96 protein-coding genes, 5 tRNA genes and 1 pseudogene (1 of these 102 running past the window's edge) are annotated in these 115,343 nt (G+C 53.0%); 79 read left to right on the forward strand and 23 right to left on the reverse strand.

Annotated features, from left to right (window positions below):
- Positions 1–72 precede the first annotated feature (72 nt).
- From BUB55_RS04050 to BUB55_RS04075, 6 genes and pseudogenes are all read left to right on the forward strand, one after another.
- Positions 73–339: pseudogene (locus BUB55_RS04050) on the forward strand (PDDEXK nuclease domain-containing protein); the annotation flags it as partial.
- Between the two features lie 12 nt (positions 340–351).
- Complete coding sequence (locus BUB55_RS14530) at positions 352–549, forward strand: hypothetical protein (protein WP_073188452.1); 198 nt, start codon at positions 352–354, stop codon at positions 547–549.
- Between the two features lie 331 nt (positions 550–880).
- On the forward strand, positions 881–1,891 hold the full coding sequence (locus tag BUB55_RS04060; protein WP_073188454.1) for an ORF6N domain-containing protein: 1,011 nt from the start codon (positions 881–883) through the stop codon (positions 1,889–1,891).
- A 103-nt stretch (positions 1,892–1,994) separates the two neighbouring features.
- Complete coding sequence (locus BUB55_RS04065; RefSeq protein ID WP_073188456.1) at positions 1,995–2,327, forward strand: hypothetical protein; 333 nt, start codon at positions 1,995–1,997, stop codon at positions 2,325–2,327.
- Positions 2,328–2,423: 96 nt separating this feature from the next.
- On the forward strand, positions 2,424–2,759 hold the full coding sequence (locus BUB55_RS04070) for a CopG family antitoxin (protein ID WP_073188458.1): 336 nt from the start codon (positions 2,424–2,426) through the stop codon (positions 2,757–2,759).
- A 44-nt stretch (positions 2,760–2,803) separates the two neighbouring features.
- Positions 2,804–4,072: a tyrosine-protein phosphatase gene (locus BUB55_RS04075; protein WP_073188460.1), complete on the forward strand. Its 1,269-nt coding sequence runs from the start codon at positions 2,804–2,806 to the stop codon at positions 4,070–4,072.
- 31 nt (positions 4,073–4,103) lie between these two features.
- On the opposite strand, the gene BUB55_RS04080 is transcribed toward BUB55_RS04075, so the two are convergent.
- On the reverse strand, positions 4,104–5,144 hold the full coding sequence (locus BUB55_RS04080; RefSeq protein ID WP_073188461.1) for a sigma-54 interaction domain-containing protein: 1,041 nt from the start codon (positions 5,142–5,144) through the stop codon (positions 4,104–4,106).
- Positions 5,145–5,383: 239 nt separating this feature from the next.
- Here BUB55_RS04080 and BUB55_RS04085 point away from each other — a divergent pair, with 239 nt between their 5' ends.
- Together BUB55_RS04085 and BUB55_RS04090 are read left to right on the forward strand one after the other, a co-directional pair.
- Positions 5,384–7,504, forward strand: a complete 2,121-nt coding sequence (locus BUB55_RS04085; RefSeq protein ID WP_073188648.1) for a glutamine synthetase III family protein — start codon at positions 5,384–5,386, stop codon at positions 7,502–7,504.
- Positions 7,505–7,614: 110 nt separating this feature from the next.
- A complete protein-coding gene (locus tag BUB55_RS04090; protein WP_083596870.1) occupies positions 7,615–8,568 on the forward strand; it encodes an alginate O-acetyltransferase AlgX-related protein in 954 nt (317 codons plus the stop codon).
- A gap of 83 nt (positions 8,569–8,651) precedes the next feature.
- Here the strand turns inward: BUB55_RS04090 and BUB55_RS04095 are convergent, their stop codons facing one another.
- Positions 8,652–9,893 carry an aminotransferase class V-fold PLP-dependent enzyme gene (locus tag BUB55_RS04095; protein WP_234971790.1) on the reverse strand — a complete coding sequence of 414 codons (1,242 nt, stop codon included), beginning with the start codon at positions 9,891–9,893 and terminating at the stop codon, positions 8,652–8,654.
- A 260-nt stretch (positions 9,894–10,153) separates the two neighbouring features.
- Here BUB55_RS04095 and BUB55_RS04100 point away from each other — a divergent pair, with 260 nt between their 5' ends.
- Together BUB55_RS04100 and epmA are read left to right on the forward strand one after the other, a co-directional pair.
- Positions 10,154–11,551, forward strand: coding sequence for an FISUMP domain-containing protein (locus BUB55_RS04100; RefSeq protein ID WP_073188466.1), 1,398 nt, complete (start codon positions 10,154–10,156; stop codon positions 11,549–11,551).
- Positions 11,552–11,569: 18 nt separating this feature from the next.
- Positions 11,570–12,541, forward strand: a complete 972-nt coding sequence (epmA, locus tag BUB55_RS04105) for an EF-P lysine aminoacylase EpmA (protein WP_073188468.1) — start codon at positions 11,570–11,572, stop codon at positions 12,539–12,541.
- A 27-nt stretch (positions 12,542–12,568) separates the two neighbouring features.
- Here epmA and BUB55_RS04110 read toward each other — a convergent pair whose 3' ends face one another.
- A complete protein-coding gene (locus BUB55_RS04110) occupies positions 12,569–13,051 on the reverse strand; it encodes a TlpA family protein disulfide reductase (protein WP_234971791.1) in 483 nt (160 codons plus the stop codon).
- An 85-nt stretch (positions 13,052–13,136) separates the two neighbouring features.
- Between BUB55_RS04110 and BUB55_RS04115 the strand changes: the two genes are divergently transcribed.
- Together BUB55_RS04115 and BUB55_RS04120 are read left to right on the forward strand one after the other, a co-directional pair.
- Entirely contained in the window at positions 13,137–14,204 is a 1,068-nt protein-coding gene (locus tag BUB55_RS04115; RefSeq protein ID WP_073188472.1) for a type IV pilus twitching motility protein PilT, read from the forward strand.
- A gap of 3 nt (positions 14,205–14,207) precedes the next feature.
- The gene (locus tag BUB55_RS04120) at positions 14,208–15,410 is read left to right on the forward strand and encodes a type II secretion system F family protein (RefSeq protein ID WP_073188474.1); all 1,203 of its coding nucleotides are present in this window, start codon (positions 14,208–14,210) and stop codon (positions 15,408–15,410) included.
- A gap of 147 nt (positions 15,411–15,557) precedes the next feature.
- Here BUB55_RS04120 and pflA read toward each other — a convergent pair whose 3' ends face one another.
- Positions 15,558–16,328: a pyruvate formate-lyase-activating protein gene (gene pflA, locus BUB55_RS04125; protein WP_073188476.1), complete on the reverse strand. Its 771-nt coding sequence runs from the start codon at positions 16,326–16,328 to the stop codon at positions 15,558–15,560.
- A 175-nt stretch (positions 16,329–16,503) separates the two neighbouring features.
- On the opposite strand from pflA, the gene BUB55_RS04130 reads away from it, so the two are divergent.
- Positions 16,504–17,484 carry a glycoside hydrolase family 16 protein gene (locus tag BUB55_RS04130; RefSeq protein ID WP_073188478.1) on the forward strand — a complete coding sequence of 327 codons (981 nt, stop codon included), beginning with the start codon at positions 16,504–16,506 and terminating at the stop codon, positions 17,482–17,484.
- Between the two features lie 136 nt (positions 17,485–17,620).
- Here BUB55_RS04130 and pflB read toward each other — a convergent pair whose 3' ends face one another.
- The gene (gene pflB / locus BUB55_RS04135; protein WP_073188480.1) at positions 17,621–19,882 is read right to left on the reverse strand and encodes a formate C-acetyltransferase; all 2,262 of its coding nucleotides are present in this window, start codon (positions 19,880–19,882) and stop codon (positions 17,621–17,623) included.
- A 306-nt stretch (positions 19,883–20,188) separates the two neighbouring features.
- Between pflB and alaS the strand changes: the two genes are divergently transcribed.
- The gene (gene alaS / locus BUB55_RS04140; RefSeq protein ID WP_083596871.1) at positions 20,189–22,840 is read left to right on the forward strand and encodes an alanine--tRNA ligase; all 2,652 of its coding nucleotides are present in this window, start codon (positions 20,189–20,191) and stop codon (positions 22,838–22,840) included.
- Positions 22,841–22,939: 99 nt separating this feature from the next.
- Positions 22,940–23,542 carry a trimeric intracellular cation channel family protein gene (locus BUB55_RS04145; protein ID WP_073188484.1) on the forward strand — a complete coding sequence of 201 codons (603 nt, stop codon included), beginning with the start codon at positions 22,940–22,942 and terminating at the stop codon, positions 23,540–23,542.
- 20 nt (positions 23,543–23,562) lie between these two features.
- Here the strand turns inward: BUB55_RS04145 and BUB55_RS04150 are convergent, their stop codons facing one another.
- Positions 23,563–24,597 (reverse strand): GSCFA domain-containing protein, encoded by a 1,035-nt coding sequence (locus tag BUB55_RS04150; RefSeq protein ID WP_073188485.1) that lies wholly within the window; start codon positions 24,595–24,597, stop codon positions 23,563–23,565.
- A gap of 209 nt (positions 24,598–24,806) precedes the next feature.
- On the opposite strand from BUB55_RS04150, the gene BUB55_RS04155 reads away from it, so the two are divergent.
- The 9 genes from BUB55_RS04155 (at position 24,807) to BUB55_RS04200 (ending at position 35,156) form a co-directional block, all read left to right on the forward strand.
- Positions 24,807–25,637 (forward strand): TIGR02147 family protein, encoded by an 831-nt coding sequence (locus BUB55_RS04155; protein ID WP_073188487.1) that lies wholly within the window; start codon positions 24,807–24,809, stop codon positions 25,635–25,637.
- 15 nt (positions 25,638–25,652) lie between these two features.
- Positions 25,653–27,293: an FISUMP domain-containing protein gene (locus BUB55_RS04160; RefSeq protein ID WP_073188489.1), complete on the forward strand. Its 1,641-nt coding sequence runs from the start codon at positions 25,653–25,655 to the stop codon at positions 27,291–27,293.
- 137 nt (positions 27,294–27,430) lie between these two features.
- Positions 27,431–28,186 (forward strand): phosphoglycerol geranylgeranyltransferase, encoded by a 756-nt coding sequence (locus tag BUB55_RS04165; RefSeq protein ID WP_073188491.1) that lies wholly within the window; start codon positions 27,431–27,433, stop codon positions 28,184–28,186.
- A 62-nt stretch (positions 28,187–28,248) separates the two neighbouring features.
- Positions 28,249–28,497: a hypothetical protein gene (locus tag BUB55_RS04170; RefSeq protein ID WP_234971792.1), complete on the forward strand. Its 249-nt coding sequence runs from the start codon at positions 28,249–28,251 to the stop codon at positions 28,495–28,497.
- Complete coding sequence (locus BUB55_RS04175) at positions 28,494–29,405, forward strand: ABC transporter ATP-binding protein (protein WP_073188493.1); 912 nt, start codon at positions 28,494–28,496, stop codon at positions 29,403–29,405. Before BUB55_RS04170 ends, BUB55_RS04175 begins: the two co-directional genes overlap by 4 nt.
- A complete protein-coding gene (locus BUB55_RS04180) occupies positions 29,392–30,195 on the forward strand; it encodes an ABC transporter permease (RefSeq protein WP_073188650.1) in 804 nt (267 codons plus the stop codon). Before BUB55_RS04175 ends, BUB55_RS04180 begins: the two co-directional genes overlap by 14 nt.
- A complete protein-coding gene (locus tag BUB55_RS04185; protein WP_083596873.1) occupies positions 30,192–31,805 on the forward strand; it encodes a type IV pilus twitching motility protein PilT in 1,614 nt (537 codons plus the stop codon). Before BUB55_RS04180 ends, BUB55_RS04185 begins: the two co-directional genes overlap by 4 nt.
- A 2-nt stretch (positions 31,806–31,807) precedes the next feature.
- The gene (locus BUB55_RS04190; RefSeq protein WP_073188497.1) at positions 31,808–32,815 is read left to right on the forward strand and encodes an ATPase, T2SS/T4P/T4SS family; all 1,008 of its coding nucleotides are present in this window, start codon (positions 31,808–31,810) and stop codon (positions 32,813–32,815) included.
- A complete protein-coding gene (locus BUB55_RS04200; protein WP_143152894.1) occupies positions 32,787–35,156 on the forward strand; it encodes a patatin-like phospholipase family protein in 2,370 nt (789 codons plus the stop codon). The genes BUB55_RS04190 and BUB55_RS04200 overlap by 29 nt, the downstream gene beginning before the upstream one ends.
- A gap of 7 nt (positions 35,157–35,163) precedes the next feature.
- Here the strand turns inward: BUB55_RS04200 and mltG are convergent, their stop codons facing one another.
- Positions 35,164–36,174, reverse strand: a complete 1,011-nt coding sequence (mltG, locus tag BUB55_RS04205; protein ID WP_234971793.1) for an endolytic transglycosylase MltG — start codon at positions 36,172–36,174, stop codon at positions 35,164–35,166.
- Positions 36,175–36,270: 96 nt separating this feature from the next.
- Here mltG and BUB55_RS04210 point away from each other — a divergent pair, with 96 nt between their 5' ends.
- The 6 genes from BUB55_RS04210 to BUB55_RS04235 all read left to right on the forward strand — a co-directional run bounded on the left by BUB55_RS04210 (position 36,271) and on the right by BUB55_RS04235 (position 44,085).
- Positions 36,271–36,714, forward strand: coding sequence for a hypothetical protein (locus tag BUB55_RS04210; RefSeq protein ID WP_073188504.1), 444 nt, complete (start codon positions 36,271–36,273; stop codon positions 36,712–36,714).
- Between the two features lie 181 nt (positions 36,715–36,895).
- The gene (locus tag BUB55_RS04215) at positions 36,896–39,460 is read left to right on the forward strand and encodes a cellulase family glycosylhydrolase (protein ID WP_159431926.1); all 2,565 of its coding nucleotides are present in this window, start codon (positions 36,896–36,898) and stop codon (positions 39,458–39,460) included.
- Between the two features lie 65 nt (positions 39,461–39,525).
- Positions 39,526–40,242 (forward strand): AzlC family ABC transporter permease, encoded by a 717-nt coding sequence (locus BUB55_RS04220; RefSeq protein ID WP_073188508.1) that lies wholly within the window; start codon positions 39,526–39,528, stop codon positions 40,240–40,242.
- Positions 40,242–40,559, forward strand: a complete 318-nt coding sequence (locus tag BUB55_RS04225) for an AzlD domain-containing protein (protein WP_073188510.1) — start codon at positions 40,242–40,244, stop codon at positions 40,557–40,559. The genes BUB55_RS04220 and BUB55_RS04225 overlap by 1 nt, the downstream gene beginning before the upstream one ends.
- A 227-nt stretch (positions 40,560–40,786) precedes the next feature.
- The gene (locus tag BUB55_RS04230) at positions 40,787–43,321 is read left to right on the forward strand and encodes a hypothetical protein (protein WP_143152895.1); all 2,535 of its coding nucleotides are present in this window, start codon (positions 40,787–40,789) and stop codon (positions 43,319–43,321) included.
- Positions 43,318–44,085 (forward strand): hypothetical protein, encoded by a 768-nt coding sequence (locus BUB55_RS04235; protein WP_073188514.1) that lies wholly within the window; start codon positions 43,318–43,320, stop codon positions 44,083–44,085. The genes BUB55_RS04230 and BUB55_RS04235 overlap by 4 nt, the downstream gene beginning before the upstream one ends.
- 18 nt (positions 44,086–44,103) lie before the next feature.
- Here the strand turns inward: BUB55_RS04235 and BUB55_RS04240 are convergent.
- From BUB55_RS04240 to BUB55_RS04250, 3 genes are all read right to left on the reverse strand, one after another.
- Positions 44,104–44,175, reverse strand: a tRNA-Arg gene (locus tag BUB55_RS04240).
- A 26-nt stretch (positions 44,176–44,201) separates the two neighbouring features.
- Positions 44,202–45,512 carry a 30S ribosomal protein S12 methylthiotransferase RimO gene (rimO, locus tag BUB55_RS04245; protein WP_073188516.1) on the reverse strand — a complete coding sequence of 437 codons (1,311 nt, stop codon included), beginning with the start codon at positions 45,510–45,512 and terminating at the stop codon, positions 44,202–44,204.
- Between the two features lie 76 nt (positions 45,513–45,588).
- A complete protein-coding gene (locus BUB55_RS04250) occupies positions 45,589–46,359 on the reverse strand; it encodes an SPOR domain-containing protein (RefSeq protein ID WP_073188518.1) in 771 nt (256 codons plus the stop codon).
- Positions 46,360–46,624: 265 nt separating this feature from the next.
- On the opposite strand from BUB55_RS04250, the gene rpsU reads away from it, so the two are divergent.
- The 25 genes from rpsU to BUB55_RS04375 all read left to right on the forward strand — a co-directional run bounded on the left by rpsU (position 46,625) and on the right by BUB55_RS04375 (position 74,397).
- Positions 46,625–46,834 carry a 30S ribosomal protein S21 gene (rpsU, locus tag BUB55_RS04255; protein ID WP_014546541.1) on the forward strand — a complete coding sequence of 70 codons (210 nt, stop codon included), beginning with the start codon at positions 46,625–46,627 and terminating at the stop codon, positions 46,832–46,834.
- Between the two features lie 83 nt (positions 46,835–46,917).
- The gene (locus BUB55_RS04260; protein ID WP_073188520.1) at positions 46,918–47,388 is read left to right on the forward strand and encodes a GatB/YqeY domain-containing protein; all 471 of its coding nucleotides are present in this window, start codon (positions 46,918–46,920) and stop codon (positions 47,386–47,388) included.
- Between the two features lie 318 nt (positions 47,389–47,706).
- Positions 47,707–48,228 (forward strand): phospholipase D family protein, encoded by a 522-nt coding sequence (locus BUB55_RS04265; RefSeq protein ID WP_073188522.1) that lies wholly within the window; start codon positions 47,707–47,709, stop codon positions 48,226–48,228.
- Positions 48,229–48,237: 9 nt separating this feature from the next.
- Positions 48,238–49,767 carry a sigma-54 interaction domain-containing protein gene (locus tag BUB55_RS04270; protein ID WP_073188524.1) on the forward strand — a complete coding sequence of 510 codons (1,530 nt, stop codon included), beginning with the start codon at positions 48,238–48,240 and terminating at the stop codon, positions 49,765–49,767.
- Between the two features lie 21 nt (positions 49,768–49,788).
- Positions 49,789–51,009, forward strand: coding sequence for a hypothetical protein (locus BUB55_RS04275; RefSeq protein WP_073188526.1), 1,221 nt, complete (start codon positions 49,789–49,791; stop codon positions 51,007–51,009).
- Between the two features lie 114 nt (positions 51,010–51,123).
- Positions 51,124–52,341, forward strand: coding sequence for a tyrosine--tRNA ligase (gene tyrS, locus BUB55_RS04280; RefSeq protein ID WP_073188528.1), 1,218 nt, complete (start codon positions 51,124–51,126; stop codon positions 52,339–52,341).
- Between the two features lie 4 nt (positions 52,342–52,345).
- Positions 52,346–53,302 carry a 1-phosphofructokinase family hexose kinase gene (locus tag BUB55_RS04285; RefSeq protein WP_073188530.1) on the forward strand — a complete coding sequence of 319 codons (957 nt, stop codon included), beginning with the start codon at positions 52,346–52,348 and terminating at the stop codon, positions 53,300–53,302.
- A gap of 18 nt (positions 53,303–53,320) precedes the next feature.
- Positions 53,321–53,968 carry a futalosine hydrolase gene (gene mqnB, locus BUB55_RS04290; RefSeq protein ID WP_073188532.1) on the forward strand — a complete coding sequence of 216 codons (648 nt, stop codon included), beginning with the start codon at positions 53,321–53,323 and terminating at the stop codon, positions 53,966–53,968.
- Between the two features lie 113 nt (positions 53,969–54,081).
- A complete protein-coding gene (locus BUB55_RS04295) occupies positions 54,082–54,873 on the forward strand; it encodes a 1,4-dihydroxy-6-naphthoate synthase (protein WP_073188534.1) in 792 nt (263 codons plus the stop codon).
- A 126-nt stretch (positions 54,874–54,999) separates the two neighbouring features.
- Positions 55,000–55,200 carry a hypothetical protein gene (locus BUB55_RS04300; protein ID WP_073188652.1) on the forward strand — a complete coding sequence of 67 codons (201 nt, stop codon included), beginning with the start codon at positions 55,000–55,002 and terminating at the stop codon, positions 55,198–55,200.
- Between the two features lie 247 nt (positions 55,201–55,447).
- Positions 55,448–56,905 (forward strand): OmpA family protein, encoded by a 1,458-nt coding sequence (locus tag BUB55_RS04305; RefSeq protein ID WP_234971794.1) that lies wholly within the window; start codon positions 55,448–55,450, stop codon positions 56,903–56,905.
- 11 nt (positions 56,906–56,916) lie between these two features.
- A complete protein-coding gene (locus BUB55_RS04310) occupies positions 56,917–59,154 on the forward strand; it encodes a tetratricopeptide repeat protein (RefSeq protein ID WP_073188537.1) in 2,238 nt (745 codons plus the stop codon).
- Between the two features lie 45 nt (positions 59,155–59,199).
- A complete protein-coding gene (locus BUB55_RS04315) occupies positions 59,200–63,039 on the forward strand; it encodes a tetratricopeptide repeat protein (RefSeq protein WP_073188539.1) in 3,840 nt (1,279 codons plus the stop codon).
- A gap of 190 nt (positions 63,040–63,229) precedes the next feature.
- The gene (locus BUB55_RS04320; protein ID WP_073188541.1) at positions 63,230–63,850 is read left to right on the forward strand and encodes a MotA/TolQ/ExbB proton channel family protein; all 621 of its coding nucleotides are present in this window, start codon (positions 63,230–63,232) and stop codon (positions 63,848–63,850) included.
- Positions 63,851–63,888: 38 nt separating this feature from the next.
- Positions 63,889–64,785, forward strand: a complete 897-nt coding sequence (locus BUB55_RS04325) for an ExbD/TolR family protein (protein WP_073188543.1) — start codon at positions 63,889–63,891, stop codon at positions 64,783–64,785.
- 2 nt (positions 64,786–64,787) lie between these two features.
- Positions 64,788–65,282: an ExbD/TolR family protein gene (locus tag BUB55_RS04330; RefSeq protein ID WP_073188544.1), complete on the forward strand. Its 495-nt coding sequence runs from the start codon at positions 64,788–64,790 to the stop codon at positions 65,280–65,282.
- 2 nt (positions 65,283–65,284) lie between these two features.
- Positions 65,285–66,220, forward strand: a complete 936-nt coding sequence (locus BUB55_RS04335; RefSeq protein WP_073188546.1) for an AgmX/PglI C-terminal domain-containing protein — start codon at positions 65,285–65,287, stop codon at positions 66,218–66,220.
- A 134-nt stretch (positions 66,221–66,354) separates the two neighbouring features.
- Positions 66,355–67,641 carry a hypothetical protein gene (locus BUB55_RS04340; RefSeq protein WP_073188548.1) on the forward strand — a complete coding sequence of 429 codons (1,287 nt, stop codon included), beginning with the start codon at positions 66,355–66,357 and terminating at the stop codon, positions 67,639–67,641.
- Positions 67,642–67,723: 82 nt separating this feature from the next.
- Positions 67,724–68,083, forward strand: a complete 360-nt coding sequence (locus tag BUB55_RS04345) for a hypothetical protein (protein ID WP_073188550.1) — start codon at positions 67,724–67,726, stop codon at positions 68,081–68,083.
- 67 nt (positions 68,084–68,150) lie between these two features.
- Positions 68,151–69,173 (forward strand): rod shape-determining protein, encoded by a 1,023-nt coding sequence (locus tag BUB55_RS04350; RefSeq protein ID WP_073188552.1) that lies wholly within the window; start codon positions 68,151–68,153, stop codon positions 69,171–69,173.
- A 23-nt stretch (positions 69,174–69,196) separates the two neighbouring features.
- Entirely contained in the window at positions 69,197–70,024 is an 828-nt protein-coding gene (gene mreC, locus BUB55_RS04355) for a rod shape-determining protein MreC (protein ID WP_073188554.1), read from the forward strand.
- Complete coding sequence (mreD, locus tag BUB55_RS04360; RefSeq protein WP_073188556.1) at positions 70,017–70,505, forward strand: rod shape-determining protein MreD; 489 nt, start codon at positions 70,017–70,019, stop codon at positions 70,503–70,505. The genes mreC and mreD overlap by 8 nt, the downstream gene beginning before the upstream one ends.
- Positions 70,498–72,345 (forward strand): penicillin-binding protein 2, encoded by a 1,848-nt coding sequence (gene mrdA, locus BUB55_RS04365; RefSeq protein ID WP_073188557.1) that lies wholly within the window; start codon positions 70,498–70,500, stop codon positions 72,343–72,345. The genes mreD and mrdA overlap by 8 nt, the downstream gene beginning before the upstream one ends.
- A complete protein-coding gene (rodA, locus tag BUB55_RS04370; RefSeq protein ID WP_073188559.1) occupies positions 72,342–73,595 on the forward strand; it encodes a rod shape-determining protein RodA in 1,254 nt (417 codons plus the stop codon). The genes mrdA and rodA overlap by 4 nt, the downstream gene beginning before the upstream one ends.
- Before the next feature lie 127 nt (positions 73,596–73,722).
- Positions 73,723–74,397, forward strand: a complete 675-nt coding sequence (locus BUB55_RS04375) for a ComF family protein (protein ID WP_234971795.1) — start codon at positions 73,723–73,725, stop codon at positions 74,395–74,397.
- Positions 74,398–74,442: 45 nt separating this feature from the next.
- On the opposite strand, the gene BUB55_RS04380 is transcribed toward BUB55_RS04375, so the two are convergent.
- A tRNA-Ser gene (locus BUB55_RS04380) sits at positions 74,443–74,523 on the reverse strand.
- Positions 74,524–74,609: 86 nt separating this feature from the next.
- On the opposite strand from BUB55_RS04380, the gene BUB55_RS04385 reads away from it, so the two are divergent.
- Positions 74,610–75,842, forward strand: a complete 1,233-nt coding sequence (locus BUB55_RS04385) for an HD-GYP domain-containing protein (RefSeq protein WP_234971796.1) — start codon at positions 74,610–74,612, stop codon at positions 75,840–75,842.
- Positions 75,843–75,920: 78 nt separating this feature from the next.
- Here BUB55_RS04385 and BUB55_RS04390 read toward each other — a convergent pair.
- Positions 75,921–75,993, reverse strand: a tRNA-Phe gene (locus BUB55_RS04390).
- A gap of 203 nt (positions 75,994–76,196) precedes the next feature.
- Here BUB55_RS04390 and BUB55_RS04395 point away from each other — a divergent pair.
- From BUB55_RS04395 to BUB55_RS04415, 5 genes are all read left to right on the forward strand, one after another.
- Positions 76,197–78,614, forward strand: coding sequence for a CotH kinase family protein (locus BUB55_RS04395; protein WP_073188565.1), 2,418 nt, complete (start codon positions 76,197–76,199; stop codon positions 78,612–78,614).
- Between the two features lie 65 nt (positions 78,615–78,679).
- Complete coding sequence (locus BUB55_RS04400) at positions 78,680–79,366, forward strand: ubiquinone/menaquinone biosynthesis methyltransferase (protein WP_073188654.1); 687 nt, start codon at positions 78,680–78,682, stop codon at positions 79,364–79,366.
- Positions 79,363–79,935 (forward strand): UbiX family flavin prenyltransferase, encoded by a 573-nt coding sequence (locus tag BUB55_RS04405; protein WP_073188567.1) that lies wholly within the window; start codon positions 79,363–79,365, stop codon positions 79,933–79,935. Before BUB55_RS04400 ends, BUB55_RS04405 begins: the two co-directional genes overlap by 4 nt.
- Positions 79,935–80,828: a 4-hydroxybenzoate octaprenyltransferase gene (locus BUB55_RS04410; protein ID WP_073188568.1), complete on the forward strand. Its 894-nt coding sequence runs from the start codon at positions 79,935–79,937 to the stop codon at positions 80,826–80,828. The genes BUB55_RS04405 and BUB55_RS04410 overlap by 1 nt, the downstream gene beginning before the upstream one ends.
- Positions 80,815–81,033 carry a hypothetical protein gene (locus BUB55_RS04415; RefSeq protein WP_073188570.1) on the forward strand — a complete coding sequence of 73 codons (219 nt, stop codon included), beginning with the start codon at positions 80,815–80,817 and terminating at the stop codon, positions 81,031–81,033. The genes BUB55_RS04410 and BUB55_RS04415 overlap by 14 nt, the downstream gene beginning before the upstream one ends.
- A gap of 14 nt (positions 81,034–81,047) precedes the next feature.
- Here the strand turns inward: BUB55_RS04415 and BUB55_RS04420 are convergent, their stop codons facing one another.
- The 4 genes from BUB55_RS04420 to BUB55_RS04435 form a co-directional block, all read right to left on the reverse strand.
- Complete coding sequence (locus BUB55_RS04420; protein ID WP_073188572.1) at positions 81,048–81,896, reverse strand: biotin--[acetyl-CoA-carboxylase] ligase; 849 nt, start codon at positions 81,894–81,896, stop codon at positions 81,048–81,050.
- A 10-nt stretch (positions 81,897–81,906) separates the two neighbouring features.
- Positions 81,907–82,347 carry a hypothetical protein gene (locus BUB55_RS04425; RefSeq protein ID WP_234971797.1) on the reverse strand — a complete coding sequence of 147 codons (441 nt, stop codon included), beginning with the start codon at positions 82,345–82,347 and terminating at the stop codon, positions 81,907–81,909.
- 67 nt (positions 82,348–82,414) lie between these two features.
- On the reverse strand, positions 82,415–83,422 hold the full coding sequence (gene tsaD / locus BUB55_RS04430) for a tRNA (adenosine(37)-N6)-threonylcarbamoyltransferase complex transferase subunit TsaD (protein WP_073188576.1): 1,008 nt from the start codon (positions 83,420–83,422) through the stop codon (positions 82,415–82,417).
- Between the two features lie 2 nt (positions 83,423–83,424).
- Entirely contained in the window at positions 83,425–84,447 is a 1,023-nt protein-coding gene (locus BUB55_RS04435) for a CdaR family protein (protein ID WP_073188578.1), read from the reverse strand.
- A gap of 45 nt (positions 84,448–84,492) precedes the next feature.
- Here BUB55_RS04435 and BUB55_RS04440 point away from each other — a divergent pair, with 45 nt between their 5' ends.
- The 5 genes from BUB55_RS04440 (at position 84,493) to BUB55_RS04460 (ending at position 90,000) form a co-directional block, all read left to right on the forward strand.
- Positions 84,493–85,380 carry a cell division protein FtsX gene (locus BUB55_RS04440; protein ID WP_073188580.1) on the forward strand — a complete coding sequence of 296 codons (888 nt, stop codon included), beginning with the start codon at positions 84,493–84,495 and terminating at the stop codon, positions 85,378–85,380.
- Between the two features lie 62 nt (positions 85,381–85,442).
- On the forward strand, positions 85,443–86,624 hold the full coding sequence (locus BUB55_RS04445) for a murein hydrolase activator EnvC family protein (RefSeq protein WP_234971798.1): 1,182 nt from the start codon (positions 85,443–85,445) through the stop codon (positions 86,622–86,624).
- Complete coding sequence (locus tag BUB55_RS04450; RefSeq protein ID WP_073188584.1) at positions 86,621–87,745, forward strand: DNA polymerase III subunit; 1,125 nt, start codon at positions 86,621–86,623, stop codon at positions 87,743–87,745. Before BUB55_RS04445 ends, BUB55_RS04450 begins: the two co-directional genes overlap by 4 nt.
- Positions 87,745–89,433 carry a single-stranded-DNA-specific exonuclease RecJ gene (recJ, locus tag BUB55_RS04455; protein ID WP_073188586.1) on the forward strand — a complete coding sequence of 563 codons (1,689 nt, stop codon included), beginning with the start codon at positions 87,745–87,747 and terminating at the stop codon, positions 89,431–89,433. The genes BUB55_RS04450 and recJ overlap by 1 nt, the downstream gene beginning before the upstream one ends.
- Positions 89,434–89,442: 9 nt before the next feature.
- Positions 89,443–90,000, forward strand: coding sequence for a hypothetical protein (locus BUB55_RS04460; protein ID WP_073188588.1), 558 nt, complete (start codon positions 89,443–89,445; stop codon positions 89,998–90,000).
- Here BUB55_RS04460 and BUB55_RS04465 read toward each other — a convergent pair.
- Together BUB55_RS04465 and BUB55_RS04470 are read right to left on the reverse strand one after the other, a co-directional pair.
- Positions 89,997–90,422, reverse strand: a complete 426-nt coding sequence (locus BUB55_RS04465) for a hypothetical protein (RefSeq protein WP_073188590.1) — start codon at positions 90,420–90,422, stop codon at positions 89,997–89,999. The genes BUB55_RS04460 and BUB55_RS04465 overlap by 4 nt on opposite strands.
- Before the next feature lie 16 nt (positions 90,423–90,438).
- Positions 90,439–90,521: transfer RNA gene (locus BUB55_RS04470), tRNA-Leu, on the reverse strand.
- A 67-nt stretch (positions 90,522–90,588) separates the two neighbouring features.
- On the opposite strand from BUB55_RS04470, the gene BUB55_RS04475 reads away from it, so the two are divergent.
- The 9 genes from BUB55_RS04475 to BUB55_RS04515 all read left to right on the forward strand — a co-directional run bounded on the left by BUB55_RS04475 (position 90,589) and on the right by BUB55_RS04515 (position 108,316).
- The gene (locus BUB55_RS04475) at positions 90,589–91,131 is read left to right on the forward strand and encodes a hypothetical protein (RefSeq protein ID WP_073188592.1); all 543 of its coding nucleotides are present in this window, start codon (positions 90,589–90,591) and stop codon (positions 91,129–91,131) included.
- A 173-nt stretch (positions 91,132–91,304) separates the two neighbouring features.
- Entirely contained in the window at positions 91,305–91,841 is a 537-nt protein-coding gene (locus tag BUB55_RS04480; RefSeq protein ID WP_073188593.1) for a prepilin-type N-terminal cleavage/methylation domain-containing protein, read from the forward strand.
- A gap of 8 nt (positions 91,842–91,849) precedes the next feature.
- The gene (locus tag BUB55_RS04485) at positions 91,850–92,320 is read left to right on the forward strand and encodes a type IV pilus modification PilV family protein (protein WP_073188595.1); all 471 of its coding nucleotides are present in this window, start codon (positions 91,850–91,852) and stop codon (positions 92,318–92,320) included.
- A 169-nt stretch (positions 92,321–92,489) separates the two neighbouring features.
- Complete coding sequence (locus tag BUB55_RS04490; protein ID WP_159431927.1) at positions 92,490–93,839, forward strand: PulJ/GspJ family protein; 1,350 nt, start codon at positions 92,490–92,492, stop codon at positions 93,837–93,839.
- Positions 93,840–93,849: 10 nt separating this feature from the next.
- Entirely contained in the window at positions 93,850–100,743 is a 6,894-nt protein-coding gene (locus BUB55_RS04495) for a pilus assembly PilX N-terminal domain-containing protein (RefSeq protein ID WP_143152896.1), read from the forward strand.
- A gap of 146 nt (positions 100,744–100,889) precedes the next feature.
- On the forward strand, positions 100,890–103,118 hold the full coding sequence (locus BUB55_RS04500) for an NADP-dependent isocitrate dehydrogenase (RefSeq protein ID WP_073188598.1): 2,229 nt from the start codon (positions 100,890–100,892) through the stop codon (positions 103,116–103,118).
- 52 nt (positions 103,119–103,170) lie between these two features.
- The gene (locus BUB55_RS04505; protein ID WP_073188600.1) at positions 103,171–104,391 is read left to right on the forward strand and encodes a LamG domain-containing protein; all 1,221 of its coding nucleotides are present in this window, start codon (positions 103,171–103,173) and stop codon (positions 104,389–104,391) included.
- Entirely contained in the window at positions 104,391–105,179 is a 789-nt protein-coding gene (tsaA, locus tag BUB55_RS04510) for a tRNA (N6-threonylcarbamoyladenosine(37)-N6)-methyltransferase TrmO (protein WP_234971799.1), read from the forward strand. The genes BUB55_RS04505 and tsaA overlap by 1 nt, the downstream gene beginning before the upstream one ends.
- Positions 105,180–105,298: 119 nt before the next feature.
- Positions 105,299–108,316, forward strand: a complete 3,018-nt coding sequence (locus tag BUB55_RS04515; RefSeq protein WP_073188602.1) for a diguanylate cyclase domain-containing protein — start codon at positions 105,299–105,301, stop codon at positions 108,314–108,316.
- A gap of 1 nt (position 108,317) precedes the next feature.
- Here BUB55_RS04515 and BUB55_RS04520 read toward each other — a convergent pair whose 3' ends face one another.
- From BUB55_RS04520 to BUB55_RS04535, 4 genes are all read right to left on the reverse strand, one after another.
- Positions 108,318–108,860, reverse strand: a complete 543-nt coding sequence (locus BUB55_RS04520) for an NUDIX hydrolase (protein WP_073188603.1) — start codon at positions 108,858–108,860, stop codon at positions 108,318–108,320.
- Positions 108,861–108,882: 22 nt separating this feature from the next.
- Complete coding sequence (locus tag BUB55_RS04525) at positions 108,883–110,061, reverse strand: MFS transporter (protein WP_073188605.1); 1,179 nt, start codon at positions 110,059–110,061, stop codon at positions 108,883–108,885.
- Between the two features lie 2 nt (positions 110,062–110,063).
- Positions 110,064–111,224, reverse strand: a complete 1,161-nt coding sequence (locus tag BUB55_RS04530) for a class I SAM-dependent RNA methyltransferase (protein WP_073188607.1) — start codon at positions 111,222–111,224, stop codon at positions 110,064–110,066.
- A gap of 75 nt (positions 111,225–111,299) precedes the next feature.
- Positions 111,300–111,371, reverse strand: a tRNA-Gly gene (locus BUB55_RS04535).
- Between the two features lie 125 nt (positions 111,372–111,496).
- Here BUB55_RS04535 and infC point away from each other — a divergent pair.
- Genes infC through rplT form a run of 3 tightly spaced genes read left to right on the forward strand, consistent with a single transcriptional unit; the run spans position 111,497 to position 112,695 of the window.
- Complete coding sequence (gene infC / locus BUB55_RS04540; RefSeq protein ID WP_234971800.1) at positions 111,497–112,114, forward strand: translation initiation factor IF-3; 618 nt, start codon at positions 111,497–111,499, stop codon at positions 112,112–112,114.
- Between the two features lie 21 nt (positions 112,115–112,135).
- Positions 112,136–112,333, forward strand: a complete 198-nt coding sequence (gene rpmI, locus BUB55_RS04545; protein ID WP_072812865.1) for a 50S ribosomal protein L35 — start codon at positions 112,136–112,138, stop codon at positions 112,331–112,333.
- Between the two features lie 11 nt (positions 112,334–112,344).
- Positions 112,345–112,695 carry a 50S ribosomal protein L20 gene (rplT, locus tag BUB55_RS04550; RefSeq protein WP_073188609.1) on the forward strand — a complete coding sequence of 117 codons (351 nt, stop codon included), beginning with the start codon at positions 112,345–112,347 and terminating at the stop codon, positions 112,693–112,695.
- 73 nt (positions 112,696–112,768) lie between these two features.
- Here rplT and BUB55_RS14175 read toward each other — a convergent pair whose 3' ends face one another.
- Positions 112,769–112,915: a hypothetical protein gene (locus BUB55_RS14175; protein ID WP_159431928.1), complete on the reverse strand. Its 147-nt coding sequence runs from the start codon at positions 112,913–112,915 to the stop codon at positions 112,769–112,771.
- Between the two features lie 248 nt (positions 112,916–113,163).
- On the opposite strand from BUB55_RS14175, the gene BUB55_RS04555 reads away from it, so the two are divergent.
- Positions 113,164–115,343, forward strand: the 5' portion of a protein-coding gene (locus BUB55_RS04555; RefSeq protein ID WP_143152897.1) for a DUF7305 domain-containing protein. Its footprint extends 1,369 nt past the window's final position; 2,180 of the gene's 3,549 nt are visible here — the first part of the coding sequence; its start codon is at positions 113,164–113,166; its stop codon lies beyond the right edge, outside the window.

Here is a 115,343-nt window from a genome sequence, read left to right on the forward strand (position 1 = left end):
AAAAGAGCATGAAACTACTTGACAATGAAGCGCTAATAGCCTAGATTTACACCAGTTGGAGACCTGGATTTTCAACTAAAAAAGGGACAAATTCGCCAACTCCAGATGTACGTGAATTACCACGACCGAGTCGAGAAATTGCCTGAAGAGAACCCGACCATCGGCATTCTTTTGTGCGCGGGCAAAAACGATTCTGCCGTGAAAATGACTTTGCCCGAAGGCAACAAAACTATCCTCGCTAGTGAGTACAAATTGTATCTGCCCACCACCGAGCAACTGGTCGGTGAAATCAACGAGGCTAAGGAACTCGTGAAAAAAGCAGGTCACTCAATAAACTAAAGGAGAAATACTATGAAGAAAAATGCAAAAGGTGAGAACAAGAAAGGAAATGCCGGGTGGAATGCTTTCATGGACTTGCGCAGGCAGGCCCAGCGTGGTATGCTCCGGACCATGCGGCGGCTTTCCGCCGATGCCGAGAAGGCCGGCTCCGCAGGCATGACACTCGACGAAATAAACGCCGAGATCGCCGCAGCCCGGCGCGGGAAGTAACGCGCGGGCGTTGACTTTCCTCAAACCTCTTTGTATATTTATCCCCGTATTACGACAATCTCTGCGACAGTCGGCATAGGCCTTGCGGCCCGTACGTGCATCCGCGGTGGGGCTCATCAACCTTCTTGTTGATGTTGTTGGATAGCTGGCAGGAACACGACCTGCTCGAGTGTGTGGCGAAAGCCGCGCCAGGTAACGCCGAGGAAGACCCTCGCCAACAGCACCGCAAGAGCATCCCAAAACATAAACAAACCCTAATTGCGCCTTCAGAGTAGGCGCAATTAAAACCGTTTTTAACGTTCGCATATGCCGTGCGGGCTAGAGGATTATTATGGCAAGAAAAACTGACAATACCGATGTTGTTGCGGCCAGTCCACTTGTCGCAACAGGTGTAGAGAAAATGATTTTGGTCATCCGCGATAAGCAAGTGTTGCTGGACCGCGATTTGGCGACGCTCTATGGGATCGCGACGAAAGTGCTGAACCAGGCTGTCAAGCGAAACGCCGAAAGATTCCCTGAAAGGTACTGTTTCCAGTTAAGACCCCAGGAGTACATGTTTTTGAGGTCACAATCTGTGACCTCAAAAAAGGAAACTAGGGGAGGACGTCAGTATCTGCCCTATGTATTTACGGAACAAGGAATTGCTATGCTTTCTGCAGTCCTTCGAAGTGAAACTGCCGTTCGAGTGAGCATTGCAATTATGGATGCTTTTGTCGCAATGCGTCGCTATATGCTTGAAAATGGCGATGTTTCCAGCCGTCTTGTGCGTGTGGAAGGCAAGGAAATTGAGCAAGATCGTCGGCTTCTTGAACATGACCATAAAATAGACTCGCTTTTCGAGGCCATGGACCGCAGGGAATCCGACTTAAAAAAAGTCATGGAAAACATCATCGACCCGAGTACCTATAGGCACTTCCTGATTCTGAACGGGCAAAAGTTGGATGCCGATGTCGCCTACGCGCAGATTTACGGCATGGCGAAGAAGTCGGTGCTGGTTATTGACAACTATGTAGACGTTAAAACGCTGAATTTGCTCCGGAACGTGCGCAAGGGCGTTTCCGTCCTGATTTTCAGCGACTTGCTTGGTGGAAGCCGCATGACAGATGACATGCTTGCCGATTATCGGGCCGCCCGACCGGATGTGTCGATTGACAAGAAACCCGCCATGCACAAGTTCCACGACCGCTACATTCTCGTGGATTTCAAGACCAAGAGCGAAAAGCTGTACCATTGTGGGGCATCTTCCAAGGATGCTGGCAACAAGATTACGACCATCGTCCAACTCGACGATGTTGATGCATACCGCCCCATGTTTGAGGAATTGTTGGAGCAACCAAGATGACCTTGTATTGGATACGGGAACTACCCAATTGGGAACGCACTGCGTTCCCAATTGAACTGGTGAAAAAAAAACAATTCAGTCAACCAAATAAAGGAAAATTACTGTGAAGAAAAAAGCAGAGAACGAGAAAGAACTTGAGTTGCCGAAGGAACTCTTGGAATCAATAGCTGGGCTTAATGAACTTATGAGCCAACAGCAGGATCAAGCCGCCGCAATGATGTACAGATTGATGTTCCGCCATGAACGGAACATCCATGTTCTGGACCGCTACTCAGATGTCGTACTTGAAGGCGTTTCTGGCATGGGCAGCGTGTTCGCGAAAGAGGATTACAGAAATTTCTTACAATACCTGTCGTATGTTGTTCCGAACGAATATGCCCCACATAAAGAAATGTACGAAGAAGAGCTCAGAATCGCCGAAGATGATGATGAGTGAACAGCATGTATTACAATTTGTATTGTAATGTGTATTGACAAGTGTATATACATTTTCTACAATAGGGAGGGTGCGTAATAACTGTAAGGAGAGCTTATGAAGACGAAGTGCAAAAAGCGCGAGAAGGTTAGGCTGCCCAAGGGGTTCAAGCTGGTTGACGATTTCTTGTCTAAAGAGGAGATTGAAGCGCTTGAAAACGACACCTCGATGAGAGATCCGATGGTTATCACCGGTGGTCATGAGTCGGAGACGCTAGAGGAATCCATTGCGCGTATCAGTCGCGCCATTGCCGAGGCCAAGGAAGAAAAGAAGATGTATTCCATAAGGCTCAAGGTCAAGACGGTGGAATCGATCAAACGCAAGGCCGCCGCCGCGGGCATCCCTTACCAGACTTACGTGAACGTGTTGCTCGACAACGCCGCTTCCGCCTAATGTGAGTGTCAACAGATGGTGTTGACTTTTATATCTTATTTGTTATGGGTTCTTTAGGCAAAATTTTTGGGAAAGTTGCGCTCATGGCGATTGCGGCTCTGTGGGCGGCGTGTAGCGAAGACTCCGTTTCAGAGCCTTCAGACGCCGACGTGGTCCTTTCGAGTGCAGGCGCCAGTTTCGTCGCCGAGAGTTCAAGCTCGTCGCAAACACCTAACTCCTCTGAAACTTTTGCCGAACCAGGCGCCCTCGCAATCGCGACGACCGTCGCCCAAGACACACTCGAGCTTTTCAACTTCGGGGGCGTCCCGCTCGACTTTGCGGCGGATTCGTTCCTCACAAAGTTCGATTACGGCGACATCGTTACGCTGATGATCGACGGCTACGACACGCTTGACGTCCCCGTGACCGCGAACTTTAACGATGTCACCGTGGGCGAGTTCTTTTTGTACGCCTCTGGCGGTACAAACAACGTAATGCTTGAACTCAGTTACGGCCAGGCGGCAGAGGCGTTTGGCATTACGCGGGGCGCGAAATTCCCGATTAATGCGGCCGTGCAGCTAAAAGAAAAGAGCGGCTACCTCGCCTATTGGGCGATGTCCGAGAACATCTTGATGTCGGGTGACCCCGAAATGTACCCCGGCCTCTCCATCGAAGAGTTCGCGAATTTCAGGATGGTGAAAACCCGCGGGATGGGCGAGGGCGTGCTTTACCGTTCATCGAGCCCGGTCGACCCGGCGCTTGCCCGCAACACCTACGCAGATTCCCTGTCAAAGGTCGCCGGAGTCGCCACGTTCGTGAACCTTGCGAACAGCGAAGAAGGTGCCGCGTCGTTTACCGGTTTCGCTGAATCCTATTACGCCACGCAGAACGTGGTTTATCTGGAACTACAGCCGTCTTTTGCGAACACGTCGTTCAAGGAGGGCCTTGTCCAAGGGTTCCGCTATATTGCCGACCACGACGGCCCCTACCTGGTGCATTGCACATACGGCATGGACCGCACGGGCTTCACGATCGCGGTGCTCGAAGCCCTGATGGGCGCCACCGCCAGTGAAATCAAGGATGATTACGTGCAGACCCACAAAAACTTTTACCTTTATTCCAAAGACGGCTACTCCCCCTTGACGGTGGAGCATTTGGATTTGTACAAGAAAATCATAGCCAAGAACTTGCAGGCCGCCTATAACCTGGTCGATGTCGACATCTCCGATTTCGAGAACGCCGATCTCGCCGCCGCGACCGAGAAATACTTGCTCGCCATCGGCATGCAAAAGTCCGAAATCGCCGCACTAAAAAACCGCCTGAGTGCTCCATAATCGTCGCGGCTTTGGATTTTGCCGACCCGTACTAAACCTTAATCCCCAGGCGATTCACCTTGTAGTGCATCATGCGGGGGCTCACGCTCAGGTCGCGGCCGGCGGCGCTCAGGTTGCCGTTGTTCCTGCGCAGGGCTTCGGTCAAAATCTCGCGCTCGTAGCTGTCCATGAGGGTGGCTAGCGGGCTTCCGCCTTCGGGCAAAAGCGCGGTGCCGCTGGTCACGTCGGTCTGCAAGGTGGGCGGCAGGTCGTGCGAATGGATGCAGTCGTCGGTGGTGGCGAGCGCCGCGCGTTCGATGCAGTTCTCGAGTTCCTGTACGTTGCCCGGCCAGTGGTAGCTCATGAGCATGTCGATGGCGGGCGTAGAAAGGCGCGTCACGTGCTTGCCGTACTTGAGGTTCACCTGTGCGATAAAGTGTTCTGCCAACAGCAAGATGTCGCTCTTGCGTTGCGCCAAGTCGGGGAGCGTAATCTGCACGATGTTCAGGCGGTAGAAGAGGTCTTCGCGGAACAGCTTCTGCTGCATCATCTCTTCGAGATTCCTGCTCGAGGCGGCGATGAGGCGCACGTCGGAATGGAGCTGCATGTTTCCGCCCAGGCGGTTGAAGGTCTGCCCTTGCATAAATCGCAGCAGTTTCTCCTGGTCGGGGAGGCCGAGCGCCGAGACGTCGTCGAGGAATAGCGTGCCGCCGTTCGCGACTTCTGCCTTGCCGATATGGCGGGTGTTCGCGCCGAGGAATGCCCCGCGTTCGTAGCCGAAGAGTTCGCTCTCGAAGGCGCTCGCCGGGTTTCCGAAGCTTTCGCGGAGGTTCGCGCACCCGAGTACGGTGAACGGGCCCCCTTTGCGCGGGGAGAGTTCCGCGATGGTGCGGGCGGTGAGCTCCTTGCCGGTGCCGTCGTTGCCGTAAATAAGCGCGGGCGCGTCGTTGCCGGCGCAGGCTTTAATTTGCTTGTACACGCTGCGCATCTCGCCGCTGTTGCCGACCATCTTGCCGGGCTTCTCGTCGATGATATCGCGCAGAGCCTTGATTTCGGCTTTCAGCCGTTCTATTTCTTCTGCTTCCGTCGTCATTCCTTGTCCGTTAAGTCATGCTGAACAACGTCACCCTGAATTCATTTCAGGGTTGGTTCAGCATCTGCATTCTCGTGTCTGAACCTCTTGTGTCATTACAATAATGTAATAATATACATTAATTTTACAAAAATGTAATGAAATTTCGGAAAAACACTCCAAAAAACGGGTGCCAAGCTCTATTTTTATTCCTAATTTCTTTTTCATAAAATGAAAAACCGCCCAAAATGAGGTTCAAGATGAGCGTAAGCTACCGCAAAAAGACAATCAACGAAATCGCGAAGGAGCCGACCGCGCCTGTCAAGCCGGCTGCCCCGGTCAATGTCGATTTCTACGGCGAAGATGTGTTCAACATCGATGCCATGCGCGAATACCTGCCCAAGGACGTTTGCGAAAAGCTGATTGCGACCATCAACGAGGGCGCCGCCCTTGACCCCTCCATCGCTGCCGACGTGGCGCATGCCATGAAGAAGTGGGCGATGGACCGCGGTGCCACTCACTTTACGCATTGGTTCCAGCCTTTGACGGGTTCCACCGCCGAGAAGCACGACAGCTTCCTAGAACCGAGCGGCGGCAAGGCCATTATGGTGTTGAGCGGCAAGAACCTGATTGTGGGCGAGCCCGACGCCTCGAGTTTCCCGAGCGGCGGTCTGCGTTCCACGTTCGAGGCCCGCGGCTACACCGCCTGGGACCCGACTTCCCCTGCATTCATCAAGCGTCACGGTAACGGTGCAACGCTCTGCATCCCGACGGCGTTCTGCAGCTACACCGGCGAAGCGCTCGACAAAAAGACTCCGCTCCTGCGCAGCCTGCAGGCCCTTTCCAAGTCTACCCGCCGCCTCATGACCTGCTTCAAGGCGGGCCCCAAGAAGACGACCGTCACACTCGGTGCCGAACAGGAATATTTCCTCATCGACAAGCGCTTCTACCTGCAACGCCCCGACCTGTACCAGGCCGGCCGCACGCTGTTCGGTGCCGCTCCCGCGAAGCACCAACAGATGGATGATCATTACTTTGGTAGTATTCCTGCCCGCATCCTCAATTTCATGAACGAAGTCGAGACCGAACTCTGGAAGCTCGGCATCCCGGCGAAGACTCGCCACAACGAAGTCGCGCCCGCGCAGTTCGAACTCGCCCCGATGTTCGAGGAAGTGAACCTCGCCTGCGACCACAACATGATGATTATGGAAGTGCTCCGCAACGTGGCCGACAAGAACGGCCTCGTGTGCCTGCTGCACGAAAAGCCCTTCGCCGGCGTGAACGGTTCCGGCAAGCACAACAACTGGTCGCTCTCCTACGGCAAGGGCAACTTGCTCAACCCGGGCAAGGACCCGCACCAGAATGCCGTGTTCCTCACCACGCTCTGCGCCATCATCTACGCTGTCGACACTCACGCCGATTTGCTCCGCATGACTGTGGCTGGCGCCGGCAACGACCACCGCCTCGGTGCGAACGAAGCTCCTCCGGCGATCGTCTCCATGTTCCTCGGCGATCAGCTGATGGACGTCATCGAACAGATTGAACAGGGCGTGCCCAAGTCCTCTAAGCAGGCTGGCGCGCTCCGCATTGGTGCCGACATGTTGCCGGCCCTCCCGCGCGATGCTACCGACCGCAACAGGACTTCTCCGTTTGCGTTCACCGGCAACAAGTTCGAATTCCGCGCTCCGGGTTCCAGCCAGAGCTGCTCCGAACCGAACGTGGTTTTGAACACCATCGTGGCCGAAGCTTTCGACATGATTTCGGAACAGCTCGAAAAGCTTGACGAGAAGAACTTCCACACGGGCCTGCAAAAGATTTTGCAGAAGATCGTGAAGGAACACAAGCGCGTGATTTTCAACGGCAACGGCTATACCGACGAATGGATTGCCGAAGCTGAACGCCGCGGTCTCCCGAATATTCGTACCTCCGTGGAAGCCCTCAAGGCTCTCACCAAGGAAGAAAATATTCAGTTGTTCGAAAAGTACGGTGTGATGAACCGCCGCGAAATGGAATCCCGCTACGAAATCAACGTCGAAGATTTCCACAAGAGAATCCACATCGAAGGCGAAGTCTGCCGCGACATGGCCAAAAACATCATCTTGCCGAAGGTCGTCGAGGCTTACTCCAGCGCCCTCAAGACGAACGAGATGGCCTTGAACCAGGGCTTCCCGGGCGTCGATGCCTACGTGAAGTCTCTCGGCGAAGGCGTGAAGAACCTGAGTGCCGCCATCGCAACGATGGAAGAAAGCCTGAACGGCCTGCACGAAGAAATTCTCGATGCGATGGCCGCTTTGCGCAAGGTTGTCGATGGCCTCGAGAAGGTCGTCCCCGACGAGATGTGGCCTTTGCCGAAGTATCGTGAGATGTTGTTTATTTACTAGTAGTGTCATCCTGAGCGGAGAGGCAAAGCCTCGTAGTCGAAGGATCTCTAGTAATAGTCCTTAAATTTTCCCTGCCTTCGGGCGGGGAATTTTTTAGATTTGGTTCTGTCATGTTTTTCAGGAAACATCTGGGGCTTGTCTTTGGATTTGGAGTGGCGGCAGTTTCGCTTGCCATGGTCTGCCTTTCTACTCGTCCGCTTATCCCGTTGGTCGTTCAGGAACAGATTGAAGACGATCTTGAAAAATGCGGCGGTGAACTGAAAGAGGCCCGCTGTGCGGTAAGTGGCGAAGACGGCTGGATTTTCTTGCAGGAAAGCCTTGTCAATCTGGTGGTGGACTGGAAAGAAAACTTGAATTCTTTTGTCGCCTTCAATGATTCACTGGAAGCGCGTGGTATCAAGTTGGTGGTCGTGCCTGTTCCGGACAAATTGCAAATCGAGGCGGAACATTATTCGGAAGAATTGTCGGGAGGGATTGTCGCCCCGCAATATGAGGAATGGGTGGACGCTCTGCAAGACGAAGGTGTTGTCGTTATCGATGCGGTAGAGGAGTTTCTCGAAAAGAACGAGGAAACGCCCATGTTCGAGGCGTACGAAAGCCATTACACCAGCGCGGGCCGGCAGGTTCTTGCACAGATGATTGCCGATACCATCAACGAGATGGACTTGGATGTTCCGAGGGAAGAATGGTTCCTGCGCGATACGGTTGTTCCCGGTACCGGAAATCTTTATCACCTGAAGTACAATTCTTATCCTGATTACGATGTGCAGGTTTTAAAGACAGTGGATGCGGAAGGGAAACGCTACCGCGGATCCAAAGATGCTCCCATTGTGGTAATTGGCGACAGCAATGCCGATTTCGGCTGGAACAGTTCTTCTAACATTGGCGCCTACATTGCGCAGGCGACAGGGATAGAAACGTTTACGCGCAGCCGTATCGGTGGCGGAAACCTGGGCCCGACCTTGTTCAAGAACCGCTCGGAATTCCTGGAAGGCAAAAAGATGGTGGTCTGGGTGTTTGACGGCCGCGAACTTTACGGCGATTTCAGCATGCCGGAATTTTAGCTTTTTACGAAAATGGCGGTGGCGTGCGCCATGGTGCCGTTGATTTGCGCCTTGCTGCTGCACCATTCGTGGCCGACGCGCGGTTATGCGAACAGTCGGACGACTCTCTGGAGGCCTGCGACAAGGCGGTCGATATCGCGCTTCAGGGTGTAGGCGCCAAAGCTCAGGCGGAGCGTGGCATCTACGCCGAAGCGGTCCATCACAGGCTGGGCACAGTGGTGCCCGCTACGCACGGCCACGTTCTCTTCGTCTAGAATCATGGCGGCGTCGCCCACGGCAATCTCGCCGAGAGTGACACTCAAAAGGGCGCCGCGTTCCTTCGGGTTCCCGAGTACTTTCACCTGCGGGATTTTCGCAAGCTGTTCCAGCGCGTACTGCGTGATTTCTGCTTCGTGCCTGCGGATGTTTTCGATGCCCTTCTCGTTAATCCATTCGATGGCTTTGCCGAGGCCGATGACTTCGGCAATCATGGGCGTGCCGGCCTCGAAGCGGGCGGGAACGTCGGCGTACGTTGTCTTTTCGAAGGTGACGTTCTTGATCATCTCGCCGCCGCCGTGCCAGGGGGGCATGCTATCCAGAACGTCGTACTTGCCGTAGAGCACGCCCACGCCTGTGGGGCCGTACATCTTGTGCCCGCTGAAGGCGAGGAAATCGCAGTCGAGTGCCTGCTCGTCAATCTTGATGTGGCTGGAACTCTGGGCGCCGTCAATCAGGATCTTTGCCTGCGGGGCGGCGGCGCGAACGGTCTTGATGATTTCTGCAATCGGGTTCACGGTGCCGACGGCATTGCTCACGTGTGTCACCGCGACCATCTTGGTTCGTGGGTTGAGCAAACCCGGGAGCTGTTCCAGGTCGAGGTCTCCGTCATCTTTCACGGGGATGACCCTGATCTTTGCGCCCTTCATCTCGGCGACGAGCTGCCAGCTCACGATGTTCGCGTGGTGCTCGAGCCCGCTAATCAAAATTTCGTCGCCGGCCTCAAAGAACTTGCGCCCGTAACTCCACGCCACCAGATTGATGCTCTCGGTGGTGCCGCGTGTGAACACGATCTCGTCTTCGCTCTTGGCGTTCAAGAATTTGGCGACGCTTTTGCGGGTCGCCTCGAAGGCCTCGGTGGTGCGGGCGCTCAAGCGGTAAACGCCGCGCTTCACGGAGCTGTAGTGTTCGCGGTAAAAGTCGTCCATCACGCTAATGACGCACTCCGGTTTTTGCGTCGTGGCGGTGCTGTCCAAAAAGGCGAGGGGCTTAGGCTCCTTGTCGCCCGCGACAAGCATCGGGAATTCGCTGCGGATTTTTTCGGCGTCAAAAGTCATTGTTTGTGGCATGCGCCAAATTTAGATAAGTCGCGGGTCTGTTTGATGCCCCCGGTCACTGTCCTACCTGGATTTTCTTTAAAAATCGGTAATTTCGGGTGCTTTGTAAACCGCGGTTTACAAGGGGGCGCGAAAAAGCGCCCAATGGGGGGCGGTCCTGTAAATTTATGTTTTTTAGATAAATTACCCCCTTTTTCATTGCTATATTGAATTGTGACGAAAATCACATTCGGTTTGGGACTTGGGTGAAATTCGTTAAAAAAGGAAATTTGATGAAAAGTTTGTTTGCGGGTTTGTTTTTGTGCGCCGGGCTTGTTGCTGCCCCGGCTGCCTTTGCACAAGATTCTTTGCACGAGGCGATTGATTCCGGCGACCTGGCCACCGCCAAAAAGATGGTGAAGAACGGCGAGATAGAGGAAATCTATTGCGGAAAGTTGTCTGCAAACGATGCCGTGAGCGTTTACGAAAAGATCTTTAAGCAAATGCCCGACGAGAGCTTTGCGGCGTGCCCCAACCAGTTCGCCTACGGTTACGGAGCCAAGGTTTGCGCAAACGCGAAGGCGCTCAACGCCTGCACCGAGGTGGTCACGCACTTGCTCAACGAGTCCACCGCTGGCAACACCAATGCGCTCGATGCGCTCGACAAGGTCGCCAAAGCGGCGCTCAAGACCAAGGCCTTTGCAAAGCCCGTCAAGGAGAAGGTCGATACTACCATGTGGGTCGCCTGCCCCAAAAAGGGCAAGGCGAGGGAGGAATGCCTCGCCGAGTGCATTGCCCAGGCCGACTCCATGTACGACGTGGCGCACAAGCTCTCTTGCCCCACCAAGCCCGAGCATTACATTGAGACGAACATCACGGTGACCAAGCCCTCGCCGCTCTACGAAAAGCTTTTGACAGGCCTCAAGGAGGGCTACTGGAAGTCACCCATGTCGGTGGCCGAGCGTTTTGCCAAGCTCATGCAGGCAAACGCGAAGGCGCTCGCGATTCCCGATTCGGCGATTCCCTCGGTCAAGTACGTGGCGCATTGGGCAGAATCGCACAAGGCCGATTCCACGGCGCTCCCGGGCGGCCAGCTGTTCCGTTTTTGCACGGCGTGGCAACCGCAGGTCGACTCCGTTTTGGCGGCGCTGGAATTCGAGAACCGCTGCCCGGTGTTCGAGTCGTTTACCGACCCGCGCGACGGCCAAACGTACAAAGTAAAAGAGATCAACGGTACCAAGTGGTTTGTGCAGAACCTGAATTTTGCCGTAGAAGAGTCTTCTATGTGCTATGACCGCGAAGACGACAACTGCAAGGTGTTCGGTCGCCTGTACACGCAGACCGCGGCAAGGGAAGCCTGCCCGGAGGGGAGCCGCCTTGCGACCGATGCCGACTGGAAGATGTTGGAGGTGTATGCGGGCGGTGCCAGTGATGCCGCGGTAAAGCTGCGCAGTAACGGTAGCGACGATTACGCGTTCACGGCGATGTTCGGCGGCTACGCCAACAAGAATGGAATTTCGACGACGGTAGGCGAAGGCGCCTACTTTTGGACGGAGAAGGCCGACGGTGACAAGCGCGGCACGGCTCGTTCGATGTTCAGTACCGACAAAGAGGTCTCGTCCATTTCTGTGGACAATAAGTTCTTCCTTTCGGTGCGTTGCATTGTAGTGGAGCCTGGTGACAGGAACTAGGTGTTGTAAGGGGTAAAAATGGTTGAGTTTTCGAGTAAGTTTGCGCCGACATGTTCGCGTGACACTTGGGTGGAGCGTCAGGCGCTGCTCACCAAGGTCAGGGAGTTTTTTGGGAACAGGCACGTGCTCGAGGTGGAGTCGCCCACGCTTTCGCAGGCGGGCGGCACCGATCCGCAGCTGGACTACTTCGAGGTGGTCTCGGAGCCAACGCAGTTCATGATGACGAGCCCTGAGTTCCACATGAAGCGCCTGCTGGCCGCGGGCTTTGGCGACATATTCCAGATTACCAAGTCGTTCCGCCGAGACGAATTCGGTAGCCACCACAATAACGAGTTCAGCATGGTGGAGTGGTACCGCGTGGGCATGCCGCAAGAGCAGCTGATGGACGAGGTCGAGGCGCTGGTGAGCGAGATTACGGGCAAGCCTTTGAAGGCCCGCCGCACGCGCTGGATTGACGCCTTCAAGAATTACGCCGGCGTGGATCCGTTTTGCAAGGACTTGAACAACTTTGTGGAGACCTGCGAGTTCCACAACGTGCCCGTTCCCGAGAACACGGGCATGATGAGTCGCGAGGACTGGTGGGATTACCTGATGGTGTTCGTGGTGGAGCCCGCGTTGGCAAGCCACGGCCCCGAATTCATCTTGGACTACCCGCCTTCTCAGGCGGCACTCGCGCAAACCTATGTTGACAAGGAAGGCCTCATTTGGGCAAAGCGCTTTGAACTTTTTGTAGACAAAGTAGAACTGTGCAATGGCTATACCGAACTTACCGATGCCGCCGAGCAGCGCCGCCGTTTTGAAGCGGATTTGAAAATCCGTCGCAAAATGGGCAAGCCGCTGCCGCCCGTGGATGAGCGTTTTTTGGCGGCTCTGGAATCGGGGATGCCCTCCTGCTCGGGCGTAGCGCTCGGTCTCGATCGCCTGTTCATGTTGGCGTTGGGCAAAAAGGAAATCGCCGACGTGATCCTCTTCCCGAGTCCCGTCGCGTAGTCGCCATGTGGCGACGGCTGCAAAAAATTATTCCAGGATTTGTTCGAGAGCAGCGCGAATGCGCTGCTCTTCGAGTATGCCCGCCTCGATCAGGACGATATCGTCTGTACCGTTGACCAGGTACGATACGGGTATCACCCGCGGGTTGCCGAGGGCGGTCATGAGTTCGTAATTCCAGTGCACCACGGTCCACGGCATTTTGTTGGCTGCCTTGAAGCGGGCTGCAGCTTTGAGGTTGTCGTCTTCGCTCACCATCAAAATGTTGAGGCCCTTGGGCGAGAATTCCTCATGCAGCTTTTTGAGCACGGGCATCTCGGCCATGCAGGCGGGGCACCAGCTGGCGCTCAAAACAATCAGTGTGGCGTAGCCCTTTTCGCGGGCGTAGTCTGTTTTTTGCCCGCTCACGTCGAGGGCGGCGAAGTTTGCGACGGTCTTGGGCATTTCTTGGAACGGCCTGGTATATTCCCTGTATTGGTAGTACAGGAATACCAGGAATATTAAACTCCCCAAAATGGCCAGTATTTTATAGGATTTTGACCACATATCCTATAAGAATTTATTTTTTTTTTGGAATGTTTTAATTATATTCTGCAATATGGCATACAATATTCAAGATCTTCTGTCTGAAATGGTCAAACGCGGGGCTTCTGACTTGCATATTACGGCTGGTGCGCCCCCGCTGATACGTCTTTCTGGTAAGTTGACCCCCATTGGTGAAGACAAGCTCAAACCGGACGAAACCATGAGAATGACCTACAGCTTGATGAACGAGCTGCAGAAAAAGTCCTTTGAACAGAACAAGGAGTGCGATTTCTCGTTCGGTATTGCGAACCTGGCCCGTTTCCGTGCCAACGCCTACCTGCAGCGTGGTTGCGTTGCCCTCGCCTTGCGTATCATTCCTCTCGAAATCAAGACTTTCAAAGATTTGGGCCTTCCCAAGATCCTCGCCGAGTTCACGACCCGCCCCTCGGGCCTTGTGCTGGTGACTGGCGCTACCGGTTCCGGTAAGTCGACGACGCTTGCTGCCATGATCGACAAAATCAACAAGGAACGCCACGACCACATTTTGACAGTCGAGGACCCCATTGAATTTTTGCACAAGCACCAGGGTTGCATGATCAACCAGCGCGAAGTCGGCAGCGATACCAACAGTTTTGCCATGGCCCTTAAGATGGCCCTCCGTCAGGATCCCGACGTGGTGCTCATCGGCGAAATGCGTGACAACGAGACCATGCGTTGCGCCTTGACCATCGCCGAAACGGGTCACTTGGCCTTTGCAACCTTGCACACCAACTCTTGTGTGCAGACTATCAACCGTATTATTGACGCGTTCCCCAAGGGTGAACAGCAGACCGTGCGTACGCAGCTCAGCTTTGTGCTGCAGGGCGTTATATGCCAGACTCTTGTGCCCCGCATTGGCGGCGGCCGCGTGATGGCTTACGAGATTATGAACGTGACTCCGGGTATCCGTGCGCTTATCCGTGACGATAAGGTGCACCAGATCGAGTCCATGATCGAAATTGGTCAGAAGTTCGGCATGAACACCATGAACATGTGCCTGTGCGAGTTGGTGAAGAACCGCAAGGTGGACCGCTTTGAGGCCCTGGCACGCTCTCCGAGCCCGGACCAGCTGGAACAGTTGTTTGTGAAGGAAGGGGTCTAGTTTATGGCAGAGTTCTTGTACAAAGCCCAGAACGCCCAGGGCAACAACTTTGAAGGTACGTTGGAGGCGCAGGACAAGGCCGAGGCCGAAGCCCTCTTGATGCGCCGTCGCTTGACGATTGTGAGCCTCAAAAAGAAGCCCAAGGAACTCAAGATCAAGATTGGCAACGGCATTAAGCACGAGGACCTCACGCGCTTTACGCGTATGTTCTCTTCGATGTGCTCCGCCGGTTTGCCGATGCTCCAGTGCTTGACAATTCTCGAGGAACAGTGCGAGAACCCCGAACTTAAGGCGGTTATCCACAAGGTGACGCAGTCCATTAACGGTGGTTCTTCGCTCGCCGATTCGCTTGCTTTGCACCCCAAGGTTTTTGACTCGTTGTATGTGAACATGGTGGCCGCCGGTGAAGCGGGCGGTATCCTTGAAGGGATTCTTGCGCGTTTGGCCGAGACCATGGAAAACAGTATGCGCTTGCGCCGTAAGGTCAAGAAGGCGTTGACGTATCCGGTCATGGTTATTATTGTCGGTATCCTTGTGGTGATCGCCCTTATGACGTTCGTGGTGCCGACCTTTGCCGAGCAGTTTGCCGCTTTGGATGCCGAACTGCCTGCACCGACCCAGGTGGTGATGAACATCTCTGACTTTATACGCGACAATGGTGCCTTTTTGTTCATTGGCGTGGTGACTTTGATTGTGGGCTTTAAACTTGCTTTGAAGGTAAAGACCATAAAATTTGCCTTTGACAAACTGATGCTGAAGGTACCCAAAATAGGTGACCTGCAAATCAAGTCGTCCACAGCGAGTTTCTCCAGAACATTGGGGACTCTTTTGAACGCCGGTGTGAGCGTGATGGATGCCTTGAAGGTGGTCGCCTCTACCGCCGGCAACATGGTGGTGGAGCAGGCAATCGGAAAAATTGCCATAGGCATTGCCGGTGGTAAGTCCATTGCGGACCCCATGCAGGAAGTAGGAATTTTCCCCCCTATGGTGATTCAAATGACCGGCGTGGGTGAAAAAACAGGTAACTTGGGCGGCATGCTTTTGAAGCTAGCGGACTTTTATGACGAAGAAGTGGATGCCGCAGTGGATGCCGTCGTCAGTATGATTGAACCTTTGATCATCGTGTTCTTGGGCGGCGCCGTGGGCGGCCTCCTAATCGCTATGTATATGCCGATGTTCAGCATGAGCGACGCTGTCAAGGGCTAATAAACTGCGTAATACTTCGTTACTCCCCCTCTCGCCGTAGGTTTAACTACGGCTTCGGGGGTCGTGGCCTCGTCTTACTTGTTTCTTACCCCTTGCTGAAAACTGCGCCTTGTCTCGCTAGGTTTTTAAATTCCCAAATTCCACATTTCACATTGTGAAATGTGCGGTTTCGAGGATTCGCTTGGCGTTGGCGACGCGGTCGGCGGTAGGGGACTGTGTGTCCTTGAGGGCGTAGTCGATGCCGAGCTCGGTATACTTGCCTAGGGCAAAGGCGTGGTAGGGCAGCACGTCGACTCGCTTTACGTTGTTCAAAGTGCGAATGAAGTCGCGCGTCTTAATCAAATCTTCGTCGTGGTCGCTAATGCCGGGCACCAGCACGTGCCTTATCCAAATGGGTTTGTGAATCTCGTCGAGGTAACGGAAAAAGTCAATGATGTTCGCGTTGTCGTGACCGGTCAACTTGCGGTGGACCGCGGGGTCAATATGTTTGATGTCGACTAGCAAAAGGTCGGTCACGGCGAGCAACTTTTGGAACTTCTCGAAGTTCGCGGCGTCTTTGTCGGCGCGCGTGAAGTTTACTCCGCTGGTGTCAACGCAGGTGTGTACACCCTGCGCTTTGGCGAGCGTAAAGAACTCGGTCAAAAAATCCATTTGCATTAGGGGCTCGCCGCCGCTCACGGTAATGCCGCCGTCCTTGCCCCAAAAGGTTTTGTAGCGGATTGCCTTGGCGAGCAGGTCCTCGGCGGTCAGGTGCATAATGCCGTCGTTCGTCTCGCCCGGCTTTGAGAATTTCCAGGTCTCGGGGTTGTGGCAAAAGAGGCAGCGCATGGGGCAGCCCTGCAAAAACACGACAAAGCGGATGCCCGGTCCGTCGACCGAGCCGAACGATTCCAACTTGTTCACGTGTCCCAGAGTCATGTCGCAAAGATAGTAGTTTGCGCCCCGGGGGCGGATCCGTGGCCGAGCCATCCATATAAAAGCAAAGAAAAAATGCGTTAAAAACATTTGATACACTTAGTGTATTTTTATATGTTGCGGCTATTTTCTGCGCGGCACAATCATAGTATCTTTAAAGGAGAAACGAGGATTTACTATGAAAAAGCTATTCACACTTTCTGCGTTTGTCTTTGCGGGCTGGATGATTTCTGCTTGCTCCGACGATAGTTCTAATAACCCCGCCACTCCCGAGACTCCGGCTCCGGTGCCGGAGTCTTCGGATGCTCCGCTCCCTGCCGACCCGACTTCTTCGGATGCCGCCCTCCCGCCAGACCAGACGTTGAGTTCCGCGGCCCTGCCTGTGGAAGTCTCTTCTTCGAGCGCGGCGGTTAACCCGAACCAGACCTACACTTATTACGGCACCGAGTTGACTGGCAAGGATCAGTTCCTTTACGGTCGTTTCGAGGCTCGCATGAAGATGGTTTCTTTCCCGGGTTCCGTGAGCTCGATGTTCCTCTACTACGATCCTTCGTACCTGCTGGGCGCCCAGCCGTGGAACGAAATCGATATCGAAGTTCTGGGCAAGAGCGATACGGTTTGGCAGGCGAACCTCATTACCCGCGAGCCCAACACCACCGAGAAGAAGAATGCGAAGATCACTTCTGAGACCAAGCACAATTTTGGTTTCGATGCGACTGCCGACTTCCATCTCTATGCCATTGTGTGGACGCCCGAGTACATCGCCTGGGAAATCGACAGCGTCGAGATCCGTCGCGATTCGATTGGCAATGCAGACAACCGCAAGCACGACCAGGTGGCCTTCATGAACCAGGAACAGTCCCTCCGCTTTAACGTGTGGATCTCGGGCAGCGCCAGCTGGGTCGGCAAGTTCACCGGTGAAGAACTCGCCGCGGGTCCGCAGATCCAGTACATTGACTACGTGCGCGCCTTTACGTACGACACCACTTCCAAGGCTTTCACGCTTAAGTGGCAAGACGACTTCGATGGCGACGACCTCGATTGGGATCGCTGGTCCAGGGGCAACTGGGAAATGGAAAAGGTCACTTACCGCCCCGAGAACCTCGTGGTCAAGGACGGCATGGTGCAAATGATTTTGGATCGTGAAGCCGACCTGTAAAAATTCTCTCTAAAAGCAGCCAGTAAAGAAAGCCCGGGCAAAAGCCCGGGCGTTCTTGTATGAACGAAAACCACCGACGTAGCCGGTGGTTTCCTTTTAAAGCCATAGGAGCGCGTTAACTGCGACCCGATTTGCCTTACAGCACGCCGTGTGCCTGGCGGGCAATCACGTCGAGCTGCTGTTCGCGGGTGAGCTTGATGAAGCGCACGGCGTAGCCGCTTACGCGGATGGTGAAGTTCTGGTATTCTTCCTTCTCTGGGTGCTCCATGGCGTCCTTCAGCTTTTCGATACCGAACACGTTCACGTTCAGGTGGTGACTCGAGGTGCCAAAGTAGCCGTCCAGAACCTGCACCAGCTTGAGCGTGCGCTCGGCATCGTCGTGGCCGAGGGCCGCGGGGTTGATGGTCTGCGTGTTGCTGATGCCGTCGAGGGCGTAGTCGTACGGGAGCTTCGCCACCGACATGAGCGAGGCGATGAGGCCGTTCTTCTCGGCGCCGTAGCTCGGGTTCGCGCCCGGGGAGAGCGGCTCGCCTTTTTTGCGGCCGTCGGGGAGCGTGCCCGTCGCCTTGCCGTACACTACGTTGCTCGTAATCGTGAGGATGGAGGTCGTGGGTTCGGAGTGACGGTAGGTCGGGTTGTGCTTGATCTTGGCCATGAAGGTCTTGAGGAGCCACACGGCAATGTCGTCGGCGCGGTCGTCGTCGTTTCCATAGCGCGGGAAGTCTCCCTCGATCTGGAAGTCCTCGGCAAGTCCGGTCTCCTTGTCGCGGATGACCTTCACCTTGGCGTACTTCACGGCACAAAGGCTGTCGACCACGTGGCTGAATCCTGCAATGCCTGTCGCGAATGTGCGGCGCACGTTCGTGTCGATGAGGGCCATTTCGGCGGCCTCGTAGTAATACTTGTCGTGCATGTAGTGGATGAGGTTCAGGGTATTCACGTACAGGCGGGCAAGCCAGTCGAGGTACAGGTCGAACTTGTGCACCAGCTCGTCGTAGTCCAGGTACTCGCTGGTGATGGGCGGGTACTCGGGGCCAATCTGCTGACCGCGGCAAATGCATTCATCCTTGCCGCCGTTGATGGCGTAAAGGAGTGCCTTCGCAAGGTTCGCGCGAGCGCCAAAGAACTGCATCTCCTTGCCGGTCTGGGTGGCCGAGACGCAGCAGCAAATGCTGTAGTCGTCGCCCCAGATCGGGCGCATGGTTTCGTCGTTCTCGTACTGGATGGCGCTGGTCTTCACCGAGATCTCGGCGGCGAACTTCTTGAAGTTCTCGGGCAGACGCGGGCTGTAGAGCACCGTGAGGTTCGGTTCGGGCGAGGGACCCATGTTCACGAGCGTGTGCAAAAAGCGGTAGTCGGTCTTGGTCACCATGTGGCGGCCGTCTTGGCCGAGGCCGGCGACTTCGAGCGTCGCCCACACCGGGTCACCGCTAAACAGTTCGTTGTAGCTAGTGATGCGGGCGAACTTCACCATGCGGAGCTTCATTACCAGGTGGTCGATGAGTTCCTGGGCTTCGCTCTCGGTGAGGATGCCGGCCTTGAGGTCGCGTTCAAAGTAAATGTCGAGGAATGTTGAAACACGGCCAACACTCATGGCGGCGCCGTTTTGCGTCTTGATGGCAGCGAGGTAGCCAAAGTACAACCACTGCACGGCTTCACGTGCATTTTTCGCGGGCTTGGAAATGTCGTAGCCGTAAATCTTCGCCATGGCCTTCATGCCTTCGAGCGCCTTGATCTGCTCGGCGAGTTCCTCGCGCAGGCGTACGACCTCTTCGGTCATGTCGGATTCGTCGGAGAGGGCTTTGTCAGCTTTCTTTTTCTCGATCAGGTAGTCTACGCCATAGAGGGCGACACGGCGGTAGTCGCCCACGATACGACCGCGACCGTAGGTGTCGGGAAGACCCGTGATGATGTGCGCCTTGCGTGCGGCGCGCATGGCGGGGGTGTATGCGTCGAACACGCCCTGGTTGTGCGTCTTGTGATAATCGGTAAAGATGTGGTGCAGTTCCTTGCTCGGTGTGTAGCCGTAGTTCATGCAGCTTTCTTCGGCCATCTTGATGCCGCCGAACGGCATGAAGGCGCGCTTGAGCGGCTTGTCGGTCTGCAGGCCCACAATCTTCTCGAGGTCTTTGGATCCTTCGGCGATGTAGCCGGCAGCATGGCTCGTGAGGCCAGACACAACGTCGGTGTCCATGTCGAGGACGCCGCCCTTGGCGATTTCCTGCTTCTGCAGGTCCTGGACCTCGTTCCAAAGTTTGGTCGTGGCCTCGGTCGGGCCAGCGAGGAACGACTTGTCCCCATCGTACTGCGTGTAGTTCTTCTGGATGAACGTGCGCACGTTGACTTCTTCTTTCCAGCGCTGTCCAGCGAAACCTTTCCACTCTTCTTTATCTACCATATTTCCTCTTTTGTGCAGTGACCTGCATTTCTTTGCTATTTGAATACACCATCAAATTTACCAAAAGAAAGCGCGGTCCGATGCTCGTTTTTGGGTGCCGTTTGCATTTGTTTTGATTTTGTAATCATTACAAATATAGATAATAAATTAACAAAACGCAACAACTTTTTAAAATATTTTTGTAAGTCGTTGATGGCTATGGATTTGAAGCTCCAGGGGGTGATTGGGGGTCGGTTCAGGACCGCACCCGCTTAGAGGCAACGTTTTTTTTCTAAATTTACGCCCGAAAAATAAAAGGGACACATTATGCCTACTATGACTTCTGCGCAGGTGCGCGAATCTTTCATCAAGTTCTTTGAATCCAAGGGCCACCTCTTCGTGCGTTCTTCGCCGGTGGTCCCGCATGACGACCCGACGCTCATGTTCACGAACGCGGGCATGAACCAGTTCAAGGCAATTTTCCTTGGCGACAATCCGAAGGGTTGGAAGCGCGTATGCAACAGCCAGAAGTGCCTCCGCGTGTCCGGTAAGCACAACGACCTCGACGTGGTGGGCCGCGACAACTACCACCACACCTTCTTCGAGATGCTCGGCAACTGGAGCTTCGGCGACTACTACAAGAAAGAAGCCATTGCCTGGGCTTGGGAACTCTTGACCGAAGTTTGGAAGCTCCCGAAGGAACGCCTCTTTGCTACGGTCTATCAGGACGATGACGAAGCCTGGCAGATTTGGAAGGACGTGTCCGGCCTTCCGGATGACCGCATCATGCGCTTCGACGCTCACAGCAACTTCTGGGAAATGGGCGACACCGGTCCGTGCGGCCCTTGCTCCGAAATCCATTACGACCGCGGCGACCTCGCTACGCAGGCCGAAACGTTCAAGGACCCCATCAAGGGCGTGAACGGCGAAAACGACCGCTACATCGAAATCTGGAACAACGTGTTCATGCAGTACGAACGCGTGAGCGACGGAAGCTTGATTCCGCTGAAGTCAAAGAACGTCGATACCGGTATGGGTTTCGAACGTATCTGCGCTATTCTGCAGGGCAAGACCAGCAACTACGACACCGACGTGTTCACCCCGATTATCGCAAAGATTGCTGAACTCAGTGGCGTGCCGTACAACGATGGCGAAGCCGGTACTCCGCACCGCGTGATTGCCGACCACATCCGCGCTATTTCTTTTGCTATTGCCGACGGTGCCTTGCCGAGCAACGAAGGTCGTGGCTACGTGCTCCGCCGCATTTTGCGCCGTGCTAGCCGCTTTGCCCGCCTGCTCGGCCAGAAGAAGCCGTTCATTTGCCAGCTCGTGCAGGTGCTTGCCGACACGATGGGCGACGCCTTCCCGGAAATCCGCGAACGCAAGGAATTCGTTGCCTCCGTGATCAAGAGCGAAGAAGAAAGCTTTATCCGCACGCTCGACGCCGGTCTCGAACGCTTCGCCGCCATTTCCGCCGACTTGAAGAAGGGCGACAAGATTCCGGGCGACAAGGTGTTCCTCCTTTACGATACCTACGGATTCCCGCCGGACCTCACCGGTATTCTCGCCGAAGAAAAGGGCCTCCTGATTGACGAAGAAGGCTACGAGAAGTGCATGGAAGAACAGAAGGCCCGCGCCCGCGCCAACATGAAGCAGGGCATCAACACGATGGGTACCGAAGGCTGGACACAGTACAGCGAAGAAAGCACCAAGTTCGTGGGCTATGAACTCTCCGCTTGCGAAACGAAGGTCGTGCGCTGGCGCGAAGACAAGGGCGTGCTCTCCATCGTGCTTGAAACTTCTCCGTTCTACGCCGAAATGGGTGGCCAGGTCGGCGATAAGGGTACGCTCGTTTCTGGCGACCTCGAAATTGACGTATTTGACACCGTGAAGGTGAACGACACCGCCCTCTGCCGCGGCAAGGTAAAGAAGGGTACGGCAAACGAAGAAACGATGGGTGCCGTCTTTATGGCTACCGTCGATAACGAACGCCGTAACGACATCCGCAAGAACCACTCCGCCACCCACTTGCTGCAGGCCGCGCTCCGCCAGGTGCTCGGCACTCACGTGCAGCAGCAGGGTAGCTTCGTTTCCAACGAACTCCTCCGCTTTGACTTCAGCCACTTCAATGCGATGACCGCCGAAGAAATCCAGAAGGTGGAAGACATCGTGAACGCGAAGGTCATGGAATGCCTCCCGGTCAACACCCAGGTGATGGGCGTCGACGAAGCCAAGGCCAGCGGTGCCATGGCTCTGTTCGGCGAAAAGTATGGCGACGAAGTCCGCGTGGTGAAGATGGGCTGCGCGAACGAAGAGTTCTCCAAGGAACTCTGCGGTGGCTTGCACGTGCAGAACACCGGTAACATCGGCCTCGTGAAGATTATCTCTGAATCTAGCGTATCCGCAGGCGTGCGCCGTATCGAAGCGGTCTCTGGCCGTGGCGCCTTGAGCCTCCTCCGCGCCGGTACGCAGATTCTCACGGCTCTCCGCGAACAGCTCCGCTGCAAGGACGCCGAAGTTCTCGATCGCATTCAGCAGTCCTTCGCCAAGACGCAGAACCTCGAAAAGAGCCTGCAGTCCGTGAAGCTGGAACTTGCAACGCTTGCCGCTGCCGAACTCCTGAACGGCGGCATCAACGTGATGGGCGTGAACCTCTACGTTCGCGAACTCGCTTTGCCGGACGAAAAGTACAAGAACTTGCTGGACGGCGTTCAGAACAAACTCGACACCGATAGCGTCGCCGTGATTGCCAACAAGGATAACGGTGCCGGTAGCATCGCCGTGATGGTGGGCAAGAATGTTCAGGCCAAGGGCATCAAGGCCGGCGACCTCGTGAAGGACCTCGCCGCTGCTTGCGGTGGCCGTGGCGGTGGACGCCCGGACCGCGCTCAGGCCGGCACCAAGGAAGTCGACAAGATTGCCGGTGCTATTGCCAACGCCAACAACTGGATCAGAGCTAAACTGACCGCTCAGCCCTAAGTTCAGAAATGAACTTGTGATTGGGCTTCGCTCCCACCAAAGTCAAAGCGTAAAAAAAGAGTCCCCTTGCAGGGGCTCTTTTTTGTTTAAATTTATACCATGCTTTTTGCGATAGACATGCTCGGGACGCTGGCGTTCGCCATAACGGGGGCCTACAAGGGAATCCGCTACAACCTGGATTGGCTCGGCATTCTCATTATGTCCATTGCGACGGGCGTGGGCGGCGGCATCGTGCGCGATGTGCTTTTGGGCGAGACTCCGCCGGTCGCTTTGCGGAGCCCCACCTATATCGTGGTGTGCGCGGTCGCTTGTGCGGCGATGATCGGTGCGAAGAAGGCATTGACGGCGAGCTGGGCCTTTGTGTTGGTGGCCGACGCGCTCGGGCTCGGGTTCTTTACGGCGGTGGGGGCGAGCAAGGCCGCGGCCCTGGACGCAGGGCCGGTTGCCGTCATTTTCATGGCGGCAATAACGGCGGCGGGTGGCGGACTTATCCGCGATGTGCTGGTTCGTGAAATCCCGCAGATTTTAAAGAGCGACTTTTATGCGACGGCAGCAATCCTGGGCGGAATCCTTTTCGTGGTGCTCCCGTATGTCGGCGTGCCGCACATGGAGGCGCGTATTGTCGTGACGACGGCCTTCACCTTCCTTTTGCGCTTGATTGCAATGCGCAAAAAGATGCACCTTCCGCATACGCGTAAGTGATTTGCGACGCTGTTGCAGCGTCATCCTAGAATTTTTTTGAAAGATTCCTTTTCGCGGCCAAGGTCAAGCTCTGGGATTTCTGCTTCAAGTCGTTCCGCTTCGGCGAGGTACTTGTTTGCGAACTCGACCGCCTTGGCACTCCCGTCGTTTACGATGCGGTGACTTGCCGCCTTCATGAACTTCTCGACGCGCTTTGTGTTCGCGATGGTTGCCTCGTCAAAGTACGTCTGTTGCATGCGCTCAAAAATATAATCCTCGGCTGTTGCAGACAAATGAATCATGTCGTTTGCGTAAAAGCGGTAGTCGCGCAGTTCGTCCATCACGATTTCGTAACTCGGGAAGTAGCTTGCCACGGCGCGGTTCTCGCAGGCAACTTGTGCTAGGGTCCGGTCGATGGCGAGTTGCAGGGTCGCCTTTGAGAGTGTGTTCCCATGGGCCCCGTCGCCCATGTGCCTAAGCGGCGACACGGTAAAGACGACATGCATTTTGGGGTTGATGCTTTTGAGCTTGGCGAGGGTGTTTTCCATTGCCGCCGTCGCTTCGTCAACGGTAATGAGCCTGCGTTCAAAGAGGTCCGTATTTTGCCGGTGGCAGTTCGCGACGGCTCGACCGTCCTCTTTTAAAAAATACACGTAGGCGCTCCCGAGCGTGATGAACACGATGTCGGCGGTTTTCAAGAATTCACGGGCGCGGTTCCTGGCGCGTTCTAGCCTCGCGATGCATTCGTCGCGTGTCGTGGTGGAGAGCGAACCGTGCGCATCCCAGCTGCTCCACTTTTCGCCGTCAAAGAACACGCGGTCGGTGCAGTTCAAATTTGTGCCGCAGTCCTCACTGGCGGTGCGGTTGTAGCCCTCGCCGGCGACTGCCTCCACCGTCTGTTCTATGGATAGTGGGTTGTAGATAATCCCGAGGGGGTTCACCAACGTGCGAAATCCAAGCCCGGTAAACTTGGAGGCAATGTTCTCTGCAAAGCACGACCCGAAAAACGCGATGCGGCTCGTGTAATCGATGCGAATGCTCGATGCGGGAATGTCGATTTTGGTGAAAAGTTCCATGCCGTAAATATAGGTAAAGGCGGGCTCCTTGAAAATAAGCGCGACTTTGCATTGTAGAAAAATGCATGTTTTTTATGATTTTTTAAATAACTGTTGAAATTTGAATAAAAACGCAATTTTTGTATTGCAAAATAAGTTGACTTTTGCGGAATAAGAGGTATATTTGGTAACGTGAAGCCGTCGGAAGCGGGGCCTTGTCAGGAGGAAAAATGAAAGATGTCTTTGAATATACGGGCTACCGCCAGTATATTGCGGATTATTACGCCGAAAGGAAGGTGAAGTCTGCGTTTACCTGGCGGGAGTTCGCAAGGGTGGCGGGGTTCTCCTCGTCGGTCCACTTGAAGTATGTGAGCGAGGGGCGTTTCAACCTGGGCGAAGATGCCGCCGAGCGTGTGGCCAAGGCCATGGGGCTAAGCGGGAACCGGCTGGAATATTTTCGCGCGATGGTGGAGTTTGACCATGCAAAAACGGATGCCGAAAAGAAGGCCGCTTACGGCAAGATGATTTCGATTGCCAAGGCGCACAAGGCGAAGGTCCTGGAAGGCGATTCGTTCCGTTTTTTCAGTGACTGGAAAAATCCGGTCATTCGCGAACTCGCGCCTGCCATGCCGGGGGCAAAACCCTTGGCCCTTGCCCATGCTTGCCGCGAAAAGATAACGGCGGCCGAGGTGAGCGAAACCTTGAATTTCTTGGTCAAGGCGGGCTTGCTCCAAAAAGACGATGTCGGCAACTATACGCAAACCGAAAAGTCGGTGACGACGGGCCCTATGGAAGTAACGCCTGTCGCCGTTCGCGGGATGCTCCGCCAAATGGGCGAGTTCGCCCTTGACGCGATCGAGGGCGTTCCGCAAGCGGAACGGCATTTTTCGGGTGTTACGCTGGGCGTTACGCACGAAGCTTACGACGAAATTGTGCAAGTGATTGCCGAGTGCCGTAAAAAGGTAATCGCAATCGCGACTAGGGATTCTGCGGCAGACGAGGTGTACCGCTTGAACATGCAGTTTTTCCCGATGACAAACATCAAGGGTTTAAAAAAATAAAACGAGGAGGACGTCATGAACTACTTAAAAAGACAAAAGGTCTGCAAAGCGGCGGTGCTATTCGCCTTGACTCTTGCGGCATGTTCCACGGATGACGGTAAACCCGACACCGTGATGGGCGGCTCTGCCGAAGAGACCGGCTTGACCCCGGTGCTTGCCGATATTTCGGTGGGTGGCAAAATGGCGAATATGCCTTCGCTTGTCACTCCGAACGGTAATGAATACGATGAGAACACATCAATTCAGCTTAATGTATCGCTGATGAAGGTGTTCGAATTGGATTCGTCGACTTTGGATACGACGGGAGTTGTTTATGAAGGCGCTTTTATAAACGAATCCGGAAAATTCGCAATCGACAGCGTTACTTTTAACAGTCCGTATGCGCAATTCGAAATTCACCCCAATCGAAATAGTGATGATTGGTACGACGGCATCTGGTACAAGGATTATGTCCCGTATCAGGCCATAGTGGATTTGCGCGAGACTAGGAATGTGAATGTCAATGTAATGACCTACTTGGAAGCTTACCGTTTGCGCTATCTGGTGAATTCGGGTAAAACCTTTGCCGAAGCAAAAGCGCAGGCTGACAGGGAAGTTCTCGCGGCGTTTGGAATCGAGGGTGTTCCGTTCAATTTCGAAAAGAATGAACATGCCGCAGATTCTGATGTTGTCGATGTCCTGAACTTTGTGGGTTTGTACTTGGGCCCATCTTTGAGCAAATCTAGCGTTGAATCGTTGGCGCAAAAGTTTGGCGAAGACGGAACGTTTAACAATATTGACGAAGAGACGAAAAAACGTTTTACCGCATGGTCGTTTAGCAAGCTGAATACTATTGTGAAAGAAGACGCCCAAGGCGTTTTGAAAATGTCCGAGCTGTCCAAAGAAATCAATACGAACTTTGCGATTCTTATGCAGGGCCTGGAAGAATGTACTGCGGAAAAAGAAGGTGCCGTTATTGAAAATTCGGGTGTCTTGTTCAACTTTGTCTGTACGTCAAAAAAGTGGACAACTTCGGTTAAACAAGCTCCCTATGTTGCGGGCTCTATGACTGACGAACGCGACGGAAAGACATACAAGACGGTGACGTACACCTTGGAAAACGGAACGCAGACATGGTTTGGTGAAAACCTGATGTTCAACAGCCCCAATGGTTATTACTCGTTGTCCGAAGTGCTTGCGCTGGATACCTCGATTGTGATGGTGTCGCTTGATGAATGTCTGGCAGAAAGCGAAGTGCCGTCACTTTGCGATACGTTGCATGCCATGGGCAATAACATCAACTACGATAGAATGATGGCCGCAATCGATTCTGTTGAAAAGGCTACTGGAACTTATCAGGGGGTTTGCCCCGATGGCTGGCGTCTTCCGAATGGCAACGATTGGGAGAAAATGTTCGGCTTTGTCAAGGAATCGCTGGATCTTGAAGTTTATACCCTTGCGGATTACTTGTTTGCCGCTGGATTTGGAAACGTGACTTCGAAAGATGGCGGCAAGGAAGTTTGGACCTATTATGCGGTAAAGCCCGATAGTGCGTATTCGGACCCTTGGGCATCGATGATCATGTTCGAAAGCTATGGAAAATGGCTCGTACAGCAACGTGCGCTGTGGTCTGACCAAATTATCCAGTTGAATGTGCGCTGCATCAAGGACGAATAACGAATTTGGGGTAGAGAACAACGAGAGAACGAGAAGGCGGGTCTCCAACCCTCCTTCTTCTTTTTTTTGTGGCAAGGAGGAAACAAATAATGTATCTTTATGGTATCTTGCGGAGTAGACGCAAGAAAAGGAATTGTATGAAACCTGGTAAGACCGAACTTCGCCTGAACGCAGAAATCGAAAAGCGCGGTGCCTTGTTTGCCGTGCTCATTGACCCGGACACGTCCGATGAGGCCGCGTTCGTGAAGGCGGGCGCGATGGCCGCCGAGAACGGCGCCGACCTGCTGCTCGTGGGCGGTTCTTACCTGGGTAACTTCACGCTCCCCAAGCAGGTGGCTGCCCTCAAGGCCAACGTGGACCTGCCCGTGGTCCTTTTTCCGGGTGGCGCCTCGCAGGTGGTTCCCGGTTTCGACGCGATGCTTTTCATGACGCTCGTGAGCGGCCGCAACCCGAACTACCTGATTGACGAACAGGTGCGCGGTGGCGCGCTCGTGCGTGCGCTCAACATGGAAGCCATCCCGACGGCTTACCAGCTCATCAACAGCGGCAAGCGCACGACGGTGGAATACATCAGCGGTACCATGCCGGTGCCCGCCAACAAGCCCAAGCTCAGCATGGTGAATTCCATTGCCGCCGAACTCATGGGCATGCGCTATGTGTACCTCGAGGCCGGCAGCGGCGCCGAGGAACCGGTCCCTGTGGAGCACATCGCCTACACCCGCCGTGCCACCGAAATGACCATCATTACGGGCGGCGGCATCAAGGATCCGCAGACGGCTGCGGTGCGTGTGGCTGCCGGTGCGCAGATTATTGTAACCGGGACTCTTTGGGAAAAAGTGAATGACCCCGCCCTTTTAAAGGAGTTTGCGGTGGCCATCCATACAAAAGGCTAAAAAAAGTGTATTTTTCAAAAAAGGAAAAGCCTCGGCTTCGGGGCTTGTTTTGAGGTATCGTAATGAATAAACTCATAATACTGACCTATGTACTCCGTGGGCTTGGCTTTGTCCTGGTCCTGCTGAGCCTTTTTGGCCATAGCGTGATTTTGAATGTGTTCCCGGGGCTGGAAGGCCAGTCCATCAACCCGATCTTCTATTCGGGCATTGTGGTGTACCTGGTGGGTGCTGTCATCTATTTTATTGTGAACAAGAAACTGCGTGCCGAAAAGCGCCGCCGTGAAATTGAAGAGGCCCAAGACAAGCTATGATCCAGATTGAGCATTTGCACAAGACCTACCGCAGCGGCTTTTTAATGAAGCCGAAGCTCGCCCTCAAGGACGTGAGCTTTAATGTTGAGGACGGTCAGGTTTACGGCTTTATTGGCCCCAATGGGGCGGGCAAGTCCACCACCATCAAGGTGCTGACGGGCCTGTTGAATTTTGATTCGGGCAAGGTGCTGGTGAACGGCATCAGCCCGCGCGATGTGAAGAGCCGCCGCTACATCGGTTACTCCCCGGAGCAGCCGTACTTTTACGATTACCTCACGGGGCGCGAGCTCCTGCGCTTCTACGGCAAGCTGGTGGGACTCGACGGTGCGAAACTTGACAAGCGCATCACCTGGGCGCTCGAGCTTCTGCACGCGAACAAGGACTGGATCGACCGCCGCCTGCGTTCGTACTCCAAGGGCATGATGCAGCGCGTGGGCATTGCGCAGGCGATTCTCGGCAAGCCGAAACTCTTGATTCTCGACGAGCCGATGAGCGGGCTCGACCCGATGGGCCGCCGCGACGTGCGCGAGGCTATACAGCAGCTGAACCGCGATGGCGTGACTATCTTCTATTCGAGCCACCTGCTGAGCGACGTTGAAAGCATTAGCCACAAGGTCGCGATGATCGTGGATGGCAAGATTGTGCGAGAAGGTACAGTCGACGAGATTACCGAGTCGTGCGGGGTGGAATACCACGTGCGTACGCGCAAGGCGATTCTCGAGAGCGACCTGCCGCAGGGCGTTTCGCTTACGGGACACCCGGAAGAATTCGTGTGCGAGGACGATGCCGCCCGCGACCGCCTGCTGGGCTACTGCCTTGCGAACGGGATTGCGGTCGAGAAGATGGACCACAAGCGTCCGAGCCTCGAGGACATTTTGACGGAGGAGATTGCACGTGCAGACGCTTAAGTATATTGCGGTTATCGCTCACAACACATTCCGCGAATCTATCCGCGACAAGATTCTCTACAACATCGTGTTCCTCGCGATTGCGCTCACCCTGTTCAGCATCGTGCTTGGCGAATGGTCGGTGTTTGACCGCGCCTACGTGATCAAGTCCACTACGCTTTCGGTGATGAGCCTCTCGGGCCTCCTGATTTCCATCTTCGTGGGTATCAGCCTGGTGCAGAAGGAAATCCAGCGGCGCACGGTGCTCACGCTGCTTTCTAAGCCGATTAGTCGCGTGACGTTTATCGTGGGCAAGTACTTTGGCCTCCTTGCCGTGGTGGCGGTACACCTCACGCTTTTGACGGTCATCTACTACCTGATGCTTTTCGTGATGAACGCGGAACCGACGGCGAGTCTGCTCCTTGCCATATACCTCATCTTCTGCGAGATGGCGGTGGTGATTGCGGTGGCGCTCCTGTTCAGCAGTTTCAGCAGCACGATTCTTTCGGCGCTCTTTACGCTGGGCGTGTACTTTGCGGGCCACCTGAGCAACGAGCTGTTGGAACAGGTGAGGTTTGCAAGTCGCATGGGCGAGATGGGCGATGCCTCTACGGCATTGCTCGAAAAGGCTGCGGTGGTGATACACGCGATTTTCCCGGGGCTCTACCGCTACAACGTGACGAGTTACGTTGTGCACGGGCTTGCGCTCCCGGATATGTATTTGTTCTGGAACACCGTCTATGCACTCGGTTACGTGGGAGTATTCCTCGCGATTGCAAGCTGGTGGTTTAGCCGGAGGGATTTCCTATGAGAAACCTGTATATGGCGAAGGTCCTCGTCCACAACAAGATGGTGACGCAGGATCAGGTGGATGCCCATTGGGCCGAGGCGAACGACCAGGTCGATATCGGCCAGGTCTTGGTGAAGGCCGGGCTCTTGCAACAGGCGGTTTACGAGAAGGTGCTTGCCTTCGTGAAGAACCTTGAAGCGAAGAATGCTGCCGCGCAGCCGGCGGCCGAGAGTGCCGCGCCCAAGCGTTCCACCATGTCCATCCCGGCGGTCAAACCGGTGGGTGTCCCGACCCCCGCGGCCCCGTCCCCGGTTAAGGCCGAGCCCAAGGACGAGGAGCCGACGCTCCAGATCGAGGGCAACAACATTTACGGTGAATCTACGTCCTCGAACCTTGATGTTGAAAAGGTCTCGGGTCTCGAGACCACGAGTATTGCAAGCATTGGCATCACTACCGAGGATGGTTCCGACGAGTCTGCCGAAGAAGGCGAACTCCCGAGCCGCTTTGCGGTGGCTACGGGCGAGGGCACTGCTGTCGAGGCCCCCGAAACGCTGACCAACAAGATGAACTTGAAAAAGATGATCGCGTATGCCCGCAAGTTCGGTGCGACCGACATCTACCTGTTTGCTGACCGCCAGGTGGTGATGCGCCAGTCCGGGGCTTTGTTCCCGGTGACGGATCAGACGCTCGACAAAACGCGCTTGACGGAACTTTTGTCCGAAGCCTCCGAAGGATTTGCCGATGGTTACAAGGTCGCCATGGGCAAGAACTTTAGCAAGACATTTGGGCTTCCCGGTGTCGGGCGCGCCCGCATCACGGTGACCTGGAATGAGGTGGTGCCGAGTATCGCGATCCGCGTAATCCAAATGGAATCGGCGACGCTCGAGAATCTTTACTTGCCTCCGTTCTGCAGCAAGTTCGCAGAGCTCCACAGCGGTCTTGTGCTTATTGCAGGGCCGGCGTCCAGTGGTCGTTCTACGACCATGACATCTTTTGTCGAGACGATTGCCGCCAACCGTCAATGCTACATCCAGACCATTGAACGCCCCATTGAGCGCGTGTTGCAGAACCCGAACGGGGCCCTCGCGCAAAAGGAAGTGGGTCTGCATGTGCGTTCTGGCATTGCAGGAATCGAGCTCGCCATGCGCGACGGCGCCGACGTGATATGCTTTGACCACTTGGAATCGATGGACGAACTCTCGCTATTGCTGCAGGCAGCTAATGCGGGCGCGCTTGTGTTCGCGGTGACGAACGGCAACAACATCCACGCATTGCTCTCGCGCCTGTTGGCGTCCGTTCCCGACGCCAACCGTTCGGCCTTTGCGAATTCGCTTGCCGAACAGCTCAAAGGTGTTATTGTGCAGCACTTGATCCCGGTGGTGCAAAATCAGGGACTGGTGCTCGCTGCCGAGGCCATGCGTATTTCCTCGACTGTTGCGAACATGATTCGCAAGTGTGACCTCTCGCAGGTCGCCGCTGCCATCAGCAGCCAAAAGGATCAGGGCATTACGCTTGACGATTCCTTGCAAAAGTGCTTGGAGTCGGGTTACATTGAAGGTTCCGAAGCTTGGAAGCGCGCTTATGACAGCCGTCGCTTTGCGGCTTATCGCCCCACAGGTAAGGAGGCTTAATCATGGCTACAGAAATTGAATCCCTGTTGGATTACGTGATGAACATTGGCGGTAGCGAACTGATTGTTGCCGAAGGCGCCCCTTCTGCGGTTCGTTTGGCTGGCAAGGTCTGCCGTATTCCCGACGCTCCGGCGGTGGGGTTTGGTGCCCTTCGCGAATTTTTGGGTTCCGTTGAAGGCGAATCCGGCTCGCTGATTGGCGGCCCATGGGCTGGCACCAAGTGGCGCGTGCGTTATTTCCGTGAAGCGCTCGGTAACTCGGCAGTGTTCCGCCCGCTCATGGCCGAGTGCCCCAACTTTGCGGACTTGGGTGCCCCGCAGACCATGGCGAACTTGCTCGGCATGAGTTCTGGCCTGGTAGTGTTCGCCGGTCCCGCCTGCTCTGGCAAAACCATGACGGCAACCTCCTATGTGAACGCTCTTTGCGAATCCCGCATGATGCGTGCCTGCTTTTTGGATACGGCGAAGGAATTCCCCATTCGCACGGGCGAAAGTCTGGTGTTCGAGAACTCGAACGGTTCCGTTGCCGAAAAAATGTTGCAGGCACTCCGTTGCGGTTGCGATCTCTTTTGGATGGGCGACTTCAACAGCGAAAACCTGATTCCCATGCTCCGTGCGGCCGAGTCGGGCGCTCTGGTGGTTTGCACCGTGACCGCGGGCAACTCCGTTGGCGTCCTTGACGCCTTGCTCTCGGCAGTGGCGCCCGAAGACCGCAACTTGGCACGCACTATGCTCACGGCGGCATTAAAGACCATTGTGGTCCAGCGCTTGTTGCAGGGTGCCGGCGAAAACGCAGGTGCGGTTCCCGCCTGGGAAATCCTTTACAACACGCAGAATGCGGCTTTGTTTATCCGTAGTGGCGACTTCTTCAAGTTGCCTTCTGTAATTGCGGCGTCCGCCTCGGAGGGCATGCTCCTGATGGACGACTGTTTGGCTGAACTCGTTCGTGCGGGTTACGTGACTCGCGAAGAAGCAGGTAGGTATGCTTCTAATACGGCACGCCTTGGCTAAACTTTTTAGTGCGAAAACGGCTGCTGCTTTGGCGGTGGCGTTTTCGCTAGTGTCTGCGCAAAATGCGTCGGTCGCGCCCAATGCGACGCCTCCCGACTCGTCGCTCCTTTTGCTGCAATCGCTTTCGGCGGCTCCGGATTCGGCGGCGCCTGCGGCTCAACAGCCATCAACAACGGCTCCTCAACAACCTTCAGCAACGGCGGCTCAACAGCCCTCTCCGCCGCCGCAGCCTGCAAGCGCTTCGGCATTAAAATCAGTTCTTTACCTGGGTGGCGGGGAGCATTCGCCGTGGTTCCACCTGGGCGTGCTCTACGCTATCGAAAGCTATTCCATCCCGGTCGATTCCATTGTGGGCACTTCGTGGGGAGCCTACATCGGTTTCCTTTGGGCAAAGGGCCTCCCGCTCGACGACATCCAGCGTATTTTGCTGGATTCGTACGTAATCGAGTACGTGGGCCACAATGAGTTTGACGACCTTTACAAAACAAAGGAACGTGTGTTCGATTTCCCGGTATCTGTCAACGGACTGCCGAGTCTGCGCCACCGCTTTACGGTTGCGGCAGATACCAATGGAACGCTCCGCCGCAATGTGAAACCGCTTGAGCCCGATTCTGCGCTCATCCGGCGGTCCTTGGCTAAGCTCCGCTTGCAGGAATCTCTCTACCGCCAGCCGGCGGGGTTCATCATTCCGTTCAATGTTAAGGATTGTGACGGTCGGCTCTCCAATTCGGCAGATGATGTTTTCAAGACGATTCCATTAAAAGAAAACGGAGCGTCTACAGAACTTTGCCCTTACAGCGCGGTCCCTGCCGAAGACAACATGGCTGAATTCCCGATGATCTCGGTGGCGGCACCCATTACGCAGAACGCGTCCAACTCTCCATGGAATTCTCCATGGCAAAAGGCTTTGGCTGACCGTGAACTGCAAAACTTGGGCACGCAGCCGGGAGTGATTATCCGTGCGCACACGGTATTGGATACCGCCCGCAAAACATGGATCCAAGCGGGATTCTCTGCCATGGAACGCCGTTTGAGTGAGGCCGCCCGCTTGTTCCCGCGCAAGGTGGACTACGCAGCAAAAAAGAGAACGTCCATGCCCTGGTTCAAGTTTAATCCTGTGCTAGATAGTTTGTCTGCAGAGCAACAGTCTCCCGTAAAAACATACTGGAACCCGCAAGACACGGGAATGCTTGCTCCAGAGAATTTTGCAAACGCCTTGATGGCTGAACCCGCCTACGATTCTGTGGAATTCCAGATGCTACCTACGGGCGACTTGTGGGTGAACGCTTCGGTCCACCCGACGTTCGATGTTTTTGCCGGTGGATTTGGCTCAAACGCTCTTGGTCCCAACGCCTATGCGGGAGTCTCCATGGCCTATGTCGACCAAATGGAAATTGAAGCAACCCTCTCGGGATTTTGGGGCGGAGAAACATACGGGTTTACGCCGCGCATAATGATCTCTCGCCTGTGGAACAAACATTGGTCCTTCCTTTTTGGCTACGACCTAATGCATTTGCAACCGTTAAAATCCTATGCAGGCAACGTCGATTTGGCATGGCGGATTCTTTCGGAAGAACGCAGCGACCTTCACATGACTGTCGATTACCAAATGACCGATTTGCAAAAGGTCTCGCTCGACTTTATGTTTGGCAACCGCACATACGAACTGAATCCGACGACCTACACAAAGCATAAGGTTAACACCTACCCGGTGTCGCCTAGCGTCCGATATGAACTGCGCTCTGGCGAAAACGACAGTTGGTTTGCCGCCGAGGGGTTTGCCGTGACGGGTGAACTTGGGTTGCAGTCGATAGGTTTGGATCTCGACATGTACGATGGCATTCCCATTTACTGGCGGTCCAGCGTCGAGGCTCGCTATTCCCATTCGCCCACGGACTTCTTTACGTTCAACGTGGCTGCCGCGGGTGGATTGAACATTTACCATGAAGAAGGCCACGGCTACGTTTACCCGGACACGTTTGAAATCAAGGCGCTAGACAACACGTTCCGTCAGCGTATTCGCGCTACGCCGTGGAGCACGGAGTGGTACAATCCCGACCTGGCTTCGCACCATTACGGCTTGCTCCGCGCCAATGCAGGTGTGCACTATGGCGTTGTGGGCGCTTGGCTCTTTGGAGCCTATGTGCGTGACTTCGAAGAAAACGAGTCGGCAAAGCTCGGTGCCGACAAGTTCATTTTTGAACCAGCCCTCCGTTTTGCGTACAAGTCCATCACGGCCTATGCGGGCTTGACTCGTACGGTGGATTCCGATACGTTTGACGACTTGAGCAAGTTTAAGAATTACCGTTACTTTATCCGTATCGGCAACTACGAGTTCTGACCGGTCGCTATTCGCCGCGATTCTTGGCGGCGACATCCTTGTACTTGTTGTGGTCAGTAAGCGTGCTGCTAAAGAAGTGCGTCCCCGACCCGTCGTCCTTTGCCACAAAATACAGCGCCTTGGTCTCGGCGGGGTGCAGCGCAGCCTCAATGGCCTTGCGGCCCGGGTTCGAGATGGGGCCGGGCATCAGTCCCTTGAACTTGCGGGTGTTGTACGGGCTGTCGCTGTTCAACTGGCTCTTGTAGATGGGTCCGGTCAAGTTCCTGAAGATGAACCTCACCGTGGGGTCCGCCCCCAGCGGCATGCCAATGCGCAGACGGTTGTGGAACACGCCCGAGATCAGCGGGCGCTCGTCTGCCTTGCCGGTCTCTTCTTCGACGACGCTTGCGAGGGTCAACACGCGGTGCCAGTTGCCCAAGGTTTTCCACATCGACTCGCCGGGCATTTCCTGCAGTTCGTCGCGGAGTTTCAGGTTAGCAGCCACCATCTGCTTGAGGATGGTCTCTTCGTTGGCGTCAATGGGGAAGGGGTAGGTGTCGGGGAGGAGGTAGCCCTCGAGCGACTTCGCGTCGACCCCGAGGGAGGCGGTGAACTTCGGGTCCTGGACGAGTTTGTTCCAGCGGTCTTCGTCCAGGCTTGGAAACGCCTTTTTGAGGTAGGCGGGAATTTCCCACGAGGCCCGACCCTCGGGGATGGTCACCTTGCGTACGGCGTTCTTGCCGCTCTCGATGATGCCGATGATGCTTTCCAGTTTTTGGTGGGGCGGTATTTCGAACCAGCCTGCCTTGAGCGAGGGCGGGTTGAGCTTGCACCACAGTTTGAAGGCGAGGTCGTCGGTCCAGACTCCCTTTTCCTGTAAAATTTGAGATACTTTGGCGGCAGAACTCCCCTTAGGAACCTCCAAAAGAACGGTTTCGGAGTTGACGGAGGGCGCATTTATGCGTTTTTTTGCCTGAAAAACGCAAAAAAACGAAATTAGAACCACCAAAACAATAAAAATCGCAAAAATCTTCTTCATAGCGTAAAAATTTAAAAGAAATTTCAACAAAAGGCAAAAATAAAAGGTATATTCCTTATGCATTGTTGAATATTTTCCCTTGTTTTGAGGAATGTTATGAAAATGATTAAAAAGGTTATGTTTGTCGCCCTTGCTGTATTGGTCGCTTCGTCCTTCGCTGCTAAGAAGGTCAAGTCCAAGATTGGCGACGTCGATCTCACCAAGGAAAAGGGTGGTGGATCTGTGGTTTGCACCGCCGGCTTTAACGACGAACTCACGATTGTTAAGGAAGCCGATACCGACGTGCTCGTGAAGGGCAACTGCGGTCAAGGCTGGGTCGAAAAGTCCAAGATTGAATACGTTGCACAGGCTGCTGGCGACAAGTCCATGAAACTCGAAGGCGTGGACGTGGTCGGCTGGCTCGATAACCCGTCTGCCGTGTTCGTGTTGGAAAACGACGATCTCGATTTTGATGGCGTGAACATCGACCGTGACTTCAAGGAATACCTGCAGCACACGATGGACCGCGAACAGATGGAAATGCACAACAACGAAAACTAGTTGTTAGCGCATATTCGAGCTGACTTTCGGCACCCCGCAAAAAGCGGGGTGTTTTTTTACATCCAGACCATTTTTGTATACCCCCGTGTCCACAAAAAACACAAGGGTGTTCTGTATCACGTGGAAAAAAAGCGGACTGAAATTATTTTTGGGGGGTATTGGAATGTGTGAGGTTTTACCTATGAAAAAATTGATTGCTTTGGGAATGGCTCTCTTGGCCACCACAGCTTTCGCGGCGAACCGTGTGGGACCGGTGAGTCAGTACGGTCAGCTACAGGCTGGCAAGAACAACAACGGGCAGGGTCGCATTTATGGCAGTTGCCCGTCGTATTCCACATCGGGCAACGAAGTGCAGGTGCAGGGCATGAGCCTTTTCTGGAGCATCTCGAGCGATGTGGGTTCTCCGTTCTGGACCGCCGACTATATTTCGGGCCTGGTCTCCCGTCAAAACATCCAGTTGATTCGCGCGCCCATGGGCGTCGACGAGAACTGGGGCTCGGGCAATTATTTCTCAAACAAGGGCTACTACCAGGGCCTTATGAACACCGTGGTGCAGGCGGCAATCGACAACGACATCTATGTCATCATCGACTACCATTCCCACAAGGCGACCAACAGTGTGGATAACGCCAAGACCTTCTTTAGCGAGATGGCGCAAAAGTGGGGCAAGTACGACAACGTGATTTTTGAGATTTTCAACGAGCCCACGGACCAGAGCTGGAACGAGATCAAGTCGTATGCCAACGACGTGGTCAAGACAATCCGTCAGTATTCCGACAACCTGATTTTGGTCGGCAACCCCAGTTGGGACCAGCATCCCGAATACGCCGTCAACAACGAGGTGACCGACAGTCAAAAGAACATCGCCTATACGTTCCACTTTTATGCCGGCAGTCATTCTTTGGGCCGCGAGGGCTCGCAGGCCGTTTCTGCCATGAACAGCGGCCTCCCGGTGTTCGTCTCCGAGTGGGGGACTGTCAATGCCGATGGCGATGGCGCCGTGAGCGGCAACGCTTCTGGGTGGGTTGACTGGATGAACCAGCACAAACTCTCTGGGGCGAACTGGGCTGTATCGAACAAGAACGAGGGCGCCTCTTATTTTAGCGGCAGCGCCTGGAACTACTCTAACAGCGGCAAGTGGGTGAACGAGAATGTGTTCGCCAAGCTCTCGACGTCGTACAAGCCGTGCTCTGGTTCTTCGCCGAGCTCTAGCTCTTCGATTGCTTCTAGTTCGAGTGTTGTTCTGCCCGCGGGTTACACCGACTACATAGACGATTTTGAGGACGGGGACAGCCTTGCTTTTACGGGGGGCATTTGGTACGCTTATACGGATGCCGCCGATAATGGGGCGTCCACCATCAGCAACGCCAAGGTCAAGGATCGCAACGGCGAAGACGGCTATGACGTTGTTCTTACCGCCGACAATGAATCCAGGAACATGGCTGGCATGACGGGAATAAGGCTGAGTCAGGGGGGCAATGAATACGAACCTTATGTCGCCTTGGGTGTCAAGTTCAACGCCAATGAGTCCGCTTACGACCTCTCGGCCTGTAACACCATCTCGTACAAGTACAAGGGCGCTGGCCATAATTTCAAAGTGGAGACCACGGGCGTTATCGATTACGGCTACCACCAAGTGGTCAAGAGCGACGCGGATTCCTGGACCATGGTCACTCTTTCGTGGGACATGCTGAATCAGCCCTCGTGGGCTGACGAAGTCACCCTCAACAAAAAGAATGTCACCAAGTTCACGTGGGAAGTCAAGGGTGATATGAAGGGGACGCAGCCGAAAAAGAATTTCCTCTCCGTCGATGATGTCCGTTGCGTGGGGTGGTCTACCAAACCGTTTGTCCCGTCGTCATCGAGTGTTGCGCGTTCCAGCTCTAGCGTTGCGCCGTCGAGTTCCAGCGTAACTCCCTCAAGTTCGAGCATCGCGCCGTCCAGTTCTTCGATTGCATTTAGTTCTAGCTCTGTTCAGCAGTCGTCGTCGAGTATCGTTCGTTCTTCCTCCAGCAGCGTTATACTTTCTTCGAGCTCGTCGGCAAAGTCCAGCTCTAGCGTTGCGCCTTCGAGTTCCAGCGTAATTCCCTCCAGTTCGAGCGTCGCGCCGTCCAGTTCTAGTGTCGCTCCAGTGGAATACAAGATCATCGGGAACCTGGAACAGTCTGTGGCGAAGGGGGCGGAAATCGATTTGATTACTGTAACAGGAGTCAAGTCTTTCACGCGCGATAGCTACATGGCTTACTTCCTGGATGCCGTAGTGTCCAACGGGACGTTGACGATTTTTGGCAAGGTTCCGGAATTCTTCTACTTGGAGGGCCTTGTGACGGAAAAGTTCACTGTTAACGGAGAACGTATCGAGCTGAAGTTGACTGTGCTTGCGTTGGTCTCCAGCAGCAGCGAAGAGCCGCCGCAGTCCTCGTCCAGCGAAGAGACTGTAACGTCCTCGAGTAGCGTGCTGCCGGAATCTTCTTCGAGTGCCGAGGAACCTCCCATGTGCATGCCCGTGGCGACTCTCGACAAGTTGGGCTTTAGCTATGCGCGCAATACGCTCTCGATTCTTGGTGTTCGCGGCACAATCAATATCCAGGTGTTCGATCTCATGGGACACTTTGTAAAGGAATTTGTCGCCAATTCTTTGTTAGGGGAGGTCCAGTTCGATTTGAACGTCCTTCCCAAGGGGAATTACCTGGTTCGTTACACGGCGAATGCGGTTGCTAAAACGGCCCGAATTGCCGTTCGCTAGTTGTGTAGTGCGTATATTTGCATATTTGCACTGACGGGGTCGTGGGTCATATTTATATTTGGCCCATGATTTTTAATAAGGGAATAAAAGACGGTTTGCCGATAGGCCTTGGCTATTTTGCCGTCTCTTTTTCGTTCGGTATCGCGGGGGCGAAGTTCCTCAGCTGGCCGCTCGTCACCCTCATTTCGATGACCAACTTGACTTCAGCGGGGCAGTTTGCCGGCCTTCAAATTATGGCGGATGCCGCGGGGACGCTCGTCGAGATGGCCATCGCTTCTTTTTTCATCAACCTTCGTTATTCGCTGATGGCGGTTTCGCTATCACAAAAGGTCGATGGCAATTTTGGCACTTTCAAGCGTCTGCTTTTGGCGACTGGCATCACTGACGAAATTTACGCCGTCGCCATGGGGCAAAAGTCGAAGGTGAACGCGCTTTATTTTTTGGGGCTCATGGTACTCCCGTATATCGGCTGGTCGTCGGGGACGCTTTGTGGCGGTGTTTGCGGAGAGATTCTCCCGCCCATGGTGACAAACGCCCTTGGCGTCGCGCTGTACGGCATGTTTGTCGCGATTGTCGTCCCTCCCATGAAGCACAGCCGACCGACCTTCATCGCGGTCGCCATCGCCATAGCGTTGAGCCTTATGTTCAAGTATGTTCCCGCGTTGAGCGGGGTTTCTGTGGGGTTTGCGATTATCATTTGTGCCGTGCTTGCGTCGCTGGTGTGTGCGTTCCTGTTTCCTGTCCACGACAAGCACGTGGCCACCAAGCCGGAGGCCTCCTGATGGATCTCAAGACGTATTTTTTGTACCTGGCGGTCATGTCGGGCGTTACGTACCTCTTGCGCGCCATCCCGTTCATTTTGCTCAAGGGCGAAATCACCAGCCCGTTCTGGAAATCGTTTTTGGCATACATCCCGTACACGGTGCTCTCTGCCATGACGGTGCCCGCCATATTCTACGCTACAGATAACATAATTTCCGGTGTGCTCGCCCTCGTGACGGCGGTTATTGCGTCTCTTTTGGGCCGCGGCCTTGTTGTCGTCGCCGCCATCGCCTGCATCACCGTTTTAGCCGCCGATAGCGCGATGCTGGTGATGTAAATAAACATTTTACTTGCTTTCCTGCATATACATATATATATTAAAGTGATTAATTTGTTTGGGGTCACTTATCTTGTTTAAAAAGTTCATTTTTTTTCGCCCTGGTTGCATTTTCGAGTGCGTCTTTCGCTCTTTCCGTGGAGACGAAGGACGAACAGGCCGCGTCGGCGAACATGGAGGTTCTTCGCTTGCGGGTGGTGAACGACGGACCTCTCGACTTGAGGAACGTGAAAATCAAGTACTACATCCGGAATGGTCTGGCTGTCGACGTGTATGATTCCGCTGGGAATGCGGTGTCTGTTGACACAGTGGATTCGGAAACCCTCGCTTTGACCGTAAGTGTGGATGTACTCCCTGTAGGAGTATTCCCCTATGAAGCTGGCATGTGCTTCGGCATCCATGGAGGCGACTGGCTCCCGTATGACAAGTCGGGGAACTACAGCTATACAGGCAACGTTGTCTTCGGGTTGAATGCAAATGTGACAGTGTACGTCGGGGACTCCCTTGCTTATGGTACGCCGTTTGGCGGCGCATTTCCAAAAACATCTGAAGCGAACCCGCTTACGTTGGTCCCCGATACGAAAATACTTATCAATCCTGGAGATTCAGTCTCTTTTGCATGGCATTACGTTCCCGATGCGGAAAAATACAGATTGACGATTCTCTCTCTGGATTCTGAAAAAGTTTATCAAGAAGAATTGTATGGACTTCGAAAGGCTGTTCAGCTGAGCCCGGGGAATTATTTATGGAATGTACAAGCTGGCTCCTCAGAGGCATTGTCGCAAAAAAATAATAATGTAATCAACTACAATCCTTTGACCGTGGCGGATTTCCATTCGCTTCATATTACAAAGCAAAAGTATCTCGGCGTACCTTCGGTTTCCGGTCGAAAGGACACTCCTATGCTTGTTGTAGGGTATGGGGAATATGCTGATTTGAGAGAATGGGACAGGCCTCATTTGAATCACCCAGGACTGGATGAATTGGAATCTGATGTCTGTTGGGCGATTGCCCTAAAAAAACTCAATGCCTTTTATGGGGGAACGCTTTCTTTGGACGAGATAATTTTTCATAAGAAAAAATCGGCCGTAGAACGGATAAATGTTTTTCTTTTTTTAATAAATGCTGCATCTGGCATATCTGAATATGACATACAGCAAGTTCTTGACTCAACAAAATCCTATTCAATGGGAAGTAAATTAAAAAATCCGCTAATATCAGAAAATGCAAAAAATTATATCGATGGAAATAATATATTGCTTATTCAGATGAATTGGGAAAGCGGCGAAGGACACTATATGCTTATTGATGGATATGTTGAAAGCGAGGAAGAAACTTTTTTTAGATACGTAAACACAGACAATTACGGCAGTTACGGTCTGTTTGACGAATCTTTTTTGCAGACAATAGGTTCTTATTTTGTAATTGAACCACTTGATAATGTTCGCAACATGGATTCCACTCTGGGCGTTGTAAAATACGATATGTACAATACGTGGACGGAATGGAAAGATTCCGATGGGGATGGTCTCACCGATTTCGACGAAATCGAACGATTTCATACCTGTTCGGGCTTGCCCGCATACGACCCGGACTATTGTGTCGGTGTTGACCCGCAGGATTCCGATGGAGACGGCGTGGACGACAAGGATGAAATCTATTCGTACACTATTCTGGAAAAGAGCCGGTTGAACTTGAATTCTGCATACCCGGGACCGTTTGATTTAAATCAAATGCAGGTGATTGCGGGGATTGAAAGCGAGTATATGGCTGATGTGGATGGGGACGGCCTGCGGGCCGAACTGGACAAAGATTCCGACGGGGATTCACTACTAGATGGAGTTGATCCCAATCCATACAATTATGATTTCCTTGGTGCTGTTTCGCTGGAAGAAAATGAACTTCCTGAAGATGTTGTCTTATATGCAAGAGAGCGACTAAGAGTAAACGACGGATGTACTTGCATTGGACAATATAGCGTTCCATGTGTGTATGCCTCAGAAGATACAGTCTTTAATTATGGCGTAACGTTAGGTGTAAATACATCCGGAGCCTTGGTACACTCAAAAAATAATGTTTTTATTCAAAGTAACAGAGCGAATACATTTTTTGTGAATTTCTACGGAGACGAAAAACTAAGAGCGGACCGCCAGGATGAAAAAGCTACGATTGTTCAATACAAAGATCCGAAACATTGGCCTTGGAAATTGAACATAAACCTGCCCGTGTTTGACGAGGGTGATTCCGTTCTGGTTGTGCAGCGGGGTGACACCTGTTACTTGGATGATGGAGCTCACTTAAAAGAGTTGAAAGTTGAATCTGGCGGTGTTGTGTATTTCCCAGCCGGGAACGTTTACATAGGATATTTGCAACTGGATGCCGGGTCGTTAATCTTCCCTAAACCTCTTTACGAAAGTAACCTTTATGTGAAAAGGAATATGATATGGAATAGCTCTTTTCCCGTATATCCCAAATTTGAACCTAAAGATTTGGCTGAGAATTTTAGACTATTTTATTATGGAGATCGAAGGATATTTATAAACGCGAATTGGTTCGGGACGATAATTGCACCGGATGCTGCGGTAGTTTTAGGGCAAACGCAAAAAAAGAGTATGTACGGCCAGGTTTATGCCAAAGAAATTGTGGTACACCAAGTTACTGATTTGCACAATGTCCCATTCAATCCGACATATTCAAATGAAAAAACAGAATATGTGCTAGATTCAGAAATTTTTTTAAGAAGTAAAGAAGGCTGCTTATGAAAAAACTGCTGTTTTCGCTATCGTTTTTATTTGTGGCAGATGTTATTGCCGTCTGTAATAATCAATACGTCGGAGAAATTGTAGAGTTTTTGGATAGCTCTATATGGTATAATAATGATGGAGGGGCTTTTCTCCATGGTTTTCCCACTTTGGTTAATGGGGAGGTTTCTTACTTTCTTGAAGATGGATATAATTGCGAGCAAAAGGAATCAAAGCGAAGTTTTTTGGATTCAAATAACGCTTTTTTATATCGGAGACAAGATTCATATTCGCAAATGCTTAGCGTTGTAGTTCTCGACGCTTCGACTTTTCTGCCCGGCGATATTTTTAGAGATGAATTTCTGCATTGGCAGCGGTGTGGAATGTTAAGTTTATCCTATGAAGAGGCCGATTCCGTAGTAACGCCTTTGGTTAAGGCTATGAATGAGTATTTTACTGAAGAGGATAACAGCGGGGAATTCAGTTCACAATTTTTTCGCGCTACACCGGACTATATTGGTTTGTCAAAACAAATTAATCAGTGGATGGAACAATCCTGTGAAGCGGCTCCTTTACCTCAATCAAGTTCCGTTTCTCATTGTCAAATTGTTTTTATGAATGGCCTAATCCAAATTCCCCCGGAATTGCAGGGCAAGCATTATTTTATGTTCGACTTGAACGGACAGACGCTCCAGAGCGGAAAATTGGAACAGAATGTCACTCTTCCTCGCCATCCGGTCATCTTGAAGATCGATGGGCAACGGGAAATTTTCATCCGGAATTAGAAATAGGGCTAGGATTAATACCCATGTCCGGAATCGAACCGGAATAACCTCCTTCGGAGGGAGGGACACTATCCATTGTGATACACGGGCAGATAGTTTGCCAAATATATAAAACTTTATAGCAATTTGACGATGAGTTCGTGCGGTTCGGCGTCCACCACCAGCGCATCGCGGAATTCGCCCACGTCGGCATCGCCCTCGAGTACCTTCACGATGTCGTCGTTCTCCATCGAGTTGCCTTCGGTACGCCCGTAGAAGTGGTATTCGCTTTCTTCGGCCACCTGGTCGATGATGATCCGGACGGTCTTCCCAATCATCGATTCGGCGTGTTCCGCGTCGATTTCTTCTTGCAGGTCGGTCACCGCGTCGAGCCTTGCGCGGGCCTCGCTCTCGTCCACGGCGGGCAAGTCCATCTCCATCACGGGCGTGCCCTCTTCGGGGCTGAACACGAATCCGCCCAGGTGGTCGAACTGGATGTCCTGCAGCAGTTCCATCAGTTCCTCGAAATCCTCGTGCGTCTCGCCGGGAAACCCGACAAGCACGGTCGTGCGGAGCATTACTCCCGGGATGCGCTCGCGGATCTTGTGCAAAATGTCCACGAGTTCTTTTTTGCGGTAGTTCCGCTTCATGTTCTTGAGCACGTTGTCGCTGGCGTGCTGGATAGGCATGTCCACGTACTTCACGAGTCTGGGCTCGTTTGCCATCAGGTCCAAAAGTTCGTCGTCCACAAACATGGGGTACCAGTACAGCGTGCGTATCCACGGGATGTTCGTGTTGTCGAGAATCGCTTTCAAAAGTTGGGCTAGCGTGCCGCCTTTTTTCCCTTTTTCACGACCAAAGTAAGTGGTGTCCTGTGCAATCAAGGTGATTTCTTTGACGCCCTGCTTTTCCAGTTCCTTCGCCTCGGCCACAATGTCTTCGATGGGGCGGGAAACCTGTTTGCCGCGAATCAGCGGGATGGCGCAGTAGGCGCACCGCCGGTTGCAGCCCTCGGCAATCTTCAGGTAGGCATGGTGCTTGAACCCGCCCAAGTTCATGCGGGCGAGGTTCTCTGCCTCACAGCCCTTCGGGGCGACAAAGCCCATCTTCTTCAAAAGTTCGCCCGGCTTGTACGTGCCCACCCAGTAATCCACTTCGGGCAGTTCCTTTTCAAGTTCCTTGCCGTAACGGCCCGAAAGGCACCCCGAAACAATCAGTTTCTGCTTCTTTTTTTTGCCGTTAATTTGTGCGAGAATCGCGTTGATGGATTCTTCCTTGGCGGCTTCAATGAACCCGCAGGTGTTGACCAAAATGTAATCTGCCTTTGCCGCACTGTCGCAGGTGGCAAAGCCCGCGTGCAGCATCTCGCCGACGAGGTTCTCCGCGTCGACCTGGTTCTTGGCGCATCCTAAGTGGACAACGAAAACTTTGGGCTTCTTTGTAGGCATGTTTGCAAATTTAGAAAAACGGGGACACGAAAAAAAGAGCCCCGGAGGGCTCTTTTTAAAGCTTTGTGCGTTTCACTTATTCCCAGTCGTCCACGACATTGGCGGCGGGAGCGGCCGGTGCTGCGGGGGCAGGAGCCGGTTCTGCAGCAGGAGCTGCCTGCGGAGCGGGTTCCGGTTGCGGGGCCGGTTCCGGTGCGGCTTGAACTGCGGGTGCCGGTTCAGCGGCGGGAGCCGGTTCTGCCGGAGTTTCTTCGGCAGGGGCGTAATAGGTGGTGCTGGAGTTGTTGTAGCTTTCGCCTTCGTCACCACCCGGGTTGCCGACCGAGTCGTTGTTGCTGTTGTCAACCCACCAGGGGAAGTTCAGCGGAGAGAGAACTTGGGTACCGTAGTCTTGGGCCATTTTGACAGAGGAGAAGTAGCCCACGCGAACGCGGTAGTACGTGCCTTCGAGTTCGCCCGGGTTTTCAACTTCGGCCACGTAGGCTTCGATGTTCTGCTCGGCGAGTTTCTTGACAATACCATCGGCAGCCTTTTTGGAGGGCTGGATGCTGACTTGGATTACGTAGGAGCCGTCTTCGAGGGGTTTGATGTCGCTCGAAACCGGTGCCGCGGCGGATTTTGCTTCTCCGGCTGCCGGAGCGTCCTCTTTCTTGTCGCCAGAGAGGGACTGGATAGGAACCAGTTCGGGTTCGTCGGCTGCCGGAGCGGGAGCCGCTTCCTTTTCGACCTTAGCGGCTGGTTTTGCGTCCATTTGGGGGACGACGTCTTCTTCTGCCTTGCTGCATGCCGTATAGACGGCACAGGTAAGAGCTAATGCGCTAATGGAAAGAACCGAAAGCGATTTCATTAAGATCTCCAGGTTATCGTTAAAACGCCAATTTTATGAATAAAATTTGCCTTGTTTATAGAAAAATATACATAAGTCTTTGACAACCCGCAAGTTATAAAGAAAAAAAGTGCAAAAATTGGACCAAAAACGTGGAAAACTGAGCCGAAGGAGGTCGTTTTGCCTTCTCTGGTCGCTTTTTTTGCCCCGATTGTGTGCCCCTTGACGAAAAACCGAGAGTTAAATATATTTGGGCTCCAAATGAAATTTTAACCAAAGGAATATCGTGATCGGCGTTATTGTTAAGTCCAACGAACCTTTCGAACGCGCACTCAAGCGTTTCACCAAGTCTTGCGAAAAGAATGGCATCATTTCCGATGTCAAGAAGCGTCAGCGCTTCGAAAAGCCTTCCGAAGAAAAGAAGCGCATTGAAACGGCTGCCCGTCGCAAGCGTCTCAAAGAGATTGCTGACCAGAACCGCAAGCGTCTCTACTAATTCGGTTTTATATATTTTTGAATGGGTCGCCGACATAGCCTGTCGGGGGCTCATTAGTTGTATATGGACAAAAGGAGTTCACTATGAGCAGTGCATTGCTTACCAAGATTCTCGATGATATCAAGACCGCCATGAAGGCGCACGATGCCGAAACCCTGAGCACCCTCCGTACTCTCCACTCCGACATCAAGAACGAGGCCATGAAGTCCGGCGCGACTCCGGCCCAAATCACCGACTCCATCACCGACGAAATGTGCGTCGACGTGCTCGCTAAGAGCGTGAAGCAAAAGCAGGAATCCATCGAGATTTTGAAGAAGGGCGGATTCATGGACAAGGTCCCTGCCGAAGAGGCCGTGATCGCCATCTACCGCAAGTACATGCCCGCCGAAATGAGCGAAGACGAAGTCAAGGCCCTCATCGCCGAAATCAAGGCTGCCACCGGAGCCTCTAGCCCCAAGGACATGGGCAAGATCATGAAGGAACTCTCCCCGAAGGTCAAGGGTCGCTTCGATGCGAAGCGCGCCAGCGCCCTGGTTCAGGAAGCTCTTAAATGACCGCTCGGCTCTATCGTAGGTAAAGAACCTACGCATTCGCCTCGCTCTCGCTACCGCCCCAGCTTAACGTCTGGGGCTTTGTGGCTCACAGAGTAACACGAAGTGTCATCCTGAGCTATACGAAACTAAGAACTTTAGTTCTAAAGTTGAGTTATCCTCTTTGTGGAGGAGAGGCGTAGCCTCGAAGTCGATATACAAGACTTGGGGCTTTAGCCCCATAGTTGCGTTAGGTTCGAAGGAGCAGGATCTAGACCCGCATTGTCATGCCCGGCTCGACCGGGCATCTCTTTTTTTCAAATTTTCTTTATATTTACTCCCGTGCCCACATTCACTAAGTATATCCAGAACGAGGAACATTACTCCGAGGTCATCTCGCGGATTGCGAAGGTCCGCGAGACGTTGTGGATCGGTACTGCCGACATCAAGGATGTCTACGTGAAGCAGGATGGCGAATCGATGCCCCTGCTCGGGCAACTGGCCGCACTCCTGAAGCGTGGCGTTGGCGTGCGGCTCATTCACGCGAAGGAGCCGGGCCCGAACTTCCGCGAGGACTTCGACCGCTTCAAGATTCTAGCGACCGACCTTGAACGCGTCATGTGCCCGCGGGTGCATTTCAAGATGATGATTTTTGACTTGGAAACAGCCTACATCGGCTCCGCGAACTTGACGGGTGCGGGCATCGGCATGAAGAGCAGCTTGCGCCGCAACTTCGAGGCGGGTATCCTCACCAACGATCCCGAACTCGTGCAGCCCGCCATTGAACAGTTCGACACACTCTGGATGGGCTCGCACTGCAAAAATTGCGGCCGCCAGGAATTCTGTGGCGACCGGATTAAGTAAATTTCACATATGCCTACGTCGCAATCTAAAATCCAGGAACTGGAACTGCTCTACAAGATCAGCTCCATTCTAAACCAGACGCTCGATTTCGAGAGCGTTGCGCATCCGATTTTGGAAGTGGTAGAATCTACGATGGGCGTGGAGCATGCGACACTTACCCTGTACAACCGCCATACGGGCGAAATCTCCATTGAAATTGCAGAAGGACTTTCGAACCGTCAGGCGCGCAAGGGTCGCTACAAGGTGGGCGAGGGCATTACCGGCCGCGTTGTGGAAACGGGCAGGCCAATTATCATTCCCTCCGTGGCGAAGGACCCGGATTTTCTGGACCGCACGGGACGCGGCAAGACCGAGGACAAGGCGTTCCTCTGCGTGCCTGTGATTATGGAACATCAGGTGATTGGCGCCTTCAGTGCCGACGTGCAGAACCCGGTCGAAGAAGAACTCCCTGAAAAACTTCGTTTGTTAGAAATTATTGCGCAGATGCTTGCTGCTGCCGTAAAGCTCCGTCGCGAGGCCCGCGAAGAAAACGAACTTTTGAAGGCCGAAAACGAACGCTTGACCTTGGAACTCAAGGACCGTTTCCAGCCCGACAACATCATCGGGCGTTCAAGCGAGATGCAGCGCGTGTACGCGCAGATTGACCAGGTTTCGAAAAGCCCCCTGCCCGCATTGATTGTAGGCGAGGTGGGTACGGGCAAGGGGCTCGTGGCCGAAGCCATCCATTACCGTTCCGACCGCAACATGGGTCCGTTCGTTCGCGTCCATTGCGCCTCCATGCCGGAATCGGTATTGGACCGCGAACTGTTCGGCAGCGTGCGCGGAGCCCTCGTGGGCGTATTTGCCGAGACTCCCGGCCGCGTAGAACAGGCCGAAGGCGGCACGCTGTTCCTTGACGAAGTGGGCGAACTTTCTCCGAACTTGCAGGTGAAACTCTTGCGCCTGTTGCAGAACGGCGAAGTGGAACGCATTGGTGCCCGCATTCCCAAGAAGGTGAACGTGCGCGTGATTGCGGCCACCACCAAGAACCTGCAGCAGATGGTCGAAGAAGGAACCTTCCGCGAAGATCTCTATTACCAGCTGCACATCTTCCCGATTTACGTGCCTCCGCTCAGGAACCGCAAGACAGACATCGTGCTTTTGGCGGACCACTTTGTGGAGCATTACTGCCGCATCGTGGGCAAGAACGTGCGCCGCCTCGCCCGCACCACCATCAACATGCTCATGAGTTACCCGTGGCCCGGAAACGTGCGCGAACTCGAAAACGGCATTGAACGCGCCGTCCTTGTGGCCGACGAAGACGTCATCTACCCGCACCATTTCCCGACTACGCTCCAGACCGCCGAAACCAGCGGCACTCCCGTGAACGGAAACCTGAAACTCATGGTGGAGGCTTACGAGAAGGACATTATCTGCGACGCCCTCAAGAGCTCTAAGGGAAAAGTCGCCGCTGCCGCCCGTAGCCTCTCTACGACTCCGCGTATTTTAACGTACAAGATCAACCAGCTTGGCATAGACCTCGCTGGTTTTGGAAAATAAAGAACTATATTTGATTAAAAAATGATGAATAATGTGTACAAGTTATTTTTCTCTTTTGTCTTTGCGGCATTCTTTGTCTCGGCTTGTTCCGACAATTCCTCGGACAGTTCTGATATCGATGCCCCTGATGTAGAGCAATCGTCGGCTTCAGAAATTCTCTCGTCTGAAACCGTTGCAGACACCTTCGTTGAATATGTCGAACCGCCGACGCTGTCTTGTGAGCCGGTCGAAAACATCCAGTTTGAATCTTCGACTGAGCAGGATACGTCGTTTAATATCATAAGTTTTGGTTTTTATGGCGATGACCTGATTGCCATCCCCCGTCATTTCAATATGCGAGGGTTTTATGGTCATGAAGATGATCCTGCCATAGATACTTTTTACGTCAAAAAGAACGGGTCGTCCTCCTGGCAAAAGTATGCAGCCTTTGAACACTATTTATATAAGCAGGAAGGCCATAATCTTTGTATTGTAGGCGACAAACTGGCGTTAGTTCGCTCCGGTGGTTATGCTCCTAACGAGGGCCGCGAGTTATGCCATTCGGAAGATGCGAGAAATTGGACTTGCGATTCTGTCCAGGGTGATATTCATAGTGATTTTTGGTTGACCTGTGATGACAAGTATTTCTACAAAAGTGAAAATGACAAACTCTATTATTCCGAGGATGCATCCGTTTGGAATCCGATTGCTTTTGATTTTACGGATGGGATTCACTCAGTTTATGATGCTTTCTCTAATGATACTGCTCACTTTGTTTTAGTTAACTACAATGAACCAATCCTGAATAATGCTGGTGAAGCGGTTGATGTGAGTTGGAGAACTGCGCTTCTTCATTCCAGGGATATGGTTACTTGGGATACGACTTACATGATGGAAGGTGTAGGGTGGTCTCTTGCGCGTATTGGGGATGTGTATGTATCGAGTGTAGGATGGGGAGGAAGTGGATTTCTGTATTATTCAAAAGACTTGAAGAACTGGACTCGCGTAAATTTGGTAAATGGAGATTACCGAGCCGAAACCGAAATGACAGATGCTTCAATGGTTGTGTCAAATGGAACTTTGGTTGCGGTTGGCAACAGGTATGTTTTTGCTTCGAGGAATGGAAAGGACTTCAAGGTTCAGGAAGCTTGCAGAACCAAGGACAGGTATGTCGACTTGATTGTGGATTCTCAGGGGGCTTTCTATGCCCTTTGGGGTGACATGTATGGCGGAAAATACAATATCCTCCGAGTCGTAGAATAGCGCAAATACCGGCAATTCCAAAAGTCTCTCGTCTCTCATCTCTCGTCTGTTTCTATATTTACCCCGTATGATAATCCATTCCTTCTGCATGGACTTTTAACCACTGAGAAAATTATGCAATTCCGTCCTGTAAAAGAACAGCTTGATATTTTGATGCGCGGCGTTATCGATGTTGTGCCGCAGGAAGAACTCGAAAAGAAACTCCAGAAGTCCTACGATACCGGGGTCCCGCTCCGTATCAAGATGGGTGTTGACCCGACAGCCCCGGACGTGCACTTCGGCCATACGGTCGTGATGCGCAAGCTCCGCCAGTTCCAGGACTTGGGACACACGGTTGTGCTCATCGTGGGTGACTACACCGCACAGATCGGTGACCCGAGCGGCCGCAACAAGGCCCGCCCGCGCCTCAGCCATGAACAGGTGCTCGAGAATGCGAAGGAATACCAGGAACAGTTCTTCAAGGTCGTCCGCCGCGACCAGGTGGAAATCCACTACAACGGCGAATGGTTCAGTAAGCTCCCGTTCAGCAAGGTGACCGAACTCATGGGTCAGTTCACCGTGGCCCAGATGCTCGAACGCGAGGACTTCCACAACCGCTATACAGCTAACACGCCCATCAGCCTGCACGAGTTCATGTACCCGATGATGCAGGGCTACGATTCCGTGGCCATCAAGAGTGACGTGGAACTCGGTGGCACCGACCAGAAGTTCAACGTGCTCCGCGGTCGCGACTTGCAGCTTTTCGAAGGCATGGAACCGCAGATCGGCCTCTTCATGCCGATCCTCCTTGGTACCGACGGCAAGGTCAAGATGAGTAAGTCCATCGGCAACTACGTGGGCCTGAACGAGCCCGCCGACGTGATGTACCACAAGATTTACAGCCTCGCCGACAGCATCGTCGAGAACTGGTTCGAACTTCTCACCAACATCCCGCTTGCAGAAATCAAGCAGATGATGGCAGACATTGCCGCTGGCAAGATGAACCCGAACGATGCCAAGCACCGCCTCGCCATCGACATCGTCACTCAGTATTACGGCGCAGACGCCGCCGAGGCCGCCGCAGCGAAGGAACGCGAAATCCACAGCGGTAACGCCATCCCGAGCGATGCTGCCGAATGCAGCGTGGCGGCCGGCACCTACGGTGCCCTGGACCTGCTCGTTGAAATCAAAGCCTTTGCAAGCAAAGGCGAAGCCCGCCGCATGGTCCAGAACGGCGGCGTGAAGATTGGCGGCGAAAAGCTTGCCGATCCGCAGTCCCAGATTGAAATCAAGGGCGCAGACCAGCTGGTGGTCCAGGTGGGCAAGCGCAAGTTCTTCAAGGTGAATTTCTAGTACCATGCCGCAAGAAACTCTGATTCTCGGGCTGAACCCCGCCTGGCAGCGTCTTTTTTTCCTCGACAAGTTTACGCCGGGGGAGGTGCATCGCGTCCCCAAGGTCGAGGAATACGCTTCGGGCAAGGGCATTAACTGCGGTCGTGTGCTGCAGCACCTGGGCGGGAACCCCTTGCTCATGCATTTTCTCGGTGCCGACTACGGCTCCCGCATTTTTGATGAGCTCTCGGCATGCGGCTTGAACCAGGCGCCGGTGTGGATCAAGGAACCGACCCGCATTTGCACGACCATCGCCTGTGAGGGTGATTCGACGGAACTCATTGAACCGTCCCCGATACTTACCGAGGCCGAGAACGAAGACTTTATCCAGACCCTCAACGAGTACTGGACCTCCACGCAGTGCGTGGCGCTTTGCGGTTCGTTCCCGCAGGGCTTTGACGTTAGCCGCATCAATGCGTTCGACTTTGCCGGCAAGCGCGTCTTTATCGATGCTATCGAAGACATTGACGCCTGGCTCGAGAAGGGCGTGGAACTCCTCAAGATCAACTTGAAGGAATACTGCAAGTTGCTCTCGCGCCTGGGAATCCCGCAGGTGACCTCGAGCCCGCAGTTCTGGAAGATGACCGCCACCGCTGTCCTCGAACGCCTCCCCATCAAGAATCTAGTGGTGACCGACGAGGATTCGCCGGTTCGCGCCTTCCGCCTGGTCGAAAAGAAGTTCCAGGGGATGCAGCTTCAGCCGCCCGCCATTACGGTGCAAAACGACATTGGTGCCGGCGATTCCTTCTTTGCCGGTTGGCTCTATGCCGATGGCGAGGGTCTAGGCTTCGAGGAGGCCTTGGTCAAGGCGACTGCTGTCGCCGTCGCCCGCTGCGAGGTCGAACGTCCGTGGAACCTGAGCCTGGAACGCGTCGCCGAACTCGAAGCCGAACTCCAGTCCCAAATCGAAAAACTGGAATAAGGTCCTCAGGAGGTCCGGGTGAACAAGACTCTCGTTGCATTTGCCTCCAAGCAGGAATTCAATACACTTTTCCCGCAAATCTCGGCGGTGGTCGCCGCGTCGACTCCTGTTTCCGTGGGTGCGCTCTACGATGTGACCGTCTGCGGTGTGGGCGTCCTTGATTTTTCTGTGAATCTTGCTTCCCAGTTGAGCAAGCACCGCTACGAGCGCGTAATCATGCTGGGTATTTGCGGTGCCTACGAAGGTCGCGATATCCAGGTTGGCGAGGTGGTCCGCGTCGATACCGAGGTGGTGGGCGACATGGGCGTGCAAAATGCCGAGGGCCACTTTATCCCGTGGGGCGAACTTATTGGGGAACCGGTCATTTACAAAGGCGATTCTCCCCGCTTGCTCCCGTTGCGCCTGGCTTCCGTTCGTTCGGTGGTGGGCGTCACGGTCAACACCTGCACGGGCACGCGCTACCTCTCGCTTCGCCGTTCGGGCATGTTCAACGCCGATGTAGAAACTATGGAAGGCGCCGCCTGTTTTGCCGTTTGCAAAAAGTTCGGTGCGTCCGTTTTCCAGTTCCGCGCCGTGAGCAACATCGCGACCGACCGCGACACCTCTGCCTGGAAAATTCCCGAAGCCCTCGCCGCCCTCAAGGAACGGGTCCTGGACAACCTTTAACCCGCGATAAACATTCATCGGCCAGCGATAAACATCCTTCGACCCGCGATAAACGTCCCGCCCCCGCACCAATTATCCATCATCCATTATCAATTATCAATCATCAATTACCCATGCGTCTTTCCCTCGGCATCTCCACCTGTCCAAACGACACCTTTATCTATGAAGCTTTAATCCACGGGCTAGAAAATTCGCCTTTCGAATGGGATGTGCACTTTGCCGACGTGCAGACCTTGAACGAGATGGTCATGCGTGGCGAACTGGACGTGGCGAAGGTGAGCGCACAGATTTATCCGCAGGTAAAGCGGAACTACCGGTGCCTTGATTGTGGCGGAGCCATTGGTTATGGCTGTGGTCCACTTCTGCTCTCGTCCAAAGAAAACGGGTTTGACCCCGCCGCCTTTACCACGCTCCCTGGACAAAACACCACGGCGGCGCTTCTGTTCAAGTTCTGGTACAAGAACGAATTTGGCGGGACTCCAAAACTCGACTACGCCCTTTTTAACGAAGTCTACCAAGGGCTCCTTTCGGGGCGGGTCGTGCAGGGGGTCACCATCCACGAGCACCGCTTTACTTGGAAGCGCGACGGACTGCATCTTTTGCAAGACCTGGGCGCCTACTGGGAAGCGAAAACGTCGGCTCCGATTCCCCTTGGCATTGCGGTTGCGCGGTGTGATGTTCCTCACAACGTTGTCGCGCAAATCGAATCCGAAATTCGCGAGAGTTTGCGCATCGCAAAAAAACGTGCCAATATTGTTTCTCCGTTTATCGCCCAAAAAGCACAAATTGACGATGAAAATGTCATCGTTTCGCACATCAAAATGTTCGTGAACGACTTCTCCGAGGACGTGGGCGAGGCGGGCAAGAGGGCTTTGGAGCGTCTTTGGGGCTTTTTTGGCTGTTAATAAGCTGTTGATAAGCCAAAAAACGTGTAATAATATCTAAATGTAAAAGTGTTTTTACAAAATCGCTGTTTTTTGCGAAAAACTTTATTTATTTTCCAAAAAGCATCTTTTTTTGGAGATATGCTTATGAGTATAGTTAACGACCTCGATCAAGAAGTTGAAAACTTCAAGCGTGAGTACGAAAAGTTCGAACGCGGCAACAAGTCCGCTGGAACGCGTGCTCGCAAGGTTCTGCAGGACATCAAAAAGACCTGTCAGGAAATCCGTGTATCTATCCAAGGCGCCAAGAAGGAGGAGGAAAAGTCCAACATTCCCCCTGCAAATTGACGTCTAAAAACCTGATAGATGGCATGGATCACTCTTTTTTCCGCAAAAAACGGGCGTTTTTTGCGAAAAACGTTTGACTAATGCCGTTTTTGAAGGTATATTCCCACTTGGGTTTAGATTTGTCAATTTTGGCAAACTATAAGTTCAACGATTTTTATGTGTTCTATGATTGGAGAAACGTAGCAGTATGACCCTAAAGAAACTGGTCTTAATCACGGCCGGGGCTTTGCTTCTTTCTGGAACCGCCATGGCAAGAAATATCAGCGTGCCAGGCGATTTCTCGACGATTGCAGATGCTCTCGGTAATGCCGATGCTGGCGATACTATCAAGGTAGCGCGCGGCACTTATAACGAAAACATCACCCTCATCATGGGTGTCGTACTTAAGGGCGAGGATCCCTTGACTACCATCATCGATGGTGGCCGTCGAGGTCCGACCGTCATGGGTACATCGGGCGCCGAAATGTCGCACTTCACAGTGAGGAACGGTCTCGAAGGTATCCTTTGCGAGAACGCCGCTCCTTATATCCATCACTGCTATGTGATCGACAACCACTGCACGGGTATCGGCGCCTTCATCTCGCTGCCCTGGCTCCGCAACAACGTAGTGTACGGCAACCGCTGGTCCGGCATCCTCGCTTGGGGCGCCAAGTCGCTCGATGCGTACGTCGAACATAACGTTGTTCTCCGCAACGGCTATTCGGGCCTTGCGTTGAAGGGACCGACCAACCTGGTCGCCCGTAACAACATCTTCATGGACAACCACTACTACGGTGTGTTCGCTGACCCTGCTGCTGGTCAGACGAAGGTGGAGTACAACAACATCTACAAGAACTACTATCCGTTCAACCAGTTCATCAAGGTGAACCGCACGAACGTTTCTCTCGATCCGAAGTTCATCAACTACTCTCTCTCCAAGCCGAACTTCTACCCGCAGTCCACCTCGCCGATGGTGAAGCGCGGCAAGGGCAAGCTCGACATTGGTCTTACCACTGCCGAAGTGGCAAAGGAAGAAGAAGTTGTTGAAGAAACCCGCAATCCCGATACCGATGCTGACGGTCTCTGCGATCCGTGGGTTTCCGAAGAAGGTGTTTCCGACAAGTACGCTTCTGTTTGCACGGGCGTTGACAACTGCCCCGAAGAAGCCGAAGACTTTGACGGCTACCAGGACGACGATGGTTGCCCGGATCCGGACAACGACCGCGATGGTCTTTGCGATCCGTGGGTCGAAGCCAAGGCCATGTTCGCCAACTTCGCTCACATTTGTAAGGGCGTTGACCTCTGCCCCGAGCAGTCCGAAACTTTGAACGAATTCAAGGATGACGATGGATGCCCGGACGAAGTCCCGCAGCCGCCCAAGAAGGTGTTCGTCCTCGAAGGCGTGAACTTTGAATCCGGTAAGGCTACCATTACTCAAGACTCCTACATCTCCCTGATGAAGGTGGTCGACATCATGGAAACCTTCTCCGAAGCCACATTTGAAATTGTCGGCCATACAGACAACGTTGGTGACAAGGAAAAGAACATGCAGCTCTCCGCTGACCGCGCCGCTGCCGTGAAGAACTTCCTCGTCGAAAAAGGCATTGCCGAAAGCCGTATGGTCACGAGCGGTAAGGGTGATTCCAAGCCGGTCGCTTCTAACAAAACCCCCGAAGGGCGTGCGCAGAACCGTCGTATCGAGTTCATCCGCACGGACATTAAGTAAAGGAGTAGGTGATGATGCATACTAGTTTCATCAAGAAAGCAGCAGTCTTTGGACTCGCTTTAGCCAGCACTTCTTTGTTCGCTGAGGCTACCTATTCTCCGCACAAGTACCAGCAGAACGACTGGTTCGCAGAATTTGGCGGCAACACCGCCATGTACGTGAACCCGGCTGGAATTTCCGAGACGGAACAGCTTGAATTCAGCGCCGCGTTCTTTAGCTCCATCAGTGGCGAAGCCAGCCAGGAATACGTCAGCTTGACGTTCCCGATGGACTACAAGCATACGCTCGGCTTCTCGTTCTTCGAAAACGGCGCCTCCATTGACGACGGCCCGTCTTACGGCGAATATGCGTTCATGTTCGGTTATGCGTACAACTTAATGCAGTTCCTTGCGTTGGGTGTCGACATCTCCGTCCTTTACATCAACCAGTTCGACGAAGTCAAGCAGCTCACCATGGGTGCCGATATCGGTATCAACTGGAACCCGCTTGCCTCTTCCAAGTACGGCTACCTCCTTGTTGGTGTCGCCATGCAGAACGTTCTTCAGCCTGCGGTTAGCACCGCTGCCGAAGAAAGCGGCATGAAGTTCGTCCTCTTTACCGAGAGCGAAGCCTACAAGATTCCTTCCAACTTGAACGTTAGCTTGTTCTACCGCGGCCTCAACCGCAGCTTGGAAGCCAAGGCCGAAGTCTCCATCATCGACGTGATGCACGAAAGCTCCGAAGGTGGTGAAGGCATGAACCTCGAAACGAGCTTCACCTTGACCTACTACCTCTCCCCGCACCTCGGTGTGCGCGCCCGCTTCACCAAGGAATGCTACCCGGTGATCGGTGCCACGGTGAACGTCAAGGACGTGAGCATCTTCCGTTACCTCGCTCTTGATCTTGAACTCTCTCACGACGACCTGTGGGAAAAGAAGAACCGCGGCTTTATCTGGGCCGTGAAGCTGACCTCCCGCTTCGGTGACACCCGTGAAGAAAAGATTGGCGAAGAACGCTATCGCCGCTTGAAGATTGAACCTGAAAACGACTACCGTGCCGCTATGCGCTTGTACTTGAACCGTCAGTTCCTCGAAGCCGCCTATGCCTTCGGTAAGGTCCAGACCAAGTACCCCGCTTTCCACTTGGTTGACCAGGCTGCGTTCTACAAGGCAAAGTCCTTTGAAAACCTCCGTATGCACAAGGCTGCCAAGGCCGTGTACGAAGACGCTATCAAGCGCTATCCGCAGAGTGACCAGCGCGCCAAGTATCACTTCCAGTTGATGAACATCGACTATAAGGAAGGCAAGTACACCGAAGCTATGGCGAAGTACCAGAACATCGCCCAGAAGTTCGGTGAAAGCGACGTGAAGGCTGACGCCGACTACGTTGCCGGCCAGATCAAGTTCGAACAGGGCCTCTACCAGGAATCTGTCGACCTCCTCGCCGCCATCCTTCCGGGTAACGCCAACTACTTCTACGCCCGCTATACTATGGGTATCGCCTATAGCCGCATGGGCAAGTGGGAAGAAGCCGAAAACTGCTTCCGCGACATTACGGAACAGCCGGTTTCCAACCAGTCTGAACGCGATTTGCAGGATGCCGCCAAGGTGAAACTCGGCCACATCTACTTCTCTGGCGAAAAGCCGGACATTGCTACTGCTGCCCAGATGTATGGCCAGGTCGAAGCCGGTTCCCCGGTGTACGACGAAGCTATGCTCGGTATTGCATGGTCCTTCCTCAAGGTGAACAAGCCGGACGAGGCTATGAAGCCGGCGCAGTGGATCATCAACAACCTTCCGGAATCCTTCCTGATTTCTGAAGCCTACCTGGTGATTGGTTACTGCCACTTCATGAAGAAGGATTACAACGGTGCTGCCAAGGCCCTTGAACAGGCTGAAAAGCGTACCGAACAGCCGGTCGTGACTGTCGCCGCCCGCGATAGCGCCCGCCAGGCTTACGATGCCATGCAGGACCAATTTGACTCTGTTCAGGTGCTGGCCTTGGATCTCGCTCGCCAACTCCCCACCCCGCGTGTGGAAAGCAAGCGTGAAGCCCTCCGTCCGACCTTCGATAAGGCCAACCAGTCTATCGAAGAGTATGCAGCATTTACTCAAAAGTCCATCCAGAGTGACCGCTTCGAATCCAACCGCAAGCGCATTCAGGAAGACGTCGGCTTTACCTTGGCTACTGTGAAGACCAAGATGAGCCAGGGTTCTACAGGTTCGTCTGAAGCTGCACAAGAACTCGAAGATTTGGAGGACCTGGAATAATTCCGGGGCCTCCCCTTTTATGAAACTATAGGTGGATAGAGAACGATGAAAAAAATCATTCTGGCTATGGCGATGATTTGCACCCTAGTGGGTACTTCATTTGCCGCCGATCCTTGCAAGGAAAAAACAAACGAAGCAAAGAAATTGCTTGCCAAGTGCAAGTCCATGGAGAAAGGCTCCGCCAAGTACAAAGAATGCGCCAACTCCTATAAGGTGGCCAAGAACGCAGCTGCACAGGCTTGCCGTTCGGGTGGCCTCGACGAGAAGGGCATGCAGGATGCCATTGCCCAGTGGGAAAAACAGGTAAACAACTGTAAGGGCAAGCAGAACAAGCGCTGCGCCTCCGCCCTCCAGCAGCTGGGTCATTACCAGTTCCAGTTGGAAGAAAAGCTGTTCCTCGATAAGCAGGCTCAGTACGAAGAAGATGTCGCTTGGTGCGCCGACCGCGATAACAAGCCCGAAAAGTGCGCCAACATCGACCAGTTCCCGAAGGCTGACCACCAGAAGTCCCTCGGTTACTTCCTCGAATACATCGATAAGTATCCTAAGGAAGACAAGACTCCTGTGGTGCTCTACCAGGCTGCAGCCGTGCAAGAAGCTAGCGGCGAAGACGACAAGGCCTTCCACCTCCGCGACCGCCTCGTCCGTAACTTCCCGGATAACGGCCTTGTCCCGAAGGCTTGGCTCCGTATTGCAGAATACCACTTCATGAATCGCAAGTTCCGTGACGCTATCTCTGCTTACAAGAAGGTGACTGGCTTCGAAAACCTCACCGGTAAAGAAGCCGCTCTCGCCATGTATCACTTGGCCGAATCCTACTACAATATTGCCGAATACGAAACCGCTGCCGTCAAGTACTACGATTACATCATCGGTGCCGACAAGGGTAAATACCCGAACGACTTGCGCGCAGAAGCTATGGACTTCATGGCAGCCTCCTTCTCTGACCTCGAAGGTGGTGGTGTTGCCGAAGCTGAAGCTTTCTTGAAAGACAAGAAAGTCCCGTTCAAGGATTCCGTGTACTACCGTATCGGTATGAAGAACAAGGACCACGACCGTAACGAAGAAGCCGTCCAGTCCTTCAAGCGTTTGATGTCCATCAACCCGGACTACATCGACGCTCCGCTTGCTGATATTGCGATGATCGAAATCCTCATCATCCAGCAGAAGTTCGAAGAAGCCCAGCAGCACCGTTATGTTGTTGTGAAGCGCTATGACCGTAGCTCCTCCTGGTACAAGAAAAACCAGAAGTATCCGGAATCTGTGAAGAACGCCGAAACGGCTATCCGTGGCGCTATGCTCGACATCCCGCAGTACCACCATGCTCGTGCGGCCAAGCTCACCAAGGAAGGCGACTTGGAAGCCGGCAAGAAGCAGTATGCCGAAGCCATCAAGGCCTACGAAGCGTTCCTCAAACGCTATGCCAAGGAACCGACTTGGGACGAATACAAGGTGCACATCAACTTGGCACTCGTTTACCAAGAAATGGGCCAGCATGCTAACGCCGCCAAAATGTTCAACTGGATTGTCGATACCGACACCACCCGTTATGGCCGTCGTCCGATGGGCTCCGAAGCTCTCCTCAAGAAGGAAGAAGCTGCCTACAACGCTGTTCTCATGATGGACCAGGCTCGTGAAGACGCCAAGAAGAAGAAGGCTGGCGACGATGCCGTTAAGGCTTACAACCTCCCCGAGACCAAGGCTTACTTCGCCCAGGTCGACAAGTACATGAAGAAGTACGGCGAGAACAAGGAAGCAGCAGAACTTGCCTACAACGCCGCCATCGTCCATTACGATGCCAAGCAGTACAAGACCGCTGTGACCGTGCTTCGTGAACTTCGCCAGAAGTATCCGAACCACCAGTACATTTTGCTCATCAGCCGTATGCTTGCTCAGTCCCTCTTGGAATCCGACCAGCTCGACGAAGCCTTGACCGAATTCGAATGGCTCTACAAGCAGTACCACGATGTGAAGGCCACTAAGAACGACTCCATGGCCAAGGAAATTGAAAAGGCTATCGCAGCCGTGCTCTTCCAGAAGGCTGAAAAGGCTGTCAAGAACCAGCGCTACGAAGAAGGTGCCGTGGCTTACTTGGCTCTCGTCAAGCGCTACCCGCTCGTCTCCTTCGCCGACAAGGCCGTGTTCGAAGCCGGTGTCGCTTACGAAAATGCTAAGCAGCACGACAAGGCTGCCGAAACCTTCATGATCTTGCCGAAGTCCTACGCATCTTCCTCCTTGACCATCAAGGGTATCTTGCGTGCGGCCAGCAACTACAAGAAGGGTGGCAAGCCGCAGCAGGCTGCGACCACGTTCCTCTTCATTACGAACAATTTCCCGCAGGATTCCATGGCCTTCCAGGCTATCGGCTTCGCTGCCCAGACTTACGATTCCATTCCGGACAAGAAGAACGCCGCTGTGACCTTCGAGCTCGCCTACAAGCGCTACCCGAAGCACGAAAAGACTCCGGCCTTCCTCTATAGCGCCTGCTTGAGCTACGACGAAGCCAAGATGACCGACGAAGCCATCCGCTGCTCCAAGGACCTCGTTCGCGACTACCCGAAGAGCACTTACGCTCTCGACGCCGCGTTCAGCATCCCGGTTGCTTACGGCAACGCCAAGAAATGGGATCTCGCTGCTCAGGAATACCACTTCTTCATCAAGAACTACGGCAACGACGACAAGGAAAAGCTCATCGCTGCCTATATCGGTGCCGCTCGCGCCTATATGGAATTGAAGGAAGAAGAAAAGGCTGTTGAAGATTACCGCAAGACTCTCGAAGCCTACGACAAGTACGGTCTTCAGATCAAGAATGCTGACCCGGGCGTCCCGGCTGAAGCTGCCTTCTTCCTCGGTGAATACGAGTACCACAAGATGGAACCGATCGTCATCAAGGGCAAGGAAAAGGACAAGGCCAAGGTTATCAAGCAGTTGGTCGAAATCCTCCAGAAGGCTATGAGCCAGTACTCCAAGTCTGCAACCTACGCCTCTGAAAAGTGGACCTTCCGTGCCACCAACAAGATGGGTATGCTCTTTGTGACCATGGCCGCCAAGATCCGTGAACAGGAACTCAACGGCAAGAAGGAAGAAGAAAAGTTCGCAGAACGCATCGGTATTGTGCAACAGCTGCCGAGCTACTACGAACAGGCTCGTCCGATTTTCCAGAAGAACATTGACCTTGCTCGTGACCAGGGCTTCTACAACAAGGACGTGGTCGAGGCCGAAGAAGGTTACATTGAAATGTACTACCAGGGCTGCGCCGTGTTCGTTGAAGTTGCCGATGCATTCGCCAACTCCCCGCTCCCCGACTCCGCCGCCATTGTGAAGGAGTATGTGGAATACGAAGGCGCCGTCAAGGAAGACGCTATCGAAATGGCCCACGAAGACTTGGAAGCCTACCGTGAAGAGTTGAACACTCGTTCCGAAGGAGCCAAGCAGCTCGCCATTCCGCAGTGTGCTACGGGTATCAAGGCTTCTGCTCACTACGGCATTGACAACCAGTGGACCGCTAAGTTGTTCGAACTCCTCAAGAGCTTGGACGAAAATAACGAAACGCTGAACACCAAGATCGAAAAGTTTGACCCGTCTACTTTGTTCGCAGACCCGTCTTACTTCAAGACGAAGGCTCGTTTGGAACAGATCTCCAAGTCCGAAGTCATGACTCCGGAAGAACAGATCAACACCTACCGCGACATTATCAAGGACGCGAAGGCTGAAAACGAAAAGTTGAAGGCTGAACTCGCTGAATTGAAGAAGCAGATGGAACCGGCTCCGTCCACCTCCATGGGTGGTATGGATGACGCCTCCATGGATGCTTCCGAACCGGCTCCTGCCCCTGCTGCCCCCGCCAAGAAGGCTTCGGGCAAGAAGAAAGGCAAGAAAAGGTAGCGGTAAAAACAATTTTACTGGGGAACCTAGTTCATAGGGTTCCCCTTGATTGTAGGGTTTTAGGGCGGTTTTAGAGGCGGTAAAGAAAGTTTTACAGCCTCCTACCCTCCCAAAATGCTCTAAAAAAAATAAATATGAACGAAGAATTTCAAAAAACAAACCAAAAACAACACTCGAAAGGAGTACTCTAATGTCTAAAATGCTTCAATCTTTCAGCCCCGAATCCGATGGTTGGCAGTTCATGTGGATCATCTTGGCCGTGTTCATCATCGGTCTCGGTTTCTCCATTGAACGTATTGTCTACATCATGGTGAAGAGCTCTAAGGGCCGCGCTAAGTTCCTCGCTGACTTCGGTAAGCTGATCAGCTCTCAGAACTTCGACCAGGCTTTGAGCCTGGCTAATGCAACGAACCTCCCGGTCGCTCGCATTATGTCTGCCATTGTCAGCAACCGTGCCGGTGGCCGCGAACAGATGCAGGCCGCTTGCGACGCTGTGTTCCTGACTGAAGCTCCGCGTCTGACTCGTTACGTTAGCATTGTCCAGGTTATGGCTTCCATCTCTACGTTGCTCGGACTTATGGGTACGATTTACGGTCTGATCTTCACATTCGACGCTGTGGCTAACAAACCGGCTTCTGAACGTGCTAAGGCTCTTGCCGACGGTATCGCTATCGCTATGGGTACGACGCTCCTCGGACTTCTCTCCGCTGTGCCTCTCCTGGTCATCGTGGGTATCCTCAACATGAACTCCGAACGCCTTATCCAGGAAATGGAAGAAAAGGGCCTCAAGATTATCAACTCCCTCTCCTAATCATTAACCGAGAGTAATTTTAACTGGAGTTATAAAACATGGCAAAACAATTAAAGAAATCAGCTAAGCCTGAAGAACCGGATTTGCTCCCGGCGATGGGCTTGTTCACTATTCTGATTCCTATGCTTTTGACCATGACGGCTTTCTCTAAGCTTGCTATTGTCGAAGTCAATCTGCCTGAACGTAGTATGATGCAGATGGACAACGAAACGCCTCCGGAACCGGACCAGCAAGCATTGAACTTGTCCCTCGCTATCACCAGCGATTACCTTGTGATTGGTGCTCGCGGTGGTTTCCAGCCGAACGTCTATTTCAAGGAAATGTGGACGTTCCGCTGCAAGTCCGATGCCAAGCTCATTACGCATTCCATGGAAGACGTGAAGTCAGTAGTAGAAAGCGGTCACGGCCCCAAGTGCAAAGATGGCTCTGAGATGGATAAAGAGAAGTATCTCTATGAAATCGAAAGCATCGAGCTCTGGGCTATCCAAAAGGAATCTGAAGAAGATCCCGGCAAGGTTATTTGGGCTGTCTACTCCAATGGTGGTAGTGCCGAAGAACCCGTTGCCGACAGTGCCTACGTAGATGGCAACAACAACTTCATCGCATTGCCGGGTGAAGGTGCCATGGGCCTTACTCCGCCGCCGGCTCTTAAGAAGCCTGCTGCCGGTGTTGCCCTCGCTACCCTTACTCCGAACTCTGCTCGTACGCTCAAACCGGATGTCGCTGCGAAGAACATAATCTATCCGCTTTCCGCTTACGACCTGATTGCGAAGGACCTCATTGCTATCCACACGCAGTTTATTGACCTCGAAGACGTTGATAACATTATTATCGTGGCAAACGATGATACTCAATTTGACAAGATCATCCAGCTCATGGACCGTTCCAAGGAAGCTGGGTTCACCAAGATCAATCTTGCTAAGTTGGGAGGTTAATCATGGCTAGAAGAACTCGTAAATATAGCGAAGACGTACCTTTTTCATTGACCTCCATGATGGACATGATGACCATCATTCTGGTGTTCATGATTAAGAACATGGATGCTGAAGGTCAGCTCTTGACTCAGGCCGAAAACTTGATTCTTCCGATTTCTACGTCGAAGATCCAGCCGAAGACCGTGTCGCTGACTGTCGTGGTCGATGCGAACTATGTTATTGCCGATAATGAACAAGTCGTGCCGACGCCCGACGTTCTTGCTCAGGAAGACCTGCTTGTGACCAGGCTGGACGAAATCCTGAAGGACCGTCGCGCCATTGAACAGGAACACGCTCTTAAGATGGGCCTTCCTGCCGATGAAGCCGGTAACATCATTGTCCAGATCGACAAGAATATCCCGTACGATGTAATGTATAAGGTGATGGCCACTTGCGGCTTCTCCGGTTACACGAACATCGCGTTCGCCGTGATGCAAAAGAACGGCGGGGAGGAATAACTATGGCTAAGAAAAAAGAACAAGTAGATCCGTTAGTAGCGTCTCTAATGCCGGAATCCGACAAGAAGATGGGCGCCATCGCCGGTATCTCCTTGCTTGTCGCTCTTGCAATTTCTCTGTGGGCTTCCATGTACGAAGCTGTGGTCGACGAAGTGATCTTCGAAGAATCTGCAGCTGAAGACCTCTCCGCTTCCATGATGATGGAAGAGAAGAAGGAAGAGAAGAAAGAAGAGAAGAAGAAAGAAGAGCCCAAGAAGCCTCGTAAAAAGGCCGGTGGCGGTGGTAAGCCGCGTGGTAAGGGCCAGCCGAACGCTCCGCAGACTCGCGGCGTGCTCAAGCTCCTTACTGCCCAGACCAAGAACGCCAGTGCCGGTGCTTACGATTTGATGAAGAACCAGAAGTTCTCCAAGGACATCGACAAGGTGCTCAAGGACGTGGCGGGCCTCCAGACTACGGGTAAGACCGTGCTCGGCGGTCGTCGCGGTAAGGCTGACGGTGGCTTCAACGAAGGTTACGCAGAAGGCGGTTCCGGTGGTATCGGTGACGGCTTGGCCGGCCTCCTCGGCGGTGGTGGCGGTGGTATCGCTACCAAGGCTAAGGGTTCCATCAAGACTCCGTCTGAACGCGATATCGACATGGGTGCCGGTGGTGGATCTCGTTCCGCTGCAGACATCATGAAGGTCGTGCGTCAGCGTACTCCGGGCCTGCGCCACATCTATAACAAGTTCCTGAAGAAGAAACCGGGATTCCAGGGTAAGGTTACCTTGAAGTTCACGATTGCTCCGGGTGGCGAAGTTATCAGCATTTCCATTGCTTCTTCTACAACTGGTTACGGCGAATTTGACGGCGAAGTCAAAACCGCTGTGAGCCGCTGGAAGTTCAGCAAGGTGAAATCCGGTAACACGACGGTTACGATTCCGTTCACGTTCTCCGAATAATTCTCAAGAACTACACGCTTTTAGTGTAAAAAGAGAGACCAGGCCTAAAAGCCTGGTCTTTTTTGCATTTTTTTGTTGCGTTTTTGCAAGAATAAAACTAACTTTATGGTAGAATTTTCAATAGGAGTCATCCAATGAACTTAAGATCTGCTGCTGCAGTTGGTGTTGCTTTCGGCATCCTCGGTGTGGGGTCCGCCTTCGCAACTTTCGCTCGCATTGAATCTATGGGCAAGAATACGACTTACATTATGGACGATGTGAGTATCTTCGATAACCCTGCGAATATCAACCTTTATCCGAACTACTTGATTGGTGGCTTCGGTCCTTACACGCAGAACGTCCCTGTTGGCGAAAACCAGGATCCGCAGCATCCGGATTTCGGAGGCATCTTCAGCATCTCCATGGGTGACGAAAACAATCCGGATCCGCGCCTCTCCATCGGTGGCTTGTTCGGTCGTTTCTCTGAACTTACCATGTACATCCCCGATGTTGTCATTGGTGAAGGCAATACCGCTACCGTTACTCCCGAAACCGTGACGAACTTCGATGGCTTCTTGGGTGGCACGCTTACGAACGGCGACGCATGGGGCTTGCACGTTTACATCGCTCACCAGGATGGTGGCTACAAAACTCCGAGCGGCACCTACCAGGTCGACAAGAATGCATACGCCTCCATCGTCCAGGCTGATGGTGGTTTGAACCTCCAGTTCGGTGGCAACATCGACTTCGAGTTCAGCTTTGGTTTGGCTCGTATCCAGTATGGACCGGAACACCAGGACTTCTTTGATGATGGCGATTTCTCCTTCTTGGCCAAGTCTCGTGCCTTCTTCACTCTCGAAGCTCTTGATGGTGAATTGGTCCCGGCTTTCAGCATGAAGTTGATCCAGGCTCCTGGCATCGAGGATGACCGTGCCATGGCCGGCCTCGGCATTAACGTCGCTTTGGATCGCGGCTTCTTCTGGTTGGGCGCCGACTTCATTTGGAACAAGATGAAGGCTCACGACTGGATGATTGACGATATCACTGGTGTTGCTACTTACAACGCCAACAACGATGAGGATCCTGCTTGGGATGAACGCAAGGATATCGGCGGCATGATCAGCTTCGGTATCGAACGCAACATTTGGTGGGATTGGTTCGTGATCCGCGTTGGCGGCAAGAAGTCCATCCTTTACACGCAGTGCGATGTGGATGACAAGAACCAGGGCAAGAATGGCATTTGCAACGATACTGGTAACTTCTTCTCGACGAACCCGCTTGCCGATGGTTCCTCTGAAGACCACGTTGGCTTTGGCTTCGGTATCAACATCGAAGAAAAACTCAAGATTGACGTGACCGTTGCCGAAGACATGCTGTTCCGCAACCCGTTCCAGGGTGAAGGCCGCATCTTCTCCAGAATCGACGCCACCTATAGTTTCTAATAGCAGTTTGAATTTTTGAAAAGAAGACGTGCTCTCGGGCACGCCTTTTTTTTGTGGAATGTGCATTTTCTATTTTTAGGCTATGAGAAAAATTGTATTGCTGCTTTCGGCGCTTGTCCTTTTGGGTTGCACAGAGCCTTCGGAACGCATAGAGAAAAAACTGGAGGCATACCTGCAGGAGGACCTCAAGTTTATGGTCGCCGAGACGATGCATGCCTCGGGCAAGGTGGCGTTGCTGGACGAGCCGTATTACCGTGTAAAGGACTTTCGTTTGTTCGAAGGTGCGTCGGCAGAGATCTACTCGGCCTACGCCGAGGTGGACTTCTTTATTTACAAGGACATTGCCATGCACGAGAAGCGCAAGTACCGCTACGACGCCGCCTCGCGCCACTGGGACCGCTATTTGAAGACGCTGCTATTTGGCAAGGATTCAGTCCAATAGCCTATACATTTTGTTGTGAAATGCTATATTTTTTTTAAAAGTTCCACTTTAAAAAAAGGGCACTATTTTGTTCGGTCTTTTTTCTTGCGATATCGGTATTGATCTTGGCACGGCGAACACTTTGGTCCACGTAGCCGGCCAGGGCATTGTCATTAACGAACCTACGGTGATTGCTGTGGACAGCAAGAACAACCGTGTTTCTGCCATTGGCTTTGAAGCCAAGAAGATGCTTGGCCGTACGCCCGGCGAAGTCCGTGCCGTGCGCCCCATGCGCGATGGCGTGATTGCCGATTTTGAATTGGTGGAAACCCTCCTCCAGACATTTATCAAGCGCGTGCAAAAATACCCGCTGTGGATGGTGAAACCTCGTGTGGTGGTTGGCGTGCCCAGCGGCATTACCGAAGTCGAAAAGCGTGCCGTGATTGACGCGGCCCGCCAGGCCGGTGCGAAGGAAGTTCACCTAGTACATGAACCGATGGCTGCTGCCGTTGGTATGGGCATCCCTGTCGAAGACCCCGTGGGTAACATGATTGTCGACATCGGTGGCGGCACTTCCGATATCGCCGTGATTGCATTGAACGGTACGGTCTGCAACGCTTCAGTTCGTGTAGGTGGCGACGAGATGGACGACGCGATTGTGCGTTACCTCCGTACGATGTACAACCTCCAGGTGGGCGAGAGCACTGCCGAACAGATCAAGATCCAGATTGGTTCTGCTAGCCCGCTCGACGAAGAATTGACGATGGAAGTGAAGGGCCACGACTTTATTGCGGGAATGCCTCGCACGATGACCATCAAGAGCGAAGAAATTCGCGAAGCCCTGAACGAACCTGTAACGGCGATTATCGAGGCTGTGAAACAGGCTCTCAGCATGACTCCGGCCGAACTCTCTGCCGATATTTACGACAAGGGTATCATCATGACCGGTGGAGCTTCGCAGTTGCGCGGTTTTGATGAACGCATCCGCAAGGAGACGGGTCTTTCGGTGAACGTGATTGACGACGCCCTGGTTTGTGTTTGCAAGGGTGCAGCTCGCATTCTCGAAGACCTTGACAAGTATCGTCCTGTTTTGATCGCTTCTTCTAACTAGCACAAACACCATACCGCAGTTCGATGCTTAGGGCTTTCCGCTTTATTGTCGACTTGTTTACGCAAAGGCACGGTATTGTTGCCTTTGTGTTCTTCTTGCTGGTCGGTCTTTTGATGAGGCAGGCTCCCGACATCGTGAAAAACAGCATTGTCTCTACGGTATTGGGAACCGTGTTTTACCCTGCGCAAATGGTGATTTCGTCGGTGGACGCCTTCCGTTCTGTGGCTGCCGAAAACGAACACCTTAAAGAAGAAAACGCAAGGCTCCGCCAAGAGACTTACTATGCGAGCGAGGGATTGCAAGAATTGGCCCGACTCCACACCTTGGTCCGTTTTGACGACAAGTGGGATTACCCGATTGTGACGGCACGTGTGGTAGGGCACAATGCGGGGCGTTTTTTGACGACGCTTGTGATTAACCGTGGTACGCGGCACGGCGTTAAAGAGAATATGCCGGTTTTCTCGATGAATGGCCTGGTTGGCAAAATCACCAAGGCGTCGTATGCGCATTCACGAGTGCAGCTGCTGGTGGACCCGAACCTTAAGTTGTCTGTACTTGAACGCAGGACGCGTGTGGTTGGCTTCTTGGAATCGGTGGATGGCCATTTGCTTACGGCGATGGTCCCGACGCATGCAGGCGTCAAGGAAGGCGACACGCTCATCACCTCTGGCCTGGGCGGCATTTTTCCCAAGGGTATCCCTGTGGGTACGGTAAAGGCGGTTCGCGAATCGGACCTCGATGTGATGCGCCTTATGGATGTGGCTCCGTTCCAAGAGTTTTCGACGCTTGAAGAAGTCTTTGTGATGGAAAAGGATCCCGAGTGGATTATCCAGGAGTTGTTGGATGAATAACCTCAAGTGGATCAAGACTTTTTTGTTGCTGTTGGTCTGTTTTATTTTGCAGACGACCGTGGTTGACTGGCTCCAGATTTTTGGAATAGGCCCGGACCTCATGATTATTTTGATTGTCTCTATCTCGATTAAGTACGGCCCTGCTGCAGGGTGCTTTTGGGGATTTTTTGCAGGTTTCTCGCAAGACATATATGCGCCCGTGGAGTGGCTCGGTGCCAACACAATTTCCATGACTGTTCTTGGATTTGTGGTGGGACAACTCGAAGAGAGATTCTTGACTTTAAACTTGCCCGCCAAGGTGGCCGTTCTCGCCATTGGGTTCTTTGTTTGCGACATGTTGTACTTTATGCTGACGGGTCTCGAAAAAGATGTGGTAACCAACCTGTTTTTCTCGAAGACTATCCCGGAATGCATTTATACAGTGGTCGTTGGCGCCGTGGTGTTTTATTTGTCGAGCGGGAAAAAGAAGCGCAATGTTTAGGGAAACGGACAACGAATATGTCCAGACCAGAAACTGGAACGTGCTCGTGTTCATGGGAGTCGTGTTCATTATGTTCACGATTCTTTTGATTCGCCTTTATTCTTTGCAGTACACCCATTACGACGAAAACCTCCAGCGCTCCGAGAACAACCGCATTCGCAAAGTGGAACTCATTGCCGAGCGCGGTTACATTTACGACCGCAACGGCGAAGTGTTGGTGCGCAACAGGCCCTCGTACCAAATTGCACTGCAGGCGATGAACCTGCCCCGCAAATCAAGCGAACGTGATTCGGTGTTCCAGCGCTTGCTGCGCATAAAAGACAAAAACGGGGAGCGGGTTTTTGATTCCGCCTCTGTGGATACCGCGTTCCAGCGAAGCCGTTGGATAAAGAACAAGCCAATCCGTTTTTTTGAGGATGCTTCTCCAGAGCAGGTTGCCATCATTGAAGAACATTCCGCGGAATTGCCGGGTGTCGTGACCCTCATTGAATCTCGCAGGGAGTATCCGTATGGCACGCTTGCCTCCCACGTTTTGGGTTATACCGGTGAGATCTCGGAAGACCAGTTGAAACTGCCCGAGTTCAAGAATTACTCGCAGGGCGACCGCATTGGGCAAAAGGGTTTGGAGCAAGGTTACGACCAGGAGTTCCGCGGCAAGAACGGTCTCAAGCTTGTAGAAGTGAACGCCTCTGGCAGGGAGATCGGCTTGGTGAAAGGCGTCGAGAGCCAGGCGCCGGTTCCGGGATTGCACTTGGTCTCTACAATCGACTTGAAATTGCAGAAGGTCGCCGAAGAGGCAATTCCCGATAGCGCAAGGGGAGCCTTGGTGGCAATAGACCCGCGCAACGGGGAAATCCTTGCGATGGTGAGTTCGCCCCGTTTGGACCCGAACATCTTTTCGCTTAAGCGTCGTGAACGTAATAAGGGCTGGGCGCATGTTGCCCTCGATTCCATGCGTCCGCTTACCAACCGAGCCATTTCGGGAACTTATACGCCGGCCTCCGTCTTTAAGCTTGTCACCGCCGGTGCGGGCCTCGAGAACGGCGTGCTCTCTGAAACCAAGTATTACCCCAAGCCGTGTACGGGCGGCTACCAGTACGGCGCCCGCTACCAAAAGTGCTGGGGAACTCACGGAAGCCTGAATGTGGTGAATGCGATTCGCTTGAGTTGTGACGTGTTCTTTTACCAGGCGGGTCTTGATATAGACATGGCTCGCATCAACGAGTTCGCTCGCCGTTTTGGTTTGGGCGAGAATCCGCTTGGCGTCGACATCCCTGGCGAGAAAGGCGGCTGGCTTCCGGATTCCGCTTCGTTCAATGCGAAGAACAAGCGCTTGGGCTGGCGTTGGGCGCGAGGCCTTATTCTGAACCTCTCCATAGGGCAGGGACAGCTGGTGACTCCGTTACAGCAGGCGGTGCTTGTGGGCTCGCTTGCGACGAACAAGGGCGTCTACCGTCCGCACTTTATGAAGGAACTTCGCGATTCCGAAGGGAACGTGGTCAAGCGTTTTGAACCCGAGATCATTCGCCCGGGGAACATGAAGCCTGAGACGCATCGCGTGCTGATGGCCGCCATGGATTCGGTGGTGAACCACCCCGGTGGAACGGGCAAACGCGGCGCCGTGCCGGGAATCCGCGTGGGTGCCAAGACGGGTTCGGGCGAATGGAAGAAGGGCGCCAAGACGCACGCCTGGTATGCGGCGGTCGCTCCGCTCGACAACCCCGAAATCGCCGTCGCCGTGATTATGGAAGCCGCCGGTGGTGGTGGCGCTGTGTCGGGCCCTATTGCGCGCAAAGTGATGATGGCCTACTTTGGCAAGGAAGATGAGGTGAAAAAATGAGTTCGGGACGCTTCCTTGATAAATCGCTCAAGTTCGACTGGCTCTTTATGCTGACGACGCTTGCCCTGATGGCATGCGGAATCATATTGGTGTACTCGGCGACCGTGAGCGAGGAACTGCCGTTTTACGAGACTTTTTGGTTTAAACAGATTGTGTACTTTTTGGGTGGCTGCCTTTTGGCGACAGGCATCGTCTTTTTGAGGATTGACTGGATCAAGCGCATGGCGGTGCCGCTCTATGTTTTGGCGTTGATTCTCCTTTGCGTTGTGCTCTTTTTTGCGGGCGACGTGGTGAAGGGCGCCGGCCGTTGGATAGATCTCGGCTTCATCAAGTTGCAACCCTCCGAGTTCGCCAAGATTGCTTACCTGCTGATTATATCGTACTGGCTCTCTCGCCACCCGGTGGACCTTGCCAAGGTCAAGACTTTTTTGGTGCCGTTCCTTTTGTTCATTGTCCCGTTTGGCCTGGTGCTGAAGCAGCCAGACTTGAGTACGGCGCTCGTCTTTATTTCGGTGACGTATGTCGGGTTCTTTTTTGCGGGGCTTAGCCTTACCGACATGTTCCTGCTCACGAGCCCGTTGCTCTCGGTGCTGTTCTCGCATTCGCAGACGGTTGTGTTCCAGTTGCTGTGGGGACTGTTGATTTGCGCGGTGGTGTTTGCACTGGTTCGCCGTCGCCTTCCCAAGGTGCTGACTGGATTTTTCCTTGTGGCGAACATCTTTGCGGGCTATGCGAGTTCCATGGCGTGGAACATGCTGGAACCGCACCAGCAAAAGCGCGTGAACACCTTCTTGGACCCCATGAGCGATCCGCTGGGCGACGGTTACCAGGTGCTGCAGTCGCTCACGGCTATTGGCTCGGGCGGCCTCACCGGCAAGGGTTTTGGCAATGGAACGCAGACCAACCTCGCGTTTTTGCCCGAGGAACATACCGACTTCATTTTTAGCGTGCTGGGCGAGCAGTTCGGCTTTGTCGGTTGTATGTTCATCTTGGTTTTGTACGCGCTCTTTTTGTGGCGCGCCACTTCGACGAGCAAACTCTACTCGGATCCTTTCATTACTTTGGTCGTAATGGGGGCGAGCACCATATTCCTGTTCCACATCCTGGTGAACATCGCCATGACCATCGGCCTCATGCCGGTGACGGGCCTTCCTCTGCCGTTCCTCTCTTATGGAGGTTCCTTCGCCATGACCTGCATGGTGCTGGTGGGAGGGATTATCTGCATGCGTTACCAGGGACAGCGTCGCTAATTTTTTACAAAATCGTTTAGCACAAAATCTTCCAAAAATCCGTTTATAGGGTAGGGGCTCTTTAAGGGAAACCCTAAAGGCGGACGATATGGACTTGGCAAGACGATTTTCGAATTTTGTTTTTGGCATGGAATGCTTGGGGTGCGGTTCCACGTCTGAGGTCCTGGACCCGTGGCTGTGCCCTGCCTGCAGGCAGGCCTTGGCAAACGAATCCAAGGAGACGCGCTTCCCTAACGACGATGTGGTTTGCCTATTCCCGATGCGTACGTTGTCGCGGAGGCTCGTCCATGCGCTCAAGTACAAGAGCATCCCCGGCGTGGCCTCGTACCTGGTGCGCCGTTCTTCATTGTGCAACCGGGGCTTGGCGTCCCAGTTCTTGGCGCAGTTCCCGGAGCCGTATTTTTTTGTCCCTGTTCCGCTCCATAGGGCGAGGTACAGGGAGCGGGGGTATAACCAGGCCGAAAAAATCGCAGCCGCACTGGCGTGGGCGGTTCACGGGCGTGTTTGCAAGTGGCTTTACCGCAAAACATTCCATGTGTCGCAAACGAAACTCTCTAGGGAAGAGCGGGAATGGAATGTGGCAGGGGCCTTTGGAACTATGCTTCCCGAAAAAATGCCGACGAGGGGGACTGTTTTTATTGTGGACGATGTTTTTACCACGGGGGCGACAACGGGAGCCTGTATGGCGGCGTTTGGGAAGGACTTCCCGTTGAACGTCAAAATATGCACGTTGCTTTACGAGGAACCCGCCACGGCGGTAATGGATTTTGTTGCCGACAACTCGGTGGAATGGAATCCGTAGGGTGGCTTCAAATGCAAAAAAGCACCGTTTTGCGGTGCTTTTGAGCGGAGGAAGAGGGACTCGAACCCCCAAGCCTTACGGCGGCGGTTTTCAAGACCGCTGACTTACCAATTAGCCTATTCCTCCATGGTAGCAGCTAAGATAAAAAAAGATGGGTTGTTTCGTCAATTGATTTTGAAATGTTCACAAATATTAACTAATTTTGTAGTGCTATGGAATCAATGAATGACGCCAATATTGTGAAAGCCATTGCCTCGGGAGAGTCCTCGGATTCCGAGAGAATTCTTGGTTTGCTTTTCTCTTATATGCCCAAGATTGCGGCTGAACGCAAGATGGACAACCTCTTGGTGCTTATGGCTGACCTTGGCCGCTTGCTGGTGCAGGCGGATCGCTGCTCCTTGTGGCTCATTGATTCCGAGAAGAACGAGCTGTGGACCAAGGTTGCGCACGGCGTGAGTGAATTGCGTATCCCGCTTAATGCCGGTTTTGTTGGCTATGCCGCCAAAACGGGCGAGGCGTTGTTGATTGACGATGCGTACAAGGATGACCGTTTTGATCGCCGCAGCGACGAGAAAACTCATTACCGCACCACTTCGGTGATGGCGGTGCCCTTGATGAACGGCGCGGGTCAGGTGATTGGTGTTTACCAGGCCATCAACAAGCAGGGGGAGACGCCTGTTTTCTCCCGCCAGGATTTGGAACGCTTGGCGCTCACTGCTGTGTATTCTGCCAAGACAATCGAGTCGGCGCGCTTGACTGCGGAACTGGAAGCGTCCAAGGTCGAACTCGAGGCGACTCAAGAAGAACTAATCCATATCTTGGGCGATGTCTCTGAATCCAGGAGCCGCGAGACCGGCGACCACATTCAGCGCGTGGCCGAAATTTCTTACAAGCTGGCTCTCTACTACGGACTTTCCGAAGAAGAGGCGGAACGCATTCGCTTGGCGGCGCCCATGCACGACCTGGGCAAGGTCAGCATCCCCGACGCCATCTTGAACAAGCCGGGACGCTTTACCGACGATGAATTTGCCATCATGAAGTCCCATGCCATTAATGGCGAAATGGTCTTGATGAAGTCCAAGCGCGACCTCCTCCGCTTTGCGGCGACGTTGGCGGGTTCCCACCACGAGCGTTGGGACGGCAAGGGGTACCCGCGTGGACTCAGGGGCGAGGAAATCCCCTTGGCTGGACGTATTTGTGCCGTTGCCGACGTTTTGGACGCCCTCTCGAGCCCGCGCTGCTATAAGCCCGCCTGGCCCGAAGAAAAGGTGCGTGAAGAGTTTATTAGGCAGCGTGGCGGCCAGTTCCAGCCGGAACTCATCGACGTGCTTGTGGAGCACTGGGACGACGTGTTCGGTTGCTTCCGCAAGGCTCGTGCCGAAATGGAAGCCGCCCAGGCTGCCGCGGCCGCTGCTCAAGCTGCTGACCAGAACCGTGCTGGCTAGTCGAAATCGCCAATTTAAGGCAATCAAGACAATCTGTGTAAAAAAAAGAAAACCCTCGACTTTCGTCGAGGGTCTTCGTGGTTCCGATTGGAATTGAACCAACGACACGCGGATTTTCAGTCCACTGCTCTACCAACTGAGCTACAGAACCATTAGTAGAGCCAAAGATAGCAGAATGTGTGATTCTTGTCAAGGGTAAATAGAATATTACCTTACTTTTTTTGCTTTTTTCCCATAATCTTCTAAATTTAGGGGTAGGGTTGTAAGATTGGGTTCTGCAGGGCGAGGCTTTGCAACAAACCATTTTTTTGAGATGTCAGCGTGCGCCATTTGACGAAAATTAAATTATCTGTGATGTTGGGATGCGGACTATGGTTCGGCGCCCTCGTTGCCTGTTCTAGCGAGGATTCTTCCTCGGATCCGTACGAAAGTTTGGCTGATGTTGTGAAGGTGGATCCTGTTACGGGCGATACCATTGTACTGCACAGGGATATCGATACCGTGATGCATGTTACCGAGACAGGTGAAACGACTTGGGTCGCTGACACGATTTTAATCCCCGAGGACACCACCCTTCACTGGGTCGGCGAGTCCGCATTGCGCATTACCGAGATTTCTCCGCTGAACCTGAACTGGAATGACTCCGAAGGCGACGACGGATCTTGGGTCGAAATTTACAACGCGGGAACCGAACCCGCCAACCTCAAGGGATACTCCCTCGTCGAGAACCTGAAGGCCGCGCGCAAGTGGGTTTTCGGAAATGAAGTTATTCAGCCTAAAAAGTTCAGAATCGTTTTTTGCGATAAGAAGGACATTCCCGAGGTTCAGGGCGCCGGCGCTGATTCGGACACCTCCCATGCGCGCACGCACACGAACTGGAAAATGGACAAAGACAGCGGGACCGTTTACTTGATTGACCCGTACTATGGTATCCGCGACTCGGTAAAGTACCCGACAATCCAGAGCGGCATGAGCTACGGTATTACCGACGGCAGCATTTGGAAGTTCTTCGACAAGCCGACTCCGGAGGCTGTAAATACGAATTCTACGGCTTATGAGGGAATGGCTCCGAAAGTCGATATGAGTGCCATCAAGTCCGGCTTCTACAAAGAAGTTTTAACTTTGAACCCGCCCAAGAGTCTTCCCGAAGGCGTAAAACTCCGCTGTACGCAGAACGGCTCTGTTCCGACGTCATCTTCGTCCGAATTCAATAACCCCATTACCATTTCTACGAACACGGTCTTCCGTTGCGCAGCCTTTAAGGAAGGGACGGTTACCAAGGATGTGATCACCAAGACCTTCTTCATTGGCGAGACGGTGAATATGCCTGTGGTCGCTGTGACCGTAGATCCTTCGTTCTTTGAAAAGCACTACGTGAAAGCCAGCACGAGCGGCTGTGGCCCCGACTGCGCCCCGGCAGGCCTTTACGAAGATGTTGAATTCCCTGTGCATGTGGAATACTTTGACAAGGGCAGTTCTTCCAAGGAACTTGCTTGGGAAATCGAAGCCGGAATTTCTCTGATGGGTGGCTGGAGCCGTCTCGAAGACAAAAAGTCTGTCGCCATTGTGATGCGCGAAGAATACCAGGAAGGTTGGCTCCATTACCCGCTGTTTGAAACGCGCAAGAGCGAGAACGACAAGTACAAGGGATTCAACCTGCGCAACAACGGCAACCGCTTTGTGAGCGACTACTTTGCCGATGCCATGGGCGGCGCCTTGCTCGAGGGCAGCGGTGTTGACTACCAGCGTAGCCGCCAGGTGGTGGTGTTCTACAATGGAAAGTATTATGGAATTCACGATATGCGTGAACGCTTCAACAAGAACTTCGTTGAGTCGAACTATGGAATTGACGCATCTACGGTGAATATGATTAAGCACCTGGGTAAAGAAATTACGGCTAGCAATGGCACGACGGCTGATTACGAAGCGCTCCTTGCTTTTGTTGCCGCCAATGATTTTAGCGGAGCGAACAATGCTTCGTATGCCACGGTGAAGGGTCTTATGGATGTGGGCAACTTTGCCGATTACATGGCTGCTGAAATCTATTACCATAATGGCGACTGGCCAAACAACAATGTCCGCGCCTGGAAGGCTCCGGATCGTTTGTGGAAGTTTATGGTCTATGACTTGGACCACGGATTTGACTGGCAATGGACCGTGAGCGGCTTTAGCTCCAGCACGAACATGTTCAGCTGGATTAAGAAGGGTGGAAACAGTGGCTGCACAGCGGATGTCTGCTTCCCCACCTTCTACAACAAGCTGATCCTGAACCCGGATTTCAAGCGTTTGTTCATTAACCATTCTGCCGTAATGCTGCAGAACTACCTGACTGGCGCGCGCGCCGAGTCCATTGTGAAGACGATGGCTGCTTCGATGAACGCAAACGACATTGAACGTGACAAGGAAAAGTATGAAGGCCGTCGTAGCGATTATGGCCATTTTGACACGGACGGCTCTAAGATGGCCGCCTGGGCAAAGGAACGCGATCCCGTGGTTTGGCAACAGTACGAATCCGAATTCGGCACGTCTGGCTCGGCTACGGTAACGATCTCATCGACGGGCGGCATCGTGCTTATGGAAGGCATGAACCTTCCGGGCAATACCGCCAACTCGACGAACTATTCTGGCAAGTTCTTTGGCGGTGTGCAAATGGAACTGACCGCGATGCCTGTTGGCGGAACGATATTCTCTGGATGGTCCGACGGTTCTACGGAAAACCCGCATTTGGTGACGGTGACCGATGGGCTCACGATTTCGGCGACCTTCAAGTAAGGATTGCTGCTGATGTTTATGGTTGCGGCGGGCTTGGCCCCGCCGCTTTTCTATATTGTGCTTTGATGATGAGCCCTGTACGAAAGATGTTTGACGGCATTGCCAGCCGTTACGACTTTTTGAACCACTTTTTGAGCTGTGGTCAAGATGTGCTTTGGCGCCGGGCGTGCTGCCGCGAACTCCGACGGATGAATCCAGGAAAGCGCTTGCTGGACCTGTGCGGCGGTACGGGTGACTTTGCCGTGACTTACGAAAAGTTCAATGGCAAGCAGGACGTGTCGATTCTCGGTGACTTTTCGTATGAGATGCTGAAGGGCTCCGCCGGCAAAAAGACCGCGGCAAAGCCTGTGCAGCTGGATGCGATGAATATGCCTTTTGCCGATGGTGCGTTTGACGTGGTGTTGAACGGCTTTGGTATGCGGAACCTGCCCGACGCAAACAAGGGACTCAAGGAATCGGCGCGCGTGCTCTCGGCTGGGGGCTACTTGCAGATTCTCGAGTTTTTCTCCCCGCGGAACGCGTTCAACAAGTTCTTTTACAAGTGCCTGGCACCGTTGTTTATCCCGGTGCTTGGCGCCTTTTTTAGCAAGCGCGAAGCCTACGAATACCTGGTGAATTCAGTCATCCGTTTTTTGCCGGTGCAGGATTTTGTGAAGCTCGCCGAAGAGAACGGTTTTGAACTGGTGCATGTAAAGTCCTGCTTTTGGGGTGTCGCCTACCGCGTTTTGCTGCGCAAGGGGGCTGCTAAGTGAACCGCTTTATTGTGGGCGTCACGGGTGCAAGCGGTGCCATTTACGCAACGCGTGTCGCCATGCATTTGAAAAGGCTTGGACATGCTGTGACGGCAATCGTGACGGCGCCTGGCCGCGAAGTGATGGAATACGAGGGTGAACTCCGTTTTTTTGATTATTGCGAAAAGGTATGCGACGTGCAGGACTACTTTGCAGAATGTGCGAGCGGCAGTGCCGATTACGCAGGCATGGCTGTGGTGCCCTGCTCCATGGGGACGCTTGGCCGTATTGCCTCCGGTACGTCGGACAACCTGTTGGTCCGTACAGCGGACGTCTGCCTCAAGGAGCGCCGCAAATTGGTAATTGTGCCGCGGGAAATGCCTTATAACCTGATCCACATCGAGAACATGGAACGCGTGACCCGCGCGGGCGCAGTGGTGATTCCTGCCTCGCCGCAGTTCTACAACAAGCCCTCGAGCATTGAGGAACTGGTCGACACGGTGGTGGCGAAGGTCCTCAAGCATCTTGGCGTTGAAGACGGAATTGTGCCGGCGTGGACCGGCGACGAAAATAGAGGCGTTGCAAAATAATGCTGAACAAGATTCTGGAATTTGGTCACCTGGTTCGCTTTAGCCACTCGCTTTTTGCGCTGCCGTTCGCCCTTGGCTCTATGTGGGTGGCGGCCAACGGATTTCGCGGGATGGAACCTGCCGAGATAGCCAAGATGGTCCTTTTGATTTTGGGCTGCATGGTGACGGCACGCAACAGCGCCATGAGTTTCAACCGCCTTGCCGATGCCGAGATAGACGCAAAGAACCCGCGCACGGCGGGACGCCATCTGCCTGCCGGTCGCATGAGCAAAAAGGCGGTGGTGACGTTCATTGCCTTTAACGGGGCGCTTTTCGTGGCGTTCGCCTACATGCTGCAACCGCTCGCCGGAGCCCTCGCGCTCCCGGTGTGGCTGCTGTTGCTCTCATATTCTTACTGGAAACGCTTTAGCTGGCTTTGCCACTGGTTCTTGGGATTTGCCATCGGTATGAGCCCGCTGGGTGCCTGGATTGCAGTGCGTGGCGAATTCGCGGTGTTCCCGATTTTTCTCATGTTCATTTTGATGCTTTGGATGGGTGGCTTCGACATCATTTACGCGACGCAGGACGAGGAAATTGACCGCGAGATGGGTCTCCATTCGGTGCCCGCCCGCTTTGGCCGCAAACGTGCCTTGCAAATCGCCTTTTGGAGCCACGTGGCGATGCTCGCCCTGTGCGTGACGTTCGGTTTTGTATGGCACATGGGAATCGCCTGGTGGGCGGTGACCGCCCTCATGATTGCCGCTATTACCTATATCCATTTGTTCCGCAAGTCCGATGACCTCGACAAAATGAATCGCGACTTTTTCCTTGCGAACGTCGCTGTGAGCGTCTTGGTGATGATTGGCCTTGTGGTATGGATTTGCCTTGGAGGAGACGTCAATGCCCTTTACTGATAAGAATTTTTCTACCCAGGACAAGGTCAAGTTGTTCCAGCGGTTGGGCTCTGCCGCTGCTGTGCTGGCCGTGGCGCTCATCATATTGATAGAGTCCGGTTATGCGGGCTCCTACTTTGAAATGGCGAACATCGGCCTTACCGCGATGATCGTGGTGCTTGCCGTTTCGCTCGTGGGCAGCGTTTACTTTAAACGCAAACTTTAAGGCTATACTCTTTTTTAGATTTCGAGGTCGGCAGAGTAGACTGTTTGCACTTCGCCGTCGTCGCATTTAAACAACAGGCTCCCGTCGTCGTTCATGTCTTGGATGACGCCTGTTTTTTTTGTGACACCTTCGCCGCCGTCGCGGTTCTGGTCGGTGCAGTGGTTGTTGACCACAATGGTCCCGCGCGCTCCAATGAAACGGTCCATCTTGCGCCATGCTTTGACCCACGGGCCTATGCCGAATGCCTTGAATTGCCCGAGGGCGCGCTCTAAACTTGCAACGAGTGCCTGCAACAGTTTTTCGCGGTTGATGGGCTTGCCGGCAATCTCCTTGAGCGTGGTGACCTCGCGATTCAATAATGCGTAGTCGGCGGGGTCGCTGTTGACGTTGATGCCAATTCCCATGCAGAGGGCGGGCTTTGCGCCAGGCATGAATACGACTTCGGCGAGGATGCCGCAGAACTTGCTTTTGCCGTAGAGGATGTCGTTTGGCCATTTTACGGTAATGGGCGTATTGGCGGCGTTGTCCCCTGCATCTTTTTGCAGTGCACTGAACACTTCGGCGAATGTCAATGCCGTTACTTGCGTGATTTGACTGTAGCGATTGGCGGGGACGCCCTCGAGAGGGACCAACAGGTTGAAATAGAGGTTCTTATGGGCGGGGGATGCCCAGGTGCGATCGTGCCGCCCGTGCCCGCTTGTTTGCGCGTCGGCGACAAACAGAGTCCCCGGTGCAATTTTGCCTGCCAAGGCGAGCGCCTTCATTGTGGCGTGTGTGCTTTCTATTTGTGCAAACAGTTTGGCTGGCGCTCCGCTGAAACCGCTCAGTTCCCAATCGCCAAAATCACGTTCCAAAGAAAACATGGCAGCAGACCTAGTTCTCTTCGTCCTGCTTTTCTTGCAGTTCCTTGAGGGCTTCCTCGGGGAAAATCATAAAGTACTGACGCTTTTTGTCTTCGAACAGCTGCAGCAGGCGCTCCTGCTCGAACTGTTCGCGGTCAATATTCTGCATAAAGAATTCGTCTCGCGCAAAGTCGCGGGTCGTCATCAGTTTCTTCATGTCTTCGGAGAGGTCGACGTCGTCCCACAGAATGTAGTACGACTGCACGTCGAGGCTTCCAAAGATGTCCACGTTCAAAAGGATGGAGTTCTGCTTGCTGGAGTCTACGAGCTGCACGTTGGCTTCGCGCTTTTCGGGGCGAAAAACGTCCACGTCGTTGACGGGCTTTGTCAGGTCCTGGGCAAAACCCCAAACCGCCATGACGGCAACCGCCATGGCAGACCTTAATGCCTTATGTGAAACTCCGGAACTCATACTTACAATATAGATTCAAGTGGGCAAAAAAAGTAGGGGTATGCAAAAGCGTGTGAGCAAAAACTCGCTAAACTGCCAAAGGCATCCAGGGTTTGACCACGTCAATGGACGTGAGTTTGTTCTGCCTGACCCTGCGGATGGCAGCGGCGGCAATCATGGCGCCGTTGTCGGTGCTGAGGCTCCTGTCGGGGACGCAAAAACGGATGCCGTGCTTGCTGCAATAGTCCTGCAGGCGTGTGCGCAGCCAGGCATTGGCGCTAACGCCGCCTCCCATCACAAGAGTCTTCATCTTGGTCTTTTTAAGGGCGTTGACCGTCTTGGAGACGAGGCTCCCCACGATGGCGTCCTCGAGGCTGGCGCAAATGTCGCCCAGGTTCCTTTGGATGTACTCGGGGTCGTGCGTTTCGGTATAGCGCAGCACAGCTGTTTTTAAACCGCTGAACGAAAACTCGCAGCTGTCGTGCGTGTTGAGGGCTCGCGGGAATTCCACGAACTTGCGGTTGCCATTGGCGCCGAGCTTGCTGATGGTGGCTCCTGCAGGGTACTTGAGCCCGAGCAGTTTTCCGCATTTGTCAAAGGCTTCGCCGGCGGCGTCGTCGCGGGTACGGCCGATGCTTGTGTATTTAAACCCGGGTTCTTCCATCACGAGTTCAGTATGCCCGCCCGAAACGGTAAGAGTCAAAAAGGGCGGTTCAATGTCGGGGTTGCTGAGCCATGCGGCCGCGAGGTGCCCTTCGAGGTGGTTGATGCCGTAGGCGGGAATCTGCAAATCGCGTGCGAGTCCCTTGGCAAAGCTCGCTCCTACGAGGAGCGGCCCCATGAGGCCGGGACCTGTGGTAAAAGCGATGGCGTCAATGTCGGTGAGCTGAACGCCTGCCTCCTTGACGGCGGCTTCGGCAATGGGCGCAATCTTTTGCAGGTGGGCGCGCGCGGCAATCTCGGGAACTACGCCGCCATACAGGGCGTGTTCGTCGATTTGGCTGTAGAGCGGGTTCGAGAGAACCGTAAGGGGATCGTCCTTCAAAACGGCGCAGGCGGTCTCGTCGCAACTGGATTCAATGCCAAGCCAAATCATGGTTACTCTCCCTCGTCCTCTTCTTCGCCGTATTCCTCGTTGGTCTTGTAGACAAAGGGTTTGACTTCTTTTTTGACGAGGGCGATTTTGTCGGGTATAATTTCGGCTGCCTTGATGGACATGTCGCGGTTGACCTTGGGGTCAAGCATGAGCTTTAAGGTCGGAGGCAAACTGTCGACGTCTTCGATGGCGAATCGGTTGAACTCGATGAACATCTCTAGGTTCTCTTTGTTGATGGAATCCAGCACGTGCTCGGCGCCAGTGATTTTGACGGTGGCGGAATCCGGGACCAGCTTGTAAAGGCTTTTGTCGAAATGACCAATAAGTTGTACCGGGATTTTTTTGAATTCTTTGCTGGCCACCTTTTGCACATCCACGTTGATGGTGACGTTCGAGTCGCTCGGTGTCACGTAGGCGGGGAACGAGTCAAACTTGAGTGGCACAGAGATCTTCTTGCTTTGCTTGAGAGTGTCCATGTGGAGGGAGTCCGTTTGGATTTCAAAAATACGGGCGATAGCGTTGCGGGCTCCCGAAACGGTGACAAAGCTAGGCGACAGGGTCGCTTCCTCAGTTTGTGTGTAACCGGCGGCTGTATTGAATGTAACGTTGGAGTGGATGGGGATGTCGCGCTCAATGCGAGTGTCCAGTTCCAGGTCAATGAATAGGAGCTGGTTGTCGGGTTCCACGAACTTGATGTTCGGGAAATTGGGGGCCTGGAAGTTTTTGGCGGTCAAGTGGACGCGCGAGCTGCCGAGTTCGGCGTTTTGCAGGTCAATGACCACGGAGGCCACCATCGTATCGCCTTGGGCAATGCGGGCGCGCATGCGCATCAAGTCGAAGGTCGCGCCCTCGACGGTGATGTCGATAGTCTGGGGAGGCTTGGAGGCAATGGCGAGCTTCTCGGGCAGCCTGGCCAGGCGAACAGGCACTTCCATGGTGAGCTGGAACGAGTTCAGGGACACTACATAAAGCCATAGAGCGATGGCAAAGATAAATGCGGTAATCTTTAATCCGATGTGTTTCATAAATGCCCCGTTAAGAACAAGTACAAAAATAATTATATTCCAGGCGTGTTCGGACAATTAGGTTACTTAATACTGGAATCTTTCCGTGGCTGGAAGCAGCAGCGGACGGTCATTTTGCCGTCGCTCATCACGATTTTTTTGTGTTCCCTGCTTTTGGCCGCTTCTTTGGCCGCGTTTGGCGGTGTGATGCGGGTACTTGCTGCCGAAAAGACTTTGTACACCATCGAGGCTTTTTTGCCCGGGGAGCTCCCGCAGGACTCCATCAAGGTCATACAGGACCGCCTCTTGCATTCCAAGCATGTGGGCGCCGTGGAGTTCGTGAGCGCCGACTCCGCCTTGGCGGATTTCCGCCGCCATTTTGACGGAGAGATGCTGGAACTGGTCGAGGGGAACCCGATCCCCCCGTTTTTCAGGGTAAAGCTGGATGACGAAAGCCGCAAGCCCTCGGAACTCGTCAAGCTGAAGAACGAACTGATGCGAAGCGGAACGTTCGAGGAGGTCCAGGCTCCTGTGGAGTGGGTCGAAAAAATTTCGGCATGGAAATTCAAACTGATCTTTTGGCCCATTTGCCTGAGCATCCTTTTGCTGGTGACGCTCTCGCTCATCATTTGCAACTCTGTAAAGCTTTCGCTTTTGAATCGCAAGCTCCTGGTCGAGAACATGAAGTTCGCGGGTGGGAGTTACCTGTTCATTGAATTCCCGTTTGTGCTCGAAGGCCTTATGCAGGGTTTTGTTGGGAGCGGCATGGCGGTGAGCCTGCTTGTGGTTCTTGTGAATTCCCTTTCGGAGGCAGTCCCGATGTTCGGGGTCTACCTGGGTGGCTTTGGCCTCATGTTTGCAATGGTGGTCGTTTTGGTGACTGCGCTTTCGGCGTACTTTAGCTTCCGCACGGTGCGCGGTTTCTTGCTTGCCAAGCGGAACGAACAGGATTAAAAATGCGCCCGCTTGCCCTCCGTCTATTGGCTGTTATTCTTTGCTGTTTTGTGGGGGTCTCTGTGGGCGCCCCCAAAAAGACGGACGCGCAAATCAAGGAACAGAAGACTGCCCTCAAAAAACTCGAGACCGACTTGGCGAAAAAACGCAAGGAGATTGCGCAACTCGAAAACGAAGAGAAGGGCGTGCTCAATACCATCTCGCTTTTGGACCAGAACCTGAACCAGACGCGAACCTACATTAACGAGCTCTCCAAGAGCGAAGTCATGGTGCAGCGAGCCCTAGAGCAGCTGGCTCACGACATCGATTCCTTGGATTCGAAGATTGCCGTGCGCAAGGAGGTCATGAAACGCCGCATTCGCACACTGTATGTGAGCGGACGCAGCACCGAGGCCAAGGCATTGTACAGTCTGCTCACGCAAGAGGGTAACCCCGAGCGCCAGGCGTACTGGGTCCACCACATTCTGTACCAAGACAAAGAAGAAGTCGAAACGCTCACCCGCATGGTTCGGGAACGTGACGAAATGAAACAGCAGCAGTCCGAACACCTTGTTGACCTTGTCAGCATGCGTACCAAAAAGGCCGCCGAAGAAAAGGGACTGTTGAACCAGATGAGCGGGCAAGAGCAAATGCTCATGAGCTTAAAGCACGACAAGGCCATGCAGCGCAAGGCACTCGAGGAATTCGAGCGCAACCAAAAGACGATGCTCGCCTTGATCAAGAAACTCGAAGAAAAACGCAAAAAAGAGATTGAGGCCGCCAAGAAGGCTGAGGCCGAGCGCAAGAAGGCGAAGGGCAAGAAAAAGGAGAAGGTCATTACCAAACCCAAAAAGACCATCGCCGCGAGCGTCAAGGGACCCAAGTGCATGCCGTTGGAGGGTGAAATCATTAGCCAGTATGGTTTGCAGGAACACCCGGTTTTGCACATTGCCACCCGCAACCTGGGTGTCGAGATTCGCGGTAAGAGGGGAGGCGCCGTTCGTGCAGCGGCACCGGGCACGGTGGTCATGGTTTCCGAGATTGATGGTCGTGGTCCTTCGGTGATTATTGAGCACGAGGGCGGAACTTATTCTGTGTACGGGCACTTGCGTTCCATTCGCGTGCAAGAGGGCAAGGAGGTCCGTAATTGCGAAGAAATTGGCGAAGTGGGCGATATCGCGAGCCTAAATGGAATTAAATTGTACTTTCAAGTTAGCGAAGGGACCCAGACCGTGGATCCCCTCCAGTGGTTGAAGACAAAATGATCGAGTATAGACTAAATGGCCCTGTTTCCCAGGAACGTCAGCGGATCCGCCTGATGTCGGCGCTCCGTGAAAACCGGTTCCCGCAGGCCATTCTCATTGACGGCCCGGTGGGCATTGGCAAAAAGGCGCTCGCCATTGAGCTCGCCAAGGCGCTGCAGTGCTCCGACCCCAACGTGCGCCCGTGTGGTCATTGCTTTGGTTGCAAAATGGCGGCCGACGTGGGCGTGACTGACAGCTGGGTTGTGCCCATGGAAGCCAAGGAAGCCGGGGCCCGAAACGCCAGTGACGTCTCTGCCGGCAGCACCGCCAAGACGGTCCAGGATTTTAAGCAGGCCTACATCGAAGAGATTTTTAAAAACCCCTATCGCATTGACATCTTTAGTGCCGCCGCCGGGATTTCGGTTGAACTGATTCGCACCATGACGAACTCCTTTGTCCTCAAAGGGGACCGCGTGCGTGTGGTCATCGTTGCCGAGGCCGACCGCATGAACGAATCGGCGGCGAACGCCTTTTTAAAGACCTTGGAAGAAGTCCCGCCCGACACGTACTTTATTTTGACGACCTCGTCCCGTGAAAAAATGCTGCAGACTATCCGCAGCCGCTGCCTTGCGCTTCACTTGTTGCCGCTCAGTGACGACGAAGTTAAAAGCGAAACGCTCAGACTGTTGGGCGAAGATGCCGACCCAAGCGACGTGACCGACGATGTGGTGGGCTTGGCTGTGGGATCCCCCGGTAAAGCGCTCTATTACGTGGAGCATGGCAAGGCGTGGTGCGAACTGGCGGCAAAGTACCTCAAGCACTCCCTCAACAACGAGTACTACGAGGCGTTCAAGGAGCTGGGCGAGGCGGGCGTTGAGGAAGCTTCCGATGCAATGCGCTTTTTAGAAGTCCTTTCGTTCCTCATCTCGGATTTGTTGCGTCAGCAGTCGGGAGCCAAACTGCGCATCCCGGCGACGACGGCGCTTGTGAACATCGATGCCTACCCGCGTGTGGATGCGTCGGCGTTGGACCGCGCCCTAGAAACGGTGCAAGAGACTCTGTCGCGCGTGGCGAGCCGCAGGACTGTCCCCACGATGCTGTTGCAGTCCCTTTCTATCAAGCTTTTTGAGGGCTCCAAATAATGGAAGATCTGGTTGCATCCACGCTCTCGCAGGAACTCAAGATTCCGCACCTGGTGGCGCGATTCCTGGTTTCTCGCGGCATCAAGAATGTGGTGGATGCGAACCGTCTTTTGCACGGCTCCGAAGACGACGTGCTGGACCCGATGGGAATCCTTGGGATGGACAAGGCCATTGACTGGGTCTTGAATGTGCGCGACCTGCACCAGAAGGTCTTTATTTTTGGCGACTACGATTTGGACGGCATGACCTCGGTGACGTTGTTGACTCGAGGTCTCAAGCACATTGGCATTGAATCGGAGTGGCGTCTCCCGAACCGCTTTGGCGACGGTTACGGACTTTCGCGTTCGGCTGTCGACGAGATGTACGAGGCGGGGGCGCGCTACGTGATTACTGTCGATACCGGCATTACCGCCAACGACGAGATTGCCCATGCCAAGGAGCTGGGCATGGCCGTGATGGTCATGGACCACCACCAGCCCAGCGGCGACGGGCTCCCGGTTAGCGATGTGTTGCTGGATCCGCACCAAGATGGCGACTCGTACGGGAATCCCGAACTTTGCGGTGTGGGAGTCTCTTACAAGTTCATGTGTGCGCTTTACGCGAGGCTCGGTCTCCCTACGCCCACGCAGTACCTCGACCTAGTGGCTCTCGGTACTTTGGCCGACTTGGTTCAAATGACCCCCGAGAACCGTTACTTTACCAAGTCGGGCCTGCGCCGCCTCCAAAAAAGCGAGTGGCCCGGAGTCCAGGCCATGTACGCGAGCCTCATGAAGCCCGGCAGCGCCGTGGGCGGTATTGACGTCATGTATAAAATCGCCCCGCTCCTTAACGCGCCCGGCCGCATGGAACGCCCCGACCCGGCGCTCAAGCTGCTCCTTTGCGACAACAAGAGTGAAGCTCCGGCCCTGCTTGCCGAGCTCAAGAACTGGAACGCGAGCCGCAAGCAAAAAGAGGCCGAGATTACCGATATGGCCATGGAGCAGGTCAAAAAAGTTTACGGTGACAGGATTCCGACTGTGCTTGTGGTCGCCGGCGAAAAGTGGCACGTGGGCGTCATCGGTATTGTGTCGGCGAAGCTCGCCCAGGTGTTTGACCGCCCGGCGGCAGTGCTCTCGGTGGACGACGGCATGGCGCACGCGAGCGCCCGCGCCGTTCCCGGCTTCAACTGGCACAAGGCCTTGTTCGAGAGCCGAGAACTGTTCGACCGCTGGGGCGGCCACCAAAACGCCGCGGGCTTCTCCCTCAGTGAAGACAAAATAACGGAGCTCCGCGAACGGCTCGAAAAGTCCGCCGCCGAGCAGGGCTACACAGGCGAGGCGCAACCCTGCGACGAGTCCCATTCCTTCGACATCCAGGTGGCACTCCGCGAACTGACGGTGGACGGATTCCCCGAGCGCACCGTGCTCGACTACTTTGACCTGATGGAACCCTTTGGAGGAAATTTCCCGTACCCCACGTTCCGCGCCGAGAACGTGAAGGTCCACCGCATGCGCGAGCTCCGCGGCGGGCACCTGCAAATGGAAATTTCGCAGGGCGGGAGCCGCGTGTTCCCGGCAATCGGTTTTGGACTCCGCAAAAGCAAGTCCCACATTGGCGCCGACCACAAGGTCACCGTAATTTTTGAGCCTACCTGGAATTACTACAACGGCCGCAAGTCCATGCAGCTTTGCATCAAGGCCATCGAGTAACGGGTCCCTATGTTAAAACGGAATTTTCCCGTCATCCTGTTGCTGCTGGTGTTTGTCGCCCTGCTCGACGTCATATATACCATCCCGCGAAACGCCTTCCCCACGCCAGAAATTTCAATAGCCCCCGAGCCCGAAGAGAATTTGCAGAGCTTTACCGGCCGCGTGGTGATGCCCGGCCTCGACGACATGTACGTGCTCGAGAATACGTCGGGCCGCGATATTGAACAGGTCGAGAAGTTTTTGCAGGGGAGGGCCGCCGGCCTCCACTACCTCGCCACCGAGCATTTCAAAAATCTACGCAAAAGCAAAAAATCCTCCAAGCATGGCTTTAAGGGCGGTGATCATGGTAGCAAAAGTGACGACCTCCTTGTGGGGGTCCGCCTCTCCCTCGATTCGTTGGGCCAGTTTGAACTCAAGGAGTTCGTGTTCTCCAATACCGAGGACGAAGATTTCAAGAACCGCCTTGCCGAGCACATCAAGTACTACTGGCGCTACACCAAGTGCGCTTCTGGCAAACTTGAATTTTGGGTTCCCATCCGCTGGCTGGCGGAGTATTCTAAAAACTAGCCCTTGAGAATCTTGAGCAGCTGCGCTGCACGCTTCTCAATCAAAATAAAGGCCTCGAACATGCGGGCCTCGCGCCACTTGGTGAGGTACTTGGCTCGCCACTCGGCGGCGACCATGTCGGGCGCTTCTGGGCCGTTCTCGTTGCGGTACCACACTTCCTTGGTGATTTCCTTGATCATGTCGCCCATCTCGGCGGCGGGCTGCAACGAGCCTTTGCAAAGCAGCAGGGCGCGCAGGTTGTCCAAAAGGATCTCGTCGGTGGGTTCGTCGGCGTCGTCGCGGGCGCAGTCCCAGATTTCGCCGCGGTGGCGTTCTGTCCAGCCCATAAGGTGCTCTTCCGTTTTGGCGAGTTCGCCCTTGGCGAGCTTCTCTTCGACCGCTTCGCGCGGGTAATAAATGCTGTTCGGGTAGAATTCGATCATAAAGCCTCGAAATTAATGCCCGGGGCGGGACTTGAACCCGCACGAGGTTGCCCCCAAGGGATTTTAAGTCCCCAGTGTCTACCATTCCACCACCTGGGCAGGTTGTGCGCCCCAAATATAGCAAAATGGTGGTTCCCGGGAATCGATTTTTGCTAAATTACCCCGTATGAAACACTATATTGCCTCTTTTGCCTTTGTGGCCGCCATGGCTTCTGCCGCCCTCGCTTACGACGGCGACATGGACACCTACCACCAGTTTAAAGAAGAACTGGCGCTTGTGCGCGACAGCTATGTGTCTAGCCTCAACATGGCGATGAGCGACGCCAACGAGGCTGAACCCGAGGGCTGGTTCAAGGCCCGCGACAACGGCGAGGCGGAGGACTGGGACGATATCGAGTACGAACCGCCCCTGCCGGGCAATATCCCGCACTTGGTGCTCGAGGAAATCCCCTACGGTTTCCACCTCACGGGCAAGCACGGTCCCTACAAGTTCGATGCCAAAATCCGCGTGGTCACCCGTGACAACGACATTTTTTACGACATCACGTACAACAAGGGCTCGAACGCGGCTGCCAAGGAGGTCGTGAACGAGGTCTTCCACAACGACCGCGTGGTTTTTTACGACAACAATACACCCTGCAAGCGGGCCTCGGTGACCTGCATCCACGAGTACGCCAAGGGCACGCTCGGCAAGTCCCGTAACAAATAGTTCCAAAAAACGGCGAAATTCGCAAAAATTCTTACGAATTTCATATTTGTAAACAAAAGTTAACCGCTTTTGGGAAAATCAGTATATATTTATTAGGTGGCGCCCTATCTAGGGGTGGCGGTTTGTTCTAACTTTATGCTTAGCAACAGGTTGGAACGTTCTGGAGGAAAGAAATGAAAAAAAATGGCACCCTGAAGGCGGGGTACACCCTTGTGGAAATGCTCACGGTCGTCGCGATCATGGGGATTCTTGCTGGTGTTGGGGTGTCGGGCTTTCAGACGGCTGTACAAAACGCGCGCATCAAGGACGCGGGCATCAACGTGACCGCCTTTATGGAGCGCGCCGCCAACACGACAACGCGGATGAATACAACGTTGTGCGTGAAGGTCGAATCGGACAACAGGACGCTGAAGGCCTACAAGGGGGATTGTACCGGATCTGGGGACGAAGTCGTCGAGCAGATGTCGATGGATCCGCCGAACAAGTTCCTCCCGTCGAGCGAGGGGACGTGCCCCGGAGACGTGGACCGCTATGCACAGAACAAGGTCGAGCTTGCTCCGAAAATAGGCGTGTCGCCGATTCCGGAGGGGTGCTTCATGGTGCGGTACGGAGGGACGGACCGTTTGATGGCTTCGGTAAAGGAGCAGACAAAGTTTTCGATGTCCTATAAGTTAAGTTACAATTCCGGCTCCAGCTGGGAAATTCGTTAGGCGGTGCTATGGAAAAGCTCTTGAAAAACAAGAAGGGATTCGGGATAACGGAAGTGCTCATTTCCGCTCTTGTCCTCGGCTTTTTGTATCTCGCGCTGTTGCACATGCAGGTTGGCAACCGCGAGGCGCTTTTGCGTATCCGCGGACGCGACGGCGCCATCGAGGTCGCCCAGCAGGTGCTCGATTCGCTGAACCGCATCGGCATTGAATCGATTCCTTCGGCCCCGACTTCGTCGACGAGTTTCGAACTCGAGAAGATTTCCCGTTCCTGGGAGAGGGGGACCAAGGTGGGCGGAGGAACGTCGACCATCGAGTACACCCCGACCGTGACAGTTGCTCCAACAAATGACTACACGGCGGCGGGCGAGTCGATATACGAGCCGGTGAGCCACGTGTATGCGAAACAGGTGAGTGTGCAGGTTTCGTGGCAGTTCAAGGGGTCCACGCAGTCCATCAACGTGTCTTCCGTAATTCGGTAGGCCGTTTTTGGCGCATAAATGCGCTCAAAATCACGTTTTTGCTGAAAAAAAATGCAAAATTTTGCGTGATTTGAGCCGTTTTGAAAAAAAAAGTTTATTTTTCTAGATACGGAATGTGTAGGTATGCATCCCGTGTTTTTTCGCTATGCGCAACGTATATGAGGAAACGATGAATCTGGCTGGTCGCAAACATATGTCGGGCTCCCGCAAGGCGGGCTTTACCCTCATGGAGCTGATGGTCTACATCGCCATCATGGGGATTGTCGTCATTGTGGCGGGGCAGGCGTTCAGTGATTCCACCAAGATGCGCATCCGTACGCAGAGCATGCTCAAGGCATCCGAAGTCGCCGAGAACGTGGCTGCAATAATGAAGGATGATCTTGCTCAGATGGGAGCGAAGAGCGCGATGAATTCCGCGAATGAATTCAGCGCTGTGTACAATGATGTCTATATGGACCCCGCAAATACCGCGGCGGATAAAGTTGATAAGTCGTCCTTCAAGCTGAACTCGGCGAGTGATTTGTCATTCCGACGAGTTCGGTATAGCGACAATGGAGTCTTTGTTTCCGTTGAAGAGGTCCGGTGGTGGCTGGATGGAAAAAAATTGAAAAGATCTTGCCGTACGGTGACTACCGAGACTACGATTGCCACAGATGACCCCTGCTCTGCCACCGACGTGGCTGGTGCAACGCAAAAAGCCGTCACCTATGCGGAAAACGTGGATTCCCTTTTATTTGTCATGGCGAAACCTTCTGTTACAGAGGATGCCGTTCAGTTGTTCCCACCTTCCAATGGTGACGAATTCATGCTTTTGCAGAGGGTAGATGAGCCAGCTCACTACCATATGATGAATGTAGAAAACAATGACAATATATCCACTTTATCTGGATTCGCGTACAACTATGAGGACAATGCGGCAACAAATGTAAATACCCCAGAAACTGCGGAACGAAATCAAGTCTATGTTGCCGAAAACAATAGTGACATTCTTCCGTGGAATACCGCTTGCACCAAGAAAAAAAACAAGTTCACGTTAAAGCCTCATGTGGTGTATGAACTTTCGTTCAGTTTGCCTTATACGGGTGCCGATAACCAAGCCGATCCCGTACAAATGTTTGCTCCCGGTAGAGACCATATGTCAATCGGTTTCAGAAATAGCGACGGTACGATTCCTGCAGGCTGGAATGACTTCCTGTTCTACCCGTCAGTATCGTCAAATGCCAGCGAGAAAAGGACCATGCGCTTTAGTGTGGCGAACACCATTGAGGATGTCTGCATGGCATTTACATTCGTTAACTATCTCTCGGCAATCCATGATGGCAAGATAAAAATAAAGTCGCTGAAATTAAGACAACTTGCGACAGCAAACTACACTTTTGATGATTGGTCGCCAGAATCGAGCATTCCCCAAAAAAAGAACGTAAAGGCGATGAAATTTATTTTGAAAACTAGCCAGAACGGCGAATCTGGCAGGGTGGAAACTTTTGTCGCATTGCCTAGCAATGGACCCGAAGACTAACGGAGGCTTTATGAATATGTGGAACAAAAATGGTGTTTCACTTGTCACAGTGCTGCTATTCATGTTGGTAGCAACTATTGCGGCCACAGCGACATTCAAGTGGCTTACGTCTGAAGGCCGTAGTTCTAGTTCGCGAATGCTGCAGCGAGAGGCGTACCAAAGTGCTATAGCCGGTATTGAGTCGGCGCGTTCTTGGATGACTTACCATGGCAATGACGTCGGGTCACTTATTAAGCAGTTCGAAGATAAACAGCTCAAAGAGGGGCATAGTGTACCTATTCTCTTGAATTCGCAGTTGACGGAACTCATTCGCCCGGGGCAGAACTTTAAGGTTTGGCTTGTTGGCGTGAACACATCCAAATCTACGTACAAGTTAAAGTTGCTTTCAAAGGGCGAATCTAGAAATGGTTCGGCAAAACACAATGAACTTGCGATACTTAACGTCGATGGCCTATACCGAGTGAATATCCCGAAGGAAAAGGTTGTTAAAACGATTTCGTTTGAATACGACTATTATGGCGGATCCGTCGATGAAACTGCGGGTGGTATTAATGCGACTTCTATGGTAGTCAATGGAAACTGGACTGGAAACCCGACAGGTGTTAGTAAAAATTTCATTGTTACCGGGAATGCGACATTGACCGGTACCACCATTGTCGTCGGATCCGAAAATAACTGCATTGGCGGAGATTTTAAAGCGGAAAACGCCGGTGCCACGGGCGGCAACATATATGTGGGTGGTGATGGTACTGCGTTTAGCGGGAATTTTACGGGTAATGCCTACTTTGAAAACGAAGTCCAAATTGGTACTGGCGGAAATGGCCTTACTGTTACCAAAGATATGTACCTGGGCGACAAACTGACAATGAGGTCGCAAAAGGATATTAAAATCGATGGAAACCTTTGCCTTGGTGAAAATGCAACTGTGCAACTACATGAACATCTCGCGAATGCAACGGAATTCAAGGTCAAAGGGAATCTTTGGATACCGCCTTCAAGTAGGGATTGGCTACTCCCTACTTCGACAAACAAAATTAATTTCAGTGATTACGATATCGACAATGCCTCTAAAAGTGGATTTAAATTGTTTTTGGGTGAAAAAAAGCCGGGTATAGGTGCGGTGACGCCTAAAATCTATATGCCCAATGGGGTAAATTGTAGTTACAATAACAAATATTTTAAAGTGTACAAATCAACTGATGGCTCAGAACACAACATTGATATGGCGGACTATAATTTCGATAATGCATTCCAAGGTTGTGCTACATGGGTAGGACAAAAAGAAATCGGGTTCCAGGCTTGGGACAAAGGTGAGTATAATTCGGGTGAAAATTATTGTGTTGCTCCAGGAATTATGGGAATGGGGTGTAGCTGGTCTGTCGAAAAAAAGTGGGATGTCTATAGCGACCATTGGATGATTTTTAGAACGACTGGTAATGTTGTCGGTTCATATACGGAAGACAAGTTGGATTTCTCTTGCGGGGAATCTGCCAAGACCGCATGCAGCGACCTTTGGGAAGAAGGAACTGGTTGTAGTAATTCTAGTTATGTCGTTCCCGATATATTGAAGGCTGTGGATACGACTCTCCTTAAGCAGAGGGCGAACAGTGCTCAATGCATTGTTGATTTGTTGACCGGAGATGAAAACAACTTGAACAACATGGACGTGACGGATTTGAACAATTGCTATTCTTCTTCTGCTGCGGATGAACTTTTCAATGGTTATCTAGTGATTAGCGATGACCAAGGGAAAATCGCAAAAATGTTGAGCAACCCGAGTGGGACGCTTAGGGGTAAATTCGTTTTTTATCCTAGATATAAACCAAGTTCGACTATTGCGCTACCACCGACGACGGCCGATGCTTCCGTCCTAGTCTACCTCCCCGATGGTGCTTCAACAATCCAGCAATCGGGTTCCGGAGAACATTATAATTATTTCGTTTATTCTCTAAAAGACGTAGGCTCGCTTATGGGAAGCAACAAATGGACGGGCTCGTTCTATTTCCCGGTGAGCACCTGCGCACGTATTTCCAATATGCAAACGGCAGGAATGACGTTTGAGTCCAATTCAGACCTCATTGCGGATCTGACAAACGCCAGCCTCATATGCGACGTGAGTGTGGCCAAATGCGGATCGGGCTCGGGAGAGAGCGGCAGTAGTTCTTCAAGTGACCCGAGCAGTTCAGAAAGCTCAATAGATTTTGGCGGAGTAGACAGCTACTATATTTCGAATGCTCCACAGCTTTCAGTCTCGATAGAGTCCCAATACAAGAACAACGAGTCCGAGCCTTCCGGCAATGCAGAAAATAACGTGCAGGGTGACTTTATCGTTTTACCGAGGGTTATTTTTCTGCCGGCCGATGCTCCGGGGCATCTCGATGATTACTACAACATTTTGCGGCTTAACAAGTATCCGGCATTCGAAAAAAGTGAAGGAGACGTCAGCTGTGATGCGGGTCTGCCTACTTCGGGCCTTTTGTCGGACCCCGCTAATCTTGCAACCGGCCAGTATCGCTGTACATACAGCTACAACAACAAGAATGTTAAGTTCTACGTTATCGTGAGCGGCCCCCAGGGCACGGACCCGCCCATCGGATTTAAAGAATCGTTCCATGAACTTGAAGCGACTGATTCCTATACTGTCAAACTGCACGTCCCTGCGCATGCAGCTACCTTGACGGTCAATTTCCAAAAACCCGATGATATCGATGATTGGAATGTTCAGCCTGCATCGGCTGCAGTTAATTGTGCAATGTCGCTATGCAATGTTTCGATACCTTCTAACGCTTCTGAGCAAGACATCGACTTGTTCAATGTTACGACTTCGGGAGCCGAATCAGGCACGGCGATATTTACTCTCCGCCCAGGTGTCGGCTATAATGTTGGTGTTCCCGGCACGCTCACGCTCCAAATTCAGTCCAATCTGACGGTATACAGAGAAGAGGCAACTGCGGAACAATTGCAAGCGTATTGCGACGAGCACGACGGCTGCCCGGAAGATGTTTCCAAATGGCCTGAATGTCAGGATGTTGTAGAGCCCTGGGTGTTGATTTCGGGGTCGATGTGCGTAACGAAGGAAGTCAACAATAGGTGGGTTTGCGCGACGGCGAGCGATATTAGCTTGAACGCCTCGGACAATGTTCCTGACGGTTGTATTTCGATTGTACCCGATGAAGTCTTGCTGCAGAGTACATTGGTCAAAGGTGATGACCGCTATCTGCACGCAAGTTTAAAGGCTCAACAAATTCCATTCAGGTTTGGATTTGCCGGCAAGGATGTCCCTAATGGCACAAAGATTTGGGCTACAGTCTCGCATTCTTCGTTGGCTAGTAGGAATGGCCTAAAGAAGGTGTGTACTTTCGGCACGGATGTTAAGGAGATTGGTGCAACTTGCACGCTAGATGTCTTCTCTGGTGAACGTGTGCGCCTTTCCTTTGATGATGATGATAACGACGAAAATGATGCAAAGCCTACTGGTTTCCATTATTGGAGTTGTACCGGTGACAATTGCCCTGTGGACAATACGGATGCACCTCGCTTCGCTCCGTTTGCCATTAGTGCAGCCAACAATGCGGTATATGCGCACTTTAACGAGCTAGACAAGCATTGCTTCTTTGATGAGTTCAAAAAGGGAATGGACTGTACGGACGACGGATATTGCATAGGCTATTCCGGAGAAAACGCAAAGTGGAACGTGATTGCGGAAAGCGGGTCCGACACTCCGCTTGATCGTCTTGAATATGGCGATGGCTACATCGCTCTCAAGTCCGGTGCTGCAAGAGGCGCCAACAAGCAGAACGTGACCCTTATGAGCACGGCTGTTGCAGGAACTAGGGGGTATCTCAAAGCTCAGTTCCGCCCATCTCGATTGCTCACTGTTAATCAGGCAAGTCTACCGTCAACTGTCACGAATTCTGGATTCTTTATCCATGCCGATGAATCTGCCGGCAACGGCTTGTTCCTTACCATATACATTGATAAGGATTCCAAGGTTGTAGCTCGTTTACTTGACAACGCTGAACCGAAAAATGTATATGAAAAATTCTTGAAAAAAGATGGCAACTCGCTGGTTATGCCTCAATCGGAGCCATTGATCACGTTGACGGTTGATGTGGTTGAAAATCGGCTAACAGTTTCTGTAATAAAGGAAAGGTACTATGGTGACCAGCCGGAAACCTACACGGCTGTTTTCGAATTGGAAAATTACTCACCGACTGGGGAATATGTCGGGCTGCGCTTGGCGGACCCGAGCATCAAGCTCTATGACATCGGCTGGAAAAGCGACACCTATTTTGCAGAATGTTGGGATACCTACCCGACTCTGAGCTGTTCTTTCAAGGGAACGTTCCCCGGGGCCGTAGTTCCCAAAGGCAAGGATGTTCTGCCTTGGGTTGGGCTTTCAAGCTGGTTTGACGCCAAGGGGTGCTATCGCAAATACTATTATCAAGGCGATGATGCCTGCAGTGCAGGAAACAGCGATTATAGTCCATGCTCGCCCTCCTATAATTTCTCGGAGACGGGTGCTCACGGATATACCCAGGATGGGGTCGAAATAAAAACTGCTCGAGCCGGAGTCGGCGACTGCTTCAACCTGGGCGATGAGAAGGACAAGTTCCTTGCTCAGTCGGAATGGGCTCATTGTGGGGCCTTCTGGGTTGGCGAACAGAAAGAGTGCAAAAAAACTGTAGATTTTTTGGGTGATATTGCATCTAGTGTTAGTTCCGCTGTTACCAACTTTAATTTAGTGACGGGAACTGCGAACGTTCGTTCTTCTGACATCGTTGTTGAGTTGGAAGATAACAATGAACGTCGCCGCGTCGAAATTTACCTGTTGAGCCAAGAAGACATTGGCGCTCCTGTACACTATAGCAAATCGGGCTATCTAACTTTTGAAGCGGGTGGCTCTAAGACAGCAAGCATCAAGGCCGAGGAACTGTTTGATGCGGATGGATTCAATCCTGAAAAGGTATACGGCATTGCGTTGCTGGTTCTGGAAGGGAGTGCTGTAAATGTCGACAAGCTCTATTCTTATTGCCCGAAAGCGCCTGTTTGCAAGGATAGTAAGGTGGAGTATATAGGAGACCATTGGCTTGTAACAACAAATTTGACAAATTATGTTAATACTGTCGGGACCTTTGTTGTGCAAGAGAATAACAACTACATAACTCCTGACTATACGTGCACGAATGATGGGTGCGATTATGAGGAGCTTGCATCTCCTACTAATACCGCAAAGTACAAATTCTCAATCGAGGATAATCCGTGGAGTGGACATGTAGGTGACACGTATAGGTTTACAGTAACGTTGACAACAAAGAGTGGAGACGAACTGAATTGTGGCCAAACAAACGAGAAGAAAATTGATCCTGTTGCTATAAGTTGTCTTGGTCTTACGACTGACAACCCCGATAGGCTTGTTGGTGGAGGTCTTCCTCAGTTTAAGTACAAGGTGGGCAATTGCCCTCCGACCGGTTGCCCGTGGAAGATTACTCTCGAAAGGGGTGGAAACTGGGTGGCTGATATTACGAGCGGGACTGCAGCTACTGTTGGCACTGATGGTGTGAATACGGATTCTGACGCTGCAAATACGGAAGAAGATCCTTTGACGGCAGGGACTGGGTACTACTTTAAGTTGCAGCCTGTCACGGGCGATGATGCAATCGACTTTGACCCCTGTGAGTCTGGCAAATTTGAAATCAAGGAAGTTGTCTCCAGTAGCAGTGAGCAGAGTAGCAGTTCTAGTGAAGAGAGTAGCAGCAGTGAAGAAGAAAGTAGCAGCTCTGTCGCTTCGAGCAGTAGTGCTGGGGGTGGATTCTCTTGCACTTACACAGGTACAACAGGTGTAAAAATCCAGGGAGGAGTCGGCAATCAAAATTTGACTTCGACAAACGCACCGCATGCACAATATGACCTGTACATTGATGGTGAAAAAAAGGTTTCCGGTACTTGGGGACTTGGATTCAATTTTACTACACCTACTTCGCTCGGCAACCATACCTATAAGGTTACTAAAATGGGAGAAACTGCTGCACAATGTCAGGGATCTTTTGAAGTGGTCGACCCGTTGGAATGTAGTGTCGATGATGTAATTCCATTGAATGTTGCAAGTACATTTAGCGTGTCCGTGATGACTGGCTTTAGTTGCTCAAATTGCAATTACACTAATGTTAATTGCGGATCCAGTTGTAACGGAGGGGGTGTAACCAATTACAACTTTACGCTAACAAACATGAATACAACAGAATTGAAGGTAAAATGTCAGTGCAACGACAACATCTATCAGACATGTACAAAATCTGTCAAAGCTGTTCGTACCGTACCGACGTTTAGTTGCAAAACGGGGCTGAAAGCCACCGTAGGTGAAACGAACAATGTGAAAATTGTTTTGCAGGGTGTCACTGGTTGTGATGAAAATAGCCCTTGGTGTCTCTCCAGCATTACGGGAGACGATATCAGCGTGCAAAATGGGATTAATGTAGGCGATGGTACGGTGAATCTTGGTGCCTTCACAGATACAGGAACTGATGGGGTAAGCAAGAGTTACACCGTCACTCTTGAAAATTCTGCCGGCGTCAGTGCACCGAAAAATTGTAGTGTGGAGTTTGCCGCAGGTTCCAGCGGAACGACAATCGCAAGTGATGTTTGGGAATTCACTAATCCCAGTGGCACGGAATTTTGTTTTGATGAGCACCCCGTTCAATATGATTGGCAATCAAAAGCCCATATCAGATGTGAATCAGGCAATAATGCGAATGGTCATGTTACTTTAGATGGAACAGAAGCCTCGCATGGGTGGGAAACTGTAGAAATTACAGTTGATTTGGATGGAAATAAAAAGTACACAGGATGCCACACTGCATCTCGAAGAGATGGTGGCGATGTAAAATGTTACTTTGGATGGTAATTCGATAGAAGTGATAAGCTGTTGGCCGTAGCGAAATTTTTAACCCCAAAGGCACCCCACTCAAGGGGAGCCTTCCCTTTACCCCTAAACAATTAAAGCCCCAGGACTCACCGTCCGGGGTTTTCTTTTTCTATCTTTATCCTCGTATGAACGCAAAGATTTTTTATACCCTCACTGACGAGTCGCCCTTCCTTGCGACGCAATCCCTCCTCCCGATTGTAACCGCCTTCGCGAAGACTGCGGATATCGACGTGGAAACCAAGAACATCTCGCTCCCGGCGCGTATCCTCGCGGCTTTCGCCGATACGCTCCCCGCGGGCACGACATTTGCCGGCAAGCCCGTGACCGACGATCTCGCTTTCCTCGGCGCGCTTACGCTCAAGCCAGAGGCGAACATCATCAAGCTCCCGAATATTTCGGCTTCCGTGCCGCAGCTCAAGGCGGCCATTGCCGAGCTTCAGAAGAACGGCTATGCGTTGCCCGATTATCCGGATGCCCCCGCGAACGACGAGGAGAAGGTTATCCGCGCCCGTTACGACAAGGTGAAGGGCTCCGCGGTGAACCCGGTGCTCCGCCAGGGCAACTCCGACCGTCGTGCCCCGAATGCGGTGAAGAACTTTGCCCGTAACAATCCGCATAGCAACGGCACGTGGAATGCCTCCGTGAAGACGCACGTCGCGAGCATGCAGGCCGATGACTTCTACGGAAACGAAAAGTCCATCACGCTTGCCGATGCCGATACGTTCAAGATTGAATTCGTTGATGCTGCTGGCGCCGTTACCGAACTCCGTGCCGCTAAGCCGCTCCTGAAGGGAGAAATCCTCGACGCGACGGTGATGCGCATGGCTTCTCTCGAAAAGTTCATTGCCGATGCGATGGCCGAAGCCAAGGCCAAGGGACTCCTCTTCTCGGTACACCTGAAGGCCACGATGATGAAGGTCTCTGACCCGGTGTTGTTCGGTGCCTTTGTGCGCGTGTTCTTCAAGGATGTTTTCGCGAAGTACGCCGACCTGTTCAAGGAACTCGGGATTGACGCGAATAACGGCCTGGGCGACTTGTACAAGCGTCTCGAAGGCAATGCCAAGGAAACCGAAGTCAAGGCCGCCATCGATGCCGCACTCGCTAACGGTCCGGACCTCGCCATGGTCGATTCCGCGAAGGGCGTTACGAATTTGCACGTGCCGAGCGACGTCATCATCGACGCGAGCATGCCCGCGATGATTCGCAACTCGGGCTGCATGTGGAACAAGGATGGCAAGCTGCAAGAGACGATCGCCTGCATTCCGGACCGCTGCTACGCTGGCATCTACGACGAGACTATCGAGTTCTGCAAGAAGAACGGCGCGTTCGACCCGAAGACGATGGGAACCGTGCCGAACGTGGGCCTCATGGCGCAGGGTGCCGAAGAATACGGCAGCCACGACAAGACCTTCATTGCCAAGGCAAAGGGCGTTATCCGCGCCGTGAACGGCAAGGGCGAAGTGCTTCTGCAGCAGGACGTGGAAGCCGGCGATATCTTCCGCATGTGCCAGGCGAAGGACGCCCCCATCCGCGACTGGGTGAAGCTCGCAGTGACGCGCGCCCGCGTCAGCAACACTCCGGCGATTTTCTGGCTCGACCCGAACCGCGCGCATGACCGCGAAATACAGAAAAAGGTGGAACTCTACCTGAAGGAACACGACCTTGCCGGACTCGATATCAAGATTATGAGCCCGCGTGAAGCGATTGTGGCGACGATGACCCGCGCGAAGGCCGGCCTCGATACCATCGGCGTTACCGGCAACGTGATGCGCGACTACCTCACGGACCTCTTCCCGATTCTTGAAGTCGGAACGTCTGCCAAGATGCTTTCCATTGTGCCCTTGATGGCCGGTGGTGGCCTCTTCGAGACGGGCGCGGGCGGTTCCGCTCCCAAGCAGGTGCAGCAGTTCCTCGCCGAGAACTACCTCCGCTGGGATTCTTTGGGCGAATACTTCGCGCTGGTGCCTTCGTTCGAGCAGGTCGCCTCGCAGACCGGCAACAAGAAGGCGAAAGTCCTCGCCGACACTCTTGACGCGGCGAACGGCCTGATTTTGGAGAATAACCGCACGCCTGCACGTAAGATTGGCGAACTCGACAACCGCGGAAGTCACTTTTACCTGGCGATGTACTGGGCACGCGCCCTCGCAAACCAAAAGGACGATGCGGAACTTGCGCAGAAGTTCGCGCCGGTCGCCGATGCGCTTGAAGCCCGCGAATCGGAAATCGTCTCGGCGTTTGCCACGGCTCAGGGGCAGCCGGTTGATATCGGCGGCTATTACCTGCCCAAGGCGGAACTCTTGAAGAAGTGGCTGCGTCCGGTTGCGGTATTCAACGAAGTTATCGACGCCGTCTAATCCGGTTTGCGCCGAAAAATATATGTTTAGAAGCAGAAAAAGGAGAACTGTTATGAACAAGCTGCTTCAAAAATCGTTTGTGGCTTTCGCCGCGTCGGTGTTCCTGATGGCATGTGGTGACGATGATTCCTCTTTTGATGCGCTGGAAAAGCCTAAAGGGGATTACTGCAATGTCATTTCGGAAGATCCGCTTGTCATCGAAGCTGTCGAGTATGGTTTCTATAGCAAGACCATGTTCGAATTCGACAATGGCGATGTTGTCGAAACCGTAGAATTTGAAAGCCATCAGGCTGCGGAGCTGGCCTGCTCGGAATATGCGAAAGATTCCGATTACAGAAGCGTGGAGTGTAGCGACAAGTCCATCGTGGCGGTTGGAAAGGAAACCTTCACGGCTAGCGAATACAAGCGAATGATGGTTGCGTTCGCGTCTGCGTGTGAAGAAGTGAACGAAGCCATGAGTTCTTCGAGTTCTGCGAAGTCATCGAGTTCTGTTGCCCCGTCCTCGAGTTCGGTGAATTCTTCTTCGAGTAGCGTTGGCAATGATGAAGTTATGTCGGCCATGTATGTTCAGTATTGGAATAGCAATGTGGTCGCACTGAATGCCGATGATCTTGAGGGCTGTGAAGATGGCGCCCTTCCCGATGATATGGATCAGTACGAAATCGCGTATGAATTCAACGACCCGTACGACCTGGGTGCCGACTATATCGGTGAAAAAACAAATGCGTACCAGGATGTCAAGGTGCCGGGTGTATTTGCCGAGTGCGGAAGCATCGTCCTTGACGGGACTAATGGACTGATTGTCCCGAAGAATGATATCTTTAGGACCAAGGGCTTCGTTGTCGAGGTGCGCTTTATGCCGACGGACGAAGGTGACCTTGCGAACCTCTTTGTCGCGGACCCTCCCGGCAGTGGCGTCGACGGCTGGCAGGTCCGCTTTGATGGTACTGAGGCCCGCTTCCATATTCGCGACGGAAGTGAGGGCGGTTGGAACATCTATAATGCGGGTGAAGTTTCCCTGAACGAATGGCACGTGTTCCGCGTGAAGCTTTTCCCGACCAAGTCTGATGACGGTATCATTTCTTATACCCTGAGTCTCTCTTTGGACGGAGTGAGTTTCGAGGGAACTCCGTTCAAAGGTGATGTTTCCGATTTTGATTTCGATGTGGGAATCGGCTATGATGCCGTGTACCAGGGAGAGCATGAACGTAGAACGTTCAAGGGAAAGATTGACTATATCCGTTATGGGAGAATTACGGAAGACGGCCTGTAATGCAGATTGAACCGATTGGAATATTCCACGGCGATGCCGTTTATAAGTATGACGTCCCTCGCCAGGGGCGTCTTTTTGCGGGACATCCGGGGCGCATTGAACTTGCGAAGGGGCAAAACTTCGAGACGGCGCTTCGCGACCTCAATGGCTTTGAACGTATCTGGGTGATTTTCCAGTTTCACGAGAACGAAGGCTGGCGTCCGACAACGCGCCCGCCAGTACCTGCCCCGGGACGAGACCGCATTGGCACCTTCGCGAGTCGCAGCCCTTACCGCCCGAACCCCATCGGTCTCAGCTGTGTGCGGCTCCTCCGGGTGGATGGCCTTACGTTGTACGTGGACGAGGCTGATCTCTTGAACGGGACTCCGGTCCTAGACATCAAGCCGTACATCCCCATGGCCGACGCCTTCCCCGGGGCGCGTGCGGGCTGGGTCGACGAGCAGGCCCTGGACCTGTGGACAATCGAAACGTCTCCCGAGTTTGAGGCGCAGAATCGCTGGCTGTTGGAAAACGCCGGTTTTGACCTCAAGAGCTTTGCACAGGTGCAGTTGGCATGTGGCCCGTTTGACGTGACGCGTAAACGCATTGCACTTAACGAGTGTGCCTGCACGGGCGAACTTTCTTACAGGACGTTCCGTATAGATTTTGAGTATGGGGAATCGGAAAGGCGAATTTCCCTCAAAAAAATTCGTTCTGGATATTCCGAGCTGGAGCTGGACGAAGTTGCCGATATTTACAAGGATAAGGCAATTCATAGGGGCTTCCTGGCTTGTTTCGGTGTGACTTGACTCGCACAAACACCCTAGAATCGCTATTAGAAAAGCCGGCTTTTGTTGTAAAACGGTCTTTTATTTTCATAAATTCGTGTATATATTAAAAGCGTAAACTTTTTGTAAGTGGTTTAGGCATGGATTATACTGTCTTGAATACTTATGTGGCTGTTTCGTTCGTCATTGTTATGGCGATGGCGTGGGCGATTTACAGGCTGATTCCCATTGACAAGCCGGCGAGGATTCTGGCGGCTTCCGGTTTCTTTTCGATAGTCTGCGTTGTCAGCTACTTTGTTCGCGTAACGACGGACGTCATTGGCGTTTTTGCCTGGATGACGACCGTGCACTTGATTTGCGTGGATTTCACTCTGCTCCTCTTTTTGATGTTTGTTGTCCACTATACGCAATACCACACAACAAAATCCTTTATTGCTTTTGCACGGATTTCTGGCGTCTTTGTTTTAGTTGATGTCGTTTGCCTTTTGATCAACCCGTTCAAGCGAATTGTCTTGGACTTTGGCATGCGTTCGCCGGAGCCGTTGTATTCAAAGGTGATTTATGCGGCCCAGCATCCGCTTTACTACTTTCACATGGGCTTAGCCTATGTTTTGATTTTTGCTATCCTCACGGTTCTGGTAAAGCGAATGCTTTCGGTGCCTGCCGAGTTCGCTAGGCAGTACAAGTTCACAATTGTCGGGCTTTTTGTAGTGTTCCTCTTTAATGTGGCGTCTGTCTTCATTCTTGGCAACAAGAGTTTTTTGAATTTCTCTGTAGGTGTTTATGCCTTGATGGGTTACGTCACTTACCTGTTCGCCTACAAGTTCGAGAACTACATTATGCTCAATTACTTTAAAGAGAGCGTGTTCGAGAACGTGTCGCAGGGGATTGTGCTGTTTGATTTTGAAGGCGACATGCTGATGCGCAACACCAAGGCGGTCCGCATGCTTCCGACGGTGCTGTTCGACGACCACTTGAGCAAGAAGGAGTTTGAGCAGGCGTGCAACATTGTGGTTGATGAGGAGCGGAACCTGGATGTGGTCCCGCTCCAGTGTACCATGAACTTGAAGACCGGCCCCGTGATGCTGCGTTGCGACTACCGCAAAATGCGCAACAGTTCGGGAACCCTCCTGGGTTACCTTTATGTGTTTGCCGACTTGGGCATGGAGGCGGACTTGCTGACGGGCTACCACAAGTGGGAGAGCTTCAAGAACTTTACGCTCGAAAACGCAAGCACCTTTGCGTTGCCCATGACGGTGATTCTCGCCGACATCAACAACCTGTCTGTGGTGAACAGCGTGGGCGGCAAGGAACGCGGTGACCAAATGCTCAGGGAGTTCGCCAGGATCCTTCGTGAAGAATTCCCCAAGGATGCCTACTACGTCCGTGCCACGGGCGCAACATTGGCGCTGTTCTGCTACAACATGCCGCGCGATGTGGTTGCCGAAAAAATGGAAGCCGTTCGAAAAAAATTCGGGGCCGGGTTCCTCTATGCGCTGGAGCGCGCCACCGAAGACAAACCGAATATTTTGAATGCGGTGGAGACGGCCTACAAGGCGTTGTACCAAAAGAAACTGGTAGACCGTGACAGCAAGCATTCCGATTTGCTGAATTCCCTTTTAAAAACCTTGCGTGAGCGCGACCCCCATGCCGACGCCCATATGGAACAACTTAAAAAGTGGAGTGCTGGTTTGGGTCCGCGCTTGAACCTGACCGACAAGCAACAGAGTGATTTGGAATTGCTGTGCATGCTGCACAACATTGGAAAAATCGCCGTGCCTACAGAGATTCTCAATAAACCTTCGGCGCTCACTGCAGATGAATGGCGCTTGGTACAGGGGCATGTGGAGAAGGGAGCGCAGATTGCCAAGAGCGCGAAGGACTTTGCGGGCGTAGCCGACCTGATCCTTCACCAGCACGAACGCTGGGATGGCAAGGGCTATCCCGATGGTCTGAGCCGCGAAAGCATCCCTCTCCTTTGCCGCATTGTGAGTGTGCTGAATGCCTACGACGCCATGCTGAGCGAACGTCCGTACCGCAAGGCGCTCACGAAGTCGGTTGCCATCAAGGAACTGCGTGCCTGTGCGGGAACGCAGTTTGACCCTGCGGTCGTGGCAGAATTTTTGCAGGTGCTGAATGAGTCCGGCGAGAACATTGCGGTCGCGGCGACTGCCGGCGAGGACCCCGATCGCGCCCGTCTGCATGTGCCCTCGGTCGATGCCATGGCCTCGATGAAGGCGATGGTGCAGGAACTGGACGAACACGTCCCTCACGTACACACCATCCGTTACAGTCGCTACATTCTGGATTCCAAGAACAAGATTATCTCGGTGGATGACAACTTCGAGGTAATGACGGGCTATACCCGCGAAGACATCCGCGAAAAGAAACTGTCGCAAGACGACTTGATCCCGCCTGAGGACTTGACGGAATACCTGTGCTTGACTTCTGAAGTTCTCGCCAACAACCAGATTGCGTATTTTGAACATCGCATCCGCTGCAAGAACGGTTCCATGATTTACGTGTTCTGCATGGGGAGGGTCTATTACGACTCTGCCACCCGTGAATTTTGCAGCGAAATCATCATCCACGACAGTTCCAACACTTTTGCCATGCGTATGATGAAGCACGACGAAAACGAAAAATCGCAGCGTCAGTTGCGTCAATGGGAAGACACGTACCGCAAGGACTCCTTGACGGGCGTGTTGAACCGCTCCGCCTTCCAGAGTGATGTCGAAGAAAAACTGCTCGACGAAGAGACCAAGGTGATGCTCCTGATGATTGACGTCGACAACTTCAAAGGCTACAACGATACGTACGGGCACCGCGCCGGCGACGAGTACCTGATCCAGGTGGCCCGCGCTATCCAAGGCGCACTTCGTGGCAGCGACTTGGCATGCCGTATGGGTGGCGATGAGTTTGCTGCGGCACTGTTCTTTAAAAGGAGCTGCGAAACTTCGTTTATGCACGTGCGCGCCGGACAAATTTACGAGAGGATTATGAATGTGCTCCAAAAGGAGGAACACTTTACGGGACTCTCGATGGGTGTGGTGGTCGCCGAAAAGGAGGGCACAACGTTCAAGGACCTATACGAAGCGAGCGATAAGGCGCTTTACAACTCCAAGGAAAGTGGCCGCGGGCGAATGTCAGTGGGCTAAACTACTTTTGGCTTAAAACCCACCGGTAGTATCCGGCAATTTGTAGCGGATGGTTGAACGAACCGTCCGTTATTTTTTTGTGCAGGTCTTCGTCAGAGATAGTCGAGGTCTCTATATCCTCGTTGTCGTCAAAATGGGTGTCTCCGTTACGGGAAACGCCATCAATAAAGACTACATGGAATTTTCCACGGTGACGGTCGGGGTTGACCGAGAATTCGCCGAGGTACGAAACCGACGGGGACGCGGCGGCAAAACCGGTTTCTTCTTGAAGTTCGCGGATGGCCGCCTGCTCGGGCGATTCAGCGTTGTTGATGATGCCTGCGGGAAATTCGAGCGCGATGGTTCCGGAACCGTGACGGTATTGGTGCGTCATGACCCACTTGCCTTCTGCAGTGCGGGCGAGAATCAGCACCCAGTCGGGTTGCCATAGCGTGTAGAAGTCGTCGATGACTTTGCCGTTCGGGAGTTCGCATGTTTCCTTCGCGACCTTGAGCCAGGGGGTGTCTACCAGGTATTCCTTGTCAAGCAGTTTCCAGAGTTTCATATCGTGATGCTTTCCGCCGGGGTTATCCTTCCAGTTTGTTCTTCAGGTAATGCCTTGCGGTCCATGTGAAATATAAAATGTCTGCGACTACAAGCGCGATGGCGCAGGTGAGAAATACCTGCTGGTGCATGCCGAAGTGTTCCGCCATCGAGCCTCCCGCGAGAATGCCGATACCGATTCCGATATCCCAGCCGCTGAGGTATGTGCTGTTTGCGGTGCCGCGCTGGTCGTGGCGGGCGAGGTTCACGCACATCGTCTGGTAACCTGGGAAAATGAGCCCGAGGCTTGTGCCGATGAGGAATGCCGATGCGAAGAACGTGACAGGCGAATGGCTGAAAGCGAGCAGGAAGTAGGCGATGATGTTGAGCGTCATGCCCGTGCCCACGAGGTGCACGAGGTAACCGCGGTCAATGAGGCGGCCGGTCATAACGCGATTGAGGATGAGCCCTGCCGCGATGAGCGCATAGAACCAGCCGGAACCGCCGATGCCGAGTTCCTTGGCGTAAAGCGCGATGTAGTTGGTGACAGGGCCGTAGGCGAACCCTACGAAGATGAAGTTTGCGAATTGCGGGACGGCACGCGTGAGGAAGAACCTGTCGAGCGAAAGCGGAGCGTGCGGTTTCTTTTCTTTGCGCGGGACGTTCAGTGTTTGCACGAGAATCAGTCCGATGACGCAGAGCGCGATGGAAATGATAAACACGATGGTGTCGCCGAAAGCCTCGTACAGGAACATGCCTGTCATGGGGCCCGTGGCAAACGCGAGATTCACGCTGATGCCGAAGTAGCCGATGCCTTCACCGCGGCGGCTTGCGGGGAGAGCGTCGATGGCGACCGTGTTACTTGCGGTCGTTGAAATCCCGAAACACAGCCCGTGGGCAAAACGCACGGCGGCAAGAATCGGCAGGAATGCTACCGTCTTGTAGCCCAAGAAACAGGCGGTAAACGCGAAGAAGGTCCAAAAGTACAGGGGCTTGCGGCTAAGCGTATCCACCAAGAAGCCTGCGAACGGTCGGCAGGCGAGCGCGCCGATGGTATACAGTGAAATGATGATGCCCGCCGTCGCATTGTCCGTCTGGAACTTCTCGATGATGAACATCGGGAGGATGGGCAACAGCTGGTAAAAGCTGAAGAACAGCAAGAAGTTTGCCGCTGCGCAAGTTGTGAAGTTCCGCGTCCAGAGAGCTGGCTTTTTTTCCTCCACGTTTACTTCCTCTCGAGCATCACGATGGTTTCGAGGTGCGGGGTGCCGGGGAACAGGTCGAGCGGCTGTACTTCGCGCACGCGGTAGCCGTAGCGTTCCCATTCCTTGAGCGAGGCGGGAATCTCGTCGGTGCCACAGAACACGTGGGCCACGCGGACAGGCTTGCGCATGGCGAGCGCGTGGATGACTCCGGGTTCGCAGCCCTTGCGGGGCGGGTCCAGCAATATCTTCTCGGGCTCGCCGGGGATGGGCCGCGGGAGTCTCGTCTGTACGAACATCTCGTCGATTTTGCCGGCGACAAAGCGGTAGTTTTTCTTGAGGAACTTGGCGCTCGCCTTCGCGCTTTCGATGGAGGCGCCTTCCCATTCCACGCCGAGTACGGATTTGGCGGCTTCGCCGAGCGCAAAGCTGAAGAGCCCGTAGCCGCAGTACAGGTCCAGGAAGTGGTCTTCCTTGCCGAGGCTGAGCATGCGGCTTGCGGCCTTGATAAGATTGTGGATCTGGCTCTCGTTGATCTGGCTGAACCCGGTGACCGGGTATTTGAGGCGGAAATGCCCGAGGTCGAGCGTGAGGTCGCGCGGGCCAAAGAGCTGTTTGAAGGCGAGTCCCTCGGTGGGGCGGCGGCTCTCGAGGTAGTAGTCGGAACCGGTCGGGTCAATGTAGGCGTGCGCGGCGGTCACGTGGTAGGGGCATGCCGCGAGCACTTCCGAAATGGCCTTGAGCTTGCGGACAATGCTGGCGTCCAGTTTTTTGACGTTGAAAACGACTACTCGGTACTTGTAGGTGCCGCGGATAATGATCCAGTTGAGGGCGTACGCCAGGGGCTTGTAGGCGGGCGTGATGAGCTTGTCGAACAGCAGGCGGTAGATGGCGTTGTGCTCCTCGGGCTCGAGGATGCTGTCGTATTCGTTGAACCTGAGGTCGCCGGGCTGCATGTCCACACGGCGCTTGCTGGTGGTGCGGTAGTGGCGGGGCATGGGGCTTGCGACCACCGGCTGCGGACCGCAGGGGAGGCGGTTCACTTCCCAAAATTCGCGGATGGCGGCGTTTTTTACCCGGAGCTCGTCCTTGTAGTCGAGGGGGGCGAGGGTCTCGCCGTAGGCGGAATCCGATTCCTTGGTGTAGCCAGGGAGGTTGTGCGCGATGGCCTGTTCAAAAAACATGGTAGCCTCGGGTCGTGGTTAAAAGAAAAGCCCCGCCTAAATAACCCGTTTTGGGCTGTTAGGCGGGGTTCTGAGAGCGGCGGACCGGGATCGAACCGGCAACCATTAGCTTGGAAGGCTAAGGCTCTACCATTGAGCTACCGCCGCTAGCTAGCCCAAATGTATAAAAAAAGCCCATTTTTATAAAGGGGTCCCCTTGAAACTTGTTGGAATTTTTTAGAAATCTTGCTAAATTTTGCCTCACAAAATAAACATCATACCTAGGAGCATACTTGTACCCTAATCCGCGCGATCGCCGCATGCCTAACCGTCCCAGTGACGGAACTCGTACCAACGAGGATATCCATATTTCCCCGATTCGTCTCGTGAAGGAAGACGGCGAAGCCGTTATCATCGAGACCGCTAAGGCTTTGCAGATGGCTAAGGACGCCGGACTGGACCTGGTGGAAGTGTCTCCGAATGCAAAACCGCCCGTTTGCCGCATCATCAACTACGGCAAGTACAAGTTCGAGCAGCTCAAGAAGGCGAAGGCAGCCAAGGCGAAGCAGCACGTGGTGAAGCTGAAAGAAATCAAGATGCACCCGAAGACTGCCGAGAACGACTACCTGTACCGCATCAAGCAGGCTGCCGCGTTTTTGCAGGATGGCATGAAGGTGAAGCTTATTATGCAGTTCCGTGGCCGCGAAATGGCCCACATGGACTACGGTAAGCGCCTGATGGAGCGCGCCAAGGAAGACTTGCTCCAGTACGGCGATTTGGAAATGGACTCACGGGTCGAGGGCAACACGATGCTCTCTATCTATGGTCCTAAACGTGGTGCGGGTTCCGCCAAAAAGCAGGACCAGGCACCGAAGCCCGCAACCGAGCCAAAGGCAGCAGGTGAGGCTTAACAATAAACCTAAGAGGTAAAAATGCCTAAAATGAAAACACATAGCGGTGCTAAGAAGCGCTTCCGCGTGACGGGTTCCGGCCACGTCAAGTTCAAGCGCGCTGGTATGCGCCACATTCAAGCCAAAATGACCACTAAGCGTAAGCGCAACCTTCGTAAGGGTGCACTCGTCAAGAAGGTCGATACCTATCACGTCAAGCGTCTGCTTGTAGTAGCATAAGGAGAGTAAGAATGCCACGCGCTAAAACCAGAGTTCCTTCCCGCGAACGCCGCAAAAAAATCCTCAAGGCCGCCAAGGGCTTCTACGGCCGTCGCAAGTCGAACCTTCGCCTTGCCATTGACGCTGTAGCCCACGCCGGTCAGTATGCCTACGCCCATCGCCGCGACAAGAAGGGCACGTTCCGCTCCCTGTGGATCGTCCGCCTCAATGCCGCCGTCCGTGAGCACGGCATCAGCTATAGCCAGTTCATTTACAAGCTTTCCAAGGCCAACATCAAGATGAACCGCAAGGTTCTCGCCGACATGGCCGTCGCCGATCCTGAAGCATTCGCCAAGGTCGTCGAAGTCGTGAAGGCTGCTTAATAGCTGACTTAGCGAAAACGCGAGAAATTGTCCCCTGCCGGTAAAACGGCGGAGGACTTTTTTTATTTGCAGTTTATCGGTGACGGCCATGGTGAGCCGGAGTCGCCAGGCGTAAGCTGGCGACGTAGGCGAGAGCATGCGAAATACCAGAGGTCTCGGTTCCCGATGTAATGAGCATGCGGTCGTGTCCCGCCGTCGCCGATCCGGAAGCATTCGCCAAGGTCGTCGAAGTCGTGAAGGCTGCTTAATAGCTGACTTAGCGAAAACGCGAGAAATTCGCCCTGCTCCTTGCGAGTGGGGCGTTTTTTGTGCGTTTGTAAAAAAAATGACAGACGAGCTTGTATGCAAATAAAAAGATTATATTCAAAAATAGACGGCCTAAAAAAAGAGTGAAAAATGAGTTTTTTTCGTAGGCTAATTATGACGTGTGCAGTATCCAGCTGTGCATATGCAGTTACTGTCTATACTATGGACGAACAGTTTTCTCACAAAAAACAGACCGTTTTAAGGTTTAAAGTTGAAAATAATTCCAGCGATACTTTGAATGGTATAGAGCTGCGTTATCATGTTGTTGGGGATACATCCATTATTGAGGCTCCTGAATACTATTATTTTCCTGAGGGATCGGCCAATTGGTCGTTTGAAGATTCTGTTAATGCGACGCTTGTTATTTACTTTCCAGAAGTTATTCTGTATCCTGGAGACGTGTTGGGAGGAAGTTCAGGCTATGCTATAGGTCTTCATAACAAGGAGTGGGCTGTATGGACAAAGGCGGATGACCCCTCTCAACCGAAATCAGAGTTCTTTTCTGTTGCGGAAAATGTAGAGGTCCTATCTGGCGGAAAATCGTTGATGCCTGATCTCGGAAAATATACAGGTTGTCCGGTGGTACAATTTGTTGCGGTAACTAAGGATTCAGTTTCGTTGCAGATTAAACAGCAATCGGATGCTGATTTGGCCTCAATTGCGATAAAAAATAAAAATGGTATTGTCGTATCGGCGAATTTGAATGAGTCTACAATTGATGCAATGGGTCAAAAGATTTGGCATGGTTATATGCCGACACAAGATACTGTAGAACATCGAGGTGAAATATGGGCTGAATGTAATGGACAACTTCTTTCATATTTTGCTTATGGTTGGAAGCCAACGGGTGCCATGGATGCGGTGAAAAAAAATCTTTGGCCTTCTACAGATTCCTTTGTGAGAGCTGATTTTGATATGGGATTCAATCAGGGGCTAATTGAAGGTCAACGACTGGTTTTACAGAAAGATTCTCTTGGGCAATATCTGGATGCCCGTCGTACAGAAAATTGGAAATTTTATCGCACTTGGGAAGAGCCGGGAGAGAATCCGATGCCTGTAATTTGGTCATCGCCACTTATGCAATATGACGAAAGTGATATTGATTCGCTAACTCTAGAATGGAGCCCCATTGAAGAGGTGAATTGGTATCGACTTCTTGTTATAAGGGATTCTTTGGTGGGGGATTCCGTATTATTCGTTGATACAACGGTCTCTATGTTCACGATGCGTACATCGGTGAAAATACCTGTTCTTCCTGCAGGAAAATATGTATGGTATGTTGACCCACTTATAGAAGTTCCAACAGATGAAAATATAGAGGGAGAAGAGTACTACATTATAACAGGCGATGACGCTAATCCTGAAAGTGGCAACTTGAGTGGGAATCCCCCTGTACTAAGAGCTCCTTGGCACAAAAGGGTTGGTAGATGGGCGAAAAAGACAGTGAAGAAAGCTGTTGAATATATTTCTCCAGCGACTAAGGTTACTCAGGATATTGCTACAGGAAATTTGACATGGAATAATGCTCTTACATATACGGGTAGTTTTTTGGTGAATAGGGTCAATCCCTTTGGGTTTATACAGATTTTTGTTCACACGGAAACGATTCATACGAGGGTTAATGCGGTAACAAAAAATATGGAATGGCTGCAAAAAACATATGATGATAGATATGTTTACAATGCTCTTTTGACGGATAAATGCTTTGGCTCGTCTGCGTTTTGTGCAATGAAGGATTCGAGAATGTTGGCTGAAAATTGGAATGTAGGATTTAATGAAAAAAATTGGGATAGAGTTTTTCCGAAAAAAGATGTGAACGGAAATACAAATTATGCGGTCCATAACCGCTGCTGGCTGACAATGGCGCAAATGATAAATCATTACAAGGGTGGAAATATTGCTTCTGATGAAATACTATATAATGTAAGGGGTGGGTTTAGTGACACAGCAGTCAGTAATGCGATTGAATCAATGCAGGCTGTGAATTACGCATTGGGCCTAGATGTGTGGGACCAGGTTACTCATAATACGTTGTTAAATAGTTTTAAGGCGACGGGATTAATCCCGTCAGTTGATGGCTGGTCTGCGGGAACCCCGTTTTTGCATACAATAATTACAACAATTGAATCGGGAAATGTTCTCGGGGTTACGCAAAGTAATGGTGGTGCGCATGGTGGGCATGCAATGGTTTTAAATGGATATAAAATTAAGAGTAATGGTAACGTAGATATACATTTATTGAATGTTGACAATATGGGCGGAAGTGAATGGCGATATTATTGCAACATTTCTTTTCTTGGATTGGATGTTGTTGTGCGATTTGTTGTTAATGGGATAGGACA

The organism is Fibrobacter sp. UWP2 (genome assembly GCF_900141705.1).
Classification (GTDB): Bacteria; Fibrobacterota; Fibrobacteria; order Fibrobacterales; family Fibrobacteraceae; genus Fibrobacter.

What these genes read in the sequence shown, in the direction of transcription:
- BUB55_RS14530 (WP_073188452.1), top strand. Translation starts at nt 352, where the DNA reads ATGAAGAAAAATGCAAAAGGTGAGAACAAGAAAGGAAATGCCGGGTGG.
- BUB55_RS04060 (WP_073188454.1), top strand. Translation starts at nt 881, where the DNA reads ATGGCAAGAAAAACTGACAATACCGATGTTGTTGCGGCCAGTCCACTT.
- BUB55_RS04070 (WP_073188458.1), top strand. Translation starts at nt 2,424, where the DNA reads ATGAAGACGAAGTGCAAAAAGCGCGAGAAGGTTAGGCTGCCCAAGGGG.
- BUB55_RS04075 (WP_073188460.1), top strand. Translation starts at nt 2,804, where the DNA reads ATGGGTTCTTTAGGCAAAATTTTTGGGAAAGTTGCGCTCATGGCGATT.
- BUB55_RS04080 (WP_073188461.1), bottom strand. Translation starts at nt 5,144, where the DNA reads ATGACGACGGAAGCAGAAGAAATAGAACGGCTGAAAGCCGAAATCAAG.
- BUB55_RS04085 (WP_073188648.1), top strand. Translation starts at nt 5,384, where the DNA reads ATGAGCGTAAGCTACCGCAAAAAGACAATCAACGAAATCGCGAAGGAG.
- BUB55_RS04090 (WP_083596870.1), top strand. Translation starts at nt 7,615, where the DNA reads ATGTTTTTCAGGAAACATCTGGGGCTTGTCTTTGGATTTGGAGTGGCG.
- BUB55_RS04095 (WP_234971790.1), bottom strand. Translation starts at nt 9,893, where the DNA reads ATGCCACAAACAATGACTTTTGACGCCGAAAAAATCCGCAGCGAATTC.
- BUB55_RS04100 (WP_073188466.1), top strand. Translation starts at nt 10,154, where the DNA reads ATGAAAAGTTTGTTTGCGGGTTTGTTTTTGTGCGCCGGGCTTGTTGCT.
- epmA (WP_073188468.1), top strand. Translation starts at nt 11,570, where the DNA reads ATGGTTGAGTTTTCGAGTAAGTTTGCGCCGACATGTTCGCGTGACACT.
- BUB55_RS04115 (WP_073188472.1), top strand. Translation starts at nt 13,137, where the DNA reads ATGGCATACAATATTCAAGATCTTCTGTCTGAAATGGTCAAACGCGGG.
- BUB55_RS04120 (WP_073188474.1), top strand. Translation starts at nt 14,208, where the DNA reads ATGGCAGAGTTCTTGTACAAAGCCCAGAACGCCCAGGGCAACAACTTT.
- pflA (WP_073188476.1), bottom strand. Translation starts at nt 16,328, where the DNA reads ATGACTCTGGGACACGTGAACAAGTTGGAATCGTTCGGCTCGGTCGAC.
- BUB55_RS04130 (WP_073188478.1), top strand. Translation starts at nt 16,504, where the DNA reads ATGAAAAAGCTATTCACACTTTCTGCGTTTGTCTTTGCGGGCTGGATG.
- pflB (WP_073188480.1), bottom strand. Translation starts at nt 19,882, where the DNA reads ATGGTAGATAAAGAAGAGTGGAAAGGTTTCGCTGGACAGCGCTGGAAA.
- alaS (WP_083596871.1), top strand. Translation starts at nt 20,189, where the DNA reads ATGCCTACTATGACTTCTGCGCAGGTGCGCGAATCTTTCATCAAGTTC.
- BUB55_RS04145 (WP_073188484.1), top strand. Translation starts at nt 22,940, where the DNA reads ATGCTTTTTGCGATAGACATGCTCGGGACGCTGGCGTTCGCCATAACG.
- BUB55_RS04150 (WP_073188485.1), bottom strand. Translation starts at nt 24,597, where the DNA reads ATGGAACTTTTCACCAAAATCGACATTCCCGCATCGAGCATTCGCATC.
- BUB55_RS04155 (WP_073188487.1), top strand. Translation starts at nt 24,807, where the DNA reads ATGAAAGATGTCTTTGAATATACGGGCTACCGCCAGTATATTGCGGAT.
- BUB55_RS04160 (WP_073188489.1), top strand. Translation starts at nt 25,653, where the DNA reads ATGAACTACTTAAAAAGACAAAAGGTCTGCAAAGCGGCGGTGCTATTC.
- BUB55_RS04165 (WP_073188491.1), top strand. Translation starts at nt 27,431, where the DNA reads ATGAAACCTGGTAAGACCGAACTTCGCCTGAACGCAGAAATCGAAAAG.
- BUB55_RS04170 (WP_234971792.1), top strand. Translation starts at nt 28,249, where the DNA reads ATGAATAAACTCATAATACTGACCTATGTACTCCGTGGGCTTGGCTTT.
- BUB55_RS04175 (WP_073188493.1), top strand. Translation starts at nt 28,494, where the DNA reads ATGATCCAGATTGAGCATTTGCACAAGACCTACCGCAGCGGCTTTTTA.
- BUB55_RS04185 (WP_083596873.1), top strand. Translation starts at nt 30,192, where the DNA reads ATGAGAAACCTGTATATGGCGAAGGTCCTCGTCCACAACAAGATGGTG.
- BUB55_RS04190 (WP_073188497.1), top strand. Translation starts at nt 31,808, where the DNA reads ATGGCTACAGAAATTGAATCCCTGTTGGATTACGTGATGAACATTGGC.
- BUB55_RS04200 (WP_143152894.1), top strand. Translation starts at nt 32,787, where the DNA reads ATGCTTCTAATACGGCACGCCTTGGCTAAACTTTTTAGTGCGAAAACG.
- mltG (WP_234971793.1), bottom strand. Translation starts at nt 36,174, where the DNA reads ATGAAGAAGATTTTTGCGATTTTTATTGTTTTGGTGGTTCTAATTTCG.
- BUB55_RS04210 (WP_073188504.1), top strand. Translation starts at nt 36,271, where the DNA reads ATGAAAATGATTAAAAAGGTTATGTTTGTCGCCCTTGCTGTATTGGTC.
- BUB55_RS04215 (WP_159431926.1), top strand. Translation starts at nt 36,896, where the DNA reads ATGAAAAAATTGATTGCTTTGGGAATGGCTCTCTTGGCCACCACAGCT.
- BUB55_RS04220 (WP_073188508.1), top strand. Translation starts at nt 39,526, where the DNA reads ATGATTTTTAATAAGGGAATAAAAGACGGTTTGCCGATAGGCCTTGGC.
- BUB55_RS04225 (WP_073188510.1), top strand. Translation starts at nt 40,242, where the DNA reads ATGGATCTCAAGACGTATTTTTTGTACCTGGCGGTCATGTCGGGCGTT.
- BUB55_RS04235 (WP_073188514.1), top strand. Translation starts at nt 43,318, where the DNA reads ATGAAAAAACTGCTGTTTTCGCTATCGTTTTTATTTGTGGCAGATGTT.
- rimO (WP_073188516.1), bottom strand. Translation starts at nt 45,512, where the DNA reads ATGCCTACAAAGAAGCCCAAAGTTTTCGTTGTCCACTTAGGATGCGCC.
- BUB55_RS04250 (WP_073188518.1), bottom strand. Translation starts at nt 46,359, where the DNA reads ATGAAATCGCTTTCGGTTCTTTCCATTAGCGCATTAGCTCTTACCTGT.
- BUB55_RS04260 (WP_073188520.1), top strand. Translation starts at nt 46,918, where the DNA reads ATGAGCAGTGCATTGCTTACCAAGATTCTCGATGATATCAAGACCGCC.
- BUB55_RS04270 (WP_073188524.1), top strand. Translation starts at nt 48,238, where the DNA reads ATGCCTACGTCGCAATCTAAAATCCAGGAACTGGAACTGCTCTACAAG.
- BUB55_RS04275 (WP_073188526.1), top strand. Translation starts at nt 49,789, where the DNA reads ATGATGAATAATGTGTACAAGTTATTTTTCTCTTTTGTCTTTGCGGCA.
- tyrS (WP_073188528.1), top strand. Translation starts at nt 51,124, where the DNA reads ATGCAATTCCGTCCTGTAAAAGAACAGCTTGATATTTTGATGCGCGGC.
- BUB55_RS04285 (WP_073188530.1), top strand. Translation starts at nt 52,346, where the DNA reads ATGCCGCAAGAAACTCTGATTCTCGGGCTGAACCCCGCCTGGCAGCGT.
- BUB55_RS04295 (WP_073188534.1), top strand. Translation starts at nt 54,082, where the DNA reads ATGCGTCTTTCCCTCGGCATCTCCACCTGTCCAAACGACACCTTTATC.
- BUB55_RS04300 (WP_073188652.1), top strand. Translation starts at nt 55,000, where the DNA reads ATGAGTATAGTTAACGACCTCGATCAAGAAGTTGAAAACTTCAAGCGT.
- BUB55_RS04305 (WP_234971794.1), top strand. Translation starts at nt 55,448, where the DNA reads ATGGCAAGAAATATCAGCGTGCCAGGCGATTTCTCGACGATTGCAGAT.
- BUB55_RS04310 (WP_073188537.1), top strand. Translation starts at nt 56,917, where the DNA reads ATGATGCATACTAGTTTCATCAAGAAAGCAGCAGTCTTTGGACTCGCT.
- BUB55_RS04315 (WP_073188539.1), top strand. Translation starts at nt 59,200, where the DNA reads ATGAAAAAAATCATTCTGGCTATGGCGATGATTTGCACCCTAGTGGGT.
- BUB55_RS04320 (WP_073188541.1), top strand. Translation starts at nt 63,230, where the DNA reads ATGTCTAAAATGCTTCAATCTTTCAGCCCCGAATCCGATGGTTGGCAG.
- BUB55_RS04325 (WP_073188543.1), top strand. Translation starts at nt 63,889, where the DNA reads ATGGCAAAACAATTAAAGAAATCAGCTAAGCCTGAAGAACCGGATTTG.
- BUB55_RS04330 (WP_073188544.1), top strand. Translation starts at nt 64,788, where the DNA reads ATGGCTAGAAGAACTCGTAAATATAGCGAAGACGTACCTTTTTCATTG.
- BUB55_RS04335 (WP_073188546.1), top strand. Translation starts at nt 65,285, where the DNA reads ATGGCTAAGAAAAAAGAACAAGTAGATCCGTTAGTAGCGTCTCTAATG.
- BUB55_RS04340 (WP_073188548.1), top strand. Translation starts at nt 66,355, where the DNA reads ATGAACTTAAGATCTGCTGCTGCAGTTGGTGTTGCTTTCGGCATCCTC.
- BUB55_RS04345 (WP_073188550.1), top strand. Translation starts at nt 67,724, where the DNA reads ATGAGAAAAATTGTATTGCTGCTTTCGGCGCTTGTCCTTTTGGGTTGC.
- mreC (WP_073188554.1), top strand. Translation starts at nt 69,197, where the DNA reads ATGCTTAGGGCTTTCCGCTTTATTGTCGACTTGTTTACGCAAAGGCAC.
- mreD (WP_073188556.1), top strand. Translation starts at nt 70,017, where the DNA reads ATGAATAACCTCAAGTGGATCAAGACTTTTTTGTTGCTGTTGGTCTGT.
- mrdA (WP_073188557.1), top strand. Translation starts at nt 70,498, where the DNA reads ATGTTTAGGGAAACGGACAACGAATATGTCCAGACCAGAAACTGGAAC.
- rodA (WP_073188559.1), top strand. Translation starts at nt 72,342, where the DNA reads ATGAGTTCGGGACGCTTCCTTGATAAATCGCTCAAGTTCGACTGGCTC.
- BUB55_RS04375 (WP_234971795.1), top strand. Translation starts at nt 73,723, where the DNA reads ATGGAATGCTTGGGGTGCGGTTCCACGTCTGAGGTCCTGGACCCGTGG.
- BUB55_RS04385 (WP_234971796.1), top strand. Translation starts at nt 74,610, where the DNA reads ATGGAATCAATGAATGACGCCAATATTGTGAAAGCCATTGCCTCGGGA.
- BUB55_RS04395 (WP_073188565.1), top strand. Translation starts at nt 76,197, where the DNA reads ATGTTGGGATGCGGACTATGGTTCGGCGCCCTCGTTGCCTGTTCTAGC.
- BUB55_RS04400 (WP_073188654.1), top strand. Translation starts at nt 78,680, where the DNA reads ATGATGAGCCCTGTACGAAAGATGTTTGACGGCATTGCCAGCCGTTAC.
- BUB55_RS04410 (WP_073188568.1), top strand. Translation starts at nt 79,935, where the DNA reads ATGCTGAACAAGATTCTGGAATTTGGTCACCTGGTTCGCTTTAGCCAC.
- BUB55_RS04415 (WP_073188570.1), top strand. Translation starts at nt 80,815, where the DNA reads ATGCCCTTTACTGATAAGAATTTTTCTACCCAGGACAAGGTCAAGTTG.
- BUB55_RS04420 (WP_073188572.1), bottom strand. Translation starts at nt 81,896, where the DNA reads ATGTTTTCTTTGGAACGTGATTTTGGCGATTGGGAACTGAGCGGTTTC.
- BUB55_RS04425 (WP_234971797.1), bottom strand. Translation starts at nt 82,347, where the DNA reads ATGAGTTCCGGAGTTTCACATAAGGCATTAAGGTCTGCCATGGCGGTT.
- tsaD (WP_073188576.1), bottom strand. Translation starts at nt 83,422, where the DNA reads ATGATTTGGCTTGGCATTGAATCCAGTTGCGACGAGACCGCCTGCGCC.
- BUB55_RS04435 (WP_073188578.1), bottom strand. Translation starts at nt 84,447, where the DNA reads ATGAAACACATCGGATTAAAGATTACCGCATTTATCTTTGCCATCGCT.
- BUB55_RS04450 (WP_073188584.1), top strand. Translation starts at nt 86,621, where the DNA reads ATGATCGAGTATAGACTAAATGGCCCTGTTTCCCAGGAACGTCAGCGG.
- recJ (WP_073188586.1), top strand. Translation starts at nt 87,745, where the DNA reads ATGGAAGATCTGGTTGCATCCACGCTCTCGCAGGAACTCAAGATTCCG.
- BUB55_RS04460 (WP_073188588.1), top strand. Translation starts at nt 89,443, where the DNA reads ATGTTAAAACGGAATTTTCCCGTCATCCTGTTGCTGCTGGTGTTTGTC.
- BUB55_RS04465 (WP_073188590.1), bottom strand. Translation starts at nt 90,422, where the DNA reads ATGATCGAATTCTACCCGAACAGCATTTATTACCCGCGCGAAGCGGTC.
- BUB55_RS04475 (WP_073188592.1), top strand. Translation starts at nt 90,589, where the DNA reads ATGAAACACTATATTGCCTCTTTTGCCTTTGTGGCCGCCATGGCTTCT.
- BUB55_RS04480 (WP_073188593.1), top strand. Translation starts at nt 91,305, where the DNA reads ATGAAAAAAAATGGCACCCTGAAGGCGGGGTACACCCTTGTGGAAATG.
- BUB55_RS04485 (WP_073188595.1), top strand. Translation starts at nt 91,850, where the DNA reads ATGGAAAAGCTCTTGAAAAACAAGAAGGGATTCGGGATAACGGAAGTG.
- BUB55_RS04490 (WP_159431927.1), top strand. Translation starts at nt 92,490, where the DNA reads ATGAATCTGGCTGGTCGCAAACATATGTCGGGCTCCCGCAAGGCGGGC.
- BUB55_RS04495 (WP_143152896.1), top strand. Translation starts at nt 93,850, where the DNA reads ATGAATATGTGGAACAAAAATGGTGTTTCACTTGTCACAGTGCTGCTA.
- BUB55_RS04500 (WP_073188598.1), top strand. Translation starts at nt 100,890, where the DNA reads ATGAACGCAAAGATTTTTTATACCCTCACTGACGAGTCGCCCTTCCTT.
- BUB55_RS04505 (WP_073188600.1), top strand. Translation starts at nt 103,171, where the DNA reads ATGAACAAGCTGCTTCAAAAATCGTTTGTGGCTTTCGCCGCGTCGGTG.
- tsaA (WP_234971799.1), top strand. Translation starts at nt 104,391, where the DNA reads ATGCAGATTGAACCGATTGGAATATTCCACGGCGATGCCGTTTATAAG.
- BUB55_RS04515 (WP_073188602.1), top strand. Translation starts at nt 105,299, where the DNA reads ATGGATTATACTGTCTTGAATACTTATGTGGCTGTTTCGTTCGTCATT.
- BUB55_RS04520 (WP_073188603.1), bottom strand. Translation starts at nt 108,860, where the DNA reads ATGAAACTCTGGAAACTGCTTGACAAGGAATACCTGGTAGACACCCCC.
- BUB55_RS04530 (WP_073188607.1), bottom strand. Translation starts at nt 111,224, where the DNA reads ATGTTTTTTGAACAGGCCATCGCGCACAACCTCCCTGGCTACACCAAG.
- rpmI (WP_072812865.1), top strand. Translation starts at nt 112,136, where the DNA reads ATGCCTAAAATGAAAACACATAGCGGTGCTAAGAAGCGCTTCCGCGTG.
- rplT (WP_073188609.1), top strand. Translation starts at nt 112,345, where the DNA reads ATGCCACGCGCTAAAACCAGAGTTCCTTCCCGCGAACGCCGCAAAAAA.